Genomic DNA, 115343 nt, shown 5'->3' on the forward strand with positions numbered 1-115343 from the left:
TCTGCCAGTGCCTGGACACGACCATGATATTGGAACCCGGAACGGTCAAAGGATACATCTTTGATGCCTTTTTCCAGAGCGCGTTCAGCAACAGCTTTACCTACAGCTGCAGCAGCGTCTTTGTTACCGGTGTACTTCAATTGTTCAGCGATAGCTTTTTCTACAGTAGAAGCAGCTACCAGAACTTCAGAACCGTTCGGTGCAATTACCTGTGCGTAAATATGACGCGGGGTACGATGTACCACCAGGCGAGTTGCACCCAGCTCCTGGAGCTTGCGGCGTGCGCGGGTCGCACGACGGATACGAGCAGATTTCTTATCCATAGTGTTACCTTACTTCTTCTTAGCCTCTTTGGTACGCACGACTTCGTCGGCGTAACGAACACCCTTGCCTTTATAAGGCTCAGGACGACGGTAGGCGCGCAGATCTGCTGCAACCTGACCGATCAGCTGTTTATCAGCGCCTTTCAGCACGATCTCAGTCTGAGTCGGACATTCTGCAGTGATTCCCGCAGGCAGCTGATGGTCAACTGGGTGAGAGAAACCTAAAGCCAGGTTTACTACATTCCCTTTAACCGCTGCACGATAACCTACACCAACCAGCTGAAGCTTCTTAGTGAAGCCTTCGGTAACACCGACAACCATTGAGTTCAGCAGGGCACGCGCGGTACCAGCCTGAGCCCATCCATCTGCGTAACCATCACGCGGACCGAAGGTCAGTGCATTATCTGCATGATTTACTGCAACAGCATCGTTGAGAGTACGAGTCAGCTCGCCGTTTTTACCTTTGATCGTAATAACCTGACCGTTGATTTTTACATCAACGCCGGCAGGAATAACGACCGGTGCTTTAGCAACACGAGACATTTTTTCCTCCGATTAGGCTACGTAGCAGATAATTTCGCCACCAAGACCAGCCTGGCGCGCTGCACGATCAGTCATAACACCTTTAGAGGTAGAAACAACTGCGATACCCATGCCAGCCATAACTTTCGGCAGCTCGTCTTTACGCTTATAAATGCGCAGACCTGGGCGACTGACACGCTGAATGCTTTCTACAACAGCTTTACCCTGGAAATACTTGAGAGTAAGTTCCAGTTCCGGCTTGGTGTCGCCTTCAACTTTAAAATCTTCAATAAAACCTTCTTCCTTCAGCACGTTGGCAATTGCCACTTTCAGCTTGGAGGAAGGCATGGTGACCGCAGCTTTATTCGCGGCCTGACCGTTACGGATACGGGTCAGCATATCCGCGATCGGATCTTGCATGCTCATCTGTCTTTACTCCCGTGATTCAATTGGTAATTACCAGCTAGCCTTTTTCAAGCCTGGTACTTCACCGCGCATGGCGGCTTCACGCAGTTTGATACGGCTCAACCCGAACTTGCCCACATAGCCATGCGGACGACCTGTTTGACGGCAGCGGTTACGCTGACGGGACGGGCTGGAATCACGCGGCAGAGACTGCAGCTTGAGAACTGCGTTCCAACGATCTTCGTCGGTCGCGTTCACATCAGAGATAATAGCTTTCAGTTCAGCGCGTTTTGCGAAGTACTTATCAGCTAAAGCTACGCGCTTTACTTCGCGTGCTTTCATTGATTGCTTAGCCATTCAGTAACCCTACCTTACTTGCGGAACGGGAAGTCAAAGGCAGCCAGCAGAGCACGGCCTTCTTCGTCAGATTTCGCAGTAGTGGTAATGGTAATATCCAAACCACGCACGCGGTCGACTTTATCGTAGTCGATTTCTGGGAAGATGATCTGCTCACGGACACCCATGCTGTAGTTACCACGACCGTCGAAAGACTTAGCGGACAAGCCACGGAAGTCACGGATACGTGGAACAGCAATAGTGATCAGGCGCTCAAAGAACTCCCACATGCGTTCGCCACGCAGAGTTACTTTACAGCCGATCGGATAGCCCTGACGGATTTTGAAGCCTGCAACAGATTTGCGTGCTTTGGTGATCAGCGGTTTTTGACCGGAGATTGCTGTCAGGTCAGCTGCTGCGTTATCCAGCAGTTTCTTGTCAGCGATCGCTTCACCAACACCCATGTTCAGGGTGATCTTCTCGACCCGAGGGACTTGCATGACAGAATTGTAGTTAAACTCAGTCATGAGTTTAGCGACTACTTCGTCTTTGTAGTAATCATGCAGTTTCGCCATCGTACTACTCCAAATTACTTGATAGTTTCGCTGTTAGATTTAAAGAAACGGACTTTTTTGCCGTCTTCGAATCTAAAGCCTACACGGTCAGCCTTGCCGGTTGCCGCGTTGAAGATAGCAAGGTTAGAGATCTGAATAGCTGCTTCTTTCTCTACGATGCCGCCTGGTTGGTTCAGGGCCGGAACCGGCTTCTGATGTTTCTTAACCAGGTTGATACCTTCAACAATGACCTTGCCGGAAGACAGGACATTCTTAACTTTACCGCGTTTACCTTTATCTTTACCGGTTAACACGATAACTTCGTCATCACGACGGATCTTCGCTGCCATGATTCGCTCCTTAGAGTACTTCTGGTGCCAGAGAGATAATTTTCATGAACTTCTCGTTACGAAGTTCACGAGTTACCGGCCCAAAAATACGCGTACCGATAGGTTGCTCGCTGTTATTGTTTAAAATAACGCATGCATTTCCATCGAAGCGAATGACAGAACCGTCCGGGCGACGAACACCCTTCTTGGTGCGCACCACTACCGCCTTCAGCACATCACCTTTTTTGACCTTACCACGCGGAATTGCTTCCTTGATGGTGATCTTGATGATATCGCCGACGCCTGCGTAGCGACGGTGCGAGCCACCCAGAACCTTGATACACATTACGCGACGTGCACCGGAGTTGTCGGCGACGTTCAGCATAGTCTGTTCTTGGATCATTTTAGTGCTCCGCTAATGTCAACTACTACTGAGACCCGAAAATCAGGTCGTTAAAAAAGCCCCATATCGGGGGCGCGGCATTATAACACCGCTTCAACGATATGGGTAGAAAAAATAAACGGCTCATCGCTGAGCCGTTTATTCGTTGAGAATGCCTACTGTATTACAGAACGGCTTTCTCTACAACGCGAACCAGCGTCCAGGACTTGGTCTTGGACAGCGGACGGCATTCGCGGATTTCAACCACGTCACCAGTACCGCATTCGTTGTTCTCGTCATGTACGTGCAGTTTGGTCGTACGCTTAATGAATTTACCGTAGATCGGGTGTTTCACAAAACGTTCGATAGCAACAACGATGGATTTCTCCATTTTATCGCTAACAACGCGACCTTGCAGAGTACGGATTTTATCGGTCATTACGCACCCGCCTTCTCAGTCAGTAAAGTCTTAACGCGTGCGACGTCACGACGCACTTGCTTCAACAGGTGAGACTGTTGCAGCTGGCCACTTGCAGCCTGCATACGCAGGTTGAACTGCTCACGCAGCAGATTCAGCAGCTCGGTGTTCAGCTCTTCAACACTCTTCTCACGCAGCTCTTTTGCTTTCATTACATCACCGTCTTAGTTACAAAGGTGGTTTTAATCGGCAGTTTCGCTGCTGCCAGCTTGAATGCTTCACGGGCCAGCTCTTCCGGTACGCCGTCCATTTCATACAGGACTTTACCCGGCTGAATCAAGGCAACCCAATACTCTACGTTACCTTTACCTTTACCCATACGCACTGCCAGCGGCTTTTCAGTGATCGGTTTGTCCGGGAATACACGGATCCAGATCTTACCTTGACGCTTAACTGCACGGGTCATAGCACGACGTGCTGCTTCGATCTGACGGGCAGTCAGACGACCACGGCCAACAGCTTTCAGACCGAAGCTGCCGAAGCTAACATCCGCGCCAGCAGCCAGACCGCGGTTACGGCCTTTGTGCATTTTACGGAATTTTGTACGCTTTGGTTGTAACATCAGCGACGCTCCTTATTTACGGCCTTTACGCTGCTGCTTTTTAGGTTGTGCAGCCGGTTTTTCCGGTTGTTCAACAGCAGCCATACCACCCAGGATCTCGCCTTTGAAGATCCACACTTTAACGCCGATTACACCGTAAGTGGTGTGCGCTTCAGAGGTGTTGTAGTCGATGTCAGCACGCAGAGTGTGCAGAGGTACGCGACCTTCGCGGTACCATTCGGTACGTGCGATTTCCGCGCCGCCCAGACGGCCGCTAACTTCAACTTTGATACCTTTAGCGCCCAGACGCATTGCGTTCTGTACAGCACGCTTCATAGCACGACGGAACATAACGCGACGTTCCAGCTGAGAAGTGATGCTGTCAGCAACCAATTTTGCGTCCAGTTCAGGCTTACGCACTTCGGCGATATTGATCTGAGCAGGAACGCCAGCAATATCCGCTACGACTTTGCGCAGTTTTTCTACGTCTTCGCCTTTCTTACCGATAACAATACCCGGGCGAGCAGTGTGAATGGTCACACGGATGCTCTTAGCCGGACGCTCGATAACGATACGAGATACAGACGCTTTCGCCAGTTCCTTAGTCAGGTACTGACGTACTTTAAAATCGCTGTCCAGGTTGTCAGCGAATTCTTTGGTGTTCGCAAACCAGGTTGAGTTCCATGGTTTTACAATACCCAGGCGAATACCATTAGGATGTACTTTCTGACCCATTGCTAGTCTCCAGAGTCTCAGCGATCGGACACAACCACAGTAATGTGGCTGGTGCGCTTCAGGATGCGATCTGCACGACCTTTTGCACGCGGCATAATGCGCTTCATGCTCGGGCCTTCGTCTACGAAAATTTTCGTAACTTTCAGATCGTCAATGTCAGCGCCATCGTTGTGTTCAGCGTTAGCAATGGCAGATTCCAGGACTTTCTTAACCAGTACAGCCGCTTTCTTATTGGTGTAGGTCAGAATATCAAGGGCCTGCGACACTTTCTTACCGCGAATCAGGTCTGCAACAAGGCGAACCTTCTGAGCAGAAGAACGAGCATGGCGATGTTGAGCTAAAGTTTCCATCTCTTCCTCCTACCTTATTTCTTCTTCGCTTTTTTATCAGCAGCGTGGCCGCGATAAGTACGAGTCGGTGCGAATTCACCCAGTTTGTGACCGACCATTTCGTCGGAAACAAATACCGGAACGTGCTGACGACCATTATGGACAGCGATGGTCAAACCGATCATGTTAGGAAAGATCGTTGAACGACGGGACCAAGTGCGCAGGGGCTTCTTGTCTCCGCTTTCCACCGCTTTCTCTACCTTCTTCAGCAAGTGCAGGTCAATAAAAGGACCTTTCTTGAGAGAACGTGGCATGGCTTATCCTCTAAAATTATTTGCTACGGCGACGTACGATGAATTTATCAGTACGCTTGTTGCTGCGGGTCTTCTTACCTTTGGTCTGAACGCCCCACGGAGTTACCGGGTGCTTACCAAAGTTACGACCTTCACCACCACCATGTGGGTGGTCGACTGGGTTCATCGCAGTACCGCGAACGGTAGGACGAACACCACGCCAGCGTGCAGCACCTGCTTTACCCAGAACGCGCAGCATATGCTCAGCATTGCCAACTTCGCCCAGAGTTGCACGGCAATCTGCTTCGACTTTACGCATTTCACCAGAACGCAGACGCAGGGTGACATAAGCACCATCACGAGCAACGATCTGAACGTAAGTACCAGCGGAACGTGCCAGCTGACCGCCTTTACCTGGTTTCATTTCTACGTTATGAACGGTAGAACCAACCGGGATATTGCGCATCGGCAGGGTGTTACCTGCTTTGATTGCAGCATCAACGCCAGATTGAATCTGGTCGCCAGCTTTCAGGCCTTTAGGGGCCAGGATGTAACGGCGTTCACCGTCTTTGTACAGAACCAGCGCGATGTTCGCGGAGCGGTTCGGATCGTACTCAAGACGTTCAACAACTGCCGGGATACCGTCTTTGTTGCGTTTGAAGTCAACAATACGATAAGCCTGCTTGTGACCACCACCGATGTGACGAGTGGTGATGCGGCCATTGTTGTTACGACCACCGGATTTGCTGTTTTTTTCAACCAGCGGAGCAAAAGGTTTGCCCTTGTGCAGCTCTGGGTTGACCACTTTAACAACGTGGCGACGACCCGGAGATGTCGGTTTACATTTAACAACTGCCATTGTATTACTCCTCCGACTTACTCAGCGCCGCCGACGAAGTCCAGATTCTGGCCTTCCTTCAGGGTGACGTAAGCTTTTTTCCAGTCGCTACGACGACCGATACGCTGTCCGTGACGTTTAACTTTCCCTTTAACTACCAGGGTGTTAACGACTTCGACTTCGACTTCAAACAGTTTCTGCACAGCAGCTTTGATTTCTGCTTTGGTCGCGTCTTTAGCAACTTTGAGAACGATGGTGTTAGTTTTTTCCATCGCAGTAGACGCTTTTTCAGAAACGTGCGGTGCGCGCAGCACTTTCAGCAGACGTTCTTCACGAATCATGCCAGCATCTCCTCAACTTGCTTAACAGCATCAGCAGTCATTACGACTTTGTCGAAGGCGATCAGGCTAACCGGGTCGATACCAGTTGCATCGCGTACGTCAACCTTGTGCAGGTTGCGCGCAGCCAGGAACAGGTTCTCGTCCAGCTCACCGGTGATGATCAGCACATCTTCCAGAGCCATGTCTTTCAGTTTCTGTGCCAGCAGCTTAGTTTTAGGCGCTTCAACAGAGAATGATTCGACAACGATCAGACGATCCTGACGTACCAGTTCGGACAGAATGCTTTTCAGCGCGCCGCGGTACATCTTTTTGTTTACTTTTTGACTGTGGTCCTGTGGACGAGCAGCGAAGGTCACGCCACCTGAACGCCAGATCGGGCTCTTGATAGAACCTGAACGCGCACGGCCGGTACCTTTCTGGCGCCACGGCTTTTTGCCTGAACCAGTTACTTCAGCACGAGTCTTCTGAGCACGAGTACCCTGACGAGCACCAGCTGCATAAGCAACAACAACCTGGTGAACCAGCGCTTCGTTGAAATCACGACCGAAGGTAGTTTCGGAAACAGTCAGCGCGCTCTGCGCGTCTTTCAATACTAATTCCATTGCTATCCCCTTACGCCTTCACAGCTGGTTTAACGATCAGGTCGCAACCGGTCGCACCCGGAACACCACCTTTAACCAGCAGCAGGTTGCGCTCAGCGTCAACACGTACTACGTCCAGGCTCTGAACGGTTACACGTTCGTTGCCCAGCTGACCTGCCATTTTCTTGCCTTTGAACACTTTGCCCGGAGTCTGGTTCTGACCGATAGAACCCGGAACGCGGTGAGACAAGGAGTTACCGTGAGTAGCGTCCTGGGTACGGAAGTTCCAGCGCTTAACGGTACCAGCGAAACCTTTACCTTTAGAGGTACCGGTTACGTCAACTTTTTTAACGTCAGCAAACAGTTCAACGCTAATGTTCTGACCAACGGTGTATTCTTCACCATCTGCCAGACGGAACTCCCACAGGCCGCGGCCAGCTTCTACGCCAGCTTTAGCAAAGTGGCCAGCTTCCGGCTTAGTTACGCGGTTAGCTTTTTTAGCACCGGTGGTAACCTGAACAGCGCGATAGCCATCGTTAGCCAGATCTTTAACCTGAGTAACGCGGTTTGCTTCAACTTCGATAACGGTTACTGGGATAGATACGCCATCTTCAGTGAAGATGCGGGTCATACCCACTTTTTTACCGACTAAACCAATCATTGTATCAACCTCTCAATCGCTCGATGACCTGATTAACCCAGGCTGATCTGCACGTCTACACCGGCAGCCAGGTCCAGACGCATCAGAGCATCAACGGTTTTTTCAGTTGGCTCAACGATGTCAACCAGACGCTTGTGAGTACGGATCTCGTACTGATCACGCGCGTCTTTGTTGACGTGCGGGGAGATCAGAACGGTGAAACGCTCTTTGCGGGTCGGCAGCGGGATCGGACCACGAACCTGCGCACCAGTGCGCTTGGCAGTCTCGACGATTTCCGCGGTTGATTGATCGATCAGACGATGATCAAACGCTTTCAAACGGATACGGATTCTTTGGTTCTGCATGAGACCAGAGCTCCAATTATTTTATAGACGAAATAGTTACTCCTCAAACCCATTACGATTGATGGGAGAGTGTAACCGTTCTTACAGAGTTCCCCGATTGGGAACATTGTCTGGTATTGCTTTCGCATTACCGGTGGCTCATATCGAACCGCTGTCAATATTAGACAAGCCCGCGCATTATACGTAAATCTCAGCCTTAAGCAAGTGCCGCGTAGAAATTAATCACTCTTACGCAGATGCGAGTGCTATCCCACTCTGATTGTATACGCTTTTACGCGACGCAAATTCCCTGGAAAGACGCCAGCAAAATGGATATTCGGGCGTTGTGCAGTTAGCGCTACTTACCTGATAGTTAGCTCTTTCTCGCACCGGATTGAGGCATGAATACTGAACTTCCCTTTTTGCTGATTTATATCTCTCTATCCGGACTGCTTGGGGTTCAGGATTTGCGTACTGGCCTATTGCCCGACAAATTCACCTGCCCTCTTCTCTGGAGTGGTCTTCTTTTTCATCAATGTTGCAACCCCACACAGTTGTCCGATGCACTTTGGGGAGCCATTGCAGGGTATGGTGTATTTTCTCTGTTCTATTGGGGATACCGCCTGGCATGGCATCAAGAAGGATTAGGCTATGGAGACGTAAAATTTCTCGCCGCACTTGGCGCGTGGCATCGATGGGACTCATTACCTCTGTTGATCTTACTTGCCGCCGGGCTGGCTTGCTGCATTACAGGTGTAGCATTTATAACGCATGGAAAAAAGAAACTAAAAAACCCGCTGCCTTTTGGGCCATATCTGGCGGCTGCGGGTTTTGTTGTTGGCTGGCTAAATCTGATACAGGGCGGTTAGTCGCTGACCTTAATTTGCGATTGCAGATAGTTTTGCAATCCAAGTTTTCCAATCAGATCCAACTCCGTTTCGAGCCAATCGATATGCCCTTCTTCTTCGGTCAGGATCTCAATCATCATGTCCCGACTAACATAGTCATGAACGCTATCGGCGTAAGCAATGGCTTCGCGTAAATCTTTCGCACCATCAAGCTCGAGTCGAAGATCGGATTGCAGCATCTCTTCAACATCTTCACCAATCCCCAACTTACCTAGATCTTGTAAGTTTGGGAGACCTTCTAAGAATAAAATACGCTCAATATATTTATCAGCGTGTTTCATCTCATCTATTGATTCATGGTACTCAACATCATTGAGGCGAGTCAGTCCCCAGTTTTTAAACATACGGGCATGGAGAAAATACTGGTTGATTGCGACAAGCTCATTTCCCAATAGTTTATTGAGATAATTTATGATTTTAACATCACCTTTCATTTTATAGTCCCTCCGCTTCCACTCTTAGAGCGTAGATGGGGCTACAGGGATGTCAAAAAAAAGAGTGTGACTTAGGCGATCTCTTTAAATTCTGGCATTTGAGTTAATTCATCCTGCATGACTTCACGCGCAGCACGAATGCACTTACCGCACTGATTTCCAACAGGAATAAACTTACGTAATTGCTGAAAGGACTGAGGATGAAACTGGCGAACAGCCTGACGAATTTTTTTATCACTTATCGCATTACACAAACAAACGTACATGATCGCTCCCGTTCAATTTCTGCGCAAAGTGTAAATGAGAATAGTTATGATTACAATAGCACAACGCTATTTACGCGGCGGGAGAATGAATAAAAAATGCGAATAAATATGACAGCTACTAAATTGCAGGCAGCAAAAAGGGCGCCTAAGCGCCCTTTTTAAGCTCAAAGCCAATTAATCAATAATTAGCTCATTACTTTAGCAACAACGCCCGCACCTACAGTACGGCCGCCTTCACGGATTGCGAAACGCAGACCGTCATCCATCGCGATCGGGTGGATCAGGGTAACAACCATTTTGATGTTGTCGCCCGGCATTACCATCTCTACGCCTTCCGGCAGTTCGATGGTACCCGTCACGTCAGTAGTACGGAAGTAGAACTGCGGACGGTAGCCTTTGAAGAACGGAGTATGACGGCCGCCTTCGTCTTTGGACAGAATGTACACTTCAGATTCGAACTTGGTGTGCGGCTTGATAGAGCCCGGCTTAGCCAGTACCTGACCACGTTCGATTTCTTCACGTTTGATACCACGCAGCAGAACACCAACGTTCTCACCAGCACGGCCTTCGTCCAGCAGTTTGCGGAACATTTCAACGCCGGTACAGGTAGACTTGGCAGTCTCTTTGATACCAACGATTTCAACTTCTTCACCAACTTTGATGATACCGCGTTCTACACGACCGGTAACAACGGTACCACGACCGGAGATGGAGAATACGTCTTCGATTGGCAGCAGGAACGGCTTATCGATAGCACGTTCTGGTTCCGGGATGTAAGAATCCAGGAAGCCAGCCAGTTCGATGATTTTCGCTTCCCACTCTGCTTCGCCTTCCAGCGCTTTCAGAGCAGAACCACGAACGATCGGAGTGTCGTCGCCCGGGAAATCGTACTGAGACAGAAGTTCACGAACTTCCATTTCTACCAGTTCCAGCAGCTCTTCGTCATCAACCATGTCGCATTTGTTCAGGAACACGATGATGTACGGAACGCCTACCTGACGACCCAGCAGGATGTGCTCACGAGTCTGCGGCATCGGGCCGTCAGTCGCAGCAACAACCAGGATCGCGCCGTCCATCTGCGCAGCACCGGTGATCATGTTTTTAACATAGTCGGCGTGGCCCGGGCAGTCTACGTGTGCGTAGTGGCGAGTCGGGGTGTCATATTCAACGTGAGAAGTGTTGATGGTGATACCACGAGCTTTTTCTTCCGGCGCGTTATCGATCTGGTCGAATGCACGAGCAGCACCGCCGTAGGTTTTAGCCAGTACGGTAGTGATTGCAGCGGTCAGGGTAGTTTTACCGTGGTCAACGTGGCCGATGGTGCCGACGTTAACGTGCGGTTTTGTACGTTCAAATTTTTCTTTAGACACGGCTATATTCCTTACTATAGTGCTCTCCCCTATGGAGAGAGCACGGGACTTAGGTTTTAATCCTGTGGATTATTTACCACGGGCTTCAATAACGGCCTGAGCAACGTTGTTCGGCGCATCGTCGTACTTCAGGAACTCCATGGAGTAAGAAGCACGGCCTTTGGTCAGAGAACGCAGCTGGGTTGCATATCCGAACATTTCAGACAGCGGAACTTCAGCATGGATAACAACGCCAGTGACGTTGGATTCCTGACCACGAAGCATACCACGACGGCGGCTCAAGTCACCGATTACGTCACCGGTGTTCTCTTCCGGAGTCTCTACTTCAACCTTCATGATAGGCTCAAGCAGAACTGGTTTCGCTTTCTTAAAGCCATCTTTGAAGGCGATAGAAGCGGCCAGTTTAAACGCCAGCTCAGAGGAGTCAACGTCATGGTAAGAACCGAAGTGCAGACGCACGCCCAGATCAACAACCGGGTAACCAGCCAGCGGGCCAGATTTCAGCTGTTCCTGGATGCCTTTATCAACGGCCGGGATGTATTCGCCAGGAATTACACCACCTTTGATGTCGTTGATGAACTCGTAGCCTTTCGGGTTTGAACCCGGCTCCAGCGGGTACATGTCGATAACAACATGACCGTACTGACCGCGACCACCAGACTGCTTAGCGTGTTTACCTTCGATATCGGTAACTTTCGCGCGAATCGCTTCACGGTAAGCAACCTGAGGTTTACCGACGTTCGCTTCAACGTTGAATTCACGCTTCATACGGTCAACGATGATGTCGAGGTGCAGCTCACCCATACCAGCGATAATGGTCTGGTTAGATTCTTCGTCAGTCCATACGCGGAATGACGGGTCTTCTTTAGCCAGACGGCCCAGAGCCAGACCCATTTTTTCCTGGTCAGCTTTGGTTTTCGGTTCTACCGCGATGGAAATTACCGGCTCAGGGAATTCCATACGTTCCAGAATGATCGGGTGATCCGGGTCACACAGAGTGTCACCAGTGGTCACGTCTTTCAGACCGATAGCAGCAGCGATATCGCCCGCGCGAACTTCTTTGATCTCTTCACGTTTGTTAGCGTGCATCTGTACGATACGGCCGAAACGTTCACGTGCAGTTTTCACGGAGTTCAGGATGGTGTCACCGGAGTTAACCACACCAGAGTACACGCGGAAGAAGGTCAGGTTACCCACGAACGGGTCGGTAGCGATTTTGAATGCCAGAGCAGCAAACGGCTCGTCATCGCTAGCATGACGCTCAGCAGGAGTATCTTTACCGTCGTCCAGAATACCGTTGATCGCAGGTACGTCGACTGGGGATGGCAGGTAATCAATTACCGCATCCAGCATCGCCTGAACACCTTTGTTCTTGAACGCAGAACCACAGGTTACCAGGATGATTTCGTTGTTCAGAACACGCTGACGCAGAGCTTTTTTGATCTCTTCTTCAGTCAGTTCTTCACCACCCAGGTATTTCTCCATCAGCTCTTCTGAAGCTTCCGCAGCGGACTCGATCAGGTTCTGGTGCCATTCTTCAGCCAGTTCCTGCATGTCAGCCGGGATATCTTCATAAGTGAAGGTTACGCCTGCATCTTCTTCGTTCCAGTTGATGGCTTTCATTTTCACCAGGTCAACAACACCGGTGAACGCTTCTTCAGCGCCAATTGCCAGCTGCAGCGGAACAGGGTTCGCGCCCAGACGGGTTTTGATCTGACCAACAACTTTCAGGAAGTTCGCACCCATACGGTCCATTTTGTTAACGAACGCAATGCGCGGAACTTTATATTTGTTTGCCTGACGCCATACGGTTTCAGACTGAGGCTGAACACCACCAACTGCGCAGTAAACCATTACTGCACCATCAAGCACACGCATGGAACGTTCTACTTCGATTGTGAAGTCAACGTGCCCCGGGGTGTCGATGATGTTTACGCGATGCGGTTCGTACTGCTTAGCCATACCAGACCAGAATGCAGTAGTCGCTGCGGAGGTGATAGTAATACCACGCTCCTGCTCCTGCTCCATCCAGTCCATGGTGGCTGCGCCGTCATGAACTTCACCGATTTTATGGTTTACACCGGTGTAGAACAGAATACGTTCGGTAGTAGTGGTTTTACCGGCGTCGATGTGCGCACTGATACCGATGTTACGGTAGCGCGCGATGGGTGTTGTACGAGCCATTTGATTCCTCGTTTATCTTTTAGGCGTTCAATTTAAGTAGCCCAAAGCGGGCTGCTTACTAGAAGCGCCCGCCTGGTGACTAAAACTCCGAAGGGATTACCAACGGTAGTGTGCGAACGCCTTGTTGGCTTCTGCCATACGGTGAACGTCTTCACGTTTCTTAACTGCAGTACCTTTGTTTTCTGCAGCATCAGAAAGTTCGTTCGCCAGGCGCAGAGCCATGGATTTATCACCGCGTTTACGAGCAGCTTCAACGATCCAACGCATTGCCAGAGCATTACGACGGACCGGACGGACTTCAACTGGTACCTGATAAGTAGAACCACCAACGCGGCGAGACTTAACTTCGACAGTCGGGCGCACGTTTTCGAGAGCTACTTCGAAAGCTTCCAGTTCGTTTTTACCAGAACGCTGAGCCAGGGTCTCCAGCGCGCTGTATACGATAGTTTCGGCAGTAGATTTTTTACCATCTACCATCAGGATATTTACAAATTTAGCCAGCAGTTCTGATCCGAACTTCGGATCCGGCAGAATTTTACGCTGACCAATGACGCGACGACGTGGCATGGAAATACTCCGTTGTTAATTCAGGATTGTCCAAAACTCTAAGAGTTTAGTTTGACATTAATATAAAACGTTTGGCCTTACTTAACGGAGAACCATTAAGCCTTAGGACGTTTCACGCCATACTTGGAGCGTGATTGCTTACGGTCTTTAACGCCGGAGCAGTCAAGCGCACCACGAACGGTGTGGTAACGAACACCCGGGAGGTCTTTTACACGACCGCCACGGATCAGGATCACGGAGTGCTCCTGCAGGTTGTGACCTTCACCACCGATGTAGGAAGTCACTTCAAAACCGTTAGTCAGACGAACACGGCAAACTTTACGCAGTGCGGAGTTCGGTTTTTTAGGAGTGGTAGTATATACACGAGTACATACGCCACGTTTCTGCGGGCATGCTTCCAGCGCAGGCACGTTGCTTTTTGCAACTTTGCGTGCACGTGGTTTGCGTACCAGCTGGTTAACTGTTGCCATTAAATAGCTCCTGGTTTTAGCTTTTGCTTCGTAAACACGTAATAAAACGACCTCATACAATATGAGGACGCAGAATTTTAGGTCGGTGTCGAAAAGGTGTCAAGAAATATACAACGATCCCACAATTACCAGGACATCTGGCTGGGATGCTTCACCGTAAGTCTGACGAAGTCAGTATAGCTAACCCTGACGACACTGTCTGAAATTTGACCACTCAACCCGCGAGCCTTAATGTCTTCTTCCAGTACATAGACCTTAATGGAGGCATTTTGCAGACTTTCAAGGAAACGGCTTCCTTCGATTGCTGCCGTCACGCCATCCTGGAGCAATAAAAGCTCATCGTCTTTATCTACCAGGCGAAGAAGAGAGGAGAAATCGGTAAGCCACGCGGAGCGATGTAGTGTGTGCAGCATGAGAGTCTCAAAACCTTAAAATGACGTCAAAGTTGCCTAACTCACGGCGTAAATCTTCCGGTTCAAGCGCCGTCGCATCAACCACAAAATTCGCCCCCTCTGCCAGGCCTCGCTCACGCAATGAGGCCGCACAAAGCCAGCATTGTTCTATATCGTACAATCCTAACAGTTTGAAAGTAGCAATATAGTCTCGCGCCAGAACGACATCCGGTTGTTGACCCTGGAGGATCTGGAAGACACCATCACCGATAAAGAACACGCCGAGATCTTCCGTTAATGCAGATGTCGCCAGTAAAGCATCCAGTCCTTCGCGGCCGGATGCGCTGCCGTGCGGCACAGTAGAAAAAACAAGGGCAACACGTTTCATTAAAACTGCACCACGCGATCGCACGTCAGGGATGCTTCAGCCAGCGATCCAAGACCGCTGAGAGTAAATCCTGATTGTAAATTAGCACCAGACAACCCTAGCCGTGTTGCTTCAGTCTCATCAACAACACCACGCCGCAAGGCTGCCGCAACACAGATATTCAGCGCCACACCATGCTGTTGGTGAAGCTTTTGCCAGGCTCGAACTAAATCAAATTCATCACTGGCGGGCGATGTCAGAACGTTCGCGTTATACACGCCCTCACGATAAAAGAAAACGCTACACAACTTGTGTCCTTCTTCGAGTAGCGCATGCGCAAATTGCAATGCGCTACTCGCTTGCTGTGTGCCGTAGGCGGGCCCGGTTACCATGATGGCAAAACGCATTACTTATCTTGCCCCTGGAAATCACCGCTTTTGAACTGGCGAATATAGAGGTAGACCGTGTGCTTAGAGATGTTCAGACGATCGGCGACCTGATTGATCGCATCTTTAATATCGAAGATCCCTTTCTCATACAGGTTCAGGACAATCTGACGATTCTTGGCATTGTTGGAGACATTACGATCGGCGTTCACTTCTTCAATGGTGAACTCCAGCGTCTGCGTCACCAGATCTTCGACTGAGGACGCGAAGTTCACGGCTGATCCCACTTCCGGGGTCTCCGGCGGGATAAAGGTATTCATTATCTGCGAGAAAGGAACATCAAGGTTCATGTTGATGCACAGCAGACCAATCACGCGATGCTCACGGTTGCGAATGGCAATCGTCACCGACTTCATCAAGACACCGCTTTTCGCGCGTGTGAAATAACACTTCGACACGCTGCTATCCGCACCCGTCATATCATGCAGCATACGCAACGCAAGGTCGGTAATCGGCGAGCCAATTTTACGGCCCGTGTGTTCACCGTTAGCGATGCGAATGGCCGAGCATTTCAAATCCTGCAAAGAGTGCAATACGATTTCACAATGGGAACCAATGAGCATCGCCAACCCGTCCACTACCGCTTCATAGGATTTAAGGATATCGAAGTCGGTTTGATCGAAAGGACGTTGATCCAGCAAATCTAGCTCACTGGTTTCGTTGGTTAAAAGCGACCTGGACATGAAAAAAAGCACTCCTTTTCAGGAGCCTGTCGTTATGTTGTCAGGGCAGGCTCATCACTATTATAGGGGCATCTAAAGTAATACAGCGCACAAGGCGCTTTCCAGTATTAATTATATCCTGTCGATAATAAAAAACCGCCGCCCTGTGGGCGGCGGTTTTTGTTCTCTTACTTTTTGCTGCTGTCTGCAGCTTTATCAGCCGGTGCAGCTTCTGGCTGCGCATCGGCTTTTGGTGCCGGTTTGATATCTAACAGCTCAACATCAAAGACCAGCGTGGAGTTTGCCGGGATGCCCGGAACGCCAGTTTTACCGTATGCCAGATCCGGTGGGATAACCAACTGGATTTTGCCGCCTTTCTTGATGTTTTTCAGGCCTTCAGTCCAGCCCGGGATCACGCCGTCAAGACGGAAAGAGAGCGGCTCACCACGGGTGTAAGAGTTATCAAACTCTTTACCATCGATCAGCGTACCTTTGTAGTTTACGACTACAGTATCGCTGTCTTTCGGAGCGGCACCGGTACCTTCTTTCTCTACTTTGTAGACCAGGCCAGTGGCAGAGGTTTTAACGCCTTTCTCTTTAGCAAATTTCTCGCGGTATACTTTACCTTTGGCTTCGTTGTCAGCCGCGTCTTTTTCCATTTTTGCCTGAGCGGAGCTCTTCACGCGCGCTTCAAATGCCTGCAGAGTTTGTTCGATTTCCTGGTCAGACAGTTTGCTCTTATCTGCAAACGCATCCTGAACACCCGCGATCAACTGATCTTTATCCAGTTTGATGCCCAGTTTTTCCTGTTCTTTCAGGGAGTTTTCCATATAACGACCCAGGGACGCGCCCAGCGCGTAAGCGGCTTTTTGGTCGTCATTCTTGAATGCTGCTTTGCTGTCAGCAGTAGCGGCTGGTTTCGCGGCATCAGCAGCGAAGGTGATCGGGGCATGCAGTGCAACGGCCATTGTGGTCGCCAGCAGCGTTACTTTAAACAGTGATTTCATCCATCTCTCCAGGGCCGGGGCATCTCACCCCAGGGTTAACTAACATAAAAATGTACTATAAAGCGTTGCAGAACAAATCAACATACAGGCACGCCCTATTATCACCACTTTTCAGACTCTTTTTGTTTAAATTAGTTTCGTGACCGAAGATTGTGTGCTGTGCAAACAGGCAAAGTTAAGTAGAATTCGCCGCAGTCCGCGATCTGCCGGAGAAAAACAGAAGAGGTGAATCATGCAGGATACAACGATGGAAACTCGCCTGGCTGAGCTGGAGAGTCGCCTGGCGTTTCAGGAGATAACCATTGAAGAGCTGAACGTAACCGTGACCGCACATGAACTGGAAATGGCCAAACTGCGCGACCATCTGCGTCTGCTGACAGAAAAGCTCAAAGCCACTCAGCCGTCTCATATCGCGTCACAGTCTGAAGAGACCCCTCCGCCACATTATTGAGACGTAAAAAAAGCGGGATATTCCCGCTTTTTTTGTGTCCGAAAGCGCTAACACTTATCGGATCTACTCACATATACCCAAAGGATTTCAAATCACAGCAAGGCGGCAAGCTTGAGGAAGTCCTGGGAGCATAGATAACTATGTGACCAGGATTCGAAAGCGCAGCCAACACCGCTGTGGGTTGAAAGACGAAGGGTATTAGTGGCAACCGCAGCCGCCGCCGTTACCTTTACCACCACCGCCGCAGCAGCCTTCGCCGCCGTGCTCGTGACCATGGTCGTGGCCGTGACCACCGCAGCAACCGTCATGACCGTGGTCATGATCGTGGTCGTGGCCGTGCGCGCCGTGAACGTGGCCATGAGCCAGTTCTTCTTCGGTCGCTTCGCGGATCGCGACAACTTCGACGTTGAATTTCAGATTCTGGCCAGCCAGCATGTGGTTACCGTCAACCACAACGTGGTCGTCTTCCACTTCGGTAATTTCTACCGGTACCGGCCCCTGGTCAGTTTCAGCCAGGAAACGCATGCCAACCTGCAGTTCGTCAACGCCCATGAAGACGTCTTTAGGAACACGCTGCACCAGGTTTTCGTCGTACTGACCGTATGCGTCGTTTGCGCCAACAGCAACATCGAATTTGTCGCCAACTTCATGACCGTCCAGCGCTGTTTCCAGGCCAGAAATCAGGGAACCGTGACCATGCAGGTAGTCCAGCGGTGCACTCACCGGAGACTCATCAACCAACACACCGTCTTCTGTACGTACCTGATAGGCCAGGCTGACCACCAGGTCCTTTGCTACTTTCATGATATCTCCTGAGCATGGAAAGAATAGTGGCGCAGATTGTAGCGGAATTCTGCACCCGTGTACCCTCTAGCTTAAAAAAAGCTGCGGCATATCGCTAGTCCGGATGAAAAATCCCGATCACTTGCTCTTCTTTGCGAACGTGCTCGCGGGCCTGTTTATCGGCCTCGCGCATCTGATGACCGCACTTAACACACTCAACAATATCGATATTATTTTCACGCCACATCGCCAGCGAATCCTGCGCCTGGCAGGACGGACATTTTGCGCCTGCAATAAAACGTTTACGAATTGCCATGGTTATCCTCTACTCAAATTCATCCCAGCCATCCAGCTGGCGCCGTTCTTTCTGCATCTCCCGCTGGAAAATCTCCTCCAGCTCGCGTCGGGCCTCTCTGGCACGAGAGATTTGCACCGTATCGGTGTGCATTGGGATCAATTCCCGTAGCATGTGCATATCGAGTCGACGAAAATGCAACTGGGCACGCTGCGCCTGATGCGGATGCATCCCCAACGACACCAGCGCTTTGCGCCCCAGTTCCAGTGCGCTCGAGAAAGTTTCACGGGAAAACTGCGTGACACCTGCCTGTAATAACTCATGCGCCTCTACACGTCCGCGCGCTCGCGCAAGAATATGCAAATGCGGAAAATGTTGTTGGCACAATTCCACCAGCTTCATCGTGTCTTCAGGTTCATTGCAGGTGATCACAATAGACTGCGCCGCCTCTGCGCCAGCGGAACGTAAAAGCTCCACCTGTGTGGCATCGCCGTAATAGACTTTATAGCCATATTTACGCATCAGATTCACCGCACTAATATCCCGTTCCAGAACGGTAATACGCATCTTATTGGCCATTAACAGGCGACCGATGACCTGACCAAAGCGCCCAAACCCCACCACAATCACCTGCGGCTTATCGTCTTCCACCCAGGGTTTTTCATCTTCTTCATCCGGGCCGTTAAACTGGCGGGATAGCCATTTATCAATCAGCTTCATCAGCAGTGGCGTGGTCATCATCGACAGCGTGACAGTTACCAGCAAAAGTGCCATTTGATCGCCCTGAAACAGCCGCTGGGAAGATGCTGTTGAAAAAAGCACGAAGGCAAATTCTCCGCCCTGGCTTAGCACCCCCGCAAATTGCATCCGCTCCGAGCTTCTCATACCGTTCAGCCGCGCCAACACATAGAGCACCAGCGTCTTCACGATGACCAGTACTATCACGCTCGCCACTACCCACAAAATATGGGTATAAAGCACGCCAAGGTTAAGTGACATCCCCACAGAGATGAAAAATAACCCGAGCAAAAGCCCTTTAAAGGGATCAATCGCCGTTTCCAGTTCATGTCGGTATTCGCTTTCCGCCAGCAGCACGCCAGCGATAAACGTTCCCAGCGCCATCGACAGCCCCAGCGCATCCATAAATAAAGCAGAACCCAGCACCAACAGCAGCGTCGCAGCGGTGAACACTTCCCGCACGCCGGACCCCGCAATAAAGCGAAATACAGGACGCAGCAGATAGCGTCCGCCAATCAACATGCCAGCAAAAGCCAACACTTTCATGCCCACTTTGATCCAGTCAAAATGTTCATCGGCTGATCCTGCTAACAGCGGAACCAGCGCCAACGCCGGGATCACCGCCAGATCCTGGAACAACAGCACCGAAAAGCCCAGTTGTCCGGATTCGCTGCGGTTCATCCCTTTTTCCCGCATCAGCTGTAACGCCATTGCGGTCGATGACATCGCCAGACCAATGCCGCCAACCACTGCCGCCTGCCAGGAAAAGTCAGTGAGCATCAATAACCCTGCCAGGACAAGCGCGCTAAGTAACACCTGCGCGGCACCGACACCAAAAATTGAACGCCGCAATTGCCATAGTTTGGCCGGGTTAAGTTCCAGCCCGATGATGAACATCAGGAAGACCACGCCCAGCTCGGAGAAGTGCAGAATTTCATCCACATCGCTGATGAATCCAAGTCCCCATGGGCCAATAGCGATCCCCGCCAGCAAATAACCCAACACCGGTCCAATACCCAGCCGCGATGCCAACGGCACCGCAGCCACCGCCGCGAAAAGGAACAGCACTCCCGCAGTCAATAAATCAGAACCTTCCATCAGCGGCCTCCCACAGGGATCGGATTCGCCAGCCAGTCACCATACGCTTTCGCATGGCTGTCCAGCTCCTGCTTCGTTTGCCGTCTGGCCCAGTAAACGATGATGGGGCTCATCCAGTGCATCCGGCACATTCCTGCCGTCAGCTCGAAAGGGCGCAGCACATCACTCATCGGATAGCGGTTTAGCGCGTCATAGCGGTAGGCGCTTTCCGGTTCGCCGGTAGTGATCACACTCCGCCAGTACTTTCCCGCCAGTTGATTCCCTCCGGGGCCACTGGCAAACCCGCGGCTCAGTACGCGGTCAAGCCACTCCTTTAGCAGGGCCGGGCAGCTATAGGTATAGAGCGGATGTTGAAAAACAATCACATCATGCTCACGCAGCAGTTCCTGCTCGTGAGAAATATCGATAAAAAAATCGGGATAGTGCGCGTATAGGTCGTGCACGGTAACATTACTGAGCTGTATGGCCGGTTTAAGCAGAACCCGGTTCGCGACCGAGTCCTGAGATTCCGGATGGGCATACAGCAGCAACACTTTCGCTGGCTGGGACATCATCCCCCTCCCGGTTTTGTCTTTTGTCTATTTTCGGCGTTTTGGGCTACCATTGCGCCTCGGTGCGGCAAACGGCCCACACATTACATTATCATAATGATAAATTAACATAGTCTGAACATACGGCGCCTTATGATTGTTTTCTCATCGTTACAAATTCGTCGCGGCGTGCGCGTCTTGCTGGACAATGCCACGGCCACCATTAATCCCGGGCAGAAGGTTGGCCTGGTGGGTAAAAATGGCTGCGGTAAATCTACCCTGCTGGCATTGCTGAAAAATGAAATAAGCGCTGACGCCGGCGGATTTACGTTCCCGGGAAACTGGCAGCTCGCATGGGTGAATCAGGAAACGCCTGCGTTACCACAGCCTGCGCTGGAATACGTGATTGATGGCGACCGCGAATATCGCCAACTGGAAGCCCAGTTAAACGATGCCAACGAACGTAACGATGGGCACGCCATTGCCACCGTACACGGAAAGCTGGATGCCATTGACGCCTGGACCGTACGTTCACGCGCCGCCAGTCTGCTGCATGGCCTCGGTTTCTCTAACGAGCAGCTCGAGCGCCCGGTCAGCGACTTCTCCGGTGGCTGGCGTATGCGTCTCAACCTGGCACAGGCGCTGATTTGCCGTTCAGACCTGCTGCTGCTCGATGAACCGACCAACCACCTCGATCTCGACGCGGTGATCTGGCTGGAAAGATGGCTGAAAAGCTATCAGGGCACGCTGATTTTGATCTCCCACGACCGCGACTTCCTCGATCCGGTGGTGGATAAAATTATCCATATCGAACAACAAACCATGTTCGAGTACACCGGCAACTACAGCGCGTTTGAAATCCAGCGTGCGACCCGCCTCGCGCAGCAACAGGCCATGTACGAAAGCCAGCAGGAGCGTGTGGCGCATCTGCAAAGCTATATCGATCGTTTCCGTGCTAAAGCCACCAAAGCAAAGCAGGCGCAGAGCCGTATCAAAATGCTGGAGCGTATGGAGCTTATCGCTCCAGCCCATGTCGATAACCCGTTCCATTTCAGCTTCCGTGAACCTGAAAGCCTGCCTAATCCGCTGCTGAAAATGGAAAAAGTGAGTGCTGGCTACGGTGATCGCACAATCCTCGACTCTATCAAACTGAATCTGGTGCCGGGTTCTCGCATCGGCCTGTTAGGCCGCAACGGTGCGGGTAAATCAACGCTGATTAAGCTGCTGGCCGGCGAACTGGCCCCCATCAGCGGCGAGATTGGCCTGGCGAAAGGCATCAAGCTGGGCTACTTCGCTCAGCACCAGCTGGAGTTTTTACGCGCCGATGAATCGCCTATCCAGCACCTGGCGCGCATGGCGCCGCAGGAGCTTGAGCAGAAACTGCGAGACTACCTCGGCGGATTCGGCTTCCAGGGCGATAAAGTCAGCGAAGAAACCCGTCGCTTCTCCGGTGGCGAAAAAGCGCGTCTGGTGCTGGCGTTGATCGTCTGGCAGCGCCCGAACCTACTGCTGCTCGATGAACCGACCAACCACCTGGATTTAGATATGCGTCAGGCGCTGACCGAAGCGCTGATCGATTTTGAAGGCGCGCTGGTCGTGGTTTCGCACGACCGTCACCTGATTCGCTCCACCACCGACGACCTCTATCTGGTACACGACAAGAAAGTCGAGCCGTTTGACGGCGATCTGGAGGATTATCAGCAGTGGCTGAGCGATGTGCAAAAACAGGAAAGCCAGGGCGACGAACCGGCGAAAGAGAGCGTTAACAGCGCCCAGGCGCGTAAAGACCAGAAGCGTCGCGAAGCGGAACTGCGCACCCTGACGCAACCGCTGCGTAAAGAGATTACTCGTCTGGAAAAAGAGATGGAGAAACTGCACGCACAGCTGGCACAGGCGGAAGAGAAACTCGGCGACAGCGAACTGTACGACCAAAGCCGTAAAGCTGAGCTCACGGCATGTCTGCAACAACAGGCAAGCGCGAAGTCCGGGCTGGAAGAGTGTGAGATGGCCTGGCTGGACGCGCAGGAGCAGCTTGAGCAGATGCTGGCCGAGTAAGCACAAAATCACATATTGGCTAACCCGCACGCGCTGCGCACGGTATAGTTATTCTTTCCGATTATTAATTGCTCTGGTGTTATGGTTGAAATCACGTCCACAGAAATGACCCCACCTACCGACGATTCGCGAGAATTCCGCCCGATGCGCGGTATCAGTAACCGTCATTTACAGACGATGCTGCCGCGTTTAATTCGCCGCAAGGTGAAGTTCGATGCCCACTGGCAGCGTCTGGAATTGCCCGACGGTGATTTCGTCGATCTTGCGTGGAGTGAAGATCCGCAACAGGCGAAACACAAACCGCGCCTGGTGGTTTTTCACGGTCTGGAAGGTAGTCTGAACAGCCCCTACGCACATGGCCTGATTGAAGCAGCACAAAAGCGCGGCTGGCTGGGCGTGGTGATGCATTTTCGCGGCTGCAGCGGTGAACCCAATCGTCTGAACCGAATTTATCACTCCGGTGAAACAGAAGACGGCACCTGGTTTTTACACTGGCTGGAGCGTGAGTTCGGTCGTGTACCCACCGCTGCGGTTGGCTATTCGCTCGGTGGAAACATGCTGGCCTGCCTGCTGGCAAAAGAAGGGAACACGATCCCCATTGATGCCGCGGTTATCGTCTCCGCGCCTTTCGTGCTGGAAGCCTGTAGTTACCATATGGACAAAGGATTCTCCAAGGTCTATCAGCGCTACCTGCTTAACCTGTTGAAAGCCAATGCCTCGCGTAAGCTTGAGGCTTATCCTGGCTCGCTGCCGGTGAGTCTGGCCCAGTTGAAATCTCTGCGTCGCATTCGCGATTTTGACGATCTGATCACCGCCAAAATTCACGGTTTCGCCGATGCGATAGACTATTACCGTCAGTGTAGCGCCATGCCGCTGCTTAATCAGATAGCCAAACCCACGCTGATTATTCATGCCAAGGACGATCCGTTTATGGATAGTCATGTGATCCCTGAACCGGAAAATCTGCCCTCACAGGTGGAATATCAACTCACCGAACACGGCGGCCATGTCGGATTCATTGGCGGTACGATACGCCATCCGGAGATGTGGCTGGAATCCAGAATCCCGGACTGGCTGACAACGTATCTGGAGGCGTCATCATGATCATCCCCTGGCAAGACATCTCCCCGGACGCGCTGGACAATCTGATTGAAAGCTTTGTCTTGCGCGAAGGCACCGATTATGGTGAACATGAACGCTCGCTCGAACAAAAAGTCGCCGACGTCAAACGCCAACTACAATCAGGTGAGGCCATGCTGGTGTGGTCCGAACTGCATGAAACGGTCAACATTATGCCGAGGAAGCAGATTCACGAGTAACCCGTAGCCGCCGGCCGACTTTACTATAATTACAACCATTTCATGGAGTTGTTATGTCTGCCAAACATCCGGTGATTGCGGTAACAGGATCCAGCGGCGCGGGGACCACCACCACCAGCCTTGCGTTTCGTAAAATTTTCGCGCAGTTAAATCTGCGCGCCGCCGAGGTGGAAGGTGACAGTTTTCATCGCTATACCCGTCCGGAAATGGACATGGCGATTCGCAAAGCACGCGATGCCGGGCGGCATATCAGCTATTTCGGCCCCGAAGCTAACGACTTCGGTCTGCTGGAGCAAACCTTCATTGAATACGGCCAGACGGGCAAAGGTCAGTCGCGTAAATATCTGCACACCTACGATGAGGCCGTACCGTGGAATCAGGTTCCGGGGACATTTACGCCCTGGCAGCCGCTGCCTGAACCGACGGATGTCCTGTTCTATGAAGGACTGCACGGTGGCGTTGTCACCCCACAGCAAAACGTGGCCCGGCATGTCGATCTGCTGGTTGGCGTGGTGCCGATCGTAAACCTGGAGTGGATCCAGAAGCTGACCCGCGATACCAGCGAACGCGGGCATTCACGTGAAGCGGTAATGGACTCGGTGGTGCGCTCAATGGACGATTACATCAATTACATCACCCCACAGTTTTCCCGCACGCATATTAACTTCCAACGCGTACCGACCGTCGATACCTCTAATCCCTTTGCCGCCAGGAGCATTCCGTCACTGGATGAAAGCTTTGTCGTGATTCATTTTCGTAATCTGGAAGGCATCGATTATCCCTGGCTACTGGCCATGCTGCAGGGCTCATTCATTTCGCATATCAATACGTTGGTCGTGCCGGGCGGTAAGATGGGTCTGGCGATGGAATTGATTATGCTACCGCTGGTCCAGCGACTGATGGAAGGTAAAAAGATAGAGTGATATGTGGAAAGCGCCGGATGGCGCTTCGCTTATCCGGCCTACGACTCAACATCATCCTGTAGGCCGGATAAGGCAACGCCGCCATCCGGCATCAGCAATTACGCGGCAACGACTTCATAAGAATGGGTAATGTTCACCGCCTTTTCCAGCATCAGAGCTACGGAACAATACTTCTCCGCCGAGAGGTCAACTGCGCGAGACACAGACGCATCTTTCAGGTCGTTACCCGTTACAATGAAATGCAGGTTGATATGGGTGAACAGGCGCGGCGCTTCATCACGACGCTCGGAGGTCAGCTTCACTTCGCAGTTGGTCACATCCTGACGCCCCTTTTGCAGGATCGACACCACATCAATTGCGCTGCAACCGCCCGCAGCCATTAAGACCATTTCCATCGGGCTCGGCGCTTTATCACCAGAGTTACCGTCCATCAAAATTTGGTGGCCTGAGGCGGACTCACCGAGGAAGGTTAACCCCTCAACCCACTTTACACGCGCTTGCATATTTCGTAACTCCAATGTTTCAATTTTCCTGACAGATTACGCGTACATAACAATTCTCGCAATGGAAGGCGACCTGCGTCATGCTGAAGCGAGACACCAGGAGACACACGGCGAAAGCTATGCTAAAACAGTCAGGATGCTACAGTAATACATTGACGTACTGCATGTATGCAGAGGACATCACATTACAGGCCGTCGCACGTATTGACAGCCCCCTTCCCAGGTAGCGGGAAGCACATTTTTGCAAACCCAGAGACAGGTTGTTTTTTGGCTCTGGAGACAGCTTATAACAGAGGATAACCGCGCATGGTGCTTGGCAAACCGCAAACAGACCCGACTCTCGAATGGTTCTTGTCTCATTGCCATATTCATAAGTACCCATCGAAGAGCACGCTGATTCACCAGGGTGAAAAAGCGGAAACGTTGTATTACATCGTTAAAGGCTCAGTGGCAGTGCTGATCAAAGATGAAGAAGGGAAAGAAATGATCCTCTCTTATCTGAATCAGGGCGATTTTATTGGTGAATTAGGCCTCTTCGAAGAAGGCCAGGAACGTAGCGCCTGGGTACGTGCCAAAACCGCATGTGAAGTCGCTGAAATTTCCTACAAAAAATTTCGCCAATTAATCCAGGTCAACCCAGATATTCTGATGCGTCTGTCTTCTCAGATGGCTCGTCGTCTGCAGGTAACGTCTGAAAAAGTAGGCAACCTTGCCTTCCTCGACGTAACTGGTCGTATCGCCCAGACTCTGCTGAATCTGGCGAAACAGCCTGACGCAATGACTCACCCGGACGGCATGCAGATTAAAATTACCCGCCAGGAAATTGGCCAGATCGTTGGCTGTTCCCGTGAAACCGTTGGTCGTATCCTGAAAATGCTGGAAGATCAGAATCTGATCTCCGCGCATGGTAAGACCATCGTCGTCTACGGCACGCGTTAATCCCATCGACATGGCGTGTTACGTAGTAATGCGCCATTTTTGTTTGCTCCGATGTGGCGAAGACTGATTTATCACCCCGAGATCAACTACGCACTACGACAGACGCTGGTGCTATGTTTACCTGTGGCTGTCGGCCTTATCATTGGTCAGCTTCATCTGGGGCTCTTATTCTCCCTCGTCCCTGCCTGCTGCAATATTGCCGGTCTTGATACCCCGCATAAGCGCTTTTTCAAACGCTTAGTGATTGGCGCGTCTTTGTTTGCCGGATGCAGTCTGATCATGCAGTTACTGCTGGCAAAAGATATACCGCTGCCGCTGATCCTCACCGGCCTGACGCTGATTCTTGGTGTAACCGCAGAATTAGGCCCTCTGCATGCGCGACTACTACCTGCCTCGCTTATCGCGGCAATTTTCACGCTCAGCCTGGCCGGGAACATGCCCGTCTGGGAGCCGCTGCTAATCTACGCGCTGGGCACATTGTGGTACGGCCTGTTCAACTGGTTCTGGTTCTGGATGTGGCGCGAGCAGCCGCTGCGTGAATCGCTCAGTTTGTTGTACCGCGAATTAGCCGATTACTGTGAGGCCAAGTACAGCATGCTGACCCAGCATGCCGATCCCGAAAAAGCGCTTCCTCCCCTGCTGGTGCGCCAGCAAAAAGCGGTGGATTTAATTACCCAGTGCTATCAGCAAATGCATATGCTGTCGGCGCATCGCAACAACGATTATAAGCGCCTGCTACGTGCCTTTCAGGAGGCGCTCGATTTACAGGAACATATTTCCGTTAGCCTCCACCAGCCGGAAGAGGTGCAAAAGCTGGTCGAACGTAGCCACGCCGAACAAGTGATTCGCTGGAATGCGCGCACCGTCGCCGAACGCCTTCGCGTACTGGCCGATGATATTTTGTATCACCGTTTGCCGACGCGTTTTTCAATGGATAAACAAATTGGCACGCTGGAGAAAATCGCCAACCAACATCCGGACAATCCGGTGGGTCAATTTTGCTACTGGCACTTCAGCCGTATTGCCCGTGTGCTACGCACCCAGCGACCACTGTATGCCCGGGATTTAATGGCTGACAAGCAGCGTCGGCTGCCGCTGATCCCTGCCCTGAAAAGCTATCTGTCGTTGAAATCCCCGGCGCTGCGTAATGCCGGACGCATCAGCGTCATGTTGAGCATTGCCAGCCTGATGGGCAGCGCCTTACACCTGCCAAAACCCTACTGGATTTTGATGACAATCCTGTTCGTCACGCAAAATGGCTATGGGGCGACCCGGGTACGTATTTTACACCGTTCAGTAGGGACGCTAGTCGGCCTGGTGATCGCCGGCGTCACACTGCACTTTCATATTCAGGAAGGTTACACGCTGGCAGGCATGCTGCTGATAACCCTGGTGAGTTATCTGACCATCCGCAAAAACTACGGCTGGGCTACCGTCGGCTTTACGGTCACCGCGGTATATACCCTGCAACTGCTGACGCTGAACGGGGAACAGTTTATCGTGCCGCGGTTTATCGATACGGTCACTGGCTGCCTGATCGCCTTTGGCGGAATGCTCTGGCTGTGGCCGCAGTGGCAGAGCGGTTTGCTGCGTAAAAACGCCCACGATGCGTTAGAAGCCGATCAGGAGGCTATTCGCCTGATCCTGAGCAACGATCCCCAGGCCACACCGCTGGCGTATCAACGCATGCGGGTCAACCAGGCGCATAACACGCTGTTCAACTCACTTAACCAGGCGATGCAGGAGCCTAGGTTCAACTCGCACTATCTGGCGGACATGAAACTGTGGGTTACGCATAGCCAGTTCATCGTCGAACACATCAACGCAATGACTACGCTGGCAAGGGAACATACGATGCTGACGCCGGATTTGGCGCAGCGGTATCTGGAATCCTGCGAAATTGCGATCCAACGCTGCCAGCAGCGGCTGGAATATGACGGCCCCGGAAGCTCCGGCGATGTGAATATTCTCGAGGCGCCAGAGATGCTGTCCCATGGGCCTTTAAGCACCCTTGAGCAGCACCTACAGCGGATATTGGGGCATCTGAATACCATGCACACCATTTCGTCGGTAGCATGGCGTCAGCGACCGCACCATGGGATCTGGCTGAGCCGCCGACTGCGGGATATGAAGGGTTAAGAGAGTTGCCGGATGGCGGCGTAACGCCTTATCCGGCCTACGGGGTAAGGTGTGATTCGTAGGCCGGATCAGCGTAGCGCCATCCGGCAATCCATCAACCCACCACTTTCGCCACGGCCTGCGCGAAGCGCTGCATCCCTTCATCAATATCAGCCTGCTCCACCACCAGCGACGGTGCAAAACGCATCACGTCCGGCCCGGCATTCAGTACCATCACGCCTTCATTCGCCGCGGCGTACAAGAAATCACGCGCCCGGCCTTTAAACTGCGGCTTCAGTTCGGCGCCGATCAGCAGTCCCATACCGCGAATGTCGCTGAAAATGTCAAACTGCTGGTCAATTTTCTGCAAATGCTGAACAAACGCCTGGCGTTTGGCCTGAATACCTTCCAGCACTTCCGGCGTGTTGATGATATCAAACGCAGCTCCCGCAACCGCGCAGGCCAGCGGGTTACCGCCGTATGTGGAGCCGTGTGAACCCACGTGGAACGCGGAGGCAATCTCCTGGGTGGTCAGCACCGCGCTCACCGGGAAACCGCCGCCGAGCGCCTTGGCGCTGGTCAGGATATCCGGCGTCACGCCGTAGTGCATATAGGCAAACAGTGAGCCGGTACGCCCCATTCCGCTCTGTACTTCATCAAATACCAACAGTGCCTGGTGCTGATCACAAAGTTCACGCAAACCTTGCAGGAATGCCGGCGTTGCCGCAGTAACGCCACCCTCGCCCTGAATAGGTTCGATCACCACCGCACAGGTGTGATCGTCCATCACCGCTTTGACCGCATGCAGATCGTTAAACGGTACATGGATGATATCCGCCGGTTTGGGTCCAAAGCCGTCGGAGTATTTCGGCTGCCCGCCGACGGATACGGTAAACAGCGAACGACCGTGAAACGCGTTATGGAAGGCAATAATCTTGGTCTTGAACGGGCTATGGCGCACGCAGGCATAGTGGCGCGCCAGCTTAAAGGCGGTTTCGTTAGCTTCGGTACCGGAGTTCATGAACAGTACGCGTTCGGCGAAGGTTGCATCAATGATTTTACGGCCTAAGCGCAACGCCGGTTCGTTGGTAAAAACATTGCTGGTATGCCACAGGGTTTCGCCCTGAGTTTTTAACGCCTCAACCAGCGCCGGATGGCAATGCCCTAACGCGGTAACTGCAATACCACCCGCGAAATCAACGTACTCTTTACCCTGTTGATCCCATACTCGACTCCCTTTCCCTTTTACAGGGATAAACTCAGCCGGTGCATAAATCGGCAGAATCACTTCATCGAATGTCGCGCGTGTAATTGCAGTTTGTTCAGTTGCCATGTCATTACCACCCTGTTAAGCAGAAATGCTAGTGAAATTATAATCACAAAATATGAATAAAAAATCACTGAATAGCAACCACAAATCACTGGTTGAGGAAATTAGCCAGCAGCTGATGCCCCTGTTCGCTGAGAATACTCTCCGGGTGAAACTGCACCCCTTCCATATCCCACTCCCGGTGGCGAATACCCATGATCTCCTGCGTTTCACTCCAGGCGGTCACCTCAAAGCACTCAGGCAACGTCTCAGGTGCGACCACCAGAGAATGGTAGCGCGTTACCGTTAATGGATTGGCGAGCCCCTGAAAAACGCCCTGCCCGTTATGCGTAATCGGCGACGTTTTACCATGCATCACTTTCGCTGCCCGCACCACGGTCGCACCAAAGGCCTGCGCCATCGCCTGATGGCCCAGACAAACACCCAGCAGAGGGATCTTCCCTGCGAAATAGCGAATAACCTCCAGCGAAATACCGGCGTCATCCGGCGTACAGGGTCCCGGGGAAATCACTATTTTCTGCGGATTCAGCGCATCAATTTGCGCCAGCGTCAGCGCGTCGTTGCGCCTGACAAGGACATCTGCGCCCAGTTCGCAGAAGTATTGATACAGGTTCCAGGTAAAAGAATCGTAGTTATCGATAAGCAGGATCATGGCGGCTCCGGTACAGAAGAACCGCGCTATTCTACTCAGTTTCCAGGGCTTCGCTTACCACTTTACGAAATATCGCCTGCAGTGCGGACAGGTCCCCCATGGCACCGCTTTGATTTGCCTGGTTCCACTCCTCAACCTGGATGCCCTCCCAGTTGAGTATATACCCGGCATGAATCGCCAACTGTTCGAAGAAAATACGCTGCGCCAGACCACTGCCGATGCGAAACGGGTGCAGCACATTAATTTCACAGTAGTAGTGTGCGAGGCGGTCGACAAACTTTTCTTGCGACAACCCCACCAGCCAGGACTCGTCTTCCAGGTCCTGCATCAGCGCATTGCCCTCTTTCTCGATATAAGCGAAATGGCAAAAGCGGGTATCGCCCTGGTAGATATCGACTTCTCGCAGATGTCCCGCCCAGTCAAAAATATCCTGATAGAGTTGGCGATGAATAGCACACAGATGCGGCAAACCCCGTTTAAGCGGGCCCAATTCGATAGTTGCCGCGCGCAGCGCCGTCAACTCATAAGCTGCCTGCGCCAGACGCTGCGCCTGATGAACCCCCAGCCGGTTACGCATGACATTCAGGCCCGGATACAAATAGGGGTCACGTCCATCACCGAATTTATCGCTCATAGTGCCTCCGCAATTCTTCAAGACGCGCCAGGGCGTCTTCAGCGCTCAGAGTAACCCGTGGAATATCCACGCCTTCCAGTCGCCGGCTTGCCTGGAAATTGGCATTTCGCCGTTGTTCCCAGATCCTGGACTTTTGTTTATCGGTGAGTTTTTTCACGTGACCTCCCTGAATGAGCCGACACTTGCCACAAGTATAAGCAGCAATTTCGGGTTACGCAGAGAAGGGAGAGAACGCGGGCAAGCGCTGCCCGCGCAAAATACGATTACGGCAGGACTTTGGCTGAAAGGATAACAATCGGTTTTGACGGAACATTCTGGTAAGGACCGACATCGTGGGTCTGAACCTGAGAGATCTTATCCGCGACATCCATACCTTTCACAACTTTACCAAAGACAGCGTAGCCAAAATCACGCTGGCCGTGATCGAGGAATGCATTGTCCGCAATGTTGATAAAGAACTGGCTGGTCGCGCTGTCTTTATCCGCAGTGCGCGCCATAGCAATCGTGCCACGGGTGTTACGCAGTCCGTTATCGGCTTCATTCTTGATTGGCGGGTTAGGTTTCTTCTGCTGCATCTGCTCGGTAAAACCACCACCCTGCACCATAAATCCTGGGATCACACGATGAAACGTGGTGTTGTTATAGAAACCGCTGTTGACATAATCGACAAAGTTTTGCACTGAAACTGGGGCTTTCTGACTGTTCAGCTCCAGCTCAATGTTACCGGCAGAAGTTGTCAGCAGGACATGCGGATCCCCTTTCGCTGCCAGCGCTGCGGGAGAGAGAGCAGAAAGAGCGAGAACAGCTGCAACAGCCGCCAGAGTCGATTTGAGCATGAGAATTCCTTAACAAGAGCAGAAATGAAGCAAGTGGATTGATTCTAAAGAGCCTTCATGAACAAGGCCATCCCTTTACCTAATTTTACGTACTTGAAACAAATGTAACCTCATAGCCGTAAATGTCTATGTGATCACGATCACATACAAAAATGTAACAGGCTCAGTAATTACCAAAAAACATTTAAATACATCACTAAAACGCCTAAAATCTGCCCGCTCACGGCGCCGTTAATGCGCCTTACACTTCTATACAGGCCAGTCATGACTAACAGCAATCGCATTAAGCTCACATGGATTAGCTTTCTCTCCTACGCCCTGACAGGTGCGTTGGTCATTGTCACCGGGATGGTGATGGGAAACATCGCAGACTATTTCCATTTGCCCGTTTCCAGTATGAGTAACACTTTCACCTTCCTGAATGCAGGTATCCTGATCTCTATTTTTCTGAATGCCTGGCTGATGGAAATCGTGCCGCTGAAAACGCAATTGCGTTTTGGCTTCATCCTGATGGTCCTGGCGGTCGCCGGACTGATGCTCAGCCACAGCCTGGCCTTGTTCTCTGCGGCCATGTTTGTGCTGGGTGTGGTGAGTGGTATCACCATGTCGATTGGTACATTCCTGGTGACCCAGATGTACGAAGGTCGCCAGCGCGGTTCCCGCCTGCTGTTTACTGACTCCTTCTTCAGCATGGCGGGGATGATTTTCCCGATGGTGGCAGCGTATCTGTTAGCGCGCAGCATCGAATGGTATTGGGTCTATGCCTGCATCGGCCTGGTCTACGTCGCCATTTTCCTGCTGACCTTTGGCTGCGAATTCCCGGCGCTGGGTAAACACGCGCAGCAACCGGACGCCCCGGTAGTGAAAGAAAAATGGGGTATTGGCGTGCTGTTCCTGGCGATCGCCGCGCTGTGCTACATCCTCGGTCAGTTGGGCTTTATCTCCTGGGTACCGGAATACGCTAAAAGCCTGGGCATGAGCCTGAACGATGCGGGTAAACTGGTCAGCGACTTCTGGATGTCTTACATGGTTGGCATGTGGGCGTTTAGTTTTATCCTGCGATTCTTCGATCTGCAGCGCATCCTGACCGTACTGGCAGGTCTGGCCACCGTTCTGATGTATCTGTTCATCACCGGCACGCCGGAACATATGCCGTGGTTCATTCTGACGCTGGGCTTCTTCTCCAGCGCGATTTATACCACCATTATTACCCTCGGCTCACAGCAGACGAAGGTCGCCTCACCAAAACTGGTTAACTTCGTTCTGACCTGCGGCACCATCGGTACTATGCTCACCTTCGTGGTCACCGGTCCTATTGTGGCGCACAGCGGCCCGCTGGCGGCATTGCAGACGGCGAACGGTTTGTATGCCGTCGTATTCGTGATGTGCTTTATTCTTGGGTTCGTCACGCGTCATCGCCAGCATAACGCGCCAGCCACGCATTAATCTCACTGCCGGATGGTATCTGTGCTATCCGGCACACTCTCGCGCCCTCTTCCTTTCACTGGTCATGTAGGCCAATTCTTACAAAAACCCCTTAAATTGTGCGCTTTTTATACAAACACGAAAAGCCAGTTAATTCCGTAACTTATAAAAATGCAGTTAAATCAGTCATATACCCCTTAAGGAGTATATAAGGCCGAATTTGATTTGTATCAATAAGTGCGGTTGCTGAATCGTTAAGGTAGGCAGTAATAGAAAAGAAATCGAGGCAAAAATGAGCAAAGTCAGACTCGCTATTATCGGTAATGGTATGGTCGGCCATCGCTTTATTGAGGATCTTCTTGATAAATCCGACGCTGCCAACTTTGATATTACCGTCTTCTGTGAAGAACCCCGCAAAGCGTACGACCGTGTACACCTGTCTTCCTACTTCTCCCACCACACCGCCGAAGAGCTTTCTCTGGTGCGTGAAGGATTCTATGAGAAGCACGGCGTTAAGGTGTTAGTGGGCGAACGCGCAATTACCATCAACCGCCAGGAGAAGGTAATCCACTCCAGCGCAGGTCGTACGGTCTATTACGATAAGCTGATCATGGCGACGGGCTCTTACCCGTGGATCCCACCGATTAAAGGTTCGGAAACCCAGGACTGCTTCGTTTACCGTACCATTGAAGACCTCAACGCCATTGAATCTTGCGCGCGCCGTAGCAAACGCGGCGCCGTTGTCGGTGGCGGCCTGCTGGGTCTGGAAGCCGCTGGTGCCCTGAAAAACCTCGGCGTTGAAACTCACGTCATTGAATTCGCCCCGATGCTGATGGCTGAACAGCTGGATCATATGGGTGGCGAGCAGTTACGTCGCAAAATTGAAAGCATGGGCGTGCGTGTGCACACCAGCAAAAACACCAAAGAGATCGTCCAGGAAGGCACCGAAGCGCGCAAAACCATGCGTTTTGCCGACGGTAGCGAACTGGAAGTCGATTTCATCGTCTTCTCTACCGGTATTCGTCCACGCGACAAACTGGCCACCCAGTGCGGCCTTGACGTCGCGCCACGCGGCGGTATCGTCATTAACGACACCTGCCAGACTTCTGACCCGGACATCTATGCCATCGGCGAATGCGCAAGCTGGAACAACCGCGTGTATGGTCTGGTCGCTCCTGGCTACAAAATGGCGCAGGTTGCCGTTGACCATATTCTCGAAACTGAAAACGCCTTTGAAGGCGCGGACCTGAGCGCCAAGCTGAAGCTGCTCGGCGTTGACGTTGGCGGTATTGGCGACGCGCATGCTCGCACGCCGGGAGCGCGTAGCTATGTTTACCTCGACGAAAGCAAAGAAGTCTACAAACGCCTCATCGTTAGTGAAGATAACAAAACCCTGCTGGGTGCGGTTCTGGTCGGTGATACCAGCGATTACGGCAACCTGCTACAGCTGGTGCTGAACGCCATCGAACTGCCAGAAAACCCGGACTCACTGATTCTGCCAGCACACGCGGGCAGCGGTAAGCCGTCTATCGGCGTGGATAAACTGCCGGACAGCGCGCAGATTTGTTCCTGTTTTGACGTCACCAAAGGCATGCTGATTGCCGCTATCAACAAAGGTTGTCACACCGTTGCGGCGCTGAAAGCCGAAACCAAAGCCGGTACCGGCTGCGGCGGTTGTATCCCGCTGGTAACGCAGGTCCTGAACGCCGAACTGGCGAAACAGGGTATCGAAGTGAATAACAACCTGTGTGAACACTTCCCGTATTCACGTCAGGAACTGTTCCACCTGATCCGCGTAGAAGGCATTAAAACTTTCGAAGAGTTGCTGGCTAAACACGGTAAAGGTTACGGCTGTGAAGTGTGCAAACCTACCGTCGGTTCCCTGCTGGCGTCCTGCTGGAATGAGTACATCCTCAAACCACAGCACACGCCGCTGCAGGACACCAACGACAACTTCCTGGCGAACATCCAGAAAGACGGTACTTACTCCGTGATCCCGCGCTCTGCGGGTGGCGAAATTACCCCTGAAGGCCTGGTGGCTGTCGGTCGTATCGCGCGTGAATTTAACCTGTACACCAAAATTACCGGTTCTCAGCGTATCGGCCTGTTCGGCGCGCAGAAAGATGACCTGCCGGAAATCTGGCGTCAGCTGATTGAAGCCGGTTTTGAAACCGGTCACGCGTATGCCAAAGCGCTGCGTATGGCGAAAACCTGCGTAGGTAGCACCTGGTGCCGTTACGGCGTCGGCGATAGCGTCGGCTTCGGCGTGGAGCTGGAAAATCGTTACAAAGGCATTCGTACCCCGCACAAAATGAAATTCGGCGTCTCCGGTTGTACCCGCGAATGTGCGGAAGCTCAGGGCAAAGACGTGGGTATCATCGCCACTGAGAAAGGCTGGAACCTGTACGTTTGTGGTAACGGCGGGATGAAACCGCGTCATGCAGACCTGCTGGCGGCCGATGTCGATCGTGAAACGCTGCTCAAGTACCTTGACCGCTTTATGATGTTCTACATCCGTACTGCGGACAAACTGACCCGTACTGCACCGTGGTTAGATAACCTGGAAGGCGGCATCGAGTATCTGAAATCAGTCATCATCGACGACAAACTGGGGTTGAACCAGCACCTGGAAGAAGAGATGGCTCGTCTGCGTGAAGCGGTAGTATGTGAGTGGACAGAAACGGTTAACACCCCATCCGCACAGGTTCGCTTTAAACACTTTATCAACAGCGATCAACGCGATCCGAATGTTCAGGTTGTACCTGAGCGCGAACAACATCGTCCGGCTACGCCTTATGAGCGTATTCCGGTGACTCTGGTGGAGGAAAACGCATGAGCCAGTGGAAAAACATCTGCAAAATCGATGACATTCTGCCTGCGACAGGCGTCTGCGCCCTGTTAGGTACTGAGCAGGTTGCTATTTTCCGCCCGTATCACAGCGATCAGGTGTTTGCGATCAGCAATATCGACCCATTCTTTGAATCCAGCGTACTGTCGCGTGGGTTGATTGCTGAACATCAGGGCGAATTGTGGGTCGCCAGTCCGCTGAAGAAACAACGCTTTCGTTTAAGCGATGGGCTGTGCATGGAAGACGAACAATTCTCCGTGAAACATTACGAAGCGCGAGTGAAAGACGGCACGGTACAACTGCGCGGTTAATTAATTTTTGGGAGGCGCAACGCCTCCCCTTTTTTGACGTATTTGTAGGTCTTTTATTGGTAGGCCTGATAAGCGTAGCGCCATCAGGCAATTGCAAAAGCACATTGCCGGATGGCGGCATAAATGCCTTATCCGGCCTACGGTTACGATTTCTTTTTATTTTTGTACTTCAAGGATAATCAACACATGTTCACAGACACTATCAATAAGTGTGCGGCTAACGCTGCGCGCATCGCACGCCTGTCGGCAAATAACCCGCTCGGGTTCTGGGTCAGTTCGGCAATGGCAGGGGCCTACGTTGGCCTCGGCATCATCCTTATTTTTACCCTCGGTAACCTGCTCGACCCGTCCGTACGTCCGCTGGTGATGGGTGCAACCTTTGGTATCGCCTTAACGCTGGTTATTATTGCCGGTTCAGAACTGTTTACCGGTCACACCATGTTCCTGACGCTTGGCGTCAAAGCGGGCACCATCAGCCACGGTCAAATGTGGGCTATCCTGCCGCAAACCTGGCTGGGAAATCTGGTCGGATCCGTGTTTGTCGCCCTGCTTTATAGCTGGGGAGGCGGCAGTCTGCTGCCGGTCGATACCAGCATAGTGCATACGGTCGCGCTGGCGAAAACTACCGCACCTACAACAGTGCTGTTCTTTAAAGGCGCGCTATGTAACTGGTTGGTTTGTCTGGCAATCTGGATGGCAATCCGCACCGAAGGCGCGGCAAAATTCCTCGCTATCTGGTGGTGTCTGCTGGCGTTTATCGCTTCAGGCTACGAGCACTCGGTGGCCAACATGACGCTGTTTGCCCTTTCCTGGTTCGGTCATCACAGCGAAGCTTATACCCTGTCCGGAATTGGTCATAACCTTCTGTGGGTGACACTCGGTAATACTTTGTCCGGTGTCGTATTCATGGGATTGGGTTATTGGTATGCTACGCCAAAATCGGAGCGTCCGGCTCCGGCAAAAATCAACCAGCCAGAGGCTGCTGCCAATAATTAATTAAGGGGTAATGTCGTGGACCATTTGCCTATATTTTGTCAACTACGTGACCGCGACTGCTTGATCGTCGGCGGTGGTGATGTCGCAGAACGCAAAGCGCGGTTACTGCTGGAAGCTGGCGCCCGTTTAACGGTTAATGCGCTGGCGTTTATTCCGCAGTTCACCGTATGGGCAAATGAAGGCATGCTGACGCTGGTTGAGGGGCCATTCGATGAAGCCCTGCTCGACTCTTGCTGGCTGGCTATCGCCGCTACTGACGACGATGCCGTTAATCTTAGCGTCAGCAATGCCGCAGAGACACGCCGTATTTTCTGTAACGTGGTCGATGCGCCAAAAGCGGCCAGTTTTATCATGCCCTCCATTATCGACCGCTCTCCGCTGATGGTGGCGGTCTCCTCAGGCGGTACATCCCCTGTTCTTGCCCGCCTGCTGCGTGAAAGACTCGAATCCGTGTTGCCGCAGCATCTGGGCCAGGTCGCACAATATGCCGGACAACTGCGCTCCCGCGTGAAAAAACAGTTTGCCAGCATGGGTGAACGTCGCCGCTTCTGGGAAAAATTGTTCGTTAACGACCGCCTGGCGCAGTCACTGGCGAACAACGACCAGCAAGCCGTAGAAGAAACCACCGAGCAGTTGCTCAGCGAACCGCTGGATCACCGGGGTGAAGTGGTATTGGTGGGTGCCGGTCCTGGTGATGCCGGGCTGCTGACGCTGAAAGGGCTACAGCAGATCCAGCAAGCTGATGTTGTGGTATATGACCGTCTGGTTTCTGACGACATCATGAACCTCGTACGCCGCGATGCAGATCGTGTGTTCGTAGGCAAACGTGCGGGTTATCACTGCGTTCCGCAGGAAGAGATCAACCAGATCCTGCTGCGTGAAGCGCAACAAGGTAAACGCGTAGTGCGACTGAAAGGCGGTGACCCGTTCATCTTTGGCCGCGGTGGCGAAGAGCTGGAAACCCTGTGTCATGCCGGTATTCCATTCTCTGTCGTGCCAGGCATTACAGCGGCTTCTGGCTGTTCTGCTTATTCCGGTATCCCACTGACTCATCGCGATTATGCGCAGAGCGTACGCCTGGTCACCGGGCACCTGAAAACAGGCGGTGAGCTGGACTGGGAGAACCTGGCAGCAGAGAAACAAACGTTGGTGTTCTATATGGGACTGAATCAGGCGGCAACGATTCAGGAAAAACTCATCGAGTTTGGTATGCAAGCCGATATGCCGGTTGCCCTGGTCGAGAATGGTACTGCCGTAACACAGCGCGTCGTCAGCGGTGTGCTGACACAGCTCGGTGAACTGGCAAAACAGGTTGAAAGCCCGGCGCTGATTATCGTGGGTCGTGTTGTGGGATTACGCGATAAGCTGAACTGGTTCTCGAACCATTGATTCACATCAGCGAAATAACCAACGGTATACCGTTCTGAAATCGTTCCGCTAATTAACACAAACGGCAGTCCTGGAATCTCTTTCCTGACTGCCGTTTTTATTTCTCACCTGTTTTTCAAAGCATATTTCCTTGTCTTTGAGTAGTCCTTATCTGGACTACCTCCCTGTTCCATTACTTGATATTTTCACCGGCGGAAAATGGATTTTTTCCATTTTTTTCATATATATAAATAGTTATATCTACAAGGATTTCGTTATGCTTAAGATTGCAAAAATTGCCCTTGTGGCAGGGATTCTGACGACGTTGACCGCTTGTACGGGTCATATTGAAAACCGTAATAAAACCTGCTCGTATGATTACCTGCTGCACCCGGCAATTTCAATTTCTAAAATGATTGGCGGTTGCGGCGCAGTGGCTGAATAATCAATAAATCTCTTTGCGCAGATACAAAAAAACCGGGAAATTCCCGGTTTTTTCAGCAATGCAGAAAGTATTACGGCTTGGCAACAAAGCCAATAGCCTCATACACGGCTTTCAGCGTAACAGAGGCACGCGCGCTGGCTTTTTCCGCGCCCTCCTTCATCACTTTCTGCAGGAAGGCTTCATCGTTACGGAAACGGTGATAGCGCTCCTGAAGCTCGGTCAGCATACCGGAAACGGCCTCTGCGACTTCACCTTTCAGATGACCATACATTTTGCCTTCAAAGTGCTGTTCCAGCTCAGGAATGCTCTGGCCAGTAACGGCAGAGAGGATATCCAGCAGGTTGGAAACACCCGCTTTATTCTGCACGTCGTAGCGCACAACCGGCGGCTCTTCCGAGTCGGTCATCGCGCGTTTGATTTTCTTAACCACTGATTTCGGATCTTCCAGCAAGCCGATCACGTTATTGCGGTTGTCATCCGACTTGGACATTTTCTTCGTCGGTTCCAGCAGCGACATGACGCGCGCACCGGATTTCGGAATAAACGGCTCAGGCACTTTAAAGATATCGCCGTACAGGGCGTTAAAACGTTGAGCGATATCACGGCTCAGTTCCAGATGCTGTTTCTGATCTTCACCAACCGGTACCTGGTTGGTCTGATACAACAGAATATCCGCCGCCATCAGCACCGGGTAATCAAACAGCCCGGCGTTGATGTTCTCCGCATAGCGTGCGGATTTATCTTTGAACTGGGTCATACGGCTCAGCTCGCCGAAATAGGTGTAGCAGTTCAGCGCCCAACCTAACTGTGCGTGTTCCGGCACATGAGACTGGACGAAAATGGTGCTTTTTTCAGGATCGATACCGCATGCCAGGTACAGCGCCAGCGTATCCAGCGTTGCTTTACGCAACTGCTGAGCGTCCTGACGAACGGTGATAGCATGTTGGTCAACGATGCAGTAGATGCAATGGTAGTCATCCTGCATGCTCACCCACTGACGCAGCGCACCCATATAGTTGCCAATGGTCAATTCACCTGAGGGCTGTGCGCCACTAAAAACGATGGGCTTAGTCATTTTTTGATTCCTGATTTTCGCTATGCGGAAGCCCGAGAGCGGGCAGTAGTTCATTAATACGGTCGTAAATAATGTCGGGCTGGCTCAGCGCGATCGACTCACCGTAGTTGTAGCCATAGGTCAGGCCAACGGACGGACAGCCAGCAGCTTTTGCCGCCTGAATATCATTGCGTGAATCCCCTACGAAGAGCATTTGCTCAGGCTTGATGCCAAGCTTGCTTGCCACCAGCAGCAGCGGATCCGGATGCGGTTTTTTGTTCTGTACGTCATCACCACCGATGACCACGCTAAAATATTTGGCAATATCCAGCGCATCAAGCAATGGCGCGACAAACGGCGTCGGTTTGTTGGTTACCAGACCCAGCGGTAATCCTTTCGCATGCAGCGCGCCCAGCGTGTCGGCAACATCAGGGAACAGGAATGTCCCCTCTTCTGCGACATCGCCGTAGTATCTGTCGAACAGCTTGCGCAAAATACGCACCTGTTCCTCGGCGGGAATATCATCATCAACGGGCGGTTTACCCATCGTTTTGCGTAAGGTCGCGCGTTCCTGACGAGACCACGCCAGCGCGCGCTCCATCAGTACGTCTGCGCCATTGCCAATCCAGGTGATAACGCGTTCTTCACCGGCTACCGGCAGTTCCAGCGCATACAGCGCCATATCCACCGCTGCGGCTAATCCCGGCGCACTGTCAACCAGTGTACCGTCGAGGTCAAATGCTACGCCCCGAATGTCCTGAAATTTATCCATGACTTACCTTCGCCAGTTCATTGCGCATTTCATCAATGACTTTTTTGTAGTCTGGTTGGTCGAAAATAGCAGAGCCTGCGACAAACATATCCGCACCGGCAGCCGCGATTTCACCAATGTTGTTCACCTTAACGCCGCCGTCCACTTCCAGACGGATGTCATAGCCAGATTCATCAATGCGACGGCGCACTTCGCGCAGCTTATCCAGCGTTTGCGGGATAAAGGACTGTCCACCAAAGCCTGGGTTAACGGACATCAGCAGGATCACGTCGAGCTTATCCATGACGTAGTCCAGATAACTCAGCGGTGTTGCCGGGTTGAACACCAGCCCCGCTTTACAGCCATGCTCTTTGATCAGCTGTAAAGTGCGATCGACGTGTTCGGAGGCTTCCGGGTGAAAAGTAATGATGCTGGCGCCAGCGGCGGCGAAGTCCGGGACAATACGATCAACGGGCTTCACCATCAGATGAACATCAATCGGAGCGGTGATGCCATATTTACGCAGCGATTTCAGTACCATCGGGCCGATGGTCAGGTTCGGCACGTAGTGGTTGTCCATGACGTCGAAGTGAACGACATCAGCACCCGCGGTCAGCGCTTTCGCGGTGTCCTCACCCAGGCGGGCAAAATCAGCCGACAGAATTGAGGGGGCAATCAAATACTGTTTCATCCGCTTCTCCTTGAGAATTATTTTTTCGCAGGCGTTGCGACTCCTGGTTTGTATAGTGCCAGCAGTTCGTTCACCTTTTTACGTGTGCCGCCGTTGCTGCTTATACTGCGCCGCACTTTGACCTGAAAATGTTTCGCCGCTCGATACCATTCGCGGGTATCCGGCGTGTCATGATTCGAAATTAACACCGGGATCTGCTTACTGACCAGCTTTTCTGCCATCTCGGCCAGATGCGCCTGCTCTTTCGGGCTAAAGCTGTTGGTATGATACGCGGTGAAATTTGCCGTCGCCGAGAGCGGTGCATATGGCGGGTCACAGTAGACCACAGAGTTGCTATCCGCGCGATCCATGCACTCTTCATAGGAGAGGCAATGGAACTCTGCATTTTGCGCTTTTTCAGCAAAATGGTACAACTCGGCTTCCGGGAAGTAAGGTTTTTTATAACGACCAAAGGGGACGTTAAACTCACCACGCAGGTTATAACGGCATAACCCGTTATAGCCAAAACGGTTGAGATATAAGAACAGCACTGCACGTCGGAACGGGTCCTGGCAGGCATTAAATTCTTCCCGGAACTGGTAGTACACCTCAGCCTGATTCGTTTCAGGCATAAACAGCTCACGTGAAGCCTGCACATACTCATCGGTACGCGTCTTCACGATGTTATAGAGACTGATAAGGTCGCTGTTGATATCGGCAAGAATATAACGAGAAAAGTCGGTGTTGAGAAACACCGACCCTGCACCCACGAAGGGTTCAATCAGGCATTCACCCTGAGGTAAATGCCGTTTGATGTCATCAAGCAGGGGATATTTCCCCCCTGCCCATTTCAAAAAAGCGCGATTTTTTTTCATGCTGACTAACTAATTACACCTTCTCCGGCTGTGGAGAAAGCTCCGACAGCATCCTGCGCTTTAGTCTTTGTCCCGCAATTGGGCGAAACAGCAAACCATTGCAGAACATATCCTATCTTACTTCAAATCGGCCTGAACCTGGTGCAGCGGTTTTGCCCACGGGTTTTTCGCCTGAATGTCGGCGGGTAACGTAGACACTGCACGTTTTGCATCTTCTTTAGACGCATACACGCCCGTCACCAGAACATACCACGGTTGACCGTTACGCGTCGTCTGGTACACCACGTAGTTCTTCAGGTTCTCTTTCTTCGCCCAACCATTCAGGTTGTCGTAGTTAGAGGAACTGCTGAGCTGCAGCGTGTAGTGACTGGATGGCGCTGATTTTAACGCGCCAACGTTCCCTGCACTTTTCGCACCACCCGCAACCGGTGTTGCTGTCGTTGGTGCAGGTGTTGCAGTCTGGGCTGGCGTCGTCGCGGTTGCTTTCGGCTCAACAGTCGCTTTCGGCGTAGCGGTTACCACAGGCGCTTTGGTTGTGGTAGTCGGCGCAGTTGCGGTTGGTTTCGCCTGGGCAACAGGTTTCGGCTCTGTCGGCGTCGCTTTTACCGTGGTCTGCGGCTTGCTCTTCGGCTCAATAACAGCCTGTTTGCGTTCCTGATGTGCAACTGCAGTACGTTCTGCTGGCTCAGTCTTCGCAGTCTGACGTCCTGCATTGCCATTGCGAACTGGTGCTACGGTAGCAGGTTCAGTTGGCAGCGTAGAGTTGACTACGACGTTGTTAACCTGTGCCTGACCTTGCGGCTGCGTCAGTGCATTGTTCAGATCGCCCTGAACTTCGACGCGCTGCTGACCTTCCGCTGTGGCAGGTGCCTGGCCTTGAGTCGGGGTAGAGGAAATCGGCGGCAGAGAAACATCCTGCTGCGTATTGCCAGCGGTCTGCTCAGCACCCGTCGCAGGCATTGTGGTGTTCGCCTGATCCGTCGCATTGCTGCCAGAAAGATCGATGCTCTTCTCACCAGACGCAGCCTGCTCGCTGGAAGAGGAAGATGAGGGGGCCTTCAGCGCAGAACCGATACCGACAATTAGCAGCAGCAGTACCAGAACACCCACACCCATCATAATGTACTGACGGGAGGCTGGTTTACTGACCGCTTTTTTACGCTTGCGTGGGCGACGTTCTACACGTTCTTCATCCACAACATCGTCATCAGATTCATAGTCTTCTTCAATGTCCTGCTCTTCATCACGCTCTTTACGTGCCCGCGCAGGACGGCGATCGTCGGCATCCAGATCAACATCATCAAAATTGATTTGCGGCTCATTATCGCGTTCAGACGATTGACGAGAACGACCAGTACGACGATCGCTGGGATCGGGTTTCAGCTCGTCTTCTGGTTTGAATTCATCCATTTAACACCCCACTCAAAGGTTAATGCTTACGACTTTGCACATAACCTGAAGCTAAAAGACTTACGCTTTACAACGCAAGCCTGACCTTTCTTGTTGTTACGCCTGCTGGCAATCAGCAATCGCGTTAAGAACCACCTCGTGCGACACTCCGCCGCGCACTTCACTCTTCCCTATCGCCTGCGGAAGCACTAAACGAATCTCTCCCGCCAACACTTTTTTATCTCGCAGCATGTGCGGCAAATAAGCCTGTGTAGACATTTCACGCGGCCCATTCACCGGTAAACCTGCGCGCTGCAACAGCGTAATAATGCGCTGCGTTTCAGCGGAGGTAAACTGGCCCAAACGTTCTGACGTGCGGGCAGCCATTACCATACCTGCTGCGACGGCTTCACCATGTAACCAATTGCCATAACCCATTTCAGCTTCGATAGCATGGCCAAACGTGTGTCCCAGATTCAGTAAAGCACGTAAGCCCATTTCGCGCTCGTCCGCTGCGACAACTTCTGCTTTCAGCTCACAACAACGGCGAATACAGTACGCCATTGCCGGACCATCCAGACGCAACAACGCATCCAGATTGTCTTCCAGCCAGCTAAAAAATTCACCGTCAAGGATGATGCCGTATTTGATCACTTCCGCCAGGCCCGATGCCAATTCACGCGCAGGAAGCGTTTTCAGACAGTCGAGATCCACCACCACGGAAGCAGGTTGGTAAAACGCGCCAATCATGTTTTTACCGAGGGGATGGTTTACGGCGGTTTTACCGCCTACGGAGGAGTCAACCTGCGACAACAGCGTTGTCGGGACTTGAATAAAACGAACACCACGCTGATAGCTGGCTGCTGCAAAACCGGTAAGATCGCCAATCACGCCGCCGCCAAGTGCGACCAGCGTGGTATCGCGACCATGCGGTTTTTGCAGTAACGCAGTGAAGACCGTATCCAGCACCGCCAGGCTTTTATACTGCTCGCCATCGGGAAGGATAACGCTATCAACGTTAACACCCGCCTGTTCAAGTACGCCGCGAACCTTATCGAGATAAAGGGGAGCCAGGGTTTCGTTGGTCACCAACATAACCTGATCGCCCGATTTCAGCGGTAAGAATGAAGCTGGCTCATCAAACAAACCAGCCGCGATGGTGATAGGGTAACTACGTTCCCCGAGAGTGACTGTGATCCTCTCCATTACGCGACATCCACCTTAGTTACTTGTACCCGCAGACGAGTGTGTATTCAGCCAGAATTAGTTGCTTTCCAGCATATGAATAATCTGGTTTGCTACGACTTTCGCGCTCTGATCGTCGGTGCGAATGGTCACGTCGGCAATCTCTTCATACAGAGGGTTGCGTTCGTCGGCCAATGCTTCCAGAACTTCACGCGGCGGCGATTCTACCTGCAGCAGCGGGCGTTTCTTGTCACGTTGAGTACGTGCAAGTTGTTTTTCAATTGTCGTTTCAAGATAGACCACGACGCCACGCGCGGAAAGACGGTTACGTGTTTCACGTGATTTTACAGAGCCACCGCCAGTTGCCAGCACAATACCCTGTTTTTCCGTCAACTCGTTGATGACTTTTTCTTCGCGATCACGGAAGCCGTCTTCACCTTCTACATCGAAGACCCAGCCCACATCAGCTCCGGTTCGTTTCTCAATCTCTTGATCAGAATCGTAAAATTCCATATTGAGTTGTTGAGCTAACTGGCGCCCAATAGTGCTTTTTCCGGCACCCATAGGCCCAACCAGAAAGATATTGCGTTTCTCTGCCATTTTTTCGGTACTACTAAGACTATTCGTTAATGGTAAACCCGCTTCGCAGACACCCAGCGCAGCAGGACATGAACTGAAACCTCATAAGATATTGCGAGAGTCAGACTGAAAATTATCTCAATACTCAAGCGGGTTTGGCAACTGAATAAATCACCAAACCTTACGCATTTCTGGTCGTGGCAGGCATGCTACCCTGCAAACATCTGACCTGATGACGTATCGCGCAGCCAAATGACACCCAATAAGCCTATGGCACACCACCGGAAAGGCAAAGCGTATTCACTGCCGCATAAGTAAAGAAAAGTACCGACGCTCAAATCGGTACTCCTTGTATGCTAAATACACCCTCACGTCAAATCCCTGAAACGTGTTCAGTGCAAAAACAACGGCTTTTCATGCATAAGTTATTCCGTTGAAACCAGTCTGGGCGTTATAAAAACCACTAATTCGCGCCGTTCATCTTCTTTACCATCATGGCGAAAAAGAGAGCCAAGCCAGGGAATGTCGCCTAATAGCGGCACGCTGTCGGCTGCGGATTTATTCTTATGTGAAAAAATCCCGCCAAGCGCAATCGTCTCGCCGCTTCTTACCTCGACCTGCGTTTCAATCTCTTGCTTGTCGATAGCCAACACTTCGCCATCTGCCTGCTGTAGAACCTGTCCCGGAACATTCTGGCTGATATGCAGTTTCAGCCTGATTCTCCCTTTCTGCAACACCGTTGGCGTCACCTCCATCCCCAGTACTGCTTCCTTGAACTCGACGGATGTCGCGCCGCTTTCACCGCTGGAGACCTGATACGGGATTTCACTGCCCTGCTTAATACTGGCAGGTTGCAGATGAGAAGCCAGTAATCGAGGACTGGCAATGATGTCGAGCTGCTGTTTTTGCTCCAATGCGGACAACTCAAGCTCCAGCAAACGACCATTAATGCGGCCAATATTAAATCCCACCCGCGATGTTGCAGTAGACACAGAAAGGTCGCTGGCAAGCGTGGTGACATTCCCCACCGTCCCTGGCAATTGTGCATCTGCCAGCGACCACTTAACCCCCAGCTCACGCAAACTTTTTTCATTAATCGTGACGATATGCGCCGCCAGCTCGACCTGTTCAACGGGCAAGTCCATTTGCGTCACCCACTGTTCCAGTGTGTTTAGCGCAACAGAATTGTCTCGCAGCAGTATGCGGTTGGTACGTTTATCGACCGTTATACTTCCTTTAGTACTCAGCAGTTTTTCACCGGCTTTGGCCAACTCGGATGCATCGGCATAGTGCAAAATGATGCTGCGATGTTCCAGCGGCAAGCTGGCCTGAATCCGTGCCTGCTCGTTTTCCTGGCGGGCCGCATTTTCACTCTGCCATTGAACAGAATGCACATGCAGAATATTACCCTCCTGGCGTAATACCAGCCCGGCGCTTTTCACAACTGTCTGCAATGCCTGTTTCCAGGGCACATTCGTCAGATGCAATGACAGCACACCGCTAACATCCGGTGACACCACCAGATTTTTCTTCTCCTGCACCGCCAGCGCCTGCAGCACCTGTACAACGGGCACATCATCGACCACCAGCGTCACGTTTTGTGCTTTCCCAGCCAGCACGCTGGGTATTACGGTCATCAGCACGATGACTATCCACCGCTTCATTCACCTCTCCTTGTCGTTGCCACTGCCACCGTGATGGCTCACAATCATTCCCTGTGTCGATAGTTACGCTTTGGGCTGTCACCTGAGATACCCTCCAGATGCCATTCAGAACATCTCGCTGCTCGACCCTCCGCCATTTGTGTTGACCATCCTGCATAAAACCAATTGAGCGCCCTCCCTGGATCACCGCCCCCTGATAACGCCATGCCGACAACTCAGCCATCCGGCAGAGATCCTCTGGCGGCTGAAAGGGATTGCGCATGCCGGTCAACAACAGCACGCTAAAACACGCGAACAGCCAGCGCTTAGTCATCATTCAGACGCTCCAGGTGTATCGTCAACAACACATCAGCATCTTCTGCACTAAGAGAAAACTGACTCGTACTCATTCCCTGTTCCGCCAGTAGGGCAAACACGTGTGGGACTGCATCCCACGCAGTTTTCAGCGCCAGTTCGCCTCCCCGTACGGAGGGCTGCCAGTGGATCAGACGTGTAAGAGAGCTTTGATATACCAATGGGGAAAAAGGAACTGGCCTCGCTTCAGAGGGAGAAAAGGGTTGTTCAACCGATGACGCCAGCAGATACAGATTGCGCCATTGATCTTGAATCGCCACGCGTTGACGGACTAATGCTGCCTGCTGCGCTTTCCGTTGTTGCTCTACAGGATAAAGGCACAACAGCGCAGCCGCGATCAGAACCAACATCCAGCCGCCCCAGCACAAAAGTCGAAACCGCGGCGTCTGCGCTAACCAGCCATCACAAAGCGCCTGCATGCATAACACTCCGTATCAGACGATAGTGAAACTGCCAGTGTCCCTGCGCATCTTTTCGCGTTTCCCCTGAGCTTCCCAACTGAAACCCAGGGTGTTTACGTAATTGCGTCTCCAGTCTATGAAGCGCAGCAACGTTCAGCGTCAGCCCTGTCAGCTCCAGCGTATCCTGCTGCCAGGTCATTCCTGTTAACCACGCCTGTTCTGGCAGCAACTCGGCCACCCCTTGTAAAACAGACTGCCAGCTTCGCATCTGTTCACGCCGTTTTTCTCTTTGTTGCGCCTGCTGCCATTGTTGTTGACGCTGTTGCAGGCGCGGCTTGAGCGCTATCAGGGTTTCAGCCCGCATTTTTTCGGCATCAGCCAGCAGTAAATCGACCCGATTATCTACGCGAGAAAGCGCGTAATAACCCAACGCGATACCCACAATAACCAGTAAAGATCCACTCAATAATGCTCCCCACCATTGCAGACGGGCATACCGCCGCGACTGACGCCAGGGCAAAAGATTGATGTTCGCCGTCATCAGTACACACCTCCCATCGCCAGCCCAAGCGCAACAGCAAAGTTGTGGCTTTCCGTTGGAATCGGTGGCTGGCGGACGGACACCGCATTAAAGGGATCAAAGCCACCAGCGTCACATAGCGCAATATCCACAGGGCAAAGAGATAATGCCGCGGCAAGCGCGTCAATATCGTCAATTTCCCCCGTCGATTTACGTCCCCATGCCGTGCGGCTCGCCCAGAGCCATTGGGTATCGTCACGCCATGCCAGACACGATTGATGCACGGGTAAATAAGGAATTAATCGCTGCAAGGCGCTGGCATCCGGCGTAATGGCCGTAACCTGTACTTTCAGGGGATGCATCAGTGTCAGGAGTGCCGATATTTCTTTGCTTTGTGCCGCCGTCACGTTAAACGCCGGGCTTAGCGTGTCTTCGCTATAATCAAACTGCAGCGCATCCGGCTCCATATCCAGTTCGCGAGCCATTGCCCCAGACAACCATGCCGTTTGCTCTGGTTCGCGTAGGGTCATTGCTGGACGGGGTAACTTTTTTTGTAACGTCCTGTTGGCAGGAAAAGAAAGGTGAATATGGTGCCTGTGCGGTAGTTCACGGCTCCACGGCAGGAGCACCGCAGTAAGCTGTTCCGGCTCACGAATGTGCCCATCGACGACAACCTGATGTGCCAGCGGCATACGCCACCAGCGTTGTAGGACCCAACCGGATGCGTCACGAACGATAGCGACAGCCAGCGCATCATGTTGCTGAATATGCAGACCAATTTTCCATATACGAAAAGCCATTGCTGATGATCTCCTTATCACCCGTTCCTTCAACGGGTATATCAATGCGTCTGGCTTGCCTTTATACTACCGCGCGTTTGTTTATAAACTGCCCAAATGCCACTAAATGGGAAATCTCCAGTGAAGTTCGTAAAGTATTTATTAATCCTTGCAGTATGTTGCATCCTGCTGGGAGCAGGCTCGATCTATGGCCTTTATCGCTATATCGAGCCACAATTACCTGACGTCGCGACGCTAAAAGATGTGCGTCTGCAGATCCCAATGCAGGTTTACAGTGCTGACGGCGAACTCATCGCGCAATATGGTGAGAAACGTCGAATTCCGGTTACGCTGGATCAAATGCCGCCGGTAATGGTTAAAGCCTTTATCGCCACAGAAGACAGCCGCTTCTATGAGCACCACGGGGTGGACCCGGTGGGGATCTTCCGTGCGGCCAGCGTCGCGTTGTTCTCCGGCCACGCCTCACAAGGGGCCAGTACCATTACCCAACAGTTGGCGAGAAACTTCTTCCTGAGTCCGGAACGTACGCTGATGCGTAAGATCAAAGAAGTGTTCCTGGCTATCCGTATTGAGCAATTGCTGAGTAAAGACGAGATCCTCGAGCTTTATCTGAACAAGATCTATCTGGGGTATCGCGCCTATGGCGTGGGTGCTGCCGCGCAGGTCTATTTCGGCAAGACAGTTGATCAACTCAGCTTAAGTGAAATCGCGGTGATCGCCGGTCTGCCAAAAGCGCCGTCAACATTCAACCCGCTCTATTCGATGGACCGGGCAACTGCGCGCCGTAACGTTGTACTGTCGCGTATGTTGAGCGAAAACTACATCACCCAGGCCCAATACGATCAGGCACGTAGTGAAGCGATCGATGCCAACTATCACGCGCCGGAAATCGCTTTCTCAGCCCCTTATCTGTCTGAGATGGTGCGCCAGGAGATGTATAACCGTTATGGCGAGAAAGCCTATGAAGACGGGTATCGCATCACCACCACCATTACGCGCAAAGTACAGCAGGCGGCTCAGCAGGCAGTACGTAACAACGTGATGGATTACGACATGCGCCACGGCTACCGCGGCCCGTCGAACGTGCTGTGGAAAGTGGGCGAAAGCAGTTGGGACAGCAAAAAAATCACCGATACGCTGAAAGCGCTGCCGACTTATGGACCGCTGCTGCCCGCGGTTGTTACCAGTGCCAATCCGCAGGAAGCCATTGCCGCGCTGGCGGATGGTACGTCAGTGTCATTACGCATGGATGGCATGCGCTGGGCGCGTCCTTACCGCTCGGATACTCAACAAGGCCCAACGCCGCGTAAAGTGACCGACGTAGTACAGGCCGGCCAGCAAATCTGGGTACGTCAGGTGGGCGATGCCTGGTGGCTGGCGCAAGTGCCGGACGTTAACTCCGCACTGGTTTCGATTAACCCGCAAAACGGCGCAGTGCTGGCACTGGTGGGGGGTTTTGATTTCAACCAGAGCAAGTTTAACCGTGCCACCCAGGCGTTACGCCAGGTGGGTTCTAACATCAAACCTTTCCTGTATACCGCCGCGATGGATAAAGGCCTGACGCTGGCAAGTATGCTGAATGACGTACCGATTTCCCGTTGGGATGCCGGTGCAGGTTCTGACTGGCAGCCAAAAAACTCACCGCCGCAATATGCTGGCCCTATCCGCTTACGTCAGGGGCTCGGCCAGTCGAAAAACGTGGTGATGGTTCGTGCCATGCGCGCAATGGGTGTGGATTACGCGGCAGAGTATCTGCAGCGTTTCGGCTTTCCGGCACAGAATATTGTGCATACTGAATCACTGGCGCTGGGCTCAGCCTCGTTCACTCCGCTGCAGGTTGCTCGCGGTTACGCGGTAATGGCAAACGGCGGGTTCCTGGTCGACCCGTATTTCATCAGTAAAATTGAAAGCGATATGGGTGGCGTTATCTTTGAGGCGAAGCCAAAAATTGCCTGCCCGGAATGTGATATCCCGGTAATTTACGGCGATACGCAGAAGTCTAACGTGCTGGAAAACAGTAACGTTGAAGATGTTGCGGTATCTCAGGAACAACAAAACGCCGCCGTGCCAATGCCACAGCTTGAGCAAGCTAACCAGGCGCTGGTCGCACAAAGCGGCACGCAAGAATACGCACCGCACGTCATCAACACGCCGCTGGCCTTCCTGATCAAGAGCGCGTTGAACACCAATATCTTTGGTGAACCAGGCTGGATGGGAACCGGCTGGCGTGCAGGACGCGATTTACAGCGCCATGACATCGGCGGGAAAACCGGGACAACCAACAGCTCGAAAGATGCATGGTTCTCCGGCTACGGCCCAGGGGTGGTGACCTCGGTATGGATCGGCTTTGATGATCATCGCCGCGATCTCGGACATACGACGGCATCCGGCGCGATCAAAGACCAAATCTCCGGCTACGAAGGCGGTGCCAAGAGTGCGCAGCCTGCATGGGATGCCTACATGAAGAGTGTATTAGAAGGTGTTCCTGAGCAGCCGCTGACACCACCACCGGGTATCGTTACCGTCAATATCGATCGTAGCACCGGCCAACTGGCAAACGGCGGTAACAGCCGTGCAGAGTATTTCATTGAAGGTACTCAGCCAACGCAACAGGCGGTACATGAGGTGGGGACAACCATTATTGATAATGGTGAGACGCACGAGTTGTTCTAATCTTTTGCCGGATGACGCTTCGCTTATCCGGCCTACATTTTCGGCACAATTGTTTGATATTGCTGGATTTTGTAGGCCGGATAAGGCGACATCCACCATCCGGCAATGTCGATTAAAACCGCCCCTGCCCTTTCAGCCATTCGCGTACCAGGAACAGCGCACTGACATTACGCGCTTCGTGGAAGTCAGGGTCTTCTAACAGATCCATCAAATGCGCCAGCGGCCAGCGCACCTGTGGCAATGGCTCGGGCTCATCACCTTCCAGCGACTCAGGATAAAGATCCTCAGCGACCACAATATTCATCTTGCTGGAGAAATAGGAAGGCGCCATGCTGAGTTTTTTCAAAAACGTCAGGTCCTTCGCACCGTATCCCACTTCTTCTTTCAGTTCCCGGTTAGCCGCTTCAAACACGCTTTCACCCGGATCGATTAACCCTTTGGAAAAACCAAGCTCGTAGGATTCAGTTCCGACCGCATATTCGCGAATGAGGATCAGGTGGTCATCCACAATCGGCACAATCATTACCGCTTCGCGCGTGGATGGGCGCATACGCTCATAAACACGACGTACGCCGTTGCTGAACTCAAGGTCCACGCTTTCGACTTTAAATAGCCGGGATTGTGCGACGGTTTCCACTTTCAAAATCGTGGGTTTTTGTAATGATTTGCTCATCATGAGGATCTTTGCTGTGAAATCTGGGGTTATTGTGCGATATACAGCACGGTTTCGGCAATGTGAATTGCCGTTTATTTACATTTATGTAACGTACTAAAAGTTAATCCCTATTTCAAATTAAAAGTCAATAGGTTGAAATAACTCCAGGAATTTGCTGATATTCCGTTTTTGGTGATTTTGCTATTATTCGCATTTATTGGGCTGTACTTAAAGATGCTCAAGTTCAACTCCACACTTGCCGATAGCCAACCACAGAATCACGAATATTGAACAGGGTGCGACTGACCACGCCTGACAGACTAAGTAAGATGGGGAAAGCATGAGCACCATTCTGATTTTTTTAGCTGCTTTGCTGGCCTGCTCATTGCTTGCAGGGTGGCGATTCAGATCAAAATTCAGACAACAAAAATTACCGTTGAGCAACGTCTTCTCTGACGCCTCTAAGCGTAAACTAACACCCGAAGAACGTGGCGCGGTCGAAAACTATCTCGAAAACCTCAGTCAAATTCAGCAGGTACCTGGCCCAACAGGTGCCAGTTCGGCACCGGTATCGTTAACCCTGAATGCCCAAAGTAATAGCGTCATCGTACTGACGCATTCAATTACGCGCTATGGCATCACCACCGACGATCCGAATAAATGGCGCTATTATCTCGACTCCGTCGAAGTGCATTTGCCTCCCTTCTGGGAACAATACATCAATGACGAAAACAGCGTTGAGCTGATCCACACCAATACGCTGCCGCTGGTTATCTCGTTGAACGGTCATACGTTGAAAGAGTATATGCAGGAAGCGCGCGGCTACGCCCTACAGCACACCGCGTCTACTCAGGCATCTATTCGTGGTGAAGAAAGCGAGCAGATTGAACTGCTGAATATTCGTCAGGAAACGCATGAAGAATATGCTCTCAGCCGCCCGTCGGGATTGCGCGAAGCGTTACTGATTGCTGCCTCATTCCTGCTGTTCTTTTTCTGTTTAATCATGCCAGACACGTTCGTACCGTGGACCGCCGGTGGCGCGGTGTTGCTGCTGGCTGCGGGTCTGTGGGGCCTGTTTGCACCACCGTCTAAAACGGCTCTACGAGAAATCCACTGTCTGCGTGGCACTCCACGTCGCTGGGGGCTGTTTGGTGAAAACGATCAGGAGCAAATTAATAATATCTCCCTGGGTATTATTGACCTGATTTATCCACCACACTGGCAACCTTACATTGCACAGGACCTTGGCCAGCAAACGGATATTGATATCTATCTGGATCGCCATGTTGTCCGCCAGGGGCGTTTTTTATCTTTGCATGACGAGGTGAAAAACTTCCCGTTGCAACACTGGCTACGCAGCGCCGTCATTGCCGGCGGTTCGTTGCTGGTATTGCTAATGCTGCTGTTTTGGGTCCCGTTGGATATGCCAATTAAACTTACGCTTTCCTGGATGAAAGGGGCGCAAACTGTTGAGGCCACCAGCGTTAAGCAACTGGAAAAGGCAGGCGTTCGCGTGGGCGACACGCTGCATCTGAGTGGCACGGGGATGTGTAACATCCACACTCAGGGGAGCTGGAACGCACAACCCGCGACACCTTTTATGCCATTTGATTGTTCGCAGATTATCTGGAATGACGCGCGCGCCCTGCCGCTGCCTGAGTCCGACCTGGTCAATAAGGCTACCGCACTGACCCAAAGCGTTAGCCGCCAACTGCATCCCAAACCCGACGATGACTCTCGCGTCAGCTCATCATTACGCTCAGCCATTCAGAAGTCCGGCATGGTATTGCTGGATGATTTTGGCGATATTGTCCTGAAAACCGCCGATTTGTGTGCCGCCGAAGATGAATGCGTACGCCTGAAAAATGCCCTGGTTAACCTGGGTAACAGTAAGGACTGGAACGCTCTGGTTAAGCGAGCAAACGCCGGGAAACTGGATGGTGTGAATGTGCTGTTGCGCCCGGTAAGCGCCGAATCACTGGATAACCTGGTGAATACTTCTACGGCACCGTTCATTTCACGCGAGACCGCCCGGGCGGCTCAGGCACTGAATAGCCCTGCCCCCGGTGGTTTCCTGATTATCAGTGACGAAGGCAGCGACCTGGTTGATCAGCCCTGGCCGGCGACCTCGTTGTACGACTATCCGCCACAAGAGCAATGGAACGCTTTCCAGCGCCTTGCCCAGATGCTGATGCAAACGCCATTTCGCGCTGAAGGGATTGTCACCAACATCTCGACCGACGCCAACGGTACCCAGCACATTGGCCTGCACCGGATCCCGGATCGTTCAGGTTTATGGCGTTACCTTGGCACCACGCTGCTGATGCTCTCCATGCTGGGATGCGCTATCTACAACAGCGTTCAGGCATTCAGACGCTACCAGCGTCATCGTTCGCGCATCGCGGAAATTCAGGAATATTACGAGAGTTGCCTGAATCCAACGCTGCTTGAAGACCCAGAAAGCCTGATTCGATAACACGCCCGCGCGACGGAATATGCTACCCTGTCGCGCATCTTATTTTCCTCTGGGGAGTTTCCATGCACATAGATATTGCCTGGCAGGACGTCGACACCGTTCTGCTGGATATGGACGGTACGCTGCTCGATCTGGCATTCGATAACTATTTCTGGCAAAAACTGGTGCCGGAAACCTACGGCGCGCAGCAGGGTATCTCTCCCCAGGAAGCCCAGGAATTTATTCGTCAGCAGTATCATGCCGTACAGCATACGCTAAACTGGTACTGCCTGGATTACTGGAGCGAACGTCTGGGTCTGGATATATGCGCCATGACAACCGCACAGGGACCACGCGCCGTACTGCGTGAAGATACGGTACCGTTCCTTGATGCCCTAAAAGCGAGCGGCAAACGTCGTATTTTGCTCACCAATGCGCATCCGCATAACCTGGCGGTGAAGCTTCAGCATACCGGTCTGGCCTCACACCTTGATTTATTACTTTCCACCCACACATTTGGTTATCCCAAAGAGGATCAGCGGTTATGGCACGCTGTCGCTGAAGAAACGGGAATGAGTGCAGAGAAGACGTTGTTTATTGACGACAGCGAACCAATTCTCGACGCCGCTGCTCAATTCGGCATTCGTTACTGCCTCGGCGTAACCAATCCCGACTCAGGTACAGCGGAAAAACAGTACGCACGCCATCCGTCACTGAATGACTACCGCCGACTGATCCCCTCACTGATGTGAAGGAGACGCCATGAAAGAGAAGCCCCCTGTCGAAGTCAGGCTGGATAAATGGCTGTGGGCAGCACGCTTTTATAAAACGCGCGCAGTCGCCCGCGAAATGGTTGAAGGCGGTAAGGTGCATTACAACGGGCAGCGCAGCAAGCCGAGTAAGATTGTCGAGCTAAATGCCACCCTCACCCTGCGCCAGGGGAATGACGAACGAACGGTCATTATTAAAGCCATTAGCGAGCAGCGCCGCCCGGCAACTGAAGCCGTTATGCTGTATGAAGAAACCGCAGAAAGCGTGGAAAAACGCGAAAAAATGGCGCTGGCGCGTAAACTTAACGCGTTAACCATGCCGCACCCGGACAGGCGACCGGACAAAAAAGAGCGCCGCGACCTGTTACGATTTAAACATGGCGACAGCGAGTGACTGTCACCTGCAAGAGAGATGATTATGCCGCAACATGACCAATTACATCGTTATCTGTTTGAAAACTTTGCCGTGCGCGGCGAACTGGTAACCGTTTCGCAAACCCTGCAACAGATCCTCGAAAATCATACTTACCCACAGCCGGTCAAAACCGTGCTGGCGGAGCTGCTGGTTGCCACCAGCCTGCTGACCGCGACGCTGAAGTTTGACGGTGATATCACCGTACAGCTGCAGGGCGACGGTCCGTTGAGCCTGGCGGTCATTAACGGCAACAACAACCAGCAGATGCGCGGCGTGGCTCGTATACAAGGCGATATCCCTGAAGATGCCGATCTGAAAACACTGGTTGGCAACGGCTATCTGGTGATCACTATTACACCGGAAGAAGGCGAACGCTATCAGGGCGTGGTCGGTCTGGAAGGTGACACGCTGGCGGCCTGCCTGGAAGATTACTTCATGCGTTCAGAACAGCTGCCGACGCGTCTGTTTATCCGCACTGGCGACGTCGACGGTAAACCTGCTGCTGGCGGTATGCTGTTGCAGGTCATGCCAGCGCAAAACGCACAGGCAGATGATTTCGATCACCTTGCCGCACTGACAGAAACCATCAAAGCCGAAGAGTTGCTGACGCTGCCAGCCAACGAAGTTCTGTGGCGTTTGTACCACGAAGAAGAAGTCACCCTCTACGATCCTCAGGATGTTGAGTTCAAATGCACCTGTTCACGCGAACGCTGCGCGGGTGCTCTGAAAACGCTGCCGGATGAAGAAGTTGACAGCATTCTGGCAGAAGAAGGTGAAATCGATATGCACTGCGATTATTGCGGTAGCCACTATCTGTTTAACGCCATGGATATTGCAGAGATCCGCAGTAACGCCTCCCCTGCCGATCCACAGGTGCATTAATCCCCGTTTTGCCCGATGGCGCAACGCTTATCGGGCCTACGATAAAACTTTTGTCGGCCGGATGAGGCGCTCGCGCCGCCATCCGGCAACAGATTCACTCATTGTAATAAGTCATCGGTAGTCGTTTGCCATTAATGGTGATATCCCGCCAGACTCTTGAAGCCGAATCCAGTTGATGATTCGCCAGCGCCTGCAGCAGTTGATCCTTATTGAATCCCTCCGGTAGCCGGGCTGTCGCGATCAACACCCATTTGTTTTCCTTAACGCCAAAGACCAGGCTCTCCCCATCGCCAAAAGCATACAATACTTGCTCGGGCTGCCCATCCGCGTTGAGATCCTGATCCACCAACACACACGCATCCTGCTCAATACAGGAGGCGATCCGGTAGCGCTGCCCCTTTAAAAACGACCAAAACGCGTCATCGGGCTTCTTGCTTCCCGGTGCAATCATCACCTTCGGCGCTAACTGCGTTGCCGTCAGCTCATTTACCGGATCGCGATGCCCCCGCAGGATGGCATTTAAATCACGCCTGCGCTTGCTGTCTTTGTTGAATACATCGTCTTTTTGCAATGCTTCCAGTGCGGCGCGACCGGGTTTTCCGCTGTGATCCAGCATATACAGACTGACCTGGTCAGCCGTAATTTTCCCGCTGTAGTAGCGCCCCATATGGCTGTTGACGCTAATACGCCAAACATCAATGACCGGCGACGTCAGCAGAATCAACAGGCCCAATGTCAGGAGCGAAACGCCAAGAATGACCTTTCCCTGAATATCGAGCGGGTTGCCTCCAGCGCGCAAAATACTGACCAGATAGCCGAGGGACCACACCAGTAATACAAAGACCACCAATGCGCCATACAAACGCTCAGGCGTCCAGCCATACTGATGAATTCTCAGCCACATTGCCCAACCGGCAATCAGCATATAGAGAGGAGCAACAACCAGTGAAGCGTTAATCAAGTAACGTAATGCGCCAGGATAAGGTAACGCCTCTTTGTGCGGCTCGCGCACAATGGCCATCAGCAACAGGAAGAGCAGCGTCAACGTGGACATCAGGCCAGCCGCTGACACGCGCTGTGAGATAGCGTCCAGTCCGCTAAAAGGCAGGGTCAGCATAAACATCAGCGCTAACAGTGCAACCAGCGGGAGTAAACCTGTGGCAAGGAACGTCAGCAACTTTTGCACCGCAGCAACCAGACGCGACTGCGTACGTGCCAGCACTACTGCCAGTGCGGTGATCAGACCTAAAGCCAAATAAACAAACCAGTCAGTCTCAAAGAAAAGCGTGTTGAAGAAGGTGATTCCGACCAGTTGAAACATTTCACTCCACAGCAGGAGCACCAGCCAGAACAGGCCGTTGGCCACAAAAGCGATCAGCAGCGTCAGCGAGTTAAGCCACAGGCAGGTATAAAACTGCGGATAGCGAGCCTGTTCACGACGGGCATGAAGTTGATATTGAATCCACGGCAAAGCCAGCATCGCCATCAACAGTAAGCGCCAGCCGTAGGCAAAAAAAATGTCATCCTGCCGCCATCTGTCACTGTCTGCCACACTCCATTTCAGCCACACACTCATCGCCAGCACAACCACACAGATCAACGCCATCCAGCACCATAGAGCACGTTGCTTAAATGAGACGACAGTCAGCAAAAGCGCAGAGGAGAGCGCAATCGTTACGGGCATCCCGTAGAACAGCCAGTCACTGTTCTGCGGCGCAAGATACGCCATCAGCAGGTAGCACACACACCCTTGTAGCAGTCCGATAAAGATCATGCCCCAGCGGGTCGTTGGTGAAAGCTCAACACTGTCCATGTCGTTTTCCAGAAAGAAGAGAAAATCTAATTATCGCATCAACTTCACAAATATGAGTATTTGTCGGTCCATTTCGGAGCCCAACTGCGCGAGGTGAATCGATATTGTTTATGTTTGAGTTACGTTTTTTTCTTACATGAATGCGATTACACTCACAAGATTCCCGCCAAAAACACTCTCTATTAACGTTTTAAGAACATTTTCCACAACAAAAAAGGGTTTCCTGCCATAATATCCGCCTCTTTGTGACAGGAGTCGCAGCGTATTCGGTTATTCGTGGAATCACCGGATGCGTAAATCTATGAGCCTTGTCGCGGTTAGCAATCCCTAAAAAACCTTACTATTCCAGGTAATACATATTGGCTAAGGAGCAGTGAAATGCGTGTGAACAACAGTTTAACCCCGCAAGATCTCAAGGCTTATGGTATCAATGACGTTCAGGATATCGTTTACAATCCAGACTACGACACGCTTTATCAGGAAGAACTTGATCCAAACCTGGAAGGTTATGAGCGTGGCGTGTTAACGAATCTGGGCACCGTTGCAGTTGATACCGGTATCTTTACCGGACGTTCGCCAAAGGATAAGTACATTGTCCGTGACGACACCACACGAGATACACTCTGGTGGTCCGACAAAGGTAAAGGTAAGAACGACAACAAACCGCTTTCCCAGGAAACCTGGCAGCATTTGAAAGGGTTAGTCACCCATCAACTCTCCGGCAAACGTCTGTTTATCATTGATGCTTTCTGCGGTGCTAATGCGGATACCCGTCTTTCCGTGCGCTTCATTACCGAAGTCGCCTGGCAGGCACATTTTGTCAAAAATATGTTCATCCGCCCGAGCGACGAAGAACTGGTTGATTTCAAACCTGATTTCATCGTGATGAACGGTGCAAAATGCACTAACCCACAGTGGAAAGAACAAGGTCTGAACTCCGAAAACTTCGTGGCGTTTAACCTGACTGAACGCATTCAGTTAATTGGCGGCACCTGGTACGGCGGCGAGATGAAGAAAGGTATGTTCTCCGTCATGAACTACCTGCTGCCGCTGAAAGGCATTGCATCCATGCACTGCTCGGCAAACGTCGGTGAAAAAGGGGATGTGGCGGTCTTCTTTGGCCTGTCCGGTACCGGTAAAACCACGCTGTCCACCGACCCGAAACGCCGCCTGATTGGCGATGACGAACACGGCTGGGATGACGACGGCGTATTTAACTTCGAAGGCGGTTGCTACGCGAAGACCATCAAACTGTCTAAAGATGCTGAGCCGGAAATCTACAACGCAATCCGCCGTGATGCCCTGCTGGAAAACGTCACCGTGCGCGAAGATGGTTCTATCGACTTCGATGATGGTTCCAAAACCGAGAACACCCGCGTGTCCTACCCGATTTATCACATCGACAATATCGTTAAGCCGGTGTCAAAAGCGGGTCATGCAACCAAAGTCATCTTCCTGACCGCCGACGCATTTGGCGTACTGCCACCGGTTTCTCGCCTGACGGCGGACCAAACCCAGTACCACTTCCTGTCTGGCTTTACCGCCAAACTGGCTGGCACCGAGCGTGGCGTCACTGAGCCTACGCCAACCTTCTCTGCCTGTTTCGGCGCGGCATTCCTGTCGCTGCACCCAACGCAGTACGCAGAAGTACTGGTGAAACGCATGCAGGCGGCTGGTGCACAGGCTTATCTGGTGAATACCGGCTGGAACGGCACCGGCAAGCGTATCTCAATCAAAGATACCCGTGCGATTATCGACGCCATCCTGAACGGGTCTCTGGATAACGCGGAAACGTTCCGTCTGCCGATGTTTGACCTGGCAATCCCAACCGAGCTGCCGGGTGTGGATACGCGTATTCTCGATCCGCGTAATACCTACGCATCCCCGGAGCAGTGGCAAGAAAAAGCCAACGCACTGGCGAAACTGTTTATCGAGAACTTCGAGAAGTACACCGACACCCCTGCGGGCGAAGCGCTGGTTAGCGCCGGACCGAAGCTGTAACGAAAAGTGCCGGATGGCGGCTTCGCCTTATCCGGCCTACTGCAACTGATAAGCGCAGCGACATCAGTCGGTTAGCGAAATAAAAAGGGAGGCATTTAGCCTCCCTTTTTTCTACGCGTCTTTCGTTGTCCCCTGCGTGCGCGTGAATGGAACCGGAAGCCAGGCGCGTATCGACAGCCCGCCTCGCTCACTGGTGCCAATTTCCAGCATACCGTTATGGTTATCAATAATACGCTGTACAATCGCCAGTCCCAGGCCCGTGCCGCTGGTGCTACGCGCGCTGTCACCGCGCACAAACGGCTGGAACAGGTGTTGACGCTGTTCCGGTTTGATACCCGGCCCGTCATCTTCGACCTGGAACCAGGCGCGATGCGCTTCCATACCGCTACTGACCTTAATCCAGCCATTACCGTAGCGAGCGGCGTTAACCACCATATTAGCAACCGCGCGCTTGATAGACAGTGGGTGCATCTTCACCTGAATGACGCCTGGGCGTAATGCAGTATCAATTTCACGCTCGTAACCACTTTCTGCCGCGATCACTTCACCTAATACCGAGTTCAGATCGGCCATCTCCATCGGCATCTCCTGACCCGTCCGCAGATAATCGATGAACTGTTCGATAATGGCATTACACTCTTCAATGTCCTTATTGATGGACTCCGCGAGGTATCCGTCTTCTTCGCCCATCATTTCCGTCGCCAGACGGATACGCGTCAGCGGGGTGCGTAAATCATGGCTCACGCCCGCCATTAACAGCGTACGGTCATCGGCCAGCTGTTTTACGCCGGCGGCCATATGGTTGAAGGCTCGGGTAACAGAGCGCACCTCAGAGGCGCCGTACTCGCGCAGCGGCGGCGGAATAATGCCTTTCCCCACCTGTAACGCCGCATGTTCAAGATCCACCAACGGTCGGTTCTGAATACGGATAAACAGCCACGCGCCACCGATAGCCAGCAGCATAATCGCCAGCGTATAGCGGAACAGCGGTGAGAAATCACCCTGATGGATTTCCGTAAGCGGCACGCGTACCCAGATGTTGGGCGACAGCCAGGTTTTCAGCCACACGACCGGCGAGCTCTTGTTCACCTCAACGCGGACTTCCGTCGGGCCGCCCAGTTGCTGCGCCATCTGGTGGCTTAAGAATTCATAGTGTTGCGCCCAACGCAGACCGGCTTCTTCAGCGGCCTCGTTGGAATAGAGGGAAATACCGAGCTCACGGTAAATTTCCCGACGAAATGCAGGTGGCACTACCAGTTGCGTACCGTCCTCCAGTTGCAGTTTATCAGTCATCAGCATACGGACTTCGTAGGCCAGGACCTTATTAAACTGCTGGAGGCTCGGCAGAATCGCGAAGTTCAGCACCACAAGGTAGGTCGTCACCAGGCTTGCAAACAGCAAGGTGACGATAAGCAATAACGTGCGAGCAAACGAACTTCGTGGCGAGAAGCGCATTCGCCTCATGCTTTAGAACCGTCCGGAACAAAGACGTAGCCCAGACCCCATACGGTCTGAATATAACGAGGGTGCGCCGGGTCTTCTTCCACCATACGACGCAGACGGGAAATCTGGACGTCGATAGAACGTTCCATCGCAGAATATTCACGACCACGGGCGAGGTTCATCAACTTGTCGCGGGACAGCGGTTCACGTGGGTGGCTTACCAACGCTTTCAGCACCGCAAATTCACCGCTGGTGAGCGGCATAGGCTCATCTTCGCGGAACATTTCACGCGTACCGAGGTTCAGTTTGAACTTACCAAACGCAATGACCGCTTCTTCCTGGGAAGGCGCGCCCGGCAGTTCGTTTGCCTGACGACGCAGTACAGCGCGGATACGCGCCAGCAGTTCACGCGGGTTAAACGGTTTCGGAATGTAATCGTCAGCGCCGATTTCCAGTCCAACAATACGGTCCACTTCTTCGCCCTTCGCCGTCACCATAATGATCGGCATCGGGTTGCTTTGGCTGCGCAGGCGACGGCAAATAGACAGGCCATCTTCTCCCGGCAGCATTAAATCGAGCACCATCAGGTGGAAAGACTCACGGGTCAGCAGACGATCCATCTGCTCAGCGTTTGCGACGCTTCGAACCTGGAAGCCCTGCTCGGTCAAATAACGTTCCAGAAGCGCACGCAAGCGCATGTCGTCATCGACCACCAGAATCTTATAGTTCTCTTGCATTGTTATTACTCCCAAAGGTTCGCAACAATTAAGTGTATATTCTTAAGAAAGCTAGCGTGAGTCACCAGCGAATTCTGGTATGAATTCCAGGCTAAATTGTTACAAAGCATATTAAACAGCAGCTTAAGTATACAATGTTTCTCGCAATACATTATTTATTCTGTTGATATGCTCATGTAATACTAATTGTGCGCATCATCACAGAGTCGAAGGCAAAACAATAAGATGAAAACGCCCCTGATAACCCGTGAAGGGTATGAAAAACTCAAACAAGAGCTCAATTACCTCTGGCGTGAAGAGCGCCCGGAAGTCACCAAGAAGGTTACCTGGGCCGCAAGTCTGGGCGACCGCAGCGAAAATGCTGACTACCAGTATAATAAAAAGCGCCTGCGCGAGATCGACCGCCGCGTCCGATATTTGACCAAGTGTATGGAGAATCTGAAAATCGTCGATTACTCCCCACAGCAGGAAGGCAAAGTCTTCTTTGGCGCATGGGTTGAGATTGAAAATGACGATGGAGACATCCGCAAATTCCGTATTGTTGGCTACGATGAGATCTTCGGCCGTAAAGATTACATCTCTATCGATTCGCCGATGGCGCGGGCGCTGCTGAAAAAAGAGGTCGGCGAGCTCGCGGTGGTGAACACCCCTGGCGGGGAAGCCAGCTGGTACGTGAATGAGATTGAATACGTTAAGTGAGACCGGAACAATCCGAAGCCCCCGTAGATGACTGGCATTTTTGCCAGTCAATCCGTATAACTATCCCCTGATTTTTTATCCTATAGACGAAGCTATCCATGATGAATGATTCTTTCTGCCGCATTATCGCAGGTGAAATTCAGGCTCGTGCTGAACAGGTAGAAGCTGCCGTTCGCTTGCTTGACGAAGGGAACACCGTGCCGTTTATCGCACGTTATCGTAAGGAAATCACCGGCGGTCTGGATGATACGCAACTGCGTAATCTGGAAACCCGTCTGGGATATCTGCGTGAACTGGAAGACCGCCGTCAGGCAATCCTGAAATCTATCGGCGAGCAAGGCAAACTGACCGACGATCTGGCGAAAGCGATCAACGGCACGTTAAGTAAGACCGAACTCGAAGATCTCTATCTGCCGTACAAACCTAAACGCCGTACCCGTGGGCAGATCGCCATTGAAGCAGGCCTTGAGCCGCTGGCAGACCTGCTGTGGAACGAACCGTCTCACGACCCGGAAACGGAAGCCGCTAAATACCTCAACGCCGACAACGGCGTGGCGGATACCAAAGCCGCACTCGACGGCGCACGCTACATTCTGATGGAACGCTTCGCAGAAGACGCCGCCCTGCTGGCGAAAGTGCGTGATTACCTGTGGAAAAACGCCCACCTGGTCTCCACCGTGGTAAGCGGTAAAGAAGAGGAAGGCGCGAAGTTCCGCGACTACTTCGATCACCACGAACCGATCTCTACCGTGCCCTCTCACCGTGCGCTGGCCATGTTCCGTGGCCGTAACGAAGGCGTGCTTCAGCTTTCGCTGAATGCCGATCCGCAATTCGATGAGCCGCCAAAAGAGAGCCACGGCGAACAGATTATCCAGAACCACCTGGGACTGCGCCTGAACAACGCCCCTGCCGACAGTTGGCGTAAAGGCGTTGTGAGCTGGACATGGCGAATTAAGGTGCTGATGCACCTCGAAACCGAGCTGATGGGCACCGTGCGTGAACGTGCCGAAGATGAAGCGATTAACGTCTTCGCCCGTAACCTGCACGATCTGCTGATGGCCGCGCCTGCGGGGCTGCGCGCCACTATGGGCCTCGATCCCGGTCTGCGTACCGGCGTGAAGGTGGCGGTTGTTGACGGCACCGGCAAGCTGGTCGCGACCGACACCATTTATCCACACACCGGTCAGGCCGCCAAAGCCGCCGTTGCCGTTGCGGCGCTGTGTGAAAAATACAATGTTGAGCTGGTGGCGATTGGTAACGGTACGGCGTCGCGTGAAACCGAACGTTTCTTCCTCGACGTGCAGAAACAGTTCCCGAAAGTCACCGCACAGAAAGTGATCGTCAGCGAAGCCGGGGCATCGGTTTACTCTGCTTCCGAGCTGGCGGCGCAGGAATTCCCGGATCTCGACGTTTCATTGCGTGGCGCAGTGTCTATCGCCCGTCGTCTGCAGGATCCGCTGGCTGAGCTGGTGAAAATCGATCCGAAATCCATCGGTGTGGGCCAGTATCAGCACGACGTTAGCCAGACACAACTGGCGCGTAAGCTGGACGCGGTGGTGGAAGACTGTGTGAACGCCGTCGGCGTCGATCTCAATACCGCCTCCGTTCCGCTGTTGACCCGCGTGGCCGGCCTGACGCGCATGATGGCGCAAAACATCGTCGCCTGGCGCGATGAGAACGGTCAGTTCCAGAACCGTCAGCAACTGCTGAAAGTCAGCCGTCTGGGGCCAAAAGCCTTTGAACAGTGCGCGGGCTTCCTGCGCATCAACCATGGCGATAACCCACTGGATGCCTCCACCGTTCACCCGGAAGCCTACCCGATCGTGGAACGCATTCTGGCCGCCACCGAGCAATCGCTGCGTGACCTGATGGGCAACAGCGACGAACTGCGTAATCTGAAAGCTGCCGATTTCACCGATGAACGTTTCGGGGTACCGACTGTCACCGACATCATCAAAGAGCTGGAAAAACCGGGCCGCGACCCGCGTCCTGAATTTAAAACCGCACAGTTTGCCGATGGTGTAGAAACCATGAACGATCTGCTGCCGGGGATGATCCTGGAAGGGGCGGTCACCAACGTCACCAACTTCGGCGCGTTTGTGGATATCGGCGTTCATCAGGATGGACTGGTGCATATCTCTTCATTGTCGAATAAGTTCGTCGACGATCCACACACCGTGGTGAAAGCGGGCGACATTGTGAAGGTGAAAGTGCTGGAAGTTGACCTGCAACGCAAGCGTATCGCGCTGACCATGCGCCTGGACGAGCAACCGGGTGAAACCAATGCGCGTCGCGGCGGCGGGAACAACGATCGCGCTCAGGGCAATCGCCCGGCCCCTAAAGCCGCGAAACCTCGCGGTCGTGACACTCAGCATGCGGGCAACAGCGCCATGATGGATGCGCTGGCGGCGGCAATGGGTAAAAAACGCTAAGTTTGGATCATGTGCCGGATGGCGGTGTAAACACCCTGTCCGGCATATTTAATATATTATCTTCTCTCCGCCCCTTATATTTATCACCTCATTAACAAATAAAACCTTAATTAAACATTAAGAAAGTCAATAATGACACTGCAGAAACATTCATTCCAAAGCGGAATAAATGTTGAGAAATATCAAAATTGGCTCAAATTATTGTTCAATTCTACATTCCGTCACATTTATTCTATTGATGATAGAAACCATTCTCATTATCATTGTTTTGTTGATTATTTACTCTTTCCTTACGTTGGCTAATCATCTGGTCTCATGCCGCCCTGTCGCCCCATGAGGTAATCATCCAGTTAGCGAGATATAAGTAGGCCCCTATGCAATTCACTCCTGACAGTGCGTGGAAAATTACCGGCTTTGCCCGTGAAATCAGCCCGGCTTATCGTCAGAAACTGTTGTCACTTGGCATGCTGCCCGGCTCCTCCTTCAACGTGGTACGCGTCGCCCCGCTCGGCGATCCTATCCATATCGAAACGCGTCGCGTAAGCCTGGTATTGCGTAAGAAAGATCTGGCGTTATTAGAAGTGGAAGCGGTTTCCTGTTAATACAGTGAGTCTATAAAAATGAAAAAACTAACCATTGGTTTAATTGGTAATCCTAATTCCGGCAAGACAACCTTATTCAACCAGCTCACCGGCGCGCGCCAGCGTGTAGGTAACTGGGCTGGCGTTACCGTTGAGCGTAAAGAAGGTCATTTCGCCACAACGGACCATCAGGTCACGCTGGTGGATTTACCTGGCACCTATTCACTGACGACAATCTCATCCCAGACCTCTCTCGATGAGCAAATTGCCTGTCACTATATTTTGAGCGGCGACGCAGATCTGTTGATCAACGTGGTCGATGCGTCAAACCTTGAACGCAACCTCTACCTGACGTTGCAACTGCTTGAGTTGGGCATCCCCTGCATCGTCGCTCTGAATATGCTGGATATCGCAGAAAAGCAGCAAATCCGTATCGATATCGACGCCCTCTCAGCGCGTCTTGGCTGCCCGGTGGTGCCACTGGTTTCCACCCGCGCCCGCGGCATTGAAGCGCTGAAACTGGCGATCGACCGCTACAAAGAAAACGACACCGTCGAGCTGGTCCATTATGCCCAGCCGCTGTTGCAGGAAGCGGATTCCCTCGCCGACGCGATGGCCAAAGACATGCCACTGAAACAGCGCCGCTGGCTGGGTCTGCAGATGCTGGAAGGCGATATCTACAGCCGCGCTTACGCCGGTGATGCCGCGCAAAACCTGGATGCTGCCGTTGCTCGTCTGAGCGAGACAATGGACGATCCGGCGCTGCATATCGCCGATGCGCGCTATCAGTGCATTGCTGCTATCTGCGATACCGTCAGCAATACTCTGACGGCAGAGCCGAGCCGTTTCACCACCGCGGTAGATAAAATCGTCCTTAACCGCTTCCTCGGACTGCCGATTTTCCTGTTCGTGATGTACCTGATGTTCCTGCTCGCCATTAACATCGGCGGCGCGCTGCAACCGTTGTTTGACGTCGGCTCCGTAGCACTCTTTATCCATGGTATTCAGTGGATTGGCTACACGCTGCACTTCCCGGACTGGCTAACCATCTTCCTGGCCCAGGGCCTTGGCGGCGGGATTAACACCGTGCTACCGCTGGTACCGCAAATCGGCATGATGTACCTGTTCCTCTCCTTCCTTGAAGACTCCGGCTACATGGCGCGCGCCGCATTTGTGATGGACCGTCTGATGCAGGCGCTGGGACTGCCGGGCAAATCGTTTGTCCCGCTGATCGTCGGCTTTGGCTGTAACGTACCGTCCGTGATGGGCGCACGTACGCTGGACGCCCCGCGTGAGCGTCTGATGACCATCATGATGGCGCCGTTTATGTCCTGCGGAGCACGTCTGGCGATTTTCGCCGTCTTTGCCGCGGCGTTCTTTGGTCAGAACGGTGCGCTGGCGGTCTTCTCGCTGTACGTACTGGGTATCGTGATGGCGGTGTTGACCGGCCTGATGCTCAAACACACCATCATGCGTGGTGAAGCAACGCCGTTCGTGATGGAGCTGCCGGTATACCACGTGCCGCACATCAAGAGTCTGATCATTCAGACCTGGCAGCGCCTGAAAGGCTTTGTTCTGCGTGCGGGTAAAGTCATCATCATCGTCAGCATTTTCCTCAGCGCGTTTAACAGTTTCTCGCTGAGCGGAAAAATCGTCGACAACATCAACGACTCTGCGCTGGCCTCCGTTAGCCGTGTTATTACTCCAGTGTTTAAACCGATTGGCGTTCACGAAGATAACTGGCAGGCAACCGTAGGTTTGTTCACCGGCGCGATGGCGAAAGAAGTGGTAGTTGGTACACTGAACACGCTCTATACCGCAGAAAACATTCAGGAAGAAGAGTTCAATCCGGCAGATTTCCACCTTGGCGACGAGCTGCTCGGTGCGGTGGATGAAACCTGGCAAAGCCTGAAAGACACCTTCAGCCTGAGCGTACTGGCCAACCCTATCGAAGCCAGCAAGGGCGACGGAGAAATGGCGACGGGCGCAATGGGCGTGATGGGTGAGAAATTTGGCAGCGCCGCCGCCGCGTACAGCTACCTGATTTTCGTGCTGCTGTATGTGCCGTGCATTTCAGTGATGGGCGCTATCGCACGTGAATCCAGCCGTGGCTGGATGGGCTTCTCGGTTTTGTGGGGGCTGAATATCGCTTATTCACTGTCAACGCTGTTTTATCAGGCGGTCAGCTACAAAGAGCACCCGACCTACAGCCTGGTGTGCATTTTAGCGGTCATCCTGTTTAACATCGTGTTGCTGGGCCTGCTGCGTCGAGCTCGCAGCCGTGTGGACCTCGCACTGCTGGCGACCAACAGAACGGCAAGTTCCTGCTGCTCCAGCACCACTGGCGATTGCCACTAAGGTTATCGACAATGGCATCGCTCATTCAGGTTCGTGATTTATTGGCTTTGCGGGGGCGCATGGAGGCAACACAAATTAGCCACACGCTGCACACCCCGCAGCCGATGATTGACGCCATGCTGAATCAGTTAGAAAAGATGGGCAAAGCGGTGCGGATTCAGGAAGATGCCGATGGGTGTCTTTCCGGAAGCTGCAAAAGTTGCCCGGAAGGTAAAGCCTGCCTGCGCGAATGGTGGGCTTTACGCTAGTGTGCCGCTCCTGCCGGATTCAGCGTTTATGCTGATATTCGGCTTTTTGCGTAACGGCTCCCACAACGATTTCACTGTTTCAGCAAAACAGATCTATCCCTCAGCCTTCCGCGCAGAACTATCAACTCGTGGATGATTACTGTCGATCGAGCAAGTAGAGTCTCGTCATCTTATTTCCCAGGTGACGGATCGCCATGAATACTGACACGACAGCTACGCCGCATGACGCGATTTTCAAAACGTTTTTGAACCACCCAGCGACCGCCCGCGATTTTCTGCAACTTCATCTACCCGACTCTTTGCGTGCACTTTGCGATCTGAACACACTACAACTGGAATCGGGCAGCTTTATTGAAGATGATTTGCGCGCGTACTATTCAGACGTGTTGTGGTCGCTGAAAACTCGTGAAGGCGATGGCTACATTTACACCATCATTGAACATCAGAGTACCGCGGATGCTCATATGGCATTTCGCCTCATGCGCTATGCCATTGCCGTAATGCAGAGGCATCTGGACGCGGGCCATAAGCAACTACCGTTGGTGATCCCCCTACTTTTTTATCATGGTACCGTCAGCCCATATCCCTATTCACTTTGTTGGCTGGACGAGTTTGATGACCCGGAGTCCGCCAGACAACTTTATAGCACCGCGTTTCCACTGATCGATATCACCGTTGTACCCGATGACGAGATTATGCAGCACCGCCGGATGGCGCTGCTGGAGCTCATCCAAAAACATATACGTAAACGCGATTTGATGGGGTTAGTAGAAAAACTCGCCATCCTGCTTGTTAAAGGACACGCTAATGACAACCAGTTGAAAGCCCTGTTTAATTACCTGATGCAGGCCGGGGACACCGCGCGTTTTAGCGAATTTATTCACCAGGTCGCCGAACGTTTACCTCAACACAAGGAAAAGTTGATGACTATTGCCGAAAGATTACGTCAGGAAGGGCACCTTAATGGTCTTCAGGAAGGTCACAGGAAAGGGTTACGAGAGGGATTACAAGAGGGGTTACGAGAGGGATTACAAGAGGGGTTACGAGAGGGTTTGCAACAAGGCAAACGTGAGGAAGCTCTGCGCATTGCAACAACCATGCAGGTTGATGGCATAGACCCGCTGACTATCTGCAGAATCACCGGCCTGACTGCTGAGGATCTGGCTACGTGCAGCCATTAATCCCCAGCCCGGCAGCATGATTCTACCGGGCAAAACAGCGGATTTATAGCCGCTGTTTTAACGCCACCAGCGCTGAGCAGAACTCCGCCGGATGCGAGATAAACGGCGCATGCGCCGCCTTAGCAAACACCAAAGACTCGCTCTGCGGCCACAGTGCATCCAGCATCGGGACCACTTTGCGCGGCACCAGGCCATCGAGGTAGCCGTACAACCGCAGGAAAGGCATTTCCACCGCGCACAGCGGTTCTCGCAGATCGACCGTTTTCAGGATCTCCAGCCCGCCATTAAGCACCTCGACGTCCGGCATGGGTAAAGCCAGCACCGTTTTCTTCAACGCTCGCGCATCCTGACGCGCGGTTTCCGTACCCATCGTTTGCAATGCCAGAAAACGCTCCACTGTACGCTGGAAATCTTCGCTCAGCTGCTGCTGGAAGCCTGCCAGCACTTCTGGCTTGATGCCTGGCCACTCCTCGCGCGCGCTAAAGCAAGGGGAAGAGGCCACGGTCACCAGCGCCTGAACACGCTCAGGATGGGTTAACGCCACCTGGCTTGCAACCAGCCCGCCCAGGCTCCAGCCGAGCCAAATGGCTTTCTCCGGTGCCTGTTTTAATACTCGCTCAGCCATCTCTTCCAGCGACATCGCGCCGAAACCCTGGCTGCGGCCAAATCCCGGTAAGTCGACAAGATGCAGCGTGAAATGCGAGCTCAGTTCCTCGCTTATGCAATGCCACACCTCTGCATTCAGTCCCCATCCGTGCAGCAGCACAAGATGGCAATTTCCCGAACCCTGGGTCTGCCACCAGATGTCATTCATCAGTTACTGTTCTCTTTTAGCTAACAAGGATGTCTCTATGCTAACAGTACCAGGATTATGCTGGCTATGCCGAATGCCGCTGAGGTTGGGGCATTGGGGAATTTGCTCTGTCTGCACACGGGCAGTACGCCAGCATGACAGCCTGTGCCCACAGTGCGGGCTACCGGCCATTTACACCTCGCTTCCCTGTGGTCGTTGCCTACAAAAACCACCGCCGTGGCAGCGCCTGGTTTCAGTCAGCGATTATGTTCCGCCAGTAAGCGGGCTTATCCACCAGCTTAAATTTTCACGGTACAGCGAAATAGCCCCTGCGCTGGCACGTCTGCTGTTGCTGGAGGTATTGCAGGCACGGCGCGTCAGCGGTCTTCCTCTGCCAGACAGGCTCATCAGCGTACCGCTCTGGCAGCGACGGCACTGGCGCAGGGGGTTTAATCAGAGCGAATTACTGTGTCGCCCACTGGCGCGCTGGCTGGGCTGCGACTGGGACAGCCGGACCATATCGCGGGTTCGGGCAACCGCCACGCAGCACCATCTCAGCGCCCGATTGCGTAAACGTAACCTGAAAAACGCCTTTCGCCTTGAATTGCCGGTGCAGGGACTCCATATGGTTATTGTGGATGATGTCGTCACTACCGGAAGTACCGTCGCGGAAATCGCGCAGCTGCTTTTACGCAACGGCGCGGCGACTGTCCAGGTATGGTGCCTGTGTCGAACCTTGTAGAGCCTCGATGATGGGCGTATTATAACCAAGTAAAATAGTCAACTATTAGGCCATTACTATGATCCATATTTCCGATGCTGCACAAGCGCACTTTGCCAAACTGCTGGCAAATCAGGAAGAAGGGACACAAATCCGCGTATTTGTGATTAATCCCGGCACGCCTAACGCTGAATGCGGCGTTTCTTATTGTCCGCCGGACGCCGTGGAAGCAACCGACACCGCCATTAAATTTGACCTGCTGACCGCATATGTTGATGAACTGAGCGCACCGTATCTGGAAGATGCAGAAATCGATTTCGTTACCGACCAGTTAGGCTCCCAACTGACCCTGAAAGCGCCAAACGCCAAAATGCGTAAAGTTGCCGATGATGCGCCGCTGATGGAACGCGTGGAGTACATGCTGCAATCGCAGATCAACCCGCAGCTGGCAGGCCACGGTGGTCGCGTCTCTCTGATGGAAATCACCGATGAAGGCTACGCCATTCTGCAGTTTGGCGGCGGCTGTAACGGCTGTTCAATGGTCGATGTGACGCTGAAAGAAGGTATCGAGAAGCAGCTGCTGGCTGAATTCCCGGAACTGAAAGGCGTTCGCGATTTAACCGAACACCAGCGTGGCGAGCACTCTTACTACTAGCGACCAGACTTGTAGGCCCGGTAAGACGCATCCGCGTCGCCATCGGGCCTTGATGCCGGATGGCAGCGTAAACGCTTTATCCGGCCTACGCCCTTACATTTCTCTGCACGTACCCTGCAACAATCCCCCGCATAATTTGACCAGCCTCTCATAATTTAAATTTTGCCTGTTCAGGTGATTTTCAAGCGCAGTATGTTACCCGTATCATTCGTATCAGCACCCAAGACGCACATAACAGCCAGCGAAACTGATTAGTTTTACGGGCAATCAGCATTGGTGCTGTGAATACGCTGTTCCCGGTCGGGACAATCGGAATTTGTCATCTAAACACTGACGTTACCCATAACAAAGTAAAGGCCAGGTAAATCATGCCATTAGTCATCGTTGCTATCGGTGTAATCTTGTTACTCCTCCTGATGATCCGTTTCAAAATGAACGGTTTCATCGCTCTCGTCCTGGTGGCGCTTGCTGTCGGATTGATGCAAGGGATGCCACTGGATAAAGTCATTGGTTCGATTAAAGCCGGTGTCGGCGGAACCCTTGGCAGCCTCGCCCTGATTATGGGTTTTGGCGCCATGCTGGGCAAAATGCTGGCGGACTGCGGCGGCGCACAGCGCATCGCAACCACCCTGATTGCTAAATTCGGCAAAAAACATATTCAGTGGGCGGTGGTATTAACCGGCTTCACCGTTGGTTTTGCCCTGTTCTACGAAGTTGGTTTCGTACTGATGCTGCCGCTGGTGTTCACCATTGCCGCTGCTGCCAATATCCCGCTGCTGTACGTTGGCGTGCCGATGGCTGCCGCGCTGTCCGTAACGCACGGCTTCCTGCCGCCGCACCCGGGTCCGACTGCTATCGCCACTATTTTCCATGCAGATATGGGTAAAACCCTGCTGTTTGGTACGATTCTGGCAATCCCGACCGTTATTCTCGCCGGTCCTGTTTACGCACGTTTCCTGAAAGGTATCGATAAGCCGATCCCGGAAGGTCTGTACAGCGCGAAAACCTTCACTGAAGAAGAGATGCCAGGCTTTGGCGTCAGCGTCTGGACCTCTCTGGTCCCGGTGATCCTGATGGCTATGCGCGCCGTGGCAGAGATGATCTTGCCGAAAGGACATGCTTTCCTGACTGTTGCAGAATTCCTCGGTGACCCGGTTATGGCAACGCTTATCGCGGTGCTGATTGCGATGTTCACGTTTGGTCTGAACCGCGGACGTTCGATGGATCAGATTAACGACACGCTGGTGTCTTCAATCAAAATCATCGCGATGATGCTGTTGATCATCGGCGGTGGCGGTGCCTTCAAACAGGTCCTGGTTGATAGCGGCGTCGACAAATACATCGCTTCAATGATGCACGGCTCTAACGTGTCTCCACTGCTGATGGCATGGTCTATTGCGGCGGTCCTGCGTATCGCACTGGGTTCTGCAACTGTTGCGGCAATCACCGCTGGCGGGATTGTGGCACCACTGATTGCAACGACCGGCGTAAGCCCTGAGCTAATGGTTATTGCAGTTGGTTCTGGTTCCGTCATTTTCTCCCACGTGAACGATCCTGGCTTCTGGCTGTTCAAGGAGTACTTCAACCTGACTATCGGTGAAACCATCAAGTCATGGTCAATGCTGGAAACCATTATTTCAGTATGCGGCCTGGTAGGGTGCCTGCTGTTAAATATGGCAATCTGATGTAAAAAAGCCGGGTGGCGCTAGCGCCTACCCGGCTTAATTTCTTTACTTCTTCTTCGCCGCTGCTTTTCGCCGCTTATCCAAATCCTTAATCAGCTTGTTCACGCCCTCATCTGCAAACATCTGCTCCAGCGTGGCGGTGAGCTTACGCCGCCAGTTTTTGTACTGGTCGCTGGTCCCCGGAATGTTGACCGGTTCAGCCATATCCAGCCAGTCTTCCGGTTGCAGGCCCAGCAACGCGCTGTTGCTGTCAGCGATGTAGCGTTGCATGCCGCGATTAAGAATCGGCGTCATCGACATCAGTGACGCCTTGTGACCAGCACGTTTTGGCAGGCAGCCGTATTTGTGCAGCGCGTCCAGCAGCCCCTGTTTCGCCAGCTCCCGGTCCTGATACAACCCCCGCAGCACGACTTCATCCGGGTACAGGCCCAGCGCCTTACCCAGCGTCAAATCGCCGCTATCCCAATAACCTTTAAGCGTAGGAAGGTCATGCGTCGCCGCGACTGCCATTGATTGTTCCGGGTACGCTTTCGGCGCACGGAAGTTTTTCTCATGGTCATTCTCGAAATAAAGCACTTTGTAGGAGTACACGCCGCTGTCGCGCAGCTTGCTGACGATCTCCACGGGAACGGTACCCAGATCCTCACCAATTACCATGCAGTGATGACGTTTACTCTCCAGCGCCAGAATTGAAAGCAGGTCATCGACCGGATAGTGCACGTAAGCGCCGTGATCGGCAGTTTCACCGTAGGGGATCCACCACAGACGCAGCATCGACATAACATGGTCGATACGCAGCGCACCGCAGTTCTGCATATTGGCGCGCAGCAGTTCGATAAACGGTTCGTAGGCGCGTGCCGTAATGATGTGCGGATCCATCGGCGGCAGCCCCCAGTTTTGCCCAAGCGGCCCAAGAATATCCGGCGGCGCGCCAACTGAGGCTTTCAGACAATACAGTTCACGGTCACACCAGGTCTCTGACCCACCTTCTGCCACACCAACCGCCAGGTCGCGATACAGTCCAATCGGCATCGCAAAACTCTGGCTGGTTTTCCAGCAGTCAGCAAACTGGGTATACGCCAGCCACTGCAGCCACAGGTAGAAATCCACCTCATCACGATGCTCTGCGCAGAACTGTTTGACCTCCGGCGAATCTACCGACTGAAAAGCTTCCGGCCACACCGGCCATCCCCAGCGCAACGCATCCTCTTGCACCTGATGCGCATGCAACGCGTCAAAGGCTGCCTGCCAGTACAGGCTATCTCCTTCCTGAGCCACAAACTGGCGAAATGCCGCCATCTGCTCATCGTCACGTGCAGAGAAATTTTTCCACGCCATGCGCAGCGCGGTCATCTTCAGTGCGGTAACAGCAGAATAATCAACCCACTCGGCATCCCGCGCACGTTGCAGGGTTTGCTGAGTCGCGGGTTTCTGCCACCAGCTTTGCGCCTCTTTGCTCAGATGAAAATCTTCCACTGCGTTGACGTCGATATATATGACGTTCAACCAGCGACGTGATGACGGGCTGTACGGGCTGGCGCTTTCCGGGTTCGCCGGATACAGCGCGTGAATAGGATTAAGCCCGATAAACGCGCCGCCGCGTTGCGCCACATCTACCAGCATGGCGCGGAGATCGCCAAAGTCGCCAATCCCCCAGTTTTTCTCTGAACGCAGGGTGTAGAGCTGAACGCATGCGCCCCACAGTTTTTGCCCCTCCAGCAGCGCCTGCGGTTCATAGCAGCGCTTTGGCGCCACGATGACACGACAGTGGGTGCGCAGCTCGCCCTGCGTCAATGTCAGCGAGTGATAGCCCTCCGACAGTTTCGTCGGAAGGTGAAAAGATTTGCCGCCGATGGCATGCCCTTTGTGCTGTACGCCATCTTCAGTGGTCAGCAGCCAGCTAAACTCTCCGCTTCCCTCAACCGCCAGCGACATTTTCTTACCGGCGGTATAAACCATGACATTCGGAACTGGCGTCACCGCCACCTGCGTGGCGGCGGTGGTGCGATGCATGGCTTCAAGCAAACGCCGCTTGGTTTCGGCGCCAATAGACTGCGGTTTGCCGTGAGCGTTAATGTAATTGGGGCTGATCCCCGCCGCCAGCGCGGCATTATCCAGACGTTTGCTTTCCATCGCGATTCCTTAGCGTTTCGCCTGCCAGATACGCACCTGATAATCGCGGATGGAGCGATCCGAGCTGAACATGCCGCAACGTGCGGTATTCAGAATCGCCGCCCGGGTCCAGGCTTCCTGGTCACGATACAACACGTCAACCTGCTTCTGCGCTTCAACGTAGGCCGCGAAGTCCGCCATCACCAGATACGGGTCGCCGCCCTGCTTGCCGATACTGTGCAGCATCTGGTCAAAGGCATGCTTGTCGCCGTCGCTGTATTTCCCGCTTTCCAGCTCTTTCAGGACAGCATCCAGCACTTTGTCTTTCTTACGCCATTTCACCGGATCGTAACCTTTGGCCTTGAGCGCCTTCACCTCTTCCACGGTATGACCAAAGATAAAGATATTCTCGTCGCCCACTTTTTCGGCGATTTCGACGTTTGCGCCATCCAGCGTACCGACGGTTAAGGCACCGTTCAGCGCCAGCTTCATGTTGCCGGTGCCGGAAGCCTCTTTCCCTGCGGTTGAGATCTGCTCAGAGATATCCGCCGCCGGGATCAGCATTTCCGCCGCTGAGACACAGTAATCCGGCAGGAACACGACCTTCAACTTATCGCCAACTTTCGGGTCGTTATTGATGGTTTCCGCCACCTTGTTAATGGCGAAGATGATATTTTTCGCCAGGTAGTAACCCGGAGCCGCTTTCGCCCCAAACAGGAATACGCGCGGCACGCGATCGGCCTGCGGGTTCTCACGGATTTCTTTGTACAACGCCAGAATATGCAGCAGGTTCAGGTGCTGACGCTTGTACTCATGCAGACGTTTAATCTGAATATCAAAAATCGCGTTAGTCGTTATCTCAATACCGGTTCGCGCTTTAATAAACTTCACCAGACGCGCTTTGTTCTCCAGCTTGATGTCACGATACTGCTGACGGAACTTCGCGTCGTCGGCGTATTTTTCCAGGTTAATCAACTGGTCGAGGTCGTTAGCCCACTCTTTTTTCAGCGATTTATCCAGCAGCGCTGCCAGCGCCGGGTTGCACTGCTTAATCCAGCGACGTGGGGTAATCCCATTGGTGACGTTGTGGAATTTGTTCGGCCACAGTTGGTGATATTCCGGGAACAGATCTTTCACCACCAGATCGGAGTGCAGCGCCGCCACACCGTTAACCGCAAAGCCGCTGACCACGCACATGTTAGCCATGCGCACCTGTTTGTTGTGCACCACAGCCAGCTTCGCCCAGACTTCAGCATCACCTGGCCAGGTTTTATCGACCAATGTCTTAAAGCGGTCGTTAATCTCTTTGATGATTTGCATATGGCGCGGTAATAGCGCTTTCACCAGCTTCTCATCCCAGCACTCCAGCGCCTCTGGCATCAAAGTGTGGTTGGTATACGCAAACGTCTTGCTGGTGATCGTCCATGCATCGTCCCAGCTCATCTGGTGCTCATCGATCAGCACGCGCAGCAGTTCAGGGATCGCAATAGTCGGGTGGGTGTCGTTCAGTTGAATAACTTCGTAGTCGGCCAGTTCGTGCAATTTACGTCCCGCCAGATGATGGCGGCGCAGAATATCGGCTACGGAGCAGGCGCACTGGAAGTACTGCTGCATCAGGCGCAGCTTTTTACCTGCCGTGTGGTTGTCGTTAGGATACAGCACTTTGGTCAGTTTTTCGGCGTCGATACCCTGCTGCTCTGCGCGCAGGAAATCACCGTCGTTGAATTTGGTCAGGTTAAACGGATGCGCGTGGCTGGCCTGCCACAAACGCAGCGGCTGCGCCACGCCATTACGGTAGCCGAGAACCGGTAGATCCCAGGCCTGGCCGGTGATGATGAATCCCGGCTCCCAGTGGCCTTGTTTGCTGACCTTGCCGCCAATCCCTACCTGCACATCCAGCGCTTCGTTGTGACGGAACCACGGGTAGCTGCCGCGATGCCAGTCATCCGGAGCTTCCATCTGTTGCCCATCAGCAAATGACTGACGGAATAAACCGTACTGATAGTTGAGGCCATAGCCCGTCGCCGACTGGCCGACTGTCGCCATCGAGTCGAGGAAACACGCAGCCAGACGGCCCAGCCCCCCGTTCCCCAACGCCGGATCGGTTTCTTCTTCCAGCAAGTCGGTCAGGTTGATGTCGTGTGCTTTCAGCTCGTCGCTCACCGCCTGATACCAGCCCAGGTTGAGCAAGTTGTTCCCCGTCAGACGGCCAATCAAAAACTCCATTGAGATATAGTTAACATGGCGCTGATTTTTTGCTGGTTTCACCGCAGGCTGGGCGCTGAGTAACTCAGCCAACGCCCCACTCACGGCCTGCCACCACTGGCGCGACGTCATTTCGTGAGCCGACGATAAACCGAAGCGCTGCCACTGACGCGTCAGGGCAGCCTGAAATTGATCTTTGTTGAAAGTAGGCTGTGACATAGGGATTCCAGGTCCTTAGGTAATAAACAACGTTATCGCTAGTTTGCCAGGCTCGTTGTTGACCTTCCTCATCCTGCCAGGGATTAGGTAGGGAGGAGGAGCGGGGATGAGCGTTAAAATGTGATCGCCGCCACTTTACGAGGGGTATTATGGCTGATAAATACGCAGGCTCTGCGCATCCCCCTGAAATGCATCGCGGTTTTCGCATTAATCAAAAGGGATTATCCAGACAATATCAAACAGGAAGATGACATTTAGAAAAAATATGTAAACGGAGAAATAGTTTCTAACCTGAAATACACATTCTGCTTGAGATATTTCACATGAAAGTTTTAAGTCGAGCACAAAATTCATCGACTTTTATTCATCACCACAGTAACCATATAAAAGAAGAGGAGTTATTCCGCCCCGTAAAAATAACGCTGGATCCAGTCACCATGCCTGTTGCGACTCTTTAAAACAATTATTGCAATAGATGTATAGATTTGTGACATAGTGCAAAATCAGACACACAAAAAGTCCGCTTAGCTTGCAATAAATCCCGTTCTGGCCGACCTTATATCTATTAATTACGAAGCGCAAAAAAAATCGTTTTCCCCCATATTCACACAGTGAAGTGACTAACTTATGTTGATTCCGTCTAAATTAAGTCGTCCGGTTCGACTCGACCATACGGTGGTTCGTGAGCGCCTGCTGGCTAAACTTTCCGGCGCGAACAATTTCAGGCTTGCCCTGATAACAAGTCCTGCTGGTTATGGAAAAACAACGCTTGTTTCACAATGGGCGGCGGGGAAGAACGAATTAGGCTGGTATTCCCTGGATGAAGGCGATAACCAGCAAGAGCGCTTCGCCAGCTATTTGATTGCGGCAATCCAACAGGCGACCGGTGGGCACTGCACCACCAGCGAAGCCATGGTGCAAAAACGCCAGTATGCCAGCCTGACTTCACTGTTTGCCCAGTTGTTCATTGAACTGGCAGAGTGGCATCGTCCACTCTATCTGGTCGTGGATGATTATCATCTGATCTCCAATCCAGCCATCCACGAAGCGATGCGTTTTTTCCTGCGCCATCAGCCGGAGAATCTGACGTTAGTCGTGCTGTCGCGAAACCTACCGCAACTGGGCATTGCCAACCTGCGCGTACGCGATCAACTGCTGGAAATCGGCAGTCAGCAGTTGGCGTTTAACCACCAGGAAGCCAAACAATTCTTTGACCGTCGCCTGTCCTCCCCGATTGAGGCTGCGGAAAGTAGCCGCATGTGCGATGACGTTGCAGGCTGGGCCACGGCGTTACAGCTGATCGCCTTATCTGCCCGTCAGAACAACCATTCCGCCCACCAGTCGGCACGACGCCTGGCCGGTATCAACGCCAGCCATTTATCCGATTATCTGGTCGATGAAGTCCTGGACAGCGTCGATATCGGAACCCGCCATTTCCTGCTAAAAAGCGCCATCCTGCGCTCGATGAACGATGCGCTGATTGTTCGGGTCACGGGCGAAGAAAACGGCCAAATGCGGCTGGAGGAAATTGAGCGCCAGGGATTATTCCTGCAGCGGATGGATGATGTCGGCGAATGGTTTAGCTATCACCCGCTATTTGGCAGCTTTTTACGCCAGCGTTGCCAGTGGGAGTTAGCTACCGAACTTCCCGAAATACACCGCGCCGCCGCTGAAAGCTGGATGGCGCAAGGTTTTCCGACCGAAGCCATCCACCACGCGCTGGCGGCAGGCGACGCCCATATGCTGCGCGACATTCTGCTCAATCATGCGTGGGGGCTGTTTAACCACAGCGAACTGGCATTACTTGAAGAGTCATTGAAAGCTCTGCCGTGGGAAAGCCTGCTGGAAAATCCGCGTCTGGTTCTGCTGCAAGCCTGGCTGATGCAAAGCCAGCACCGCTACGGCGAGGTGAATACCCTGCTGGCGCGCGCTGAGCAGGAAATGAAAGGCGATATGGAACAGACGCTACATGCTGAATTTAACGCCCTGCGAGCGCAGGTCGCGATTAACGACGGAAATCCTGATGAAGCCGAGCGTCTGGCGAAACTGGCGCTGGATGAATTACCCATCGCCTGGTTCTATAGCCGAATTGTCGCCACCTCGGTACACGGCGAAGTTCTGCACTGTAAGGGCGACCTCACGCGTTCTCTGGCGTTGATGCAGCAAACCGAACAAATGGCGCGCCATCATGACGTCTGGCATTACGCCCTGTGGAGTCTTATTCAGCAAAGTGAAATCTTGTTTGCCCAGGGCTTTTTGCAGGCCGCCTGGGAAATCCAGGAAAAAGCGTTCCAGCTGATCAAAGAGCAGCACCTCGAACAGCTGCCGATGCACGAGTTCCTGGTGCGCATTCGTGCGCAGCTCCTGTGGGCATGGGCGCGCCTGGACGAAGCGGAAGCGTCTGCCCGCTCGGGTATTGAACTACTTTCCACCTTCCAGCCGCAGCAGCAGCTACAGTGTCTGGCGCTGCAGGTTCAGTGTTCGCTGGCGCGTGGCGATCTGGACAACGCGCGTAGCCTGCTCAACCGTCTGGAAAACCTGCTGGGTAATGGCCACTATCACAGCGACTGGATCTCCAACGCTGATAAAGTCCGGGTGATTTACTGGCAAATGGTCGGCGACAAAAATTCAGCCGCCAACTGGCTGCGCCACACGCCGAAACCGGAATTCGCCAATAACCACTTCCTGCAAGGACAATGGCGCAACATCGCCCGTGCGCAGATCCTGCTGGGCGAGTTTGAACCGGCTGAGATTGTGCTGGAAGAGTTGAATGAAAATGCGCGCAATCTGCGCCTGATGAGCGATCTGAACCGTAACCTGCTGCTGCTTAATCAGTTGTACTGGCAGGCGGGGCGCAAAAATGACGCACAGCGGGTGTTGCTCGACGCCCTGCAACTGGCGAACCGCACCGGGTTCATCAGCCACTTTGTGATCGAAGGCGAGGCCATGGCGCAGCAGTTACGCCAGCTGATTCAGCTCAACACATTACCGGAACTTGAACAGCATCGTGCGCAGCGTATTTTGCGTGAGATTAACCAGCATCACCGCCACAAATTCGCCCACTTTGATGAAGGATTCGTTGAACGCCTGCTCACCCACCCGGACGTCCCGGAGCTGATCCGTACCAGCCCGCTGACCCAGCGTGAATGGCAGGTTCTCGGTCTGATTTATTCTGGCTACAGCAACGAGCAGATTGCCGGTGAGCTGGCTGTTGCCGCGACGACCATTAAGACGCACATCCGCAATTTGTACCAAAAGCTCGGCGTGGCGCACCGCCAGGATGCGGTGCAACATGCGCAGAAACTGCTGAAGATGATGGGGTATGGCGTTTAGTTAACGCCTGATGCGCTATGCGTATCAGGCCTGGAACCCGCTTAGCACAACTCTAACTGGATATGATGGTCAGCAATGACCTGCATCACGCCAGCAGGCGGTAGCGTGTCGGTATATACTGCATCCACCATGCTGATACTGCCCATGTTCACCATCGCATTACGCCCAAACTTCGAATGATCCACCACCAGCATCACATGGCGCGAATTTTCAATAATCGCGCGTTTGGTGCGAACTTCGTGATAATCAAATTCCAGCAGGGAACCATCGCTGTCGATGCCGCTGATGCCTAAGATGCCGAAATCCAGACGGAACTGAGAAATAAAGTCGAGGGTTGCTTCGCCCATAATACCACCGTCACGGCTACGCAGTTCGCCACCGGCCAGAATAATACGGAAATCCTCTTTCGCCATCAGGGTATTCGCCACATTGAGGTTGTTGGTCACAATGCGTAAATTGCTGTGATTGAGCAGCGCGTGCGCTACCGCTTCCGGCGTGGTGCCGATATCAATAAACAGCGTGGAGCCGTTCGGGATCTGCGTGGCGACTTTGCGGGCAATGCGCTCTTTTTCCGCCGTCTGCGTTGCTTTACGGTCATGCCACGGGGTGTTGACCGAACTGGAGGGCAGCGCCGCGCCGCCGTGATGGCGCAAAATCATGTTCTGATCGGCCAGATCGTTGAGATCGCGGCGAATCGTCTGTGGGCTGACGGAGAAATGCTCCACCAGCTCCTCGGTGCTGACGTATCCCTGTTTTTTTACCAGTTCGATGATCGCGTCATGTCGTTGTGTTTGCTTCATTATGGTTCCCTGAAATTACGTTCGTTTTCGCACATGAATAGTATCAGCAAATGCCATTGCCAGACCGACGGCCAGCCCGGCGATATGCGCGCCGTTCGCCATCGACATGCCGAACAAATCAAACCAGCCGGCAACAATCCACATCAACGCAAAGATAATCAAACCACGCTGCAGGAAAATGCCGCTTTGCGGATCGCGCTCACCGCGCAACCACACGTAGCCCATCAGGGCATACACTACGCCGGAAAGTCCACCGAACCACGGGCCGCTAAATTTCTGCTGCACATAGCCGCTCAACAGCGCGCTAATTACGGTAATGACGATTAGTTTTCCGCTGCCGAGTCGTTTTTCAACCGCGCCGCCGAGATACCACCACCACAACAGGTTGAACAGAATGTGCATCAGTGAGAAGTGCATAAACGCGTGGGTGAAATAACGCCAGAATTCAAATTTCAGCGTAGGATCAAACGGCCATGCCAGCCAGAGCATAACCGCCTGGTCACCCATCACATTCATTGCGATAAACACCAGCACACACGCGGCCATCACCGCCCAGGTCACCGGACCCGCACGTTCGCGCAACGTGGCAAGAAACGGATAGCGTTGATAGCGCAAACCGCTGTCGGTCTGCCCTGACTGCCAGCTTGCCGCCAGATAGCGCGGATCGCCCGGGTTCTCCAGAAATCGCGCCAGTTCAGCATGCACGCGCTCAGCCTGGGACTCATCCGCCAACCAGACATCCGTTTGCTGATGTTGTTGAATCGTCAGGATAACGCCCTGTGTCGCCATATAATCAACAAATGCCTGCGCCACGCGGGGGTTAGCAAAAGAGGTAATCATCAACATGGTTGCTGTCGCTTCATCCACACAAAAGAGGACAGTATATCTATCCTGCCCGTTTCAGGCTGCATCTTTGTTAGCTTACGAACCGTATGCCACTTCTGCCGGAAAATGTCGATGCCAGGCATCGAAGCCGCCGTCAACGCTGTAAACCGCGTCATAACCCTGCTGCAGAAGATATTGCGCCGCGCCTTTACTGCTGTTGCCGTGATAACACATCACCAACACGGTGGTGTCGAAATCATGCTCACGCATAAATGACCCCAGCGTGTCGTTCGTCAGATGAAACGCCTGCGGGGCGTGACCCATCGCATAGCTTTGCGGATCGCGGATATCCACTAACACCACAGCTCCCTGATGCAGCTTCTGATGCGCTTCTTCGACATTAATACATTCAAACTGATCCATTGCTCTCTCTTCTTTATTTGCAGGTGACGCTTTTCGAACATGTTACTTCTTAGTGTACGTCCCGACGGCAGTTAAACACCATAATGTTATATGTATCACTGTAAATTGTTTATCCGATGTTACCAATGGCGCGATTCTTTGCTATTATGCTCGATAACGAACATTAATGAGCTATAACGAAAGTGCGAGAGGCCAGCATGGAAACCAAAGATCTGATTGTGATAGGTGGAGGCATCAACGGTGCCGGTATCGCGGCAGATGCCGCTGGACGCGGATTATCCGTGCTGATGCTGGAAGCACAGGATTTAGCCTGCGCGACCTCCTCCGCCAGCTCCAAACTCATCCACGGTGGCCTGCGCTACCTGGAACACTACGAATTTCGTCTGGTGAGCGAAGCGCTGGCCGAACGTGAAGTGCTGTTGAAAATGGCACCGCATATCGCCTTCCCAATGCGCTTTCGTCTGCCCCATCGCCCGCATCTGCGTCCGGCGTGGATGATCCGTATTGGTCTGTTTATGTACGATCATCTGGGCAAACGCACCAGTTTGCCGAGTTCTACCGGTTTGCGTTTTGGCGCGGACTCCGTACTGAAACCTGAGATTGTGCGCGGTTTCGAATATTCTGACTGCTGGGTAGACGATGCACGACTGGTTTTGGCAAATGCCCAAATGGTCGTACGCAAAGGCGGAGAAGTATTAACCCGCACTCGCGCCACCTCTGCTCGCCGTGAAAACGGTTTGTGGATTGTTGAAGCTGAAGATATCGATACCGGCAAAAAACACACCTGGCAGGCGCGCGGTCTGGTCAACGCTACCGGTCCGTGGGTGAAAGAGTTCTTTGACGACGGTATGCACCTACCATCGCCGTACGGTATTCGCCTGATTAAAGGCAGCCACATCGTGGTGCCGCGCGTACATACCCAGAAACAGGCTTACATCCTGCAAAACGAAGATAAACGTATTGTGTTTGTCATCCCATGGATGGACGAATTCTCGATCATCGGGACGACCGACGTCGAATACAAAGGCGATCCAAAAGCAGTGAAAATTGATGAGAGTGAAATCAATTACCTGCTGAAGGTCTACAACGCGCACTTTAAGAAACAGCTGGGCCGTGATGATATCGTCTGGACTTACTCAGGCGTGCGCCCGCTGTGCGACGACGAGTCCGACTCGCCGCAGGCTATCACCCGTGATTACACGCTGGATATCCATGATGAAAACGGCAAAGCGCCGCTGCTGTCGGTCTTTGGCGGCAAGCTGACGACCTACCGTAAGCTGGCTGAACATGCGATGGAAAAACTGGCGTCGTACTATCAGGGCATTGGTCCGGCGTGGACGAAAGAGTGCATTCTGCCAGGCGGTGACATCGGCGGCGATCGCGAGGATTACGCGGCCAAACTGCGCCGTCGCTACCCGTTCCTGACCGAGTCGCTGGCGCGCCATTATTCGCGTACCTACGGCAGCAACACCGAATGGATTATCGGCGAAGCCACCTCACTTGCCGAGTTAGGTGAAGACTTTGGCCATGAGTTTTATGAGGCCGAGCTGAAATATCTGGTCGATCACGAATGGGTCCGTCGTGCGGACGATGCGCTGTGGCGTCGTACGAAAGAAGGGATGTGGCTGAATGCAGAACAGCAGTCGCGCATGACCCAGTGGCTGGCGGAGTACATTGAGAAGCGCCAACTGTCGCTGGCGTCCTGATAAAAATGCCGGATGGCGGCGACGCCTTATCCGGCCTACAAAAGTGCATAAACGTAGGCCGGGCAAGCGAAGCGCCCCCGGCATCGTGTGTTACAACCGTACCGAATCAATATGCCAGATGTTTTCGGCATACTCTTTGATGGTCCTGTCCGATGAGAAGTAGCCCATGTTGGCGATATTGATCATCGACTTCGTGGTCCACTCTTCCGGATGACGATACAGTTCATCCACCTTATCCTGACAATCAACGTAGCTGCGATAATCCGCCAGCACCTGATAGTGGTCGCCAAAGTTGATCAGTGAGTCCACCAGATCACGGTAGCGTCCCGGCTCCTCAGGGCTGAATACGCCACTGCCGATTTGCGTCAGCACCTGGTGCAGCTCTTCATCTTTCTCGTAATACTCACGCGGCTTGTAACCCTGACTACGCAGCGCCTCCACTTCTTCCGCCGTATTACCAAAGATAAAGATATTTTCTGCGCCCACATGCTCCAGCATCTCAACGTTAGCGCCATCCAGCGTACCGATGGTCAGCGCGCCATTCAGCGCAAATTTCATGTTACTGGTCCCGGAGGCTTCGGTCCCGGCCAGTGAGATTTGCTCAGACAGGTCGGCGGCAGGAATAATCACCTGCGCCAGGCTAACGCTGTAATTAGGGATAAACACCACTTTCAGTTTGTCGCCAATTTGCGGATCGTTGTTGATCACTTTTGCGACGTCGTTGATCAGATGAATGATGTGCTTCGCCATGTAATAGGCCGAAGCCGCTTTACCGGCGAAGATATTCACACGCGGCACCCACTCGGCGTCAGGATCGGCCTTAATGCGGTTGTAGCGGGTGATCACATGCAGCACGTTCATCAACTGACGCTTGTACTCGTGAATACGCTTGATCTGCACATCAAACAGCGATTTCGGATTCACCACCACATTCAACTGCTGCGCGATGAGCGTCGCCAGTCGCTTTTTGTTCTCCAGCTTCGCATGACGCACCGCCTGATTTACCAGCGGGTAATCGCAGTGTTGTTCCAGTTCGCTGAGCTGACTGAGATCGGTGCGCCAGGTACGGCCAATGTTCTCATCCAGCACATTGGAAAGCGCCGGATTCGCCAGCGCCAGCCAGCGACGCGGCGTCACGCCGTTGGTAACGTTGCAGAAGCGGGTTGGGAAGATCTTCGCAAAGTCAGCAAACAGCGACTGTACCATCAGGTTGGAGTGCAGTTCCGACACGCCGTTAACCTTGTGGCTCACCACCACCGCCAGCCATGCCATACGCACCCGGCGGCCGTTGGATTCATCGATGATCGACGTCCGCCCCAGCAGACCCGTATCGCTCGGATACTGCTCCTGCAGCGTTTTCAGGAAGTAATCGTTAATCTCAAAGATGATTTGCAGGTGGCGCGGCAGAATTTTACCCAGCATATCCACCGGCCAGGTTTCCAGCGCCTCGCTCATCAGCGTATGGTTGGTATACGAGAAGACCTGACAGCACACCTCAAAGGCATCGTCCCAGCTAAACTTGTGCTCATCAATCAGCAGACGCATCAGCTCAGGGATCGACAGCACCGGATGGGTGTCATTGAGGTGAATAGCAATTTTGTCCGCCAGGTTGTCGTAGGTTTTGTGCAGTTGGTAATGACGACTCAGGATATCCTGCACCGTGGCGGAGACCAGGAAATACTCCTGGCGCAAGCGCAGCTCGCGTCCCGAATAGGTGGAGTCATCCGGATACAGCACGCGGGAGACGTTCTCGGAGTGGTTTTTATCTTCCACCGCCGCAAAGTAGTCGCCCTGGTTAAATTTACCAAGGTTGATTTCGCTACTGGCCTGCGCATTCCACAGGCGCAGCGTGTTGGTGGCATCAGTGTCGTAACCGGGGATAATCTGGTCGTAGGCAACCGCGAGGATCTCTTCAGTTTCTATCCAGCGCGTTTTCTTGCCTTCCTGCTGAATACGCCCGCCAAAACGCACTTTGTAGCGCGTATTGTGGCGTTTGAACTCCCATGGGTTACCGTATTCCAGCCAGTAGTCCGGCGACTCTTTCTGTCGGCCATCAACAATGTTTTGCTTGAACATGCCGTAGTCATAGCGAATACCGTAGCCACGTCCCGGCAGTCCCAGCGTTGCCAGTGAGTCCAGGAAGCAGGCCGCCAGGCGCCCGAGGCCACCGTTGCCAAGACCCGGGTCGTTTTCTTCGTCGATCAGATCTTCAAGATCCAGCCCCATGCCTTCCAGCGCATTTTTGACATCGTCATAAATCCCCAACGATAACAGTGCATTGGAAAGCGTGCGGCCAATCAGGAACTCCATAGACAGGTAATAGACCTGTCGAGTTTCCTGGGATAATTGCGCACGATTAGAACGCAGCCAGCGCTCCACGAGACGATCGCGCACCGCGAACAATGTGGCGTTCAGCCACTCATGTTTATTGGCAATGACCGGGTCCTTACCAATCGTGAACATCAGCTTGTAGGCGATAGAATGCTTAAGTGCCTCTACGCTGAGTGTGGGCGATGCATAAGTAAATGGAGCATTCATATAGGTGATTCCTGGATAACTATTTCAAGCGATAGTAAAGCTCACGGTATGACTTCGCCGCGACTTGCCAGCTAAAATCCATGGTCATGGCCTGACGTTGTACAAACCGCCACAGCGAAGGCCGGGACCACAATACGAAAGCACGCCGGATCGCCCGTAGCAGCGACCAGGCATTACTATCTTCAAATACAAACCCACTGGCGATACCGTCCGCCAGGTTCTCCAGCGAACTATCAGACACCGTATCAGCCAGCCCACCGGTACGTCGCACCAGCGGCAACGTGCCGTACTTCAGTCCATACAATTGTGTTAAGCCACACGGCTCAAAACGGCTGGGCACCAATATCACATCAGCCCCGCCCATGATGCGGTGCGAGAAGGCTTCGTGATAGCCAATCTGCACGCCCACTTGCCCCGGATGTTCCGCCGCCGCGGCGAGGAAACCTTCCTGTAAAACCGGATCGCCCGCGCCGAGCAACGCCAGTTGTCCGCCCTGCTCTAACAACCCCGGCAACGCTTCCAGCACCAGATCCAACCCTTTCTGGCTGGTCAGGCGACTGACTACAGCAAACAGCGGCACTTTATCGTTAACCTTAAGTCCCATCGCGATCTGTAGCTGCCGTTTGTTCTCCGCCTTATCTTCCAGCGTGTCACGCGTATAGCGCGACGCCAGCAGCAGATCGGTTTCCGGGCTCCAGATTTTTTCATCAACGCCGTTCAGCACGCCGGAAAGACGCCCTTCGCGATGGCGCTGCTGCAACAAACCTTCCATGCCGTAGGCGAACTGCGCCTCGGTAATTTCCCGCGCGTAGGTCGGACTGACCGCCGTAATGTGGTCGGCGTAGTACAACCCGGCCTTCAGGAACGAAATCTGGCCGTTAAACTCCAGCCCGTGCACATTAAAGAACGACCATGGCAATTGGATGTCATCCATATGCTTTGCATAAAACATGCCTTGATACGCCAGGTTGTGTACGGTGAACACCGATTTCGCCGGATGGCCGCGCGCCGCCAGATACGCCGGCGCCAGGCCAGCGTGCCAGTCGTGCGCATGCACCACATCCGGGCGCCAGAATGGATCAAGGCCGCAGGCCATTTCACAGCCGACCCAACCCAACAGCGCAAAACGCAGCACGTTATCGGTATACGCAAACAGGTTCGTATCGTGATACGGGCTCCCGGGACGGTCATAGAGATGTGGCGCATCAATCAGATAAATGCCGACGCCGTTGTAATGTCCGAACAACAGCGTTATCCGTCCGGCGAAGGTATCCCGACGCGTCACGACCTGCGCATCGGGAATGCCGCGACGAATATCAGGAAACGCCGGAAGCAATACGCGGGCATCCACACCGTCCGCAATTTGTGCCGCAGGTAACGCCCCAATAACATCCGCCAGTCCCCCGGTTTTTAACAGGGGGAACATCTCTGAACAAACGTGTAAAACCTGCATTATCGCTCCTGTTTGATCTGCAGTTTGCGCAGCATTTCACGCGTGACCAGCACAATGCCTTCCTCTGAACGGTAGAAACGACGTGCATCTTCTTCCGCGTTTTCACCGATTACCATGCCTTCAGGAATAACGCAGGCGCGGTCAATAATGCAACGACGTAAGCGGCATGAACGTCCCACCCACACTTCAGGTAATAACACTGCCGAATCAATGTTACAGAATGAATTCACCCGCACTCGCGGGAACAGAACGGACTGCACCACCACCGAACCCGAAATAATACAGCCGCCGGAAACCAGCGAGTTCAGCGTCATTCCGTGGCTGCCGGAACGATCCTGAACAAATTTCGCTGGCGGCAGCGATTCCATATGCGTACGGATTGGCCAGTCCTGGTCGTACATATCCAGTTCAGGCGTCACCGAAGCCAGATCGAGGTTCGCTTTCCAGTAAGCTTCCAGCGTCCCCACATCGCGCCAGTACGGTTCGGATTCCGGGTCAGACTGCACGCAGGACAACGGGAATGGATGTGCATATGCCATGCCAGCTTCGGTGATTTTTGGAATGATGTCTTTGCCAAAATCGTGACTGGATTTTTCATCGAGATCATCTTCCGCCAGCAGTTCATACAGATAATCGGCGTTGAAGATATAGATCCCCATACTGGCAAGCGATTTGGTCGGATCGTTAGGCATCGCTGGCGGGTTGGCGGGTTTTTCAACGAACTCGATAATTTTATCGGTGTCGTCCACGTCCATCACGCCAAACGCGCTGGCTTCTTCGATCGGCACTGGCATACAGGCCACGGTGCAGCGCGCGCCTTTCTCGACGTGGTCGATCAGCATGCGTGAGTAGTCCTGCTTATAAATATGATCGCCCGCGAGGATCACCACGTATTCCGCTTTATAGCGTCGAATGATGTCCAGGTTTTGGGTCACCGCATCCGCCGTGCCGCGATACCAGTTTTCACCCTGCATTCTCTGCTGGGCAGGCAGCAGATCGACGAACTCGTTCATCTCTTCGCTAAAGAACGACCAGCCGCGCTGGATATGCTGCACCAGCGTATGGGACTGATACTGCGTGATTACGCCGATACGGCGGATCCCGGAGTTAATACAGTTGGATAAAGCAAAATCGATAATGCGGAACTTACCGCCAAAGTGCACGGCAGGCTTGGCTCGTTTGTTGGTTAAATCTTTCAGACGGGTTCCGCGGCCACCGGCCAGGATCAGGGCAACAGATTTTAATGGCAGCTGGCGCGCCAACATTACACGATCGTTCTTCTCTAAACTCACCATGACTAACTCCTTTTTATCTTCTCTGGAACACACACAGTCCGTGCGCAGGTCCCTGCCAGACAGCCGTAAGCACCGGATTATCCTCTCCGGCAAATGGGGGAATGGCGTGCCATTCCCCTTCAGGTAAAACGATATCTGTCACCTCAAGCGTGGCGTTTATTGCAATCAGAAAACGGTCTGAAAGCTGGATTTGCATCTGCCTCGGGCCGTTTTGCCACTCATCCGCACTTAAGGGTTGTGCGTACTTATTCAGCCAACGAACATTGCCATCGCCCTCTTCCCACCAGCAATTACCCGTTAATGCGGGTATTTGCCGACGCAGATGAATCAGCGCGGCGGTAAATGTGGTTAGCCCACTGTTTGCCTGCTGCCAGTCCAGCCAGGTTAAGGCGTTATCCTGGCAGTAAGCGTTATTGTTGCCGTGCTGGCTATGACCATGCTCATCGCCCGCCAGCAACATCGGCGTCCCCTGGGAGAGCAACAGCGTGGTTAACAGCGCATGAATGCTGTCGCGCCGCCGTTCAATCAGGTCCAGCGTGCCGCCTAATCCTTCTTTACCATGATTGTCGCTGTAGTTATTGCTAGTGCCGTCGCGATTTTCCTCACCATTCGCTTCATTGTGCTTATTTGTGAAGCACACACAGTCGCGCAGTGTAAAACCGTCGTGCGCCGTCACCAGATTGACCGTGGCGCTGGGTTTGCGGCCCTGGCGTTTAAACACATCGCTGGATGCGGCAAAACGCCCGGCAAACTCGCCCAACGAGAGATTACGCTGGAGCCAAAAGCGTCGCGTCGCATCGCGGAAATGGTCATTCCACTCGGCAAACGGTGGGGGAAAATTCCCCACCTGATACCCGCCTTCACCAATATCCCACGGTTCCGCAATCAGTTTGACGCGAGAGAGCAGCGGACAGTTTTGGATCGCGGTAAACAGCGGCGCATCCTGACGAAACGCAGGTGTACGCCCCATGACGGATGCTAAATCAAAACGAAAGCCATCCACATGGCAGGTTTCAACCCAGTAACGCAGGCATTCACATGCGTATTCCACAACGCCAGGATGGCTCAGATTGAGGGTGTTCCCACAACCGGTCCAGTTGTAGTAATCACCATCATCCCTGATCCAATAATAGCTACGGTTATCAATTCCGCGCAGCGAGAAGACAGGCCCTTCGAGATCCAGCTCGGCGCTGTGGTTCAAAACGATATCGAGAATGACCTCAATCCCCGCTTTGTGCAGCGCTTTTACCGCGTCGCGAAACTCATCCAGCGCGCTCTCTGGCGAGCAAGCGTAGGCCGGATGCAGCGCGAACATGGCCACCGGGTTGTATCCCCAGTAGTTCGACAGGCCCAGCCGCTGAAGTCGCGGTTCGCTGGCAAAATGCGCCACCGGCAGCAGCTCCAGCGCGGTAATGCCGAGACGCTTGAAGTAATCGATCATCACTGGATGCCCCAGCGCTTTGTAGGTTCCGCGAATCTCTTCCGGCAGGTCAGGATGCAAATACGTCAACCCTTTGACATGCGCTTCGTAAATCACGGTATTGCCCCACGGTGTGCGCGGCGGGGCATCATCCTCCCAGTCATAATGGTCGGACACCACCACGCCCTTCAGCGCGATGGCGGCGTTATCATGACGATCCGGTTCATTTAGCCCGCCGTGCAGCAGCGGGTTATCTTTTAACTCGCCCTCGACCCGACGGGCGCAAGGGTCGAGCAGCAGCTTGGCTGGGTTAAACCGGTGGCCCTGCTGCGGTTGCCATGGGCCATGTACGCGATAGCCATAGCGCAGACCGGGCCGGGCGTTGGCCAGATAGCCGTGCCAGATATCACCGCTACGCCCCGGCAGGTCGTAGCGGAGTTCGCAACCGTCCTCGTCAAATACGCATAATTCAACGCGTTCAGCATGGGCTGAGAAGAGCGTAAAATTAACGCCATGGCCGTCATACGTTGCACCATGAGGGGTGGCGTTGCCGGTTGCCAGTTGCGTCATTCCCCCTCCCGAACCAGCCAGATCGTTGCCAACGGCGGCAACGTGAGGCTCAGTGAATGCTGCCGACCATGACTGGCGATTTCATCACTGTGCACCGCACCGCCGTTGCCGGTATTGCTGCCGTGGTAATGCATCGAATCGGTATTGAGGATCTCACGCCATTTCCCCGGCTGATTGATACCGAAGCGATAGCCGTGGCGGGGCACAGGCGTAAAGTTACTGACCACGATGATTTCATTGCCGACCTTGTCACGACGCACGAAAGCCAGCACCGAACGTTCGTTGTCATCCACCACCAGCCACTCAAAGCCATAGGCGTCAAAGTCGAGCTCGTGCAGCGCTTTGTGATGACGGTAGGTGTGGTTCAGATCGCGCACCAGACGCTGTACGCCGTGGTGCCAGTTGTCGCCGCCTTCCAGCAGGTGCCAGTCGAGGCTGGCGTCGTGGTTCCATTCACGTCCCTGCGCAAACTCGTTGCCCATAAACAGCAGTTTCTTGCCTGGGAAGGCCCACATCCAGCCGTAGTAGGCGCGCAGGTTGGCAAACTTCTGCCATGCGTCTCCCGGCATGCGATCGAGAATGGATTTTTTACCGTGTACCACTTCGTCATGCGACAGCGGCAGGACAAAGTTTTCGGTGTAGTTGTACAGCATACCGAAGGTCAGCTTGTCGTGATGGTACTGACGATGAACCGGGTCCAGTTTCATGTAGTCCAGCGTGTCGTGCATCCAGCCGAGGTTCCACTTATACCAGAACCCTAAACCGCCCATGTCCTGCGGTCTTGAAACGCCAGCAAAATCAGTGGACTCTTCCGCCATGCTCACCGCACCAGGCACCTGTTCGCCAAGAATACGGTTGGTATTGCGCAAGAACTCAATGGCTTCGAGGTTTTCACGACCGCCAAATTCGTTCGGAACCCATTCCCCTTCTTTACGGCTGTAGTCGCGATAAATCATCGATGCTACGGCATCCACGCGCAGCGCATCGATACCAAAGCGCTCAATCCAGTACAGGGCGTTGCCCACCAGATAGTTGCTGACTTCACGGCGGCCATAGTTGTAGATCAGCGTGTTCCAGTCCTGGTGATAGCCTTCACGCGGATCGCTGTGTTCATACAAACTGGTGCCATCAAACTGAGCCAGACCAAAGTCGTCCGACGGGAAATGACCCGGCACCCAGTCGAGAATGACGTTCAGCCCCGCCTGATGCGCGGCATTGACAAAATAGCGGAAGTCATCGCGCGTGCCGAAACGGCTGGTCGGCGCGTACATGCCGGTAGGCTGATAACCCCAACTGCCGTCAAACGGGTGTTCGTTAATCGGCAACAGTTCGAGATGGGTAAAGCCCATCCACTTGGCATAAGGCACCAGCTGATCCGCCAGCTCGCGGTAGCTCAGCCAGAAGTTGTTATCGGTATGACGACGCCATGACCCCAGGTGCACTTCATAGATAGAAATCGGCGCATCAAACTGGTTGGCTTTTTTGCGCTCCTCGCTTTGCACCACTTTTTCCGGCAAACCACAGATAAGCGATGCGGTTTCCGGGCGCATTTGCGCTTCAAACGCGTAAGGGTCCGCTTTGATTCGCAGCTTACCGTTGGCATCGATCATCTCATATTTATACAGCTGACCCTGCTGGGCACCGGGGATAAACAGCTCCCAGATACCGCTTTCTTTGCGCAGGCGCATCGGGTGGCGTCGACCATCCCAGTAGTTGAACTGCCCAACCACTGACACGCGTTGAGCGTTAGGTGCCCAGACGGAGAAGCGCGTACCGGTTACGCCATCCATAGTATCCGCATGCGCACCCAGCGTTTCGTAAGGTCGCAGGTGCGTACCTTCAGATAGCAGCCAGGCATCCATATCCTGGATCAGCGGGCCAAAACGATAAGGGTCATCAATCAGATTCTGCTGTCCATGCCAGACAACGGCCAACTGATAGCGAAAGAAATTTTTACGGCGGGGAAGTACTGCACAGAAAAAGCCACGAGAGTCGAGGCAATCCAGCTTGCCGACTTTGCGTCCGGTTTTGGGTTCGATCACCCACACTTCGGTGGCGTCAGGTAATAGGGCGCGGACTTCAAGTCCAGCGTCAGTTTGGTGCATACCGAGTACGGAAAAAGGATCCGCAAAATGGCCTGCAATTAGCGCATTAATCACGTCTCTATCGATACGAACGGACATGGTTGTCTTCCTGTTTTATGGTGTCACCCCTTCCAACTGATTTTCGACATCAGGTAGCGACACTTTTTTTGACCTGAACGGCGCAGCACAATTGTGCATCCTCTCTGCGTCGTCCCACCTTCAGGCAACAACTTAATACCTCCGGTACTAAGTCACCCTTAAAGAATAGCCAATGCTTTATCTTACTCCTGGTAAAAAATGAAACATCTGCGCTTACTCCTGTATTACGCAAAAAAAAGGGTGACTCAGCACCCTTTGATCATTAACAAACCATTACGCCAGTTGACGTAACATGCGGCGCAATGGCTCCGCAGCACCCCAAAGCAGCTGGTCACCTACGGTAAAGGCTGACAGGAACTCCGGTCCCATATTCAACTTACGCAGACGACCTACTGGCGTGGTCAACGTGCCGGTAACGGCCGCCGGGGTTAACTCACGCATGGTGATTTCACGATCGTTTGGTACTACTTTCGCCCACGGGTTGTGCGCCGCCAGCAGTTCTTCCACGGTCGGAATAGACACATCTTTTTTCAGTTTGATGGTGAACGCCTGGCTGTGGCAGCGCAACGCGCCGACGCGCACGCACAGACCATCAACCGGGATCACGGAAGACGTGTTGAGAATTTTGTTGGTTTCCGCCTGTCCCTTCCACTCTTCACGGCTCTGACCGTTATCGAGCTGTTTGTCGATCCACGGAATCAGGCTACCGGCCAGCGGTACGCCGAAGTTATCAACCGGCAGTTCGCCGCTGCGGGACAGCGTCGTTACTTTACGTTCGATATCGAGAATAGCAGAGGATGGGGTCGCCAGTTCATCGGCCACATGGCCATACAGATGACCCATCTGAGACAACAGCTCGCGCATATGACGCGCGCCGCCGCCGGAAGCCGCCTGGTAGGTCGCCACGGAGACCCAGTCGACCAGGTCGTTGGCAAACAGGCCACCAAGGGACATCAGCATCAGGCTAACGGTACAGTTACCGCCGACAAAGGTCTTAATCCCTTTATTCAGGCCATCGGTGATGACATCCTGGTTAACCGGATCGAGAATAATGATGGCATCGTCTTTCATACGCAGCGAAGAGGCCGCGTCAATCCAGTAACCCTGCCAACCGCTTTCACGAAGCTTTGGATAGATTTCGTTGGTATAATCGCCGCCCTGACAGGTCACGATGATATCGAGCGCCTTCAGCGCGTCCAGATCAAAAGCGTCCTGAAGCGTGCCGGTCGCGGTTCCACCGAATGTCGGTGCCGCCTGCCCGAGCTGGGAAGTAGAAAAGAAAACAGGGCGAATGGCGTCGAAGTCACGCTCCTCAACCATGCGTTGCATGAGAACAGAGCCGACCATACCGCGCCAGCCGATAAAACCAACATTTTTCATAGCGTTTTTTTCCTGCAGAGATGTGTGCTGTGTATGTATGCCAGTGTCCTGGTGGCATATCCTTCACCATACAAAATGCAGCCAAAGTCGCAAGTGAAATTAATCAATGATAGCGAAGCCATCAGTAATGCGACTTATCCCGCTGCGCAAGCAAGCAGAAAGTCCGCGGTAATTATCAGGGAATTTGAGTTATGAATGAAATCATTTCAGCGGCAGTTTTATTGATCCTGATTATGGATCCACTCGGAAATCTGCCCATTTTCATGTCCGTATTGAAACATACCGAACCAAAACGCCGCCGCGCGATTATGATTCGCGAGCTGTTCATTGCGCTGTTGGTGATGCTGATATTCCTGTTTGCGGGCGAGAAAATTCTGGCATTTCTTAACCTGCGCGCGGAAACCGTTTCTATCTCCGGGGGCATCATTTTGTTCCTGATCGCCATTAAGATGATTTTCCCCAGCGCCACCGGGAATAGCGCCGGGCTTCCGGCTGGTGAAGAGCCGTTTATCGTTCCGCTGGCGATTCCGCTGGTGGCAGGCCCAACAATCCTGGCCTCATTAATGCTGTTGTCGCATCAGTACCCGAACCAGATGGGGCATCTGGTGATTGCTCTGTTGATCGCCTGGGGCGGTACGTTTGTGATTCTGTTGCAGTCGTCGCTGTTTTTACGTCTGCTGGGGGAGAAAGGGGTGAACGCGCTGGAGCGCCTGATGGGGCTGATTCTGGTGATGATGGCCACCCAGATGTTCCTCGATGGCGTACGGATGTGGATGAAGGGGTAATTTCTCCTTTTTGGAGCAAATACCATGTTACCCGGAGAACGGTTCCGTTCACGTTATGACAGCAAAACAAATTTAACTGGAAGTCAGAGCGTTGAAGCGATGACACCGGTCCGGCTGAAAATCGATGAGGCGTTGACGGCTGACCGGGGCTGCCCGCAGGGATGCGGGCAGAGGGGACGGCCTGCATGGATGCAGGCTCGGCCCCGACCCGACAGGCAGACGGCATAAGACGAATACATCGCGCAGCGACGATTTTCCCGCCGGGAGCCTGGGTTGCAAGGGAGGCGGCGGTGAGCCTCCCTTGCACGTTCACGGGTATCAGCGCTTCAGAGAAATGACACCACTGAGGTGAACGGAAACCTGAGCAATAATCACATGTTCACCCTACATGCTTAACTGAACGGCATTGCGCTGTAATTTCAGGTATTCCTTATGCTTTTAAGTCGCTGATATAACGTATTTTCATTTCTGCGAGGTGCCTTCCGGAATGCCCTCTTGTCAGCATCGCGGATAAGCATTATCTTCTCGCTGCACCTGCATAATCAGGTGCCAGGATTGGTCCCCTGATTACCTCATTCGCGATAAAATTCACTTTTATCGTGCGACCAGCTACACCTCAATGGTGGGCTGGACGGTGGCGTCGTAAGGCGCGCCGGTATCCAATGAGGCCGGTAGGACCAACTCCGTTCAGCCCGCCACCCAAAGGTTGGTCCCTTCGGTGGTGGTAAATTTCACTCATTGGAGGCTGCCCTATGGCGACTACCCCTCTCTTTTCACACTCTTTATTTACCCTGCCCTTTAGCCATGCCACGGATTTCACCGAGCTGGCGGATAACTGCGAGCGTTTTGTCGAAGGACTGGTTGAATGCCATGACCCGGTTGAAAAACTGGCGATTTATGCACGTTTGTCGGCCTGTCTCGCATTATTACAACCGACCTTAACGGAGCCTGTACCGCAGCATCTACAGGCCAGTCTGACGGTAGAAACCTTACCGACCCGTTTTCCCCTTTTCGAGCCTGAGCCCGACCAGATGGGACGTTACTGCCAGCTTTTGACGCATTTACTGATGAGCAAAACGCTTTCTGATGATATGGAGCGAGTGGCAGGTGATTTGTTGCAGGATTTGGTGGGTTATTTCGCCGACACGCTGAAAGCGCCGCGCTGGTTGAAAACAGATGAAGGCATGGTAATGCTGTAAAAAAGCCGGGTGACGCTTACCCGGCTTACGGTGTGCAATGAATTCAGGCCCGGTAAGCGCAAGCGCCACCGGGCAACAGAACTCAGCTCAACAGCTGGAAGGCAATCATACCGACAATTGCGCCGACCGTGCCGAGGATGGTTTCCATCATCGTCCAGGTCTTCAGCGTTTGTGCTTCCGTTGCGCCGGTAAATTTACCGAACAACCAGAAACCAGCGTCGTTAACGTGGCTTACGACGATAGAGCCGCCCGCGATACAAATAGACAGTGCCGCCATCTGTGCGCCGGAGAAGTTCAGCTGTTCAATCACCGGCATCACCAGACCGACCGCCGTTAAGCACGCCACGGTCGCGGAACCTTGAATGATACGCACCGCTGCCGCCAGCACGAAGCAGGTAATGGCAATCGGCAGACCCATTCCGGTTAACGCTTCGCCCAGCGCCGGACCGACGCCGGAATCAACCAGCACCTGTTTAAACACGCCACCTGCACCAATCACCAACAGGATAATCCCCGCCGGTTGCAGCGCATGACCGCAGATCTCCATCACTTTGTCTTTTGGCATACCCTGGCGAATCGCCAGACCGTAAATCGCCACCAGACATGCAACCAGAATCGCGGTAAACGGGTGACCGATAAACTCAAACCATTCGTAAGTTGAAGAACCAACTGGCACAAAGCGCGCGGCGATGGTTTTCAGACCAACCAATACCAGCGGCAGCAGGATCAGCGACAAGCTAAAGCCGAAGGACGGCATTTTACCTTCGCCCAGATGCGGCTCGGTAATGTCATCAGGAATGTTCAGCTCAACGTAACGGCTGATGAAATTGCCCCACAGCGGTCCAGCGATAATCATGCCCGGAATCGCGGCACACAGGCCAATCAGGATCATCCAGCCAAAGTCAGCGTGCATCTGCGAAGCCAGCAACATCGGCGCTGGCCCCGGCAGTAAAAACGCCGCAGCCGCCGCTACGCCGGCAAACAGCGGAATGACTAATTTAACCAGGTTGGTACCGGTGTGACGCGCCATCGAGAACGCCACGCTAATCAGCAGCACAATCGCCACTTCAAAGAACAGCGGTAGCGCACAGATAAGCCCGGCCAGGCCAATCGCGTAATGTGCGCGGCTGTGGCCGAAGGATTTCAGCATTTTGACGGCAATTTGATCGACTGCGCCGGTCTCATGCAAAATCTTGCCAAACATCGCCCCCAGCGCCACAACAATCGCCAGGAAACCGAGCGTGCCTCCCATCCCTTTTTCCATAGTCGCGGCGATTTTATCGAGCGGCATACCGGAAAAGAGACCTGCACCAATAGACACCACCATCAAAGCAAGGAAGGCGTGCATACGCGCCTTCATCACTAAAAACAGCAGCAATAAAACGGACCCTACTGCTGTTAAAACAAGCGTTAATGTACTCACTACTTACTGCCCTGGTTAATAACCTCAATGGTGCTGGCGACCACACCGTCCAGTGGTTGATCGATATCGACCACCAGTACATCGCTTTCATTCGCACCTGGTTCTTCCAGCGCTTCAAACTGGGTCACCAGCATCTGCGTTTTGAAGAAGTGGCCTTTACGCGCTTTCAGGCGGTTTTCGATAACGTCAAAATCCCCTTTCAGATAGATGAAAGAGAGGTTCGGGTTACCGTCGCGCAGCTGGTCGCGATAGACTTTTTTCAGAGCGGAACAGACGATCAGCGAAACCTTGTTGGTACGCTGCATCGCAAAAGCGGCGTCATTCAGCGCCTGTAACCACGGTTTACGGTCATCATCGTTGAGTGGCTCACCGGAAGCCATTTTCATGATGTTGCTGCGCGGATGGAGAAAATCGCCATCAAGAAACGCGGCCTGCAGTTGATGCGCCACTTCGCTGGCGACAGCAGATTTACCGCTGCCCGATACGCCCATCAGAACGTAAACGTGGTGATCATGATTAGTCGTGCTCAAAGCGTTGCCCCCACTGGTACAAGAATCTGGAAATTGTTACGGGTAACTGTTATCGGTAACATTGTCCAGCCGGATAAATAGAGAAGCAATATCCATTCGTGCTCGAAGTGTATAAGTGTGAGCTACTTCAAACTTGTTGGCTTAAATAGATCCGCCCGGTGACAAGGTGAAACCTAAATCTAACATTTTAGGTGTGACTGCTTCACCACGGATGCGCGCCAGCAGGCGTTCAGCACCAATGCTGCCCATGCGTTCACGCGGCGTGAGCACGCTCGCCAGACGCGGCTCCATCACCTGTCCGATGTCGTGACCGTGGAATCCGGCAATCGCCATGTCATCCGGGATTTTTAGCCCTAAACGCTGGCATTCGAAGGCCGCCCCTACCGCCAGGTCATCGTTGGTACAGAAAATGCCGTCGAGCTGCGGGTATTCGCGTCGCGCCTGACGGATAAGTTCAATACCGGAGGAGTAGGAAGAAGACTGTTCCACCATCACGCTGTACGGCACCAGGTTGGCATCGCGCATTGCCTGCTCGTAGCCCCTCTGTTTGATGATAGTACGTTCATCAAGACGTGCGCCAAGATAGGCAACATGACGGTGCCCTCGGGCGATGATAGCGGCAGTCATCTGGCGCGCGGCTTCGAAGTTGTCGAAACCGACGGCGATATCCAGACACGGGGACTGGCTGTCCATCAGCTCAACCACCGGGATACCGGCGACCTCAATCATTTTCAGCGTACGAGGCGTATGGCTACGTTCGGTGAGGATCAGGCCATCGATATTCCACGACAGCATCGATTCCAGGCGCTCTTGTTCCATCTCTGGCTTATAGCCGTAGTGCGCCAGCATAGTTTGATAACCATGGGCGTCGGTGACGGCCTCAATGCCGCGTAACACTTCAGCAAAAACCTGGTTAGTGAGAGACGGTAACAACACGCCGATAGCGCGGCTGGTAGCGTTAGAAAGGATATCAGGAGCGCGATTGGGAATATAACCCAGCTCATCAAGTGCAGCGGCAATTTTGCCCCGCAGCGCCACGGAGACCTGCTCCGGGTTACGCAAAAAGCGACTGACCGTCATTTTGGTCACGCCCACGCGGTCGGCTACATCCTGAAGTACGGGTCTTTTCTTTTTCATCGTCCTGAAGCGTTAAAAAGGGATAGATTCCCCCAGTTTACCACGGACGTGCATGAACCTTTGCAGAGAAAAAAAGGAGTTTTTATTGTGAGAAATACACAAAATCATTCGAGTTGCATCAAGGCGGCGACGTAGTGAATCCCCGGGAGCGTACATTAAGTACGCGACCGGGGTGAGCGACAAATCTGCCGGGAGCAGATTTGAACGCTGCTTGCAGCGGCCCCGAAGGGGCGAGGCCTATGGATGGGCCGAGTAATAAAGCCAACACAGATGCGGCTTGAAGGATGCCGTGTATTTTTATACAGGCGGCAGGTCAAACAACAACACTTCGCTGTCGCTGTCGGCATGAATAGAAATTGCCTGTTCATCCCAGATTGCCAGACCGTCACTGGTGGTCGCTTTGGTTCCGTTAATGGTGACGTTGCCTTTAACGACCTGGATCCAGACGCGACGTTCAGCGGCAATCTGATGTACCGACTGCTCATCTTTGAGTAACGCCCAGCGGTACAGCTCCATATCCTGGTACACTTTCAGCGAGCCATCGCGGGCATCAGGCGACAGCACCAGTTGTTTACCCTGTGCGGCATCGAAACGGCGCTGTTCATAGCGCGGCGTAATACCGTTTTCCTGCGGCATGATCCAGATCTGATACAGATGCAGCTTCTCAGTATTACTCGGGTTGTACTCCGAGTGACGGATCCCCGTCCCGGCGCTCATAATCTGGAACTCACCGGCAGGAACCTGCTCTTTGTTGCCCATGCTGTCCTGATGTTCTACCGCGCCTTCCAGCACGTAGGTCAGGATTTCCATGTCTTTATGGGGGTGAGTGCCAAAGCCCTGGCCTGCGTCAATCACGTCATCGTTAATCACGCGCAGTGCCGAGAACCCCATAAAGTTCGGGTCATAGTAGTTGGCAAAAGAGAAGGTATGCCAGGAATCGAGCCAGCCATGATTCGCATGACCGCGGTCGTTAGCTTTGCGTAAATAGATCATTGTGTTCACCCCCAGATGTTTTCGATGGAGTAAGTGTGGACTCAATCTGCCTGGGATCATAGAGGGTGAAAATTGACTCCTCTGTTCAAAAAATATGAACAAGCCCAGAGGAGTCGATTAACGCTATTTGGCGAGGGTTATTGTGGCAGGCGTTGCTTGTTCGAAGGCGCGTTCGAGGATCTCCAGGTTGGTTAGAACTTCAGATTCCTTGACGTAATTAGGCGTACCAGCGGTCAGCGTCTGGTACAGCGCATCATAGACGCGACCGTAATCCCCCACCTCTGGCTTCACCTCTTCTTTTACTGTGATGCCGTCATCGTTGACATACTCCAGCATTCCGATGGAGTCATCAGCAGCGAAACCTGGCTCACCCGGCATGATATTGGCCTTCAGACTGGTTTCCTGCTGGTCGATGCCGTACTTCACAAACGAGCCTTTGGTGCCATGAACGATAAACTTCGGATAGTCGATTTTCACCAGATGACTGGTTTTAACAATGGCTTTCAGGTCACCGTAGAACAGTTGCGCTTCAAAGGTATCGTCCGGGTTCGCTTTATTACGCAGGCTGCGGATGTCATAGGCCACATGATCGGGGCGTCCGAACAGCGAAATAATCTGATCCATGGTGTGTACGCCCAGGCCATAAAACGCGCCGTCCTGTGGCAATCCCGGCTTGGTTTCCGCCTCGGGACGGTAATAATCAAAATGGCTTTCAACCTCAACAATCTTGCCGAGTTTGCCGCTCTCAATCGCCTTTTTGGCGGTAAGGAAGCAGGAGTCAAAACGGCGATTCTGGTACGGCGTAATGGTCAGTCCTTTGCTTTGCGCCAGTTCGAACAGCACTTTTGCTTCTGCCAGCGTCGGCGTGAACGGTTTCTCAACCAGCACGTTTTTACCCGCCTCCAGCGCACGTTTGGCGTAGTCAAAATGGCTGTCAGCATGGGTACAAACGATCACTAACTTCACCTGCGGATCGTTTAAGATCTCGTCGAGGTCACTGGTGAAGTGAATATGTGAATACTGCGGCGCCTGCTCTTCCGGCCTGGCGTTACGGCGGAAAATGTGCGCGACATGCCAGCTATTTTTGCGGTTGAGGACGTACGGCAAATGGTAGCGAGTGGTACTTTTACCAAAACCAATAAATGCGCAGTGTAAGGTCATGAGACAGTCCTTTTGAAGGTGATTGTCTACACCATAGCGCAAAGCGGCTGGAGACTGAATCTATCCTGTCATCGTGCCGGATGCGGCGTTGCCTTATCCGGCCTACAAAAGCAGTAGCCTCAAGCTCGGGCGTCAGTGGCGCAGGCAGATTATTCACGGCCTGCGCACAGCAACCGGAGCGTACACAGAGTACGTGAGGATTGCGAGCACAGCCCGGGATTAAGCTGACAAGCAAACTAGCCCGAAACCCAGCCCCAAAAAAAAAGCCAGCAAAAGCTGGCTAAAGTAATACTGGAAGCAATGTGAGCAATGTCGTGCTTTCAGGTTCTCCGTAGGGGTTCCCCTGAACGCAGAGCAATAATAATCATTCTCATTCGCACTTGTCTACTTCTTTTTGCAAAAAAAATGCAGTTGACGGAATTTTCTTTCTCAGCGAGGGTAAAGACTCAATTAACCCTGAAGGAGATAAGGAATGAGTGAGATAGTGATACGCCACGCTGAACAGAAAGATTACGACGCAATTCGTCAGATCCATGCCCAGCCGGAGGTGTATCACAACACGCTACAGGTTCCTCATCCTTCCATGGAGATGTGGCAAGAACGACTAACCGAACGGGTCGGAATCAAACAACTGGTCGCGTGCATTGACGATATCGTCGTGGGGCACCTCTGTATTGAGGTCGCACAGCGCCCGCGCCGCAGCCATGTCGCCGATTTTGGTATCTGCGTTGATGCCCGCTGGCAGAATCGCGGCGTTGCCAGCGCGCTTCTCCGTACGATGATCGACATGTGCGACAACTGGCTGCGCGTCGACCGTATCGAGTTAACGGTGTTTGTTGATAACGAACCTGCGATTGCGGTCTATAAAAAGCATGGCTTTGAGATCGAAGGCACCGGTAAGAAATACGGCCTGCGCAACGGCGAGTACGTGGATGCGTACTTTATGGCGCGCGTGAAATAACGGGTAAGAAACCGTCAGGAAGCACTCGCCGGGCCTGCATCAACGGCAGACCCGGCAATACCATCAGTATCCCGCCGTTAAATCATCCACGGAACGTGGGTCGGACGCGCCATACAGTGCGCCATCCGGTCCTACCATAATGCTCTGCGTGCTGCCCATCGCTTCCTTCAGCGCAACTTTCTGCCCTTTCTGCTCCAGCAGCTTAATGGTGTCCGGGCTAAACCCTTTCTCAACGCGCAGTTCATCGGGCAACCACTGATGGTGGAAACGCGGCGCGTTGGTCGCTTCGGCGACGTTCATTCCAAAATCAATGCTGTTAACCACCATTTGCAGCACAGTAGTGATGATTCGGCTCCCGCCAGGGCTGCCGGTAACCAGCCAGGTTTTCCCGTCTTTTACCACAATAGTCGGCGACATTGATGACAGCGGACGCTTCTTCGGCCCAACCGCGTTAGCATCGCCGCCCACCAGCCCATAAACGTTCGGCACGCCCGGCTTGGCGGAGAAATCATCCATTTCGTTATTCAGCAGAATGCCGGTGTTACCCGCCACAATCCCGGTGCCGAAGGTGGTGTTCAGCGTATACGTCACCGCCACGGCATTACCGTCTTTATCCACCACCGAGAAATGGGTGGTCTGATTGCTTTCATACGGCGCGAGCTTGCCAGGTTTGATCTGGCTGGAAGGCTTAGCCTTGTTGATATCAATTTGATCGGCAAGCGATTTGGCATAGGCTTTATTGGTCAGCGCCTGCCACGGCACCTTCACAAAATCCGGGTCGCCCAGATACTCCGAGCGGTCGGCGTAGGCATATTTCTCCGCTTCAGCCATTACCTGCATGGCGTCGGCGCTGCCAAACCCGTACTTCTTCATATCGAAGTTTTCGAGAATATTGAGGATCTGCACGATGTGAATCCCGCCTGAGGACGGCGGCGGCATAGAGAATACCTGATACCCGCGATAGTCGCCGCTAATCGGCGTACGCTCCACGGCTTTATAGGCGGCTAAGTCCTCTTTGGTCATCAGCCCGCCGTTTTTCTGCATTTCCTCCGCAATCTGATCGGCAATTGCCCCTTTATAAAACGCATCCGGACCGTTCTCGGCAATCATCTCGAGGCTTTTCGCCAGGTTCGTTTGCACCAGCTTGTCGCCCTTTTTCAGCGGCTCGCCGTCTTTCCAGAAAATGGCTTTGCTGTTCTCGTGATTAGGGAGCACTTCGCTGCCATAGGTTTTCAGATCGTCGGCCAGCGCGTCGTTAACCACAAAGCCTTCTTCCGCCAGCTTCATCGCCGGGCGCACGACTTTGTTCAGCGGCATCGTGCCGTATTTCTCCAGCGCCAGCGAGAAACCCGCCACGGTACCCGGCGTACCGGATGCCAGATGTGAGGTTAGCGACTTTTTCGCATCGGCGTTGCCCTGTTCATCAAGGAACATGTCGCGGGTCGCGCCAGCGGGAGCCATTTCACGAAAATCGATCGCCGTGGTGTTACCGTCTTTGGTACGCAGCAGCATAAACCCACCACCGCCCAGATTACCCGCCTGCGGATGCGTCACCGCCAGCGCGTAGCCCACGGCAACAGCGGCATCAACGGCATTCCCGCCCTGTTTCAGAATATCCACCCCAACCTGGGTGGCTAAAGCATCTACGGAAGCCACCATCCCCTGTTGCGCGCGAACGGGATGGAACACATCTTCCTCGACACCGTAGGATACCGGCGGTGGCGCAGCCGGCGCGGCAGCCACGCTAAAACAACTTCCTGAGAGCAGAGCAGCAATGGCTACCCGGCGTAAAAACGTCGGTTTTATCATCGTTATTCTCCAGATGTACGGGGGTCGGCCCCCACTAAGCCTGGTGCATAACTCTGAAATAATCATCGTAACGGCGAGAAAGGAGTAAACTTAAACGATCCCCGAGAGGAGAAAAGCGATGAAACGACTCTTACTTTTAGCCATGCTCTTGCCGTTTGCTGGCTTTGCACAGCCCATCAACACCATGAATAACCCGAATCAACCCGGTTATCAGATCCCGAGTCAGCAGCGTATGCAAACCCAAATGCAATCACAGCAGATTCAGCAGAAAGGGATGCTCAACCAGCAGTTGCAAACGCAGACGCGCATGCAGCAACAGCATATGGAAAACCAAATCAACACGAACACCCAGCGCGTGCTGCAGTCTCAGCCGGGCGAGTTGAATCCTGGACAGCAGCAAATGCTGCCTAACAGTAACGGTGGGATGTTGAGTGGAACCCGTAATCCGGACAGCTCGCTCAATAAGCAACATATGCTGTCGGAGAAAAAGAACGGCGACATGCTGAAGCCCTCCAGCACGCCGCAGCCTAACGTTCCGTTAAAAACGATTGGACCTTAACAGGGCTGGAAATCCGGGCCAATCGTATCAATGGCATCAGTACAGATGCAGTCCACACCCCAGCGCAGCAGTTCCGCCGCGCGCTGGGGTCGGTTGACGGTATACACCAGAATACGTAGCCCCGCATCGCGCAGCGCATCCACGCGCGCCTCATCCAGCAGCTTATGATTAAGATGAATAGAGACGCAGCCAAGCCGCGTGGTCAGCTCCCGCCAGTCTTCGCGCCATTCATCCAGCAGCAAACCTCTCGGCAGTTCAGGCACCGCCTGCTGCGCCGCTTCTAGCGCATCAATTTCAAAGGATGACAACAGTGGTGGCGTCATTCCCGCCCACAGTTCCCGCGCGGCCAGCGCCACGACCTTCCCGGTGAGCGCCCCCGTCCCGGTGGTGGGTTTGATCTCAATATTTGCCATCATGCCGTGCTGGCGACAGCGCTCAGCAACTTGCGAGAGCAGCGGCAACGGTTCGCCTTTAAACTCACCGCTAAACCAGCCGCCGGCGTCCACGCGCAATAGATCCTGCCAGTTCAATTCGCCAGCCACGCCCCAGCCGTTGCTGGTGCGTTCCAGGTTGTCGTCATGCAGTAAGAAGATCTCACCGTCTTTCGACAATTTAGCGTCAAACTCAATCATGGTATGCCCGTATCGCGCCCCCACGTCGATCGCCGCCAGGGTGTTTTCCGGGGCTAGCTTACCGCCGCCACGATGGGCGACAATATGGGGGTAAGGCCAGTTACTCATACACGTTGTCCTGTTTCGCCATCAAAAAGATGCAGATGATTTTCTGGCAGATGCAGCCACAGCGTGCTGCCTGCCGTCGGGCGATGCTGATGCGCCAACCGCACCACCAGCTTTTGCTCACCCCAACGTCCATGTGCCAGATTATCCGCACCCAGCATTTCCAGCGTGTCGACGACCAGCGGCACGCCGCCTTCAGCCTGAGAGCTTAGCGCAATATGCTCCGGGCGGATACCCAGCGTCATGTTACGCCCAATACACTCCCTGGCGCTTCTGCCGATGGGCAACGTCATGCCGCCCTCCAGCTCAAAATGGGTACCCGAGGCGCTGATGCGACCGTCCAGCAGATTCATCGCCGGGCTGCCGATAAAGCTCGCCACAAAGCGGCTGGCAGGCTTTTCATACACCTCAACCGGTGTCCCTACCTGCTCGGCAATGCCTTTGTTCATCACCATCACCCGTTGGGCGAGGGTCATCGCTTCAACCTGGTCGTGCGTCACGTACAGCGAGGTGGTTTTCAGTCGGCGATGCAGATGTTGTAACTCCAGACGCATCTGTACGCGCAGCTTGGCGTCAAGGTTCGAAAGCGGCTCATCGAACAGGAATACCGCCGGGTCACGCACAATCGCTCGTCCCATCGCTACGCGCTGGCGCTGGCCACCGGAAAGTTCGCGCGGACGACGTTTGAGCAGCTCACCCAGTTCGAGAATACGCGCCGCCTCTTTCACCCGCTCAGCAATATGCTCCTTGCCCATCCCGCGGATTTTCAGTCCCCAGGCCATATTTTCTTCCACGCTCATATGCGGGTAGAGAGCGTAGTTTTGAAAGACCATCGCAATGCCGCGATCCTTCGGCTCCATCTCGGTGACGCGTTTATTATCAATCCAGATATCGCCGCCGCTTACCCGTTCAAGCCCGGCCACCATCCGCAGCAGCGTAGACTTACCGCAGCCGGATGGCCCAACCATCACAATAAATTCCCCGTCCGCGACGTCCAGCGTCAGCGGTTTAATCACCTGGGTTTTGCCGTCCCAGCTTTTGGTTACTGCCTGTAGTTTTAAACCAGCCATTTTTATTTCTCACTATCGACCAGGCCACGCACGAAGGCACGCTGCATGGCTAACACGATGATTACCGGAGGGATGAGCGTCAGCAGCATGGCGGCCATTACCTGGTTCCACTGCGTAGTGCCTTCACCGGTGGCAATCATGCCTTTGATGCCCGCCACCGCAGTGCCCAAATTGACGTCGGTAATAATTAACAACGGCCACAGATACTGGTTCCAGCCGTAGATAAAGGTGATCACGAACAGCGCCGCCAGATTGGTTTTTGACAACGGTAGTACGATATCGCGGAAAAAACGCATCGGTGACGCGCCGTCAATACGCGCCGCCTCAACCAGTTCATCCGGTAGGGTCATAAAGAACTGACGGAACAGGAAAGTCGCTGTCGCAGATGCCATCAACGGCAGCGTCAGACCCGCATAGCTGTCGAGCATCTTCAGGTTGGCGATCACTTCTACCGTCGGGAAAATACGCACCTCAACCGGTAGCATCAGGGTGATAAAAATCATCCAGAAGAACAGGTTGCGCAGCGGAAAGCGGAACCAGACGATGGCGAATGCGGAGAGCATAGAGACGGTAATTTTCCCTACCGTAATGCTGAACGCCATGATGAAACTGTTGAGCATCATCAGCCAGAACGGTGCGCTGTTGACGCCCACGCCGTTGACCCAGATGTATTTCATGTTTTCCAGCAGCTGTGTACCGGGAAGCAGCGTCATCGGCGTCTCAAACACCGCTTTATTGTCCAGCGTCGCCGCGACAAACGCGACGTACAGCGGAAACAGGATCACCATGATCCCCATAATCAACATGGCATGGCTGAATATTGTCAGCCCACGACGGTTCTCAATCATTGGTAACGCACCTTACTTTCCACATAGCGGAACTGCACCACCGTCAAAATAATGACCAGGAACATCAGCACCACAGATTGTGCAGCGGAAGAAGCCAGATCCAGCCCGACAAAACCTTCGCGATAGATCTTATAAATCAGCGTCGTGGTCGCCTGTACCGGCCCGCCTGCAGTGGCAGCATCAATCACCGGGAAGGTGTCAAAGAAGGCATACACCAGATTCACCACCAGCAGGAAGAAGCTCACCGGGGCAATGAGCGGCAGCGCCAGCTTAAAGAAGCGGCGAACCGGCCCCGCACCGTCAATCGCGGCGGCTTCGATCAGCGAGCGAGGAATAGACTGCAGTGCGGCAAAGAAGAACAGGAAGTTGTAACTAATCTGCTTCCAGACCGACGCAAACACCACCAGGAACATTGCCTGACCGCTGTTTTGCGCATGGTTCCAGTCATAGCCAAACTCACCGAGAAAATGGGTAATCAACCCGCGCCCGGGGTTAAACAGGAAGATCCACAATACGGCAGCAACGGCGGGCGCAACGGCGTAAGGCAACAGCATCAGCGTTTGGTAAAAACGGCTGCCGCGCACCACGTAATTCACCAACGCCGCAAAAAATAACGACACCAGCAGACCGCTTACCGTGACTAACGTACTGAACTTAATGGTGGTCCAGAATGAGTCGAGGTAGTACGGGTCATGAAACAGCGCGACAAAGTTTTCCAGTCCGACAAACTGGCTGGAAAGACCAAACGGATCAACGGATTGTAGCGAGTACCACAGCGCTTCACCGGCAGGCCAGATAAAGAAAATAACGGTGATAACCAGCTGCGGAGCCACCAGTAAATAGGGAAGCCAGCGCGAACGGAACACCGGACGGGATGAAGACATGGAGGTTTGATTCCTGAACAGCGCCGGATGGCGCTACGCTTATCCGGCCTACGCGCATTTGTAGGCCGGATAAGGCGCAGCCGCCACCCGGCATTTCACATTACGATTTGGTCGATTGCTCGAAGCGACGCAGTAACTGATTGCCGCGCTCAACGGCGGCATCCAGCGCCTGCTGCGGGGTTTTCTTCCCGGTCCAGACGCTTTCCAGCTCTTCATCCACAATGGTACGGATCTGCGGCATATTGCCCAGACGCAGCCCTTTGGTGTACGGCAACGGCGGCTTGTTGAGCATTTGACGCGTAGCGATATCCGCCCCCGGATTCTTCTCATAGAAGCCCTGCTCACGGGTCAAATCGTAGGCCGCGGTGGTGATCGGCAGATAGCCAGTCTTCTGGTGCCATTCGGCAGCAATTTCAGGCTTCGCCAGGAAGTTGAGGAACTTCGCCACGCCTTCGTAGGTGGGTTTGTCTTTACCCTGCATCACCCACAGGCTGGCTCCACCGATAATGGCGTTCTGCGGCGCGCCCTTCACATCGGCATCGTACGGCATCATCCCGACGCCATAGTTGAATTTCGCGTAATGGCGGATGTCAGCCAGAGAACCGGAAGAGGCGGTGGTAATGGCGCAATCCCCGTTGTAGAACTTCTCGGTCGACTCATCTTTACGCCCGAAGTAGCTGAAATCGCCTTTTTTGTTCAGCTCTTCCAGCAGAGCGATATGCTTCACCTGTTCCGGTTTATTGAACTCCAGCACCGCGTCAGTACCGTCAAAGCCATTGTTTTTGGTTGCTACCGGCAGACCGTTCCAGGCACTGAAGTTTTCAATCTGAATCCACCCCTGCCAGCCACTGGCGTAGCCGCACTTCATGCCTGCCGCTTTCAGCTTCGCGGTGTACTCCGCCAGGTCCTGCCAGGTTTTCGGCGGCTGCTCAGGGTCTAAACCGGCTTTTTTGAAGGCATCTTTGTTGTAGTACAGCACCGGAGTGGAGCTGTTAAACGGTTGAGAAAGCAAATGTCCGCTTTTAGAGTCGGTGTAATACCCGGAAACCGTCGGGACGAACTGAGATTCATCGAAGTTAATGCCAGCCTCTTTGAATACTTCATAGACCGGTTTAATGGCTTTCGAGGCCATCATTGTTGCCGTACCCACTTCATAAACCTGCAGCAGCGCAGGCGCGTTTCCGGTACGGAAAGCGGCAATACCTGCGCTCAGGCTCTGCTCGTAGTTGCCTTTGTACTGCGGAACAATTTTGTAGTCGGGATTGGCGGCATTAAAACGTTGCGCCAGTGAGTCAACTTCTTTACCCAGTTCGCCTTCCATTGAGTGCCAGAATGGGATGGTGGTGACCGCCAGTGCCTGACCTGCAAACGCCAGGCTAAGTGCCAGTCCTAAAGCTGTATGTCGTAACGATATCATCGGTTATCTCTCTTGTTGTGCCGGATGCGCGATATCACGCGTTTTATGCTCGCGGGGGTAACATGACATGCTCGAATGACAGAAAAATAACTTTTTTATTACAAAAAAAAGATAGTAAGGCGACAAACAGATGGCAAGGCGGTGAAAGCGTAGTGACAGGAAAATGCGGGGTGGTGCACAACAAAGCCGGGTAGCGGTATGCTTTACCCGGTGAATAAAGAAGGTTTTGTCACCCTGGTAAGATCAGGCAGGCTGTGCAAACGTGAATTCCAGCGCCAGACCCAGGATCTGCATACCATGAATGTTATCTTCCGGAGATATCGCCACCAGGCTTTCCAGAAACTTGAGTCGCCGTGACTGGGCGTTGATGATGAGTTTTCCCCGTAATGCAGGAAGCTTCAGCGAAGAGATGGGATAAACCACGCGCCCACAGACTTCCACCGGCAGCTTGCGCAAATCGACTTGCTGAAGCACGCCCACAGAGGAATACAGCAGCGCTACAGGCGTTACGGCGAGCAATGGTGATGGACTAATACTGACAAAATCCAGCAGGAGTTCTGGACGCAGATAGTTCAGCCCATTAAAGGAAACCGTGACGCCATCAATTGCGGGCATGGGCTGCACATTAGTTTGATGCGGTGAATCATTCATGCAATTACCATTGATATAAAATATAAATCAAGCTATTGATTATAAAGAATATAGTGCACAAATGCTGGGACAGAACTCGCAATCCTTGCAGGTATGAATGATTGCGTTTCCAGTCTTACTCTCTTCGCCAGCGGCGTTCATATTCGTTCTGTAAACGCTGCTGTTCCCGCCGCTCACGGTCACGCTGGATATCCGATTTTTCATCTTCCCAGCCCGGACACACAGAACTGCTGAATACCTCGCAGGGTGAATTGGATTGTGCTGACGGGTTGACCGGCTTTTCTTGCCAGATTGCAGGATCGCGCGGATCGAAAGTTTGCTCTTTCACTGCCTGCGCACTGAATGAGCCGGCCAATAGTAGACTTCCAATAGCCATACAGGCACCTGAACGTGTCATCCTTTCTCCATGTTCATTTTTATTATTGATAATCATTATCAATAATAACATAGCGCAATAAAAAAGGGGCCTGATGAGCCCCTTGTCTATTTAGATAACTGTTAACCGCCCAAATAAGCGCTACGCACCGCTTCGTTAGCCAGCAATGCATCACCGGTATCTTCCAGCACCACGTGGCCGTTTTCCAGCACGTACCCACGGTCGGCGAGTTTCAGTGCCTGGTTGGCGTTTTGTTCGACGAGGAAAATCGTCATCCCCTGCTCGCGCAGTTGCTCAATGGTGTTAAAGATCTGCTGGATGATAATCGGCGCCAGACCCAGCGACGGTTCATCAAGCAGTAGCAGCCTCGGCTGGCTCATCAGCGCACGGCCTATCGCCAGCATCTGCTGTTCGCCGCCGGACATGGTTCCCGCACGTTGAATACGGCGCTCATGCAGGCGAGGAAACAGGTCATACACCCACTTGATACGTTCCTGAAACTGGCCTTTCTCGGCAAAGAAACCACCCATCGCCAGGTTCTCTTCCACCGTCATACGGGAAAACACGCGACGCCCTTCCGGGACAATCGCCACCGCTTCACGCATGATTTTTGCCGTCTGCCAGTCGGTAATATCTTTACCATCAAAGACAATACGCCCACTTGTTGCCCGAGGATCGCCGCACAGCGTCCCGAGCAGCGTGGTTTTCCCCGCACCGTTGGCACCGATAAGCGTCACGATTTCACCCTGGTTGATATACAAGCTGACATCGTGCAGAGCCTGGATCTTGCCGTAGTGGGCGTTGACGTTGTCAAAAGACAACATGACTTTTTCCATCTTATGCCTCACCACCATTATGCTTCGCCTAAATAGGCGCGGATCACGTCCGGGTTGTTACGGATCTGCTCCGGTGTCCCGTTCGCCAGCGGCGTCCCCTGGTTCACCACGTAAATACGGTCTGAAATGCCCATCACCAGCTTCATGTCGTGCTCAATGAGCAGGATGGTGGTGTCGTGATGGTCGCGCAGCTCAGCAATCAGCTCATCCAGCTCTTTGGTTTCTTTCGGGTTAAGACCCGCAGCAGGTTCATCGAGCATCAGAATTTCCGGCTGAGTGACCATGCAACGGATAATCTCAAGACGGCGCTGGTCGCCATAGGCCAGGTTGCTCGCCTGTCGGTTAGCATGCTGCAGCAGGCCGATACGATCAAGCCAGGTGGCGGCGCGCTCCAGCGCTTCATCCTGCGCGCGGCGAAAAGCAGG

At 53.1% G+C, this 115343-nt stretch carries 117 protein-coding genes (2 of these 117 only partly in view); 35 read left to right on the plus strand and 82 right to left on the minus strand.

What is annotated here, in order from left to right:
* The 18 genes from rplR to rpsJ all read right to left on the minus strand — a co-directional run.
* Nucleotides 1–323, minus strand: the 5' portion of a protein-coding gene (rplR, locus tag AL515_RS22485) for a 50S ribosomal protein L18 (protein ID WP_000358960.1). The gene continues 31 nt to the left of window position 1, outside the view; only the first 323 of its 354 coding nucleotides appear in the window; its start codon is at nt 321–323; its stop codon lies off the left edge, out of view.
* A gap of 9 nt (nt 324–332) precedes the next feature.
* Entirely contained in the window at nt 333–866 is a 534-nt protein-coding gene (gene rplF, locus AL515_RS22490) for a 50S ribosomal protein L6 (RefSeq protein ID WP_048213523.1), read from the minus strand.
* 12 nt (nt 867–878) lie between these two features.
* Nucleotides 879–1271 (minus strand): 30S ribosomal protein S8, encoded by a 393-nt coding sequence (gene rpsH / locus AL515_RS22495; protein ID WP_003031127.1) that lies wholly within the window; start codon nt 1269–1271, stop codon nt 879–881.
* A 30-nt stretch (nt 1272–1301) separates the two neighbouring features.
* Nucleotides 1302–1607, minus strand: a complete 306-nt coding sequence (gene rpsN / locus AL515_RS22500; protein ID WP_003031125.1) for a 30S ribosomal protein S14 — start codon at nt 1605–1607, stop codon at nt 1302–1304.
* 14 nt (nt 1608–1621) lie between these two features.
* Nucleotides 1622–2161 (minus strand): 50S ribosomal protein L5, encoded by a 540-nt coding sequence (gene rplE, locus AL515_RS22505; protein WP_003031123.1) that lies wholly within the window; start codon nt 2159–2161, stop codon nt 1622–1624.
* Nucleotides 2162–2175: 14 nt separating this feature from the next.
* Nucleotides 2176–2490 (minus strand): 50S ribosomal protein L24, encoded by a 315-nt coding sequence (rplX, locus tag AL515_RS22510; RefSeq protein WP_003031122.1) that lies wholly within the window; start codon nt 2488–2490, stop codon nt 2176–2178.
* A gap of 10 nt (nt 2491–2500) precedes the next feature.
* The gene (gene rplN / locus AL515_RS22515; RefSeq protein ID WP_000613954.1) at nt 2501–2872 is read right to left on the minus strand and encodes a 50S ribosomal protein L14; all 372 of its coding nucleotides are present in this window, start codon (nt 2870–2872) and stop codon (nt 2501–2503) included.
* A 163-nt stretch (nt 2873–3035) separates the two neighbouring features.
* A complete protein-coding gene (gene rpsQ, locus AL515_RS22520) occupies nt 3036–3290 on the minus strand; it encodes a 30S ribosomal protein S17 (protein ID WP_003031120.1) in 255 nt (84 codons plus the stop codon).
* Nucleotides 3290–3481, minus strand: a complete 192-nt coding sequence (gene rpmC / locus AL515_RS22525; RefSeq protein ID WP_000644742.1) for a 50S ribosomal protein L29 — start codon at nt 3479–3481, stop codon at nt 3290–3292. The genes rpsQ and rpmC overlap by 1 nt, the downstream gene beginning before the upstream one ends.
* Nucleotides 3481–3891 (minus strand): 50S ribosomal protein L16, encoded by a 411-nt coding sequence (rplP, locus tag AL515_RS22530; protein ID WP_000941208.1) that lies wholly within the window; start codon nt 3889–3891, stop codon nt 3481–3483. Before rplP ends, rpmC begins: the two co-directional genes overlap by 1 nt.
* A 12-nt stretch (nt 3892–3903) precedes the next feature.
* On the minus strand, nt 3904–4605 hold the full coding sequence (gene rpsC / locus AL515_RS22535) for a 30S ribosomal protein S3 (RefSeq protein WP_000529945.1): 702 nt from the start codon (nt 4603–4605) through the stop codon (nt 3904–3906).
* A gap of 17 nt (nt 4606–4622) precedes the next feature.
* The gene (gene rplV, locus AL515_RS22540; RefSeq protein WP_000448832.1) at nt 4623–4955 is read right to left on the minus strand and encodes a 50S ribosomal protein L22; all 333 of its coding nucleotides are present in this window, start codon (nt 4953–4955) and stop codon (nt 4623–4625) included.
* A gap of 14 nt (nt 4956–4969) precedes the next feature.
* Nucleotides 4970–5248 (minus strand): 30S ribosomal protein S19, encoded by a 279-nt coding sequence (gene rpsS / locus AL515_RS22545; protein ID WP_001138115.1) that lies wholly within the window; start codon nt 5246–5248, stop codon nt 4970–4972.
* Between the two features lie 16 nt (nt 5249–5264).
* Nucleotides 5265–6086, minus strand: a complete 822-nt coding sequence (gene rplB, locus AL515_RS22550) for a 50S ribosomal protein L2 (RefSeq protein ID WP_000301869.1) — start codon at nt 6084–6086, stop codon at nt 5265–5267.
* A 17-nt stretch (nt 6087–6103) separates the two neighbouring features.
* Complete coding sequence (gene rplW, locus AL515_RS22555) at nt 6104–6406, minus strand: 50S ribosomal protein L23 (RefSeq protein WP_000617546.1); 303 nt, start codon at nt 6404–6406, stop codon at nt 6104–6106.
* Complete coding sequence (gene rplD / locus AL515_RS22560) at nt 6403–7008, minus strand: 50S ribosomal protein L4 (protein WP_003031119.1); 606 nt, start codon at nt 7006–7008, stop codon at nt 6403–6405. The genes rplW and rplD overlap by 4 nt, the downstream gene beginning before the upstream one ends.
* 10 nt (nt 7009–7018) lie before the next feature.
* Entirely contained in the window at nt 7019–7648 is a 630-nt protein-coding gene (gene rplC / locus AL515_RS22565; RefSeq protein WP_003031117.1) for a 50S ribosomal protein L3, read from the minus strand.
* Nucleotides 7649–7680: 32 nt separating this feature from the next.
* On the minus strand, nt 7681–7992 hold the full coding sequence (gene rpsJ / locus AL515_RS22570) for a 30S ribosomal protein S10 (RefSeq protein ID WP_001181005.1): 312 nt from the start codon (nt 7990–7992) through the stop codon (nt 7681–7683).
* A gap of 380 nt (nt 7993–8372) precedes the next feature.
* Here rpsJ and AL515_RS22575 point away from each other — a divergent pair, with 380 nt between their 5' ends.
* Nucleotides 8373–8840 carry a prepilin peptidase gene (locus tag AL515_RS22575; RefSeq protein ID WP_061068720.1) on the plus strand — a complete coding sequence of 156 codons (468 nt, stop codon included), beginning with the start codon at nt 8373–8375 and terminating at the stop codon, nt 8838–8840.
* Here the strand turns inward: AL515_RS22575 and bfr are convergent.
* From bfr to fkpA, 11 genes are all read right to left on the minus strand, one after another.
* Nucleotides 8837–9313 (minus strand): bacterioferritin, encoded by a 477-nt coding sequence (gene bfr / locus AL515_RS22580; RefSeq protein ID WP_040232010.1) that lies wholly within the window; start codon nt 9311–9313, stop codon nt 8837–8839. The genes AL515_RS22575 and bfr overlap by 4 nt on opposite strands.
* A 71-nt stretch (nt 9314–9384) precedes the next feature.
* Nucleotides 9385–9579, minus strand: a complete 195-nt coding sequence (gene bfd / locus AL515_RS22585; protein WP_003031111.1) for a bacterioferritin-associated ferredoxin — start codon at nt 9577–9579, stop codon at nt 9385–9387.
* 185 nt (nt 9580–9764) lie between these two features.
* A complete protein-coding gene (tuf, locus tag AL515_RS22595) occupies nt 9765–10949 on the minus strand; it encodes an elongation factor Tu (RefSeq protein ID WP_003031109.1) in 1185 nt (394 codons plus the stop codon).
* Nucleotides 10950–11018: 69 nt separating this feature from the next.
* The gene (gene fusA / locus AL515_RS22600; protein ID WP_003023659.1) at nt 11019–13133 is read right to left on the minus strand and encodes an elongation factor G; all 2115 of its coding nucleotides are present in this window, start codon (nt 13131–13133) and stop codon (nt 11019–11021) included.
* Nucleotides 13134–13229: 96 nt separating this feature from the next.
* Nucleotides 13230–13700: a 30S ribosomal protein S7 gene (gene rpsG, locus AL515_RS22605; protein ID WP_003023657.1), complete on the minus strand. Its 471-nt coding sequence runs from the start codon at nt 13698–13700 to the stop codon at nt 13230–13232.
* Between the two features lie 95 nt (nt 13701–13795).
* A complete protein-coding gene (gene rpsL / locus AL515_RS22610; RefSeq protein WP_003023654.1) occupies nt 13796–14170 on the minus strand; it encodes a 30S ribosomal protein S12 in 375 nt (124 codons plus the stop codon).
* 125 nt (nt 14171–14295) lie between these two features.
* Nucleotides 14296–14583 carry a sulfurtransferase complex subunit TusB gene (tusB, locus tag AL515_RS22615; RefSeq protein ID WP_008786292.1) on the minus strand — a complete coding sequence of 96 codons (288 nt, stop codon included), beginning with the start codon at nt 14581–14583 and terminating at the stop codon, nt 14296–14298.
* Nucleotides 14584–14590: 7 nt separating this feature from the next.
* On the minus strand, nt 14591–14950 hold the full coding sequence (gene tusC, locus AL515_RS22620; protein ID WP_061068721.1) for a sulfurtransferase complex subunit TusC: 360 nt from the start codon (nt 14948–14950) through the stop codon (nt 14591–14593).
* The gene (tusD, locus tag AL515_RS22625; protein ID WP_061068722.1) at nt 14950–15336 is read right to left on the minus strand and encodes a sulfurtransferase complex subunit TusD; all 387 of its coding nucleotides are present in this window, start codon (nt 15334–15336) and stop codon (nt 14950–14952) included. The genes tusC and tusD overlap by 1 nt, the downstream gene beginning before the upstream one ends.
* Nucleotides 15336–16058: a helix-turn-helix transcriptional regulator gene (locus AL515_RS22630; protein WP_003023643.1), complete on the minus strand. Its 723-nt coding sequence runs from the start codon at nt 16056–16058 to the stop codon at nt 15336–15338. Before AL515_RS22630 ends, tusD begins: the two co-directional genes overlap by 1 nt.
* Nucleotides 16059–16225: 167 nt before the next feature.
* Nucleotides 16226–17044 carry an FKBP-type peptidyl-prolyl cis-trans isomerase gene (gene fkpA / locus AL515_RS22635; RefSeq protein ID WP_048213527.1) on the minus strand — a complete coding sequence of 273 codons (819 nt, stop codon included), beginning with the start codon at nt 17042–17044 and terminating at the stop codon, nt 16226–16228.
* Nucleotides 17045–17276: 232 nt separating this feature from the next.
* Here fkpA and AL515_RS22640 point away from each other — a divergent pair, with 232 nt between their 5' ends.
* Nucleotides 17277–17495, plus strand: a complete 219-nt coding sequence (locus tag AL515_RS22640; protein ID WP_003023639.1) for a protein SlyX — start codon at nt 17277–17279, stop codon at nt 17493–17495.
* A 198-nt stretch (nt 17496–17693) separates the two neighbouring features.
* Here AL515_RS22640 and slyD read toward each other — a convergent pair whose 3' ends face one another.
* From slyD to kefG, 4 genes are all read right to left on the minus strand, one after another.
* A complete protein-coding gene (gene slyD, locus AL515_RS22645) occupies nt 17694–18299 on the minus strand; it encodes a peptidylprolyl isomerase (protein ID WP_003023634.1) in 606 nt (201 codons plus the stop codon).
* Between the two features lie 94 nt (nt 18300–18393).
* Nucleotides 18394–18594, minus strand: a complete 201-nt coding sequence (locus AL515_RS22650) for a YheV family putative zinc ribbon protein (RefSeq protein ID WP_048213528.1) — start codon at nt 18592–18594, stop codon at nt 18394–18396.
* 9 nt (nt 18595–18603) lie between these two features.
* A complete protein-coding gene (kefB, locus tag AL515_RS22655; protein ID WP_048213529.1) occupies nt 18604–20409 on the minus strand; it encodes a glutathione-regulated potassium-efflux system protein KefB in 1806 nt (601 codons plus the stop codon).
* Nucleotides 20409–20960 carry a glutathione-regulated potassium-efflux system ancillary protein KefG gene (kefG, locus tag AL515_RS22660; RefSeq protein WP_048213530.1) on the minus strand — a complete coding sequence of 184 codons (552 nt, stop codon included), beginning with the start codon at nt 20958–20960 and terminating at the stop codon, nt 20409–20411. Before kefG ends, kefB begins: the two co-directional genes overlap by 1 nt.
* A 132-nt stretch (nt 20961–21092) precedes the next feature.
* Between kefG and AL515_RS22670 the strand changes: the two genes are divergently transcribed.
* The 4 genes from AL515_RS22670 to AL515_RS22685 all read left to right on the plus strand — a co-directional run bounded on the left by AL515_RS22670 (nt 21093) and on the right by AL515_RS22685 (nt 25236).
* Complete coding sequence (locus AL515_RS22670) at nt 21093–22994, plus strand: ABC transporter ATP-binding protein (RefSeq protein ID WP_048213531.1); 1902 nt, start codon at nt 21093–21095, stop codon at nt 22992–22994.
* 81 nt (nt 22995–23075) lie between these two features.
* A complete protein-coding gene (locus AL515_RS22675) occupies nt 23076–24098 on the plus strand; it encodes a hydrolase (RefSeq protein WP_048213532.1) in 1023 nt (340 codons plus the stop codon).
* The gene (locus AL515_RS22680) at nt 24095–24313 is read left to right on the plus strand and encodes a YheU family protein (RefSeq protein ID WP_048213533.1); all 219 of its coding nucleotides are present in this window, start codon (nt 24095–24097) and stop codon (nt 24311–24313) included. Before AL515_RS22675 ends, AL515_RS22680 begins: the two co-directional genes overlap by 4 nt.
* 53 nt (nt 24314–24366) lie before the next feature.
* Complete coding sequence (locus tag AL515_RS22685) at nt 24367–25236, plus strand: phosphoribulokinase (RefSeq protein WP_048213534.1); 870 nt, start codon at nt 24367–24369, stop codon at nt 25234–25236.
* A gap of 98 nt (nt 25237–25334) precedes the next feature.
* Here the strand turns inward: AL515_RS22685 and AL515_RS22690 are convergent, their stop codons facing one another.
* Nucleotides 25335–25739 carry an OsmC family protein gene (locus AL515_RS22690; protein ID WP_043018552.1) on the minus strand — a complete coding sequence of 135 codons (405 nt, stop codon included), beginning with the start codon at nt 25737–25739 and terminating at the stop codon, nt 25335–25337.
* Between the two features lie 306 nt (nt 25740–26045).
* On the opposite strand from AL515_RS22690, the gene crp reads away from it, so the two are divergent.
* Nucleotides 26046–26678 (plus strand): cAMP-activated global transcriptional regulator CRP, encoded by a 633-nt coding sequence (crp, locus tag AL515_RS22695; protein WP_000242758.1) that lies wholly within the window; start codon nt 26046–26048, stop codon nt 26676–26678.
* Nucleotides 26679–26729: 51 nt separating this feature from the next.
* Nucleotides 26730–28817 (plus strand): YccS/YhfK family putative transporter, encoded by a 2088-nt coding sequence (locus AL515_RS22700; RefSeq protein ID WP_061068862.1) that lies wholly within the window; start codon nt 26730–26732, stop codon nt 28815–28817.
* Nucleotides 28818–28911: 94 nt separating this feature from the next.
* On the opposite strand, the gene argD is transcribed toward AL515_RS22700, so the two are convergent.
* The 5 genes from argD to ppiA form a co-directional block, all read right to left on the minus strand.
* On the minus strand, nt 28912–30129 hold the full coding sequence (gene argD, locus AL515_RS22705; RefSeq protein WP_048213535.1) for a bifunctional acetylornithine/succinyldiaminopimelate transaminase: 1218 nt from the start codon (nt 30127–30129) through the stop codon (nt 28912–28914).
* 85 nt (nt 30130–30214) lie between these two features.
* Nucleotides 30215–30778, minus strand: a complete 564-nt coding sequence (gene pabA / locus AL515_RS22710) for an aminodeoxychorismate synthase component 2 (protein ID WP_048213536.1) — start codon at nt 30776–30778, stop codon at nt 30215–30217.
* Between the two features lie 31 nt (nt 30779–30809).
* Complete coding sequence (locus AL515_RS22715) at nt 30810–31412, minus strand: putative adenosine monophosphate-protein transferase Fic (RefSeq protein ID WP_061068723.1); 603 nt, start codon at nt 31410–31412, stop codon at nt 30810–30812.
* On the minus strand, nt 31402–31569 hold the full coding sequence (locus AL515_RS22720; RefSeq protein ID WP_071887396.1) for a YhfG family protein: 168 nt from the start codon (nt 31567–31569) through the stop codon (nt 31402–31404). The genes AL515_RS22715 and AL515_RS22720 overlap by 11 nt, the downstream gene beginning before the upstream one ends.
* A gap of 106 nt (nt 31570–31675) precedes the next feature.
* Nucleotides 31676–32248 carry a peptidylprolyl isomerase A gene (gene ppiA, locus AL515_RS22725; protein WP_003023595.1) on the minus strand — a complete coding sequence of 191 codons (573 nt, stop codon included), beginning with the start codon at nt 32246–32248 and terminating at the stop codon, nt 31676–31678.
* Between the two features lie 264 nt (nt 32249–32512).
* On the opposite strand from ppiA, the gene tsgA reads away from it, so the two are divergent.
* The 6 genes from tsgA (at nt 32513) to AL515_RS22755 (ending at nt 39641) form a co-directional block, all read left to right on the plus strand.
* On the plus strand, nt 32513–33694 hold the full coding sequence (gene tsgA / locus AL515_RS22730) for an MFS transporter TsgA (RefSeq protein ID WP_048213538.1): 1182 nt from the start codon (nt 32513–32515) through the stop codon (nt 33692–33694).
* 271 nt (nt 33695–33965) lie between these two features.
* Nucleotides 33966–36509: an NADPH-nitrite reductase large subunit gene (nirB, locus tag AL515_RS22735; RefSeq protein ID WP_061068724.1), complete on the plus strand. Its 2544-nt coding sequence runs from the start codon at nt 33966–33968 to the stop codon at nt 36507–36509.
* A complete protein-coding gene (nirD, locus tag AL515_RS22740) occupies nt 36506–36832 on the plus strand; it encodes a nitrite reductase small subunit NirD (protein ID WP_005121659.1) in 327 nt (108 codons plus the stop codon). Before nirB ends, nirD begins: the two co-directional genes overlap by 4 nt.
* Nucleotides 36833–37018: 186 nt before the next feature.
* Nucleotides 37019–37828 (plus strand): nitrite transporter NirC, encoded by an 810-nt coding sequence (nirC, locus tag AL515_RS22745; RefSeq protein ID WP_061068863.1) that lies wholly within the window; start codon nt 37019–37021, stop codon nt 37826–37828.
* A 15-nt stretch (nt 37829–37843) separates the two neighbouring features.
* Nucleotides 37844–39217 carry a siroheme synthase CysG gene (gene cysG / locus AL515_RS22750; RefSeq protein WP_048213540.1) on the plus strand — a complete coding sequence of 458 codons (1374 nt, stop codon included), beginning with the start codon at nt 37844–37846 and terminating at the stop codon, nt 39215–39217.
* Nucleotides 39218–39473: 256 nt separating this feature from the next.
* Nucleotides 39474–39641, plus strand: coding sequence for a YhfL family protein (locus tag AL515_RS22755; RefSeq protein ID WP_048213798.1), 168 nt, complete (start codon nt 39474–39476; stop codon nt 39639–39641).
* A 70-nt stretch (nt 39642–39711) separates the two neighbouring features.
* Here the strand turns inward: AL515_RS22755 and trpS are convergent, their stop codons facing one another.
* The 12 genes from trpS to AL515_RS22815 form a co-directional block, all read right to left on the minus strand.
* Nucleotides 39712–40716 (minus strand): tryptophan--tRNA ligase, encoded by a 1005-nt coding sequence (trpS, locus tag AL515_RS22760; RefSeq protein ID WP_061068725.1) that lies wholly within the window; start codon nt 40714–40716, stop codon nt 39712–39714.
* Nucleotides 40709–41467 carry a phosphoglycolate phosphatase gene (gph, locus tag AL515_RS22765; RefSeq protein ID WP_061068726.1) on the minus strand — a complete coding sequence of 253 codons (759 nt, stop codon included), beginning with the start codon at nt 41465–41467 and terminating at the stop codon, nt 40709–40711. Before gph ends, trpS begins: the two co-directional genes overlap by 8 nt.
* Nucleotides 41460–42137 (minus strand): ribulose-phosphate 3-epimerase, encoded by a 678-nt coding sequence (gene rpe / locus AL515_RS22770; RefSeq protein ID WP_040231743.1) that lies wholly within the window; start codon nt 42135–42137, stop codon nt 41460–41462. The genes gph and rpe overlap by 8 nt, the downstream gene beginning before the upstream one ends.
* A 17-nt stretch (nt 42138–42154) precedes the next feature.
* Nucleotides 42155–42991: an adenine-specific DNA-methyltransferase gene (dam, locus tag AL515_RS22775; RefSeq protein ID WP_048213543.1), complete on the minus strand. Its 837-nt coding sequence runs from the start codon at nt 42989–42991 to the stop codon at nt 42155–42157.
* 117 nt (nt 42992–43108) lie between these two features.
* Nucleotides 43109–44401, minus strand: coding sequence for a cell division protein DamX (gene damX, locus AL515_RS22780; protein WP_061068727.1), 1293 nt, complete (start codon nt 44399–44401; stop codon nt 43109–43111).
* A 96-nt stretch (nt 44402–44497) separates the two neighbouring features.
* Nucleotides 44498–45586 carry a 3-dehydroquinate synthase gene (aroB, locus tag AL515_RS22785; RefSeq protein WP_048213545.1) on the minus strand — a complete coding sequence of 363 codons (1089 nt, stop codon included), beginning with the start codon at nt 45584–45586 and terminating at the stop codon, nt 44498–44500.
* Between the two features lie 57 nt (nt 45587–45643).
* Entirely contained in the window at nt 45644–46165 is a 522-nt protein-coding gene (aroK, locus tag AL515_RS22790; RefSeq protein WP_003023552.1) for a shikimate kinase AroK, read from the minus strand.
* A gap of 404 nt (nt 46166–46569) precedes the next feature.
* Nucleotides 46570–47808, minus strand: a complete 1239-nt coding sequence (gene hofQ, locus AL515_RS22795) for a DNA uptake porin HofQ (protein WP_061068728.1) — start codon at nt 47806–47808, stop codon at nt 46570–46572.
* Complete coding sequence (locus tag AL515_RS22800) at nt 47720–48124, minus strand: HofP DNA utilization family protein (RefSeq protein WP_071887397.1); 405 nt, start codon at nt 48122–48124, stop codon at nt 47720–47722. Before AL515_RS22800 ends, hofQ begins: the two co-directional genes overlap by 89 nt.
* Entirely contained in the window at nt 48114–48581 is a 468-nt protein-coding gene (locus tag AL515_RS22805; protein ID WP_061068729.1) for a HofO family protein, read from the minus strand. The genes AL515_RS22800 and AL515_RS22805 overlap by 11 nt, the downstream gene beginning before the upstream one ends.
* Nucleotides 48565–49104, minus strand: coding sequence for a PilN domain-containing protein (locus AL515_RS22810; protein WP_061068730.1), 540 nt, complete (start codon nt 49102–49104; stop codon nt 48565–48567). The genes AL515_RS22805 and AL515_RS22810 overlap by 17 nt, the downstream gene beginning before the upstream one ends.
* Nucleotides 49104–49883 carry a hypothetical protein gene (locus tag AL515_RS22815; protein WP_048213549.1) on the minus strand — a complete coding sequence of 260 codons (780 nt, stop codon included), beginning with the start codon at nt 49881–49883 and terminating at the stop codon, nt 49104–49106. The genes AL515_RS22810 and AL515_RS22815 overlap by 1 nt, the downstream gene beginning before the upstream one ends.
* A gap of 120 nt (nt 49884–50003) precedes the next feature.
* Here AL515_RS22815 and mrcA point away from each other — a divergent pair, with 120 nt between their 5' ends.
* Nucleotides 50004–52556 carry a peptidoglycan glycosyltransferase/peptidoglycan DD-transpeptidase MrcA gene (mrcA, locus tag AL515_RS22820; RefSeq protein WP_061068731.1) on the plus strand — a complete coding sequence of 851 codons (2553 nt, stop codon included), beginning with the start codon at nt 50004–50006 and terminating at the stop codon, nt 52554–52556.
* Nucleotides 52557–52668: 112 nt separating this feature from the next.
* On the opposite strand, the gene nudE is transcribed toward mrcA, so the two are convergent.
* Nucleotides 52669–53229, minus strand: a complete 561-nt coding sequence (nudE, locus tag AL515_RS22825) for an ADP compounds hydrolase NudE (RefSeq protein ID WP_048213799.1) — start codon at nt 53227–53229, stop codon at nt 52669–52671.
* A gap of 322 nt (nt 53230–53551) precedes the next feature.
* On the opposite strand from nudE, the gene igaA reads away from it, so the two are divergent.
* The 4 genes from igaA to hslO all read left to right on the plus strand — a co-directional run bounded on the left by igaA (nt 53552) and on the right by hslO (nt 57733).
* Nucleotides 53552–55687, plus strand: coding sequence for an intracellular growth attenuator protein IgaA (igaA, locus tag AL515_RS22830; RefSeq protein WP_048213551.1), 2136 nt, complete (start codon nt 53552–53554; stop codon nt 55685–55687).
* A 62-nt stretch (nt 55688–55749) separates the two neighbouring features.
* Nucleotides 55750–56418 carry a GMP/IMP nucleotidase gene (gene yrfG / locus AL515_RS22835; protein WP_048213552.1) on the plus strand — a complete coding sequence of 223 codons (669 nt, stop codon included), beginning with the start codon at nt 55750–55752 and terminating at the stop codon, nt 56416–56418.
* Nucleotides 56419–56428: 10 nt separating this feature from the next.
* Nucleotides 56429–56830, plus strand: a complete 402-nt coding sequence (gene hslR, locus AL515_RS22840; RefSeq protein WP_048213553.1) for a ribosome-associated heat shock protein Hsp15 — start codon at nt 56429–56431, stop codon at nt 56828–56830.
* Nucleotides 56831–56854: 24 nt separating this feature from the next.
* Nucleotides 56855–57733, plus strand: coding sequence for an Hsp33 family molecular chaperone HslO (gene hslO / locus AL515_RS22845; RefSeq protein WP_061068864.1), 879 nt, complete (start codon nt 56855–56857; stop codon nt 57731–57733).
* Nucleotides 57734–57827: 94 nt separating this feature from the next.
* On the opposite strand, the gene AL515_RS22850 is transcribed toward hslO, so the two are convergent.
* The gene (locus AL515_RS22850) at nt 57828–59546 is read right to left on the minus strand and encodes a DUF4153 domain-containing protein (RefSeq protein ID WP_061068732.1); all 1719 of its coding nucleotides are present in this window, start codon (nt 59544–59546) and stop codon (nt 57828–57830) included.
* Nucleotides 59547–59924: 378 nt separating this feature from the next.
* Here AL515_RS22850 and pckA point away from each other — a divergent pair, with 378 nt between their 5' ends.
* Nucleotides 59925–61547, plus strand: coding sequence for a phosphoenolpyruvate carboxykinase (ATP) (gene pckA, locus AL515_RS22855; protein WP_061068733.1), 1623 nt, complete (start codon nt 59925–59927; stop codon nt 61545–61547).
* 111 nt (nt 61548–61658) lie between these two features.
* Here the strand turns inward: pckA and envZ are convergent, their stop codons facing one another.
* Entirely contained in the window at nt 61659–63011 is a 1353-nt protein-coding gene (gene envZ / locus AL515_RS22860; RefSeq protein ID WP_048213556.1) for a two-component system sensor histidine kinase EnvZ, read from the minus strand.
* Nucleotides 63008–63727 (minus strand): osmolarity response regulator transcription factor OmpR, encoded by a 720-nt coding sequence (gene ompR, locus AL515_RS22865; protein ID WP_001157751.1) that lies wholly within the window; start codon nt 63725–63727, stop codon nt 63008–63010. Before ompR ends, envZ begins: the two co-directional genes overlap by 4 nt.
* 225 nt (nt 63728–63952) lie before the next feature.
* Between ompR and greB the strand changes: the two genes are divergently transcribed.
* The 6 genes from greB (at nt 63953) to AL515_RS22895 (ending at nt 71226) form a co-directional block, all read left to right on the plus strand.
* Nucleotides 63953–64426: a transcription elongation factor GreB gene (greB, locus tag AL515_RS22870; RefSeq protein WP_061068734.1), complete on the plus strand. Its 474-nt coding sequence runs from the start codon at nt 63953–63955 to the stop codon at nt 64424–64426.
* A gap of 98 nt (nt 64427–64524) precedes the next feature.
* The gene (locus AL515_RS22875; protein ID WP_061068735.1) at nt 64525–66858 is read left to right on the plus strand and encodes a Tex family protein; all 2334 of its coding nucleotides are present in this window, start codon (nt 64525–64527) and stop codon (nt 66856–66858) included.
* A gap of 374 nt (nt 66859–67232) precedes the next feature.
* Nucleotides 67233–67460, plus strand: coding sequence for a ferrous iron transporter A (feoA, locus tag AL515_RS22880; protein WP_003023519.1), 228 nt, complete (start codon nt 67233–67235; stop codon nt 67458–67460).
* 18 nt (nt 67461–67478) lie between these two features.
* Nucleotides 67479–69797 carry a Fe(2+) transporter permease subunit FeoB gene (gene feoB / locus AL515_RS22885; RefSeq protein ID WP_061068736.1) on the plus strand — a complete coding sequence of 773 codons (2319 nt, stop codon included), beginning with the start codon at nt 67479–67481 and terminating at the stop codon, nt 69795–69797.
* 11 nt (nt 69798–69808) lie between these two features.
* On the plus strand, nt 69809–70045 hold the full coding sequence (gene feoC / locus AL515_RS22890; RefSeq protein ID WP_003023516.1) for a [Fe-S]-dependent transcriptional repressor FeoC: 237 nt from the start codon (nt 69809–69811) through the stop codon (nt 70043–70045).
* Between the two features lie 194 nt (nt 70046–70239).
* Nucleotides 70240–71226, plus strand: a complete 987-nt coding sequence (locus AL515_RS22895; RefSeq protein WP_061068737.1) for an Rpn family recombination-promoting nuclease/putative transposase — start codon at nt 70240–70242, stop codon at nt 71224–71226.
* 43 nt (nt 71227–71269) lie between these two features.
* Here the strand turns inward: AL515_RS22895 and bioH are convergent, their stop codons facing one another.
* On the minus strand, nt 71270–72040 hold the full coding sequence (bioH, locus tag AL515_RS22900; RefSeq protein WP_061068738.1) for a pimeloyl-ACP methyl ester esterase BioH: 771 nt from the start codon (nt 72038–72040) through the stop codon (nt 71270–71272).
* Between the two features lie 37 nt (nt 72041–72077).
* Between bioH and gntX the strand changes: the two genes are divergently transcribed.
* The 3 genes from gntX (at nt 72078) to gntT (ending at nt 75080) form a co-directional block, all read left to right on the plus strand.
* Nucleotides 72078–72761, plus strand: a complete 684-nt coding sequence (gntX, locus tag AL515_RS22905; protein WP_061068739.1) for a DNA utilization protein GntX — start codon at nt 72078–72080, stop codon at nt 72759–72761.
* A gap of 58 nt (nt 72762–72819) precedes the next feature.
* Nucleotides 72820–73395: a Fe-S biogenesis protein NfuA gene (gene nfuA / locus AL515_RS22910; RefSeq protein ID WP_003023509.1), complete on the plus strand. Its 576-nt coding sequence runs from the start codon at nt 72820–72822 to the stop codon at nt 73393–73395.
* A gap of 368 nt (nt 73396–73763) precedes the next feature.
* A complete protein-coding gene (gntT, locus tag AL515_RS22915; RefSeq protein WP_032950402.1) occupies nt 73764–75080 on the plus strand; it encodes a gluconate transporter in 1317 nt (438 codons plus the stop codon).
* Between the two features lie 45 nt (nt 75081–75125).
* Here gntT and malQ read toward each other — a convergent pair whose 3' ends face one another.
* Both malQ and malP read right to left on the minus strand, forming a co-directional pair.
* Entirely contained in the window at nt 75126–77213 is a 2088-nt protein-coding gene (gene malQ / locus AL515_RS22920; RefSeq protein ID WP_061068740.1) for a 4-alpha-glucanotransferase, read from the minus strand.
* A gap of 9 nt (nt 77214–77222) precedes the next feature.
* Nucleotides 77223–79616, minus strand: coding sequence for a maltodextrin phosphorylase (gene malP, locus AL515_RS22925; RefSeq protein WP_061068741.1), 2394 nt, complete (start codon nt 79614–79616; stop codon nt 77223–77225).
* A 627-nt stretch (nt 79617–80243) separates the two neighbouring features.
* Between malP and malT the strand changes: the two genes are divergently transcribed.
* Entirely contained in the window at nt 80244–82949 is a 2706-nt protein-coding gene (gene malT, locus AL515_RS22930) for an HTH-type transcriptional regulator MalT (RefSeq protein ID WP_048213563.1), read from the plus strand.
* 41 nt (nt 82950–82990) lie between these two features.
* On the opposite strand, the gene AL515_RS22935 is transcribed toward malT, so the two are convergent.
* From AL515_RS22935 to glpE, 3 genes are all read right to left on the minus strand, one after another.
* Nucleotides 82991–83749, minus strand: coding sequence for a DeoR/GlpR family transcriptional regulator (locus AL515_RS22935; RefSeq protein WP_003023499.1), 759 nt, complete (start codon nt 83747–83749; stop codon nt 82991–82993).
* Between the two features lie 15 nt (nt 83750–83764).
* Entirely contained in the window at nt 83765–84595 is an 831-nt protein-coding gene (gene glpG / locus AL515_RS22940; protein WP_048213800.1) for a rhomboid family intramembrane serine protease GlpG, read from the minus strand.
* A gap of 75 nt (nt 84596–84670) precedes the next feature.
* On the minus strand, nt 84671–84997 hold the full coding sequence (glpE, locus tag AL515_RS22945) for a thiosulfate sulfurtransferase GlpE (protein ID WP_061068742.1): 327 nt from the start codon (nt 84995–84997) through the stop codon (nt 84671–84673).
* A gap of 197 nt (nt 84998–85194) precedes the next feature.
* On the opposite strand from glpE, the gene glpD reads away from it, so the two are divergent.
* Nucleotides 85195–86703, plus strand: a complete 1509-nt coding sequence (gene glpD / locus AL515_RS22950) for a glycerol-3-phosphate dehydrogenase (RefSeq protein WP_061068743.1) — start codon at nt 85195–85197, stop codon at nt 86701–86703.
* A 90-nt stretch (nt 86704–86793) separates the two neighbouring features.
* On the opposite strand, the gene glgP is transcribed toward glpD, so the two are convergent.
* The 6 genes from glgP to asd all read right to left on the minus strand — a co-directional run bounded on the left by glgP (nt 86794) and on the right by asd (nt 97542).
* The gene (gene glgP / locus AL515_RS22955; RefSeq protein WP_048213566.1) at nt 86794–89241 is read right to left on the minus strand and encodes a glycogen phosphorylase; all 2448 of its coding nucleotides are present in this window, start codon (nt 89239–89241) and stop codon (nt 86794–86796) included.
* 19 nt (nt 89242–89260) lie between these two features.
* Nucleotides 89261–90694, minus strand: a complete 1434-nt coding sequence (gene glgA, locus AL515_RS22960) for a glycogen synthase GlgA (RefSeq protein ID WP_061068744.1) — start codon at nt 90692–90694, stop codon at nt 89261–89263.
* Complete coding sequence (gene glgC / locus AL515_RS22965) at nt 90694–91989, minus strand: glucose-1-phosphate adenylyltransferase (protein WP_048213568.1); 1296 nt, start codon at nt 91987–91989, stop codon at nt 90694–90696. Before glgC ends, glgA begins: the two co-directional genes overlap by 1 nt.
* 13 nt (nt 91990–92002) lie before the next feature.
* A complete protein-coding gene (gene glgX / locus AL515_RS22970) occupies nt 92003–93979 on the minus strand; it encodes a glycogen debranching protein GlgX (RefSeq protein ID WP_061068745.1) in 1977 nt (658 codons plus the stop codon).
* Nucleotides 93976–96162: a 1,4-alpha-glucan branching enzyme gene (gene glgB / locus AL515_RS22975; protein WP_105242203.1), complete on the minus strand. Its 2187-nt coding sequence runs from the start codon at nt 96160–96162 to the stop codon at nt 93976–93978. Before glgB ends, glgX begins: the two co-directional genes overlap by 4 nt.
* 273 nt (nt 96163–96435) lie before the next feature.
* Nucleotides 96436–97542 carry an aspartate-semialdehyde dehydrogenase gene (gene asd, locus AL515_RS22980; protein ID WP_003023482.1) on the minus strand — a complete coding sequence of 369 codons (1107 nt, stop codon included), beginning with the start codon at nt 97540–97542 and terminating at the stop codon, nt 96436–96438.
* Between the two features lie 191 nt (nt 97543–97733).
* Between asd and yhgN the strand changes: the two genes are divergently transcribed.
* Together yhgN and AL515_RS22995 are read left to right on the plus strand one after the other, a co-directional pair.
* A complete protein-coding gene (gene yhgN / locus AL515_RS22985; RefSeq protein ID WP_061068747.1) occupies nt 97734–98327 on the plus strand; it encodes an NAAT family transporter YhgN in 594 nt (197 codons plus the stop codon).
* Nucleotides 98328–99079: 752 nt separating this feature from the next.
* Complete coding sequence (locus AL515_RS22995; protein WP_061068748.1) at nt 99080–99526, plus strand: hypothetical protein; 447 nt, start codon at nt 99080–99082, stop codon at nt 99524–99526.
* Between the two features lie 82 nt (nt 99527–99608).
* On the opposite strand, the gene gntU is transcribed toward AL515_RS22995, so the two are convergent.
* From gntU to AL515_RS23020, 5 genes are all read right to left on the minus strand, one after another.
* Complete coding sequence (gene gntU, locus AL515_RS23000; protein WP_003023477.1) at nt 99609–100949, minus strand: gluconate transporter; 1341 nt, start codon at nt 100947–100949, stop codon at nt 99609–99611.
* Complete coding sequence (gene gntK / locus AL515_RS23005; RefSeq protein WP_061068749.1) at nt 100949–101479, minus strand: gluconokinase; 531 nt, start codon at nt 101477–101479, stop codon at nt 100949–100951. The genes gntU and gntK overlap by 1 nt, the downstream gene beginning before the upstream one ends.
* A 141-nt stretch (nt 101480–101620) precedes the next feature.
* A complete protein-coding gene (gntR, locus tag AL515_RS23010; RefSeq protein WP_003023473.1) occupies nt 101621–102616 on the minus strand; it encodes a gluconate operon transcriptional repressor GntR in 996 nt (331 codons plus the stop codon).
* A gap of 297 nt (nt 102617–102913) precedes the next feature.
* Nucleotides 102914–103609 (minus strand): quercetin 2,3-dioxygenase, encoded by a 696-nt coding sequence (gene yhhW / locus AL515_RS23015; protein ID WP_016151113.1) that lies wholly within the window; start codon nt 103607–103609, stop codon nt 102914–102916.
* Between the two features lie 123 nt (nt 103610–103732).
* Entirely contained in the window at nt 103733–104770 is a 1038-nt protein-coding gene (locus AL515_RS23020) for an oxidoreductase (protein ID WP_061068750.1), read from the minus strand.
* 472 nt (nt 104771–105242) lie between these two features.
* On the opposite strand from AL515_RS23020, the gene yhhY reads away from it, so the two are divergent.
* On the plus strand, nt 105243–105731 hold the full coding sequence (gene yhhY / locus AL515_RS23025) for an N-acetyltransferase (protein WP_048213575.1): 489 nt from the start codon (nt 105243–105245) through the stop codon (nt 105729–105731).
* 63 nt (nt 105732–105794) lie between these two features.
* Here the strand turns inward: yhhY and ggt are convergent, their stop codons facing one another.
* The gene (gene ggt / locus AL515_RS23030) at nt 105795–107540 is read right to left on the minus strand and encodes a gamma-glutamyltransferase (RefSeq protein ID WP_016151116.1); all 1746 of its coding nucleotides are present in this window, start codon (nt 107538–107540) and stop codon (nt 105795–105797) included.
* A gap of 118 nt (nt 107541–107658) precedes the next feature.
* On the opposite strand from ggt, the gene AL515_RS23035 reads away from it, so the two are divergent.
* On the plus strand, nt 107659–108099 hold the full coding sequence (locus AL515_RS23035; protein ID WP_003023456.1) for a DUF2756 family protein: 441 nt from the start codon (nt 107659–107661) through the stop codon (nt 108097–108099).
* On the opposite strand, the gene ugpQ is transcribed toward AL515_RS23035, so the two are convergent.
* The 9 genes from ugpQ to livG form a co-directional block, all read right to left on the minus strand.
* Nucleotides 108096–108839 (minus strand): glycerophosphodiester phosphodiesterase, encoded by a 744-nt coding sequence (ugpQ, locus tag AL515_RS23040; protein WP_016151117.1) that lies wholly within the window; start codon nt 108837–108839, stop codon nt 108096–108098. The two genes, AL515_RS23035 and ugpQ, sit on opposite strands and share 4 nt — an antisense overlap.
* On the minus strand, nt 108836–109906 hold the full coding sequence (locus tag AL515_RS23045; protein ID WP_061068751.1) for a sn-glycerol-3-phosphate import ATP-binding protein UgpC: 1071 nt from the start codon (nt 109904–109906) through the stop codon (nt 108836–108838). Before AL515_RS23045 ends, ugpQ begins: the two co-directional genes overlap by 4 nt.
* Nucleotides 109907–109908: 2 nt before the next feature.
* Entirely contained in the window at nt 109909–110754 is an 846-nt protein-coding gene (gene ugpE, locus AL515_RS23050; RefSeq protein ID WP_061068752.1) for a sn-glycerol-3-phosphate ABC transporter permease UgpE, read from the minus strand.
* On the minus strand, nt 110751–111638 hold the full coding sequence (gene ugpA, locus AL515_RS23055; RefSeq protein ID WP_003837841.1) for a sn-glycerol-3-phosphate ABC transporter permease UgpA: 888 nt from the start codon (nt 111636–111638) through the stop codon (nt 110751–110753). Before ugpA ends, ugpE begins: the two co-directional genes overlap by 4 nt.
* A 100-nt stretch (nt 111639–111738) precedes the next feature.
* A complete protein-coding gene (ugpB, locus tag AL515_RS23060) occupies nt 111739–113055 on the minus strand; it encodes a sn-glycerol-3-phosphate ABC transporter substrate-binding protein UgpB (RefSeq protein ID WP_016151119.1) in 1317 nt (438 codons plus the stop codon).
* A 243-nt stretch (nt 113056–113298) separates the two neighbouring features.
* On the minus strand, nt 113299–113706 hold the full coding sequence (locus AL515_RS23065) for a hypothetical protein (protein WP_048213579.1): 408 nt from the start codon (nt 113704–113706) through the stop codon (nt 113299–113301).
* Nucleotides 113707–113821: 115 nt separating this feature from the next.
* Entirely contained in the window at nt 113822–114103 is a 282-nt protein-coding gene (locus AL515_RS23070; RefSeq protein WP_061068753.1) for a hypothetical protein, read from the minus strand.
* Between the two features lie 101 nt (nt 114104–114204).
* The gene (livF, locus tag AL515_RS23075; protein WP_086523486.1) at nt 114205–114918 is read right to left on the minus strand and encodes a high-affinity branched-chain amino acid ABC transporter ATP-binding protein LivF; all 714 of its coding nucleotides are present in this window, start codon (nt 114916–114918) and stop codon (nt 114205–114207) included.
* Nucleotides 114919–114935: 17 nt separating this feature from the next.
* Nucleotides 114936–115343, minus strand: partial view of a high-affinity branched-chain amino acid ABC transporter ATP-binding protein LivG gene (livG, locus tag AL515_RS23080; protein WP_061068754.1) — the 3' portion only. The gene runs 360 nt beyond the window's last position; the window shows 408 of its 768 coding nt (coding positions 361–768); the start codon falls outside the window, past its right edge — the gene reads right to left on this strand; its stop codon occupies nt 114936–114938.

This window comes from Citrobacter sp. FDAARGOS_156 (assembly GCF_001559235.2).
In the GTDB taxonomy this organism is placed as follows: Bacteria; Pseudomonadota; Gammaproteobacteria; order Enterobacterales; family Enterobacteriaceae; genus Citrobacter; species Citrobacter youngae.

Coding starts and splice junctions, on each gene's coding strand:
- rplF (WP_048213523.1), bottom strand. CDS start 866: ATGTCTCGTGTTGCTAAAGCACCGGTCGTTATTCCTGCCGGCGTTGAT.
- rpsH (WP_003031127.1), bottom strand. CDS start 1,271: ATGAGCATGCAAGATCCGATCGCGGATATGCTGACCCGTATCCGTAAC.
- rpsN (WP_003031125.1), bottom strand. CDS start 1,607: ATGGCTAAGCAATCAATGAAAGCACGCGAAGTAAAGCGCGTAGCTTTA.
- rplE (WP_003031123.1), bottom strand. CDS start 2,161: ATGGCGAAACTGCATGATTACTACAAAGACGAAGTAGTCGCTAAACTC.
- rplX (WP_003031122.1), bottom strand. CDS start 2,490: ATGGCAGCGAAGATCCGTCGTGATGACGAAGTTATCGTGTTAACCGGT.
- rplN (WP_000613954.1), bottom strand. CDS start 2,872: ATGATCCAAGAACAGACTATGCTGAACGTCGCCGACAACTCCGGTGCA.
- rpsQ (WP_003031120.1), bottom strand. CDS start 3,290: ATGACCGATAAAATCCGTACTCTGCAAGGTCGCGTTGTTAGCGATAAA.
- rpmC (WP_000644742.1), bottom strand. CDS start 3,481: ATGAAAGCAAAAGAGCTGCGTGAGAAGAGTGTTGAAGAGCTGAACACC.
- rplP (WP_000941208.1), bottom strand. CDS start 3,891: ATGTTACAACCAAAGCGTACAAAATTCCGTAAAATGCACAAAGGCCGT.
- rpsC (WP_000529945.1), bottom strand. CDS start 4,605: ATGGGTCAGAAAGTACATCCTAATGGTATTCGCCTGGGTATTGTAAAA.
- rplV (WP_000448832.1), bottom strand. CDS start 4,955: ATGGAAACTTTAGCTCAACATCGCCATGCTCGTTCTTCTGCTCAGAAG.
- rpsS (WP_001138115.1), bottom strand. CDS start 5,248: ATGCCACGTTCTCTCAAGAAAGGTCCTTTTATTGACCTGCACTTGCTG.
- rplB (WP_000301869.1), bottom strand. CDS start 6,086: ATGGCAGTTGTTAAATGTAAACCGACATCTCCGGGTCGTCGCCACGTT.
- rplW (WP_000617546.1), bottom strand. CDS start 6,406: ATGATTCGTGAAGAACGTCTGCTGAAAGTGCTGCGCGCACCGCACGTT.
- rplD (WP_003031119.1), bottom strand. CDS start 7,008: ATGGAATTAGTATTGAAAGACGCGCAGAGCGCGCTGACTGTTTCCGAA.
- rplC (WP_003031117.1), bottom strand. CDS start 7,648: ATGATTGGTTTAGTCGGTAAAAAAGTGGGTATGACCCGCATCTTCACT.
- rpsJ (WP_001181005.1), bottom strand. CDS start 7,992: ATGCAGAACCAAAGAATCCGTATCCGTTTGAAAGCGTTTGATCATCGT.
- AL515_RS22575 (WP_061068720.1), top strand. CDS start 8,373: ATGAATACTGAACTTCCCTTTTTGCTGATTTATATCTCTCTATCCGGA.
- bfr (WP_040232010.1), bottom strand. CDS start 9,313: ATGAAAGGTGATGTTAAAATCATAAATTATCTCAATAAACTATTGGGA.
- bfd (WP_003031111.1), bottom strand. CDS start 9,579: ATGTACGTTTGTTTGTGTAATGCGATAAGTGATAAAAAAATTCGTCAG.
- fusA (WP_003023659.1), bottom strand. CDS start 13,133: ATGGCTCGTACAACACCCATCGCGCGCTACCGTAACATCGGTATCAGT.
- rpsG (WP_003023657.1), bottom strand. CDS start 13,700: ATGCCACGTCGTCGCGTCATTGGTCAGCGTAAAATTCTGCCGGATCCG.
- rpsL (WP_003023654.1), bottom strand. CDS start 14,170: ATGGCAACAGTTAACCAGCTGGTACGCAAACCACGTGCACGCAAAGTT.
- tusB (WP_008786292.1), bottom strand. CDS start 14,583: ATGCTGCACACACTACATCGCTCCGCGTGGCTTACCGATTTCTCCTCT.
- tusC (WP_061068721.1), bottom strand. CDS start 14,950: ATGAAACGTGTTGCCCTTGTTTTTTCTACTGTGCCGCACGGCAGCGCA.
- tusD (WP_061068722.1), bottom strand. CDS start 15,336: ATGCGTTTTGCCATCATGGTAACCGGGCCCGCCTACGGCACACAGCAA.
- AL515_RS22630 (WP_003023643.1), bottom strand. CDS start 16,058: ATGTCCAGGTCGCTTTTAACCAACGAAACCAGTGAGCTAGATTTGCTG.
- fkpA (WP_048213527.1), bottom strand. CDS start 17,044: ATGAAATCACTGTTTAAAGTAACGCTGCTGGCGACCACAATGGCCGTT.
- AL515_RS22640 (WP_003023639.1), top strand. CDS start 17,277: ATGCAGGATACAACGATGGAAACTCGCCTGGCTGAGCTGGAGAGTCGC.
- slyD (WP_003023634.1), bottom strand. CDS start 18,299: ATGAAAGTAGCAAAGGACCTGGTGGTCAGCCTGGCCTATCAGGTACGT.
- AL515_RS22650 (WP_048213528.1), bottom strand. CDS start 18,594: ATGGCAATTCGTAAACGTTTTATTGCAGGCGCAAAATGTCCGTCCTGC.
- kefB (WP_048213529.1), bottom strand. CDS start 20,409: ATGGAAGGTTCTGATTTATTGACTGCGGGAGTGCTGTTCCTTTTCGCG.
- kefG (WP_048213530.1), bottom strand. CDS start 20,960: ATGTCCCAGCCAGCGAAAGTGTTGCTGCTGTATGCCCATCCGGAATCT.
- AL515_RS22670 (WP_048213531.1), top strand. CDS start 21,093: ATGATTGTTTTCTCATCGTTACAAATTCGTCGCGGCGTGCGCGTCTTG.
- AL515_RS22675 (WP_048213532.1), top strand. CDS start 23,076: ATGGTTGAAATCACGTCCACAGAAATGACCCCACCTACCGACGATTCG.
- AL515_RS22680 (WP_048213533.1), top strand. CDS start 24,095: ATGATCATCCCCTGGCAAGACATCTCCCCGGACGCGCTGGACAATCTG.
- AL515_RS22685 (WP_048213534.1), top strand. CDS start 24,367: ATGTCTGCCAAACATCCGGTGATTGCGGTAACAGGATCCAGCGGCGCG.
- AL515_RS22690 (WP_043018552.1), bottom strand. CDS start 25,739: ATGCAAGCGCGTGTAAAGTGGGTTGAGGGGTTAACCTTCCTCGGTGAG.
- crp (WP_000242758.1), top strand. CDS start 26,046: ATGGTGCTTGGCAAACCGCAAACAGACCCGACTCTCGAATGGTTCTTG.
- AL515_RS22700 (WP_061068862.1), top strand. CDS start 26,730: ATGTGGCGAAGACTGATTTATCACCCCGAGATCAACTACGCACTACGA.
- argD (WP_048213535.1), bottom strand. CDS start 30,129: ATGGCAACTGAACAAACTGCAATTACACGCGCGACATTCGATGAAGTG.
- pabA (WP_048213536.1), bottom strand. CDS start 30,778: ATGATCCTGCTTATCGATAACTACGATTCTTTTACCTGGAACCTGTAT.
- AL515_RS22715 (WP_061068723.1), bottom strand. CDS start 31,412: ATGAGCGATAAATTCGGTGATGGACGTGACCCCTATTTGTATCCGGGC.
- ppiA (WP_003023595.1), bottom strand. CDS start 32,248: ATGCTCAAATCGACTCTGGCGGCTGTTGCAGCTGTTCTCGCTCTTTCT.
- tsgA (WP_048213538.1), top strand. CDS start 32,513: ATGACTAACAGCAATCGCATTAAGCTCACATGGATTAGCTTTCTCTCC.
- nirB (WP_061068724.1), top strand. CDS start 33,966: ATGAGCAAAGTCAGACTCGCTATTATCGGTAATGGTATGGTCGGCCAT.
- nirD (WP_005121659.1), top strand. CDS start 36,506: ATGAGCCAGTGGAAAAACATCTGCAAAATCGATGACATTCTGCCTGCG.
- nirC (WP_061068863.1), top strand. CDS start 37,019: ATGTTCACAGACACTATCAATAAGTGTGCGGCTAACGCTGCGCGCATC.
- AL515_RS22755 (WP_048213798.1), top strand. CDS start 39,474: ATGCTTAAGATTGCAAAAATTGCCCTTGTGGCAGGGATTCTGACGACG.
- trpS (WP_061068725.1), bottom strand. CDS start 40,716: ATGACTAAGCCCATCGTTTTTAGTGGCGCACAGCCCTCAGGTGAATTG.
- gph (WP_061068726.1), bottom strand. CDS start 41,467: ATGGATAAATTTCAGGACATTCGGGGCGTAGCATTTGACCTCGACGGT.
- rpe (WP_040231743.1), bottom strand. CDS start 42,137: ATGAAACAGTATTTGATTGCCCCCTCAATTCTGTCGGCTGATTTTGCC.
- dam (WP_048213543.1), bottom strand. CDS start 42,991: ATGAAAAAAAATCGCGCTTTTTTGAAATGGGCAGGGGGGAAATATCCC.
- damX (WP_061068727.1), bottom strand. CDS start 44,401: ATGGATGAATTCAAACCAGAAGACGAGCTGAAACCCGATCCCAGCGAT.
- aroB (WP_048213545.1), bottom strand. CDS start 45,586: ATGGAGAGGATCACAGTCACTCTCGGGGAACGTAGTTACCCTATCACC.
- aroK (WP_003023552.1), bottom strand. CDS start 46,165: ATGGCAGAGAAACGCAATATCTTTCTGGTTGGGCCTATGGGTGCCGGA.
- hofQ (WP_061068728.1), bottom strand. CDS start 47,808: ATGAAGCGGTGGATAGTCATCGTGCTGATGACCGTAATACCCAGCGTG.
- AL515_RS22800 (WP_071887397.1), bottom strand. CDS start 48,124: ATGATGACTAAGCGCTGGCTGTTCGCGTGTTTTAGCGTGCTGTTGTTG.
- AL515_RS22805 (WP_061068729.1), bottom strand. CDS start 48,581: ATGCAGGCGCTTTGTGATGGCTGGTTAGCGCAGACGCCGCGGTTTCGA.
- AL515_RS22810 (WP_061068730.1), bottom strand. CDS start 49,104: ATGACGGCGAACATCAATCTTTTGCCCTGGCGTCAGTCGCGGCGGTAT.
- AL515_RS22815 (WP_048213549.1), bottom strand. CDS start 49,883: ATGGCTTTTCGTATATGGAAAATTGGTCTGCATATTCAGCAACATGAT.
- nudE (WP_048213799.1), bottom strand. CDS start 53,229: ATGAGCAAATCATTACAAAAACCCACGATTTTGAAAGTGGAAACCGTC.
- igaA (WP_048213551.1), top strand. CDS start 53,552: ATGAGCACCATTCTGATTTTTTTAGCTGCTTTGCTGGCCTGCTCATTG.
- yrfG (WP_048213552.1), top strand. CDS start 55,750: ATGCACATAGATATTGCCTGGCAGGACGTCGACACCGTTCTGCTGGAT.
- hslR (WP_048213553.1), top strand. CDS start 56,429: ATGAAAGAGAAGCCCCCTGTCGAAGTCAGGCTGGATAAATGGCTGTGG.
- hslO (WP_061068864.1), top strand. CDS start 56,855: ATGCCGCAACATGACCAATTACATCGTTATCTGTTTGAAAACTTTGCC.
- AL515_RS22850 (WP_061068732.1), bottom strand. CDS start 59,546: ATGGACAGTGTTGAGCTTTCACCAACGACCCGCTGGGGCATGATCTTT.
- pckA (WP_061068733.1), top strand. CDS start 59,925: ATGCGTGTGAACAACAGTTTAACCCCGCAAGATCTCAAGGCTTATGGT.
- envZ (WP_048213556.1), bottom strand. CDS start 63,011: ATGAGGCGAATGCGCTTCTCGCCACGAAGTTCGTTTGCTCGCACGTTA.
- ompR (WP_001157751.1), bottom strand. CDS start 63,727: ATGCAAGAGAACTATAAGATTCTGGTGGTCGATGACGACATGCGCTTG.
- greB (WP_061068734.1), top strand. CDS start 63,953: ATGAAAACGCCCCTGATAACCCGTGAAGGGTATGAAAAACTCAAACAA.
- AL515_RS22875 (WP_061068735.1), top strand. CDS start 64,525: ATGATGAATGATTCTTTCTGCCGCATTATCGCAGGTGAAATTCAGGCT.
- feoA (WP_003023519.1), top strand. CDS start 67,233: ATGCAATTCACTCCTGACAGTGCGTGGAAAATTACCGGCTTTGCCCGT.
- feoB (WP_061068736.1), top strand. CDS start 67,479: ATGAAAAAACTAACCATTGGTTTAATTGGTAATCCTAATTCCGGCAAG.
- feoC (WP_003023516.1), top strand. CDS start 69,809: ATGGCATCGCTCATTCAGGTTCGTGATTTATTGGCTTTGCGGGGGCGC.
- AL515_RS22895 (WP_061068737.1), top strand. CDS start 70,240: ATGAATACTGACACGACAGCTACGCCGCATGACGCGATTTTCAAAACG.
- bioH (WP_061068738.1), bottom strand. CDS start 72,040: ATGAATGACATCTGGTGGCAGACCCAGGGTTCGGGAAATTGCCATCTT.
- gntX (WP_061068739.1), top strand. CDS start 72,078: ATGCTAACAGTACCAGGATTATGCTGGCTATGCCGAATGCCGCTGAGG.
- nfuA (WP_003023509.1), top strand. CDS start 72,820: ATGATCCATATTTCCGATGCTGCACAAGCGCACTTTGCCAAACTGCTG.
- gntT (WP_032950402.1), top strand. CDS start 73,764: ATGCCATTAGTCATCGTTGCTATCGGTGTAATCTTGTTACTCCTCCTG.
- malQ (WP_061068740.1), bottom strand. CDS start 77,213: ATGGAAAGCAAACGTCTGGATAATGCCGCGCTGGCGGCGGGGATCAGC.
- malP (WP_061068741.1), bottom strand. CDS start 79,616: ATGTCACAGCCTACTTTCAACAAAGATCAATTTCAGGCTGCCCTGACG.
- malT (WP_048213563.1), top strand. CDS start 80,244: ATGTTGATTCCGTCTAAATTAAGTCGTCCGGTTCGACTCGACCATACG.
- AL515_RS22935 (WP_003023499.1), bottom strand. CDS start 83,749: ATGAAGCAAACACAACGACATGACGCGATCATCGAACTGGTAAAAAAA.
- glpG (WP_048213800.1), bottom strand. CDS start 84,595: ATGTTGATGATTACCTCTTTTGCTAACCCCCGCGTGGCGCAGGCATTT.
- glpE (WP_061068742.1), bottom strand. CDS start 84,997: ATGGATCAGTTTGAATGTATTAATGTCGAAGAAGCGCATCAGAAGCTG.
- glpD (WP_061068743.1), top strand. CDS start 85,195: ATGGAAACCAAAGATCTGATTGTGATAGGTGGAGGCATCAACGGTGCC.
- glgP (WP_048213566.1), bottom strand. CDS start 89,241: ATGAATGCTCCATTTACTTATGCATCGCCCACACTCAGCGTAGAGGCA.
- glgA (WP_061068744.1), bottom strand. CDS start 90,694: ATGCAGGTTTTACACGTTTGTTCAGAGATGTTCCCCCTGTTAAAAACC.
- glgC (WP_048213568.1), bottom strand. CDS start 91,989: ATGGTGAGTTTAGAGAAGAACGATCGTGTAATGTTGGCGCGCCAGCTG.
- glgX (WP_061068745.1), bottom strand. CDS start 93,979: ATGACGCAACTGGCAACCGGCAACGCCACCCCTCATGGTGCAACGTAT.
- glgB (WP_105242203.1), bottom strand. CDS start 96,162: ATGTCCGTTCGTATCGATAGAGACGTGATTAATGCGCTAATTGCAGGC.
- asd (WP_003023482.1), bottom strand. CDS start 97,542: ATGAAAAATGTTGGTTTTATCGGCTGGCGCGGTATGGTCGGCTCTGTT.
- yhgN (WP_061068747.1), top strand. CDS start 97,734: ATGAATGAAATCATTTCAGCGGCAGTTTTATTGATCCTGATTATGGAT.
- AL515_RS22995 (WP_061068748.1), top strand. CDS start 99,080: ATGGCGACTACCCCTCTCTTTTCACACTCTTTATTTACCCTGCCCTTT.
- gntR (WP_003023473.1), bottom strand. CDS start 102,616: ATGAAAAAGAAAAGACCCGTACTTCAGGATGTAGCCGACCGCGTGGGC.
- yhhW (WP_016151113.1), bottom strand. CDS start 103,609: ATGATCTATTTACGCAAAGCTAACGACCGCGGTCATGCGAATCATGGC.
- AL515_RS23020 (WP_061068750.1), bottom strand. CDS start 104,770: ATGACCTTACACTGCGCATTTATTGGTTTTGGTAAAAGTACCACTCGC.
- yhhY (WP_048213575.1), top strand. CDS start 105,243: ATGAGTGAGATAGTGATACGCCACGCTGAACAGAAAGATTACGACGCA.
- ggt (WP_016151116.1), bottom strand. CDS start 107,540: ATGATAAAACCGACGTTTTTACGCCGGGTAGCCATTGCTGCTCTGCTC.
- AL515_RS23035 (WP_003023456.1), top strand. CDS start 107,659: ATGAAACGACTCTTACTTTTAGCCATGCTCTTGCCGTTTGCTGGCTTT.
- ugpQ (WP_016151117.1), bottom strand. CDS start 108,839: ATGAGTAACTGGCCTTACCCCCATATTGTCGCCCATCGTGGCGGCGGT.
- AL515_RS23045 (WP_061068751.1), bottom strand. CDS start 109,906: ATGGCTGGTTTAAAACTACAGGCAGTAACCAAAAGCTGGGACGGCAAA.
- ugpE (WP_061068752.1), bottom strand. CDS start 110,754: ATGATTGAGAACCGTCGTGGGCTGACAATATTCAGCCATGCCATGTTG.
- ugpA (WP_003837841.1), bottom strand. CDS start 111,638: ATGTCTTCATCCCGTCCGGTGTTCCGTTCGCGCTGGCTTCCCTATTTA.
- ugpB (WP_016151119.1), bottom strand. CDS start 113,055: ATGATATCGTTACGACATACAGCTTTAGGACTGGCACTTAGCCTGGCG.
- AL515_RS23065 (WP_048213579.1), bottom strand. CDS start 113,706: ATGAATGATTCACCGCATCAAACTAATGTGCAGCCCATGCCCGCAATT.
- AL515_RS23070 (WP_061068753.1), bottom strand. CDS start 114,103: ATGACACGTTCAGGTGCCTGTATGGCTATTGGAAGTCTACTATTGGCC.
- livF (WP_086523486.1), bottom strand. CDS start 114,918: ATGGAAAAAGTCATGTTGTCTTTTGACAACGTCAACGCCCACTACGGC.